This window comes from Streptomyces ficellus (genome assembly GCF_009739905.1).
GTDB lineage: Bacteria > Actinomycetota > Actinomycetes > Streptomycetales > Streptomycetaceae > Streptomyces > Streptomyces ficellus_A.
This window is the reverse complement of sequence record NZ_CP034279.1, coordinates 4143865-4259207: the sequence shown is the minus strand read 5'-3', so window position 1 is coordinate 4259207 and position 115343 is coordinate 4143865. Positions and strand designations below refer to the sequence as shown.

Here is a 115343-nt window from a genome sequence, read left to right as displayed (position 1 = left end):
CAGGGACTGGCCGCGCAGCCACAGCTCGCCCACCTCGCCGTCGGGCAGGGGCCGGCCGTCCGGGGCGGCGATCCGCACCTCGGTGACCGGGGTGGGCCGCCCCACGCTGCCGGGGAAGCTCCGGTAGGACGCTCCGAAGTTGGCCAGGACGCCGCCGCTGGTCTCGGTGAGCCCGTAGCCGTTGCGGGGCTCGACGCCCTCGGGGCAGCGGGCGACCAGGCCGGGCGGTGCGGCGGCGCCTCCGGTGTTGAGGCTGGTCAGCGTCCCGAGGCCGGAGTCGCCGGCCAGGTCCAGGAGGTGGAGCGCGGTGGTGGGCACGCCCGCGTAGTGCGTGACGCCGTGCTCGTGGATGAGCTCCAGGGCCCGCGCGGCGTCCCACTTGCGCATCAGCACCAGCGTGCCGCCCGCCGCCATCACGGAGTAGAACGACGTGAACGCGGCGACGTGGAAGAACGGGAACGTGGTCAGCGACACGGGCGCCGGGCCCGTCCCGGGGATCTCCCCGCGTTCCAGCGCGGCGACGGCCGCGTGGTAGCGCGGGTTCATCGCCGCGCCCGCCTGGGCGAGGTGCGTGGCGACCGCACCCTTGGGCCGCCCGGTCGTGCCGGACGTGTAGATGATGGTGGCGTCGTCGCCGGGCCGGACCTCCACGTCCGGCGGGCCGAGCGCGGGGTCGGCGGGGGGCAGGTCCTCGTACCGCTCGAACCCCTCCTCCGCGTCGCCGTGGAAGACCAGCCCCGGCACCCGCCGGAGGCGCGCCCAGTCCCGTACGCGCTCGACGCGCTCACCGTCGACGAGCAGCACGCGCGGCCGGCAGTCGTCGAGGGCGTGGCGGAACTCGTCCTCGGTCCACCAGGCGTTGAGGGGCACGGCGACGAGTCCGGCCAACTGAACGGCCCAGAAGGCGATCTGCCACTCGGGGTGGTTGCGCATCGCGACGACGGCCCGGTCGCCGGGGCGCAGCCCGTACACGTCGGTGAAGCGCCGGGCGAGCGCGCAGGCGGCGGCGAAGAACTCCCCGTAGGTGTACGTCCGCCGGTCGGCGACGAGGAACGGCCGCTCGCCGTACGCCCAGGTGGCCTCCACGAACTCCCGCAGGGTGCGCGGCCCTTCGGCGTAGACGGGCCGTCCGTCGTCGTCCGGCACGACGGCGAAGGGCGCTCCGGGCGCGGTGAGCACCGCGGCGGAACGCGCGGCGGGGGCCGCCGGGTGGGGCGTGGACGGATCGGGGTGCGGCACGATCGCCTCTTCCTAAGCGCTTGCTCAGTCCTCCGGGTGACGCTATGCGTCCCGGCCGCGCCCCGTCAAGGTCCGTGTATCGGCCACTTATCCCGGCCGGGCGCCGGTGCGCCGGGTCCAGCCAGGATCGCACCGCGTCCAGCCCGGGTCCGCGCCGGCCGCGACCGGGCCGAGCCGCGTCCAGCCCGGATCCACCCGCGTCCGCCCCCGGCTCGTGCGTGACACGGCGTCCGTGCCCGGCCGGCGGCTCATGCCGCGGTCGCCAGGACGGGCCGCACGACGCTCCACATGCGGGCCAGCCACTCCTGCGCCGTCTCGCGCGGTGCGGCGAGCCCCTCACCGAAGGCCATGTCGGCGCGCGTGCGCGCCATCGTCTCCGCGCCCACGATCACCGACATGACGAGCGCGGCGGCGGAGCGGGCGTCGGCCCCGGGGAGCGCCGTCCCGTCGGCCTCCGCCCGGCGCAGGGCGTGGAAGAGACTGCCGAGCCAGTTGACGTGGCAGTGGAGGGCCGGGTCCTCGGGGGTCTCCAGCTCGCGCGCGAGGCGCACCCCGGCCCGGGTGACGACGTCGCTCTCCAGCAGCCCGACGAGGGTGTACGTCATGTCGACCACCGACTGGAAGGCCGGCCCGGGGCGCTCGGCGCAGACCCGCAGGGCCGCGCCGGACGTGGCGCACGCCTCGACCTGCACGGCGCGGGCCAGTTCGGACTTGGCGGCGAAGTGGAACGACAGCGCGCCCTTGGTGACCTGGGCGTGATCGCTGATCACCGCGAGGGTGGCGCGCTCGTACCCGACCTGGTCGAACACCGCGGCGGCTGAGCGAATCAGATTCGCCCTGGTCCGCTCGGCCCTCTCCTGCTTCGCCACAGCCCCACCCCTCTCGCCGCAACGACAGTAGAAACCAACCTCTTGGTTTGTCAACGGGGCGCAAAAGCACCGGCGATTCGGCTTGATCCCCGCCCGATAGGCCAGTTTGCCACCACGAGGCCGAGTCAAACAAACCACCTACGCGGTTCTCTTACTGCCAGATGGCTCACACATGACGGATCGCCACCCGGCGGCCGGGGAGACCGAGTTGGCAAAGTGGCGCCCGCGGGAGTCGCGGGGCGCAGAAAAATACAGAACGCTCCCTATTGTTTTCGGTGTCATACGTACCGCCGGAGGTAGGGACCGCCCATGCCAGATCACCGTCCATCCCCTCTCGACCAGCGCATGGACCAGCTCTTCACCGAACAGGCCGAACGGACCCCGGACGCACCCGCCCTGGTGCACGGCGAGCAGCGGCTGACGTACGGCGAACTCCTGGACCGGGCCCGGGGCGTGGCCGGGCGGCTCCGGTCCCTCGGGGTGGAGGACGAGACGCTCGTCGCGCTGGCCTTCCCCCGCTCCGTGGACGCGGTCGTCGCGATGCTCGGCGTCGTCCTCGCCCGGGGCGCCTACCTCCCCGTCAACCCGGCCTTCCCCGCCGAGCGGATCGCCCGCCTCCTCGACGACGCCCGCCCGCCCCTGGTGCTCTGCGGGCCCGGCACGCCCGGCGATCTCGCGGGCGCCGTCCCCGACGGGACCCGGCTGCTCGAACTCGGGGAGCTGGAGGCCCTGACGGCGGCCGCGCCGCCCGACGCCCCCGGAGAGCCCGGGGACGGCTCGCCCCTCGCGTACGTGATGTACACCTCCGGCTCCACCGGCCGCCCCAAGGGCGTCATGGTCGAGCACGCCGGGGTCGTACGGCTCGTCCGCGACGCCGACTGGTTCGACTTCTCGGACCGCCACCGCTTCCTGCTCACCGGCGCCCTGGAGTTCGACGCCGCCACCTTCGAGATCTGGGGCGCGCTCCTCAACGGCGCCGTCCTGCACCTCGTCGACCAGGACGTCCTGCTCACCCCCGCCCGGCTCAAGGCGGCCCTGCGCGAGGCGGGGACGACCGTCCTGTGGCTCACCGCGCCCCTGTTCAACCAGCTCGTCGACGAGGACCCCACGCTCTTCGCCGGGCTGGAGACCCTCCTGGTCGGCGGCGACGTGCTCTCCTGCCGCCACATCGCGCTGCTCCGCGCCGCCTGCCCGCGGCTGCGCGTCCTCAACGGCTACGGGCCCACCGAGAACACCACGTTCACGACCGTGTTCCCCGTCGAACGCGACTACCGCACCGCCATCCCCATCGGCCGTCCCGTCAGCGGCACCACCGTCCAGGTCCTCGACGCGGAGGGCCGCCCGGTGGCGCCCGGCCAGGTCGGCGAGCTGTACACCGCCGGCCGCGGCCTCGCCCGCGGCTACCTGGGGCGGCCCGACCTCACCGCCGAACGGTTCGTCACCATCGGCGGCACCCTTCACTACCGCACCGGCGACCTGGTCAGCGCCGGCACCGACGGCGTGCTGTCCTTCCACGGCCGCACCGACGACCAGGTCAAGATCCGCGGCCACCGGGTCGAGGTCAAGGAGGTCACCACCGCCCTGCTGGAGACGGACGGCGTCCGCGACGCGCACACGGTCGTCACCGGAGACGGCACGGGCGCCGGAGACGGCACGGGCCGCCGGCTGGTGGCGTACGCCGTGCTCGACGGGCCCGCCGACGAGGACTCCGTACGCGCCGCCCTGCGCCGCGCGCTGCCCGGCTACCTGGTCCCCGACCGGGTCGTCGCCGTCCCCGCCCTCCCGCTGAACGCCAACGGCAAGGTCGACACCGCCCGGCTGCCGCGGCCCACCGCCCGCGAGGACCACCGCGAACCGCCCGTGCGCACCGCCCTGGAGGACCGCGTCGCCGGGCTGTGGGCCGACGTACTGCACCTGGACGCGGGCACGATCCACCCCGACGACGACTTCTTCGACCTCGGCGGCACGTCCATCACCGCCGGCGCGCTCGCCGGCCGCATCCACCGGGCGACCGGGGTGGCGCTCCCGCTCGCCCGGCTGTTCGCCGCCCGCACTCTGGCCGCCGTCGCACGGGAGGTGGCCGCGACCGAACCCACCGAACTCGCCCCCCTCCCCCACGACCCCGGGCGCCGCACCTCCGCCCTCCACCCCCAGCAGCGCGCCCTGTACGCCCTGTGGCGGACCGACCCGTCGTCGACCGCGTACAACATCCCCTTCCGGCTCGACGTCGCGCCCGGCCTGGACGCCGGGAGGCTGGCGGCGGCGCTCGGCGAACTCGTCGCCCGCCACGACGCGCTGCGCACCGGGTTCCGGCTGGACGCGGACGAGGTCCGCCAGGTCCACGCGCCCACCGCGGACGTCACGGTCGCCACCGCCGGCGCGGACGAGGTGCCCACCGACGCGGAGGCCCTGGAGCGGCTGGTGCGCCCCTTCGACCTGGAGCGGCCACCGCTGCTGCGCGCCCTGCTGGTGCCGGGCACCGACGGCGACCGGCTCTACCTGGACGCGCACCACATCGTCTTCGACGGGATGTCCCTCGCGGTCCTGGTCGAGGACCTCCTCGACCTGTACGCCGGGACCGCACCGCCGCCCCTGCCCACCGGGTACGGCGACGCGTCGCAGTGGTTCGCCGACCGCCTCGGCTCCGGGGCGCTCGACCCCGCCGAGCGGTACTGGCTCGACGTGTTCGCCGAACCCCCCGCCCCCCTCGGCGTCCGCCCCGACCGGCCGCGCCCGCCGGTGCGCCCGACGCGCGGCGGCGTGGTGCGCCGGCCGCTGGGCGCCGCCCGCGGCGACGCCGTCCGTGACAGCGCCTCGCGGCACGGCGTGACCGCGTTCGGCGTGCTCCTCACCGCGTACGCCGCCGCGCTCGGCCGGATCACCGGGCAGCGGGACCTGGTCGTCGGCTGCCCCATGAGCGGCCGCGCCCACCCCGACCTCGACCGGCTGGTCGGCATGTTCGTGAACACCGTGCCCCTGCGGCTGCGGCTGACGGACGAGGACCGGTTCGCCGACGTCCTGCGCCGCGCCGCCGGCCGGCACCAGGAGGCGCTGTGCCACCAGGACTACCCCTTCGAGCGGCTGGTCCGGCAGGTCGTCACGGAGCGGGACCCCTCGCGCAACCCGCTCTTCGACGCCTTCTTCGCCCTCCAGAACATCGGCTTCCACCGCTTCCGCGCGCACGGCCGGCGCGTCGAGGTCTCCCTGCTCCACCAGGGCACCTGCCGCTTCGACCTGAACCTCCAGGCGTACGAGCGGCCGGACGGCACGGTCCTCGAACTCGAGTACGCGACCGACCTGTTCGACCCGTCGTCGGCCGAGTTCCTGCTCGACCGGGTGGTCGCCGCGCTGGACGAACTCCTCCACCACCCGGACCGGCCGGTGTTCCCGCCCGCCGCCCCGCCCGCGCCGGCGGCGCCCGCCGCGACCGCCGCCACCTTCGCCTTCTGAACCGCTGAACCGCTGAACCGCTGAACCCGCCAGCCCAAGGACGGACCATGAGCAACGCCCTCGCACTCCAGTCGGCCCTCAACGCCCACCCCCACCAGCTGCGGTTCTGGCAGGAGCACCCCGCCGTGCTCGCCGAGCCGACCGTGCTCGTGCGCGACCACGCCCGCAGGCACACCGGCGCCCGCCCCGTCGTCACCCTGCCGCTGCCCGGCCGCGCCACCACCGCCGCCCGCGCCCTGACCGGCGGCGACCCGGCGCTGCTGCGGGTCCTCGGCGGCGCGGCCCTCGCCGTGCTCGCCGCCCGCGCCACCGACCGCGCCGACGTCACCGTCCTGCTGCCCGCCCCCGCGCGGGGCGTCGCCCTGCCGGTCGCCGCCGAGGTCCGCCCCGGCACCACCGGCCGGGACCTGCTCGGCGCGGTCCGCACCGCCTACCTGGAGGGCCTCGCGCACCTGGACATCCCGCTCGGCGCGTGGCTGGACGCCGAGGAGATACGGCCCGGCGACCTGATGCTGGCGCTCGATGGCGACCTCACCGGGCAGGACGCCGAAGAGCGCGGCTGCCCGCTCCTGTTCGCCCTGCGCACGACCGCGGAGGGCGGCCCGGACGAACTGGCGGTGTCCTACGACGCCCGGCTGTTCTCCGCCGCCACCGCCGAGCGGCTGGCCGCCGGCTTCGTCCGCGTCCTGGACGCGCTGCTCGCCGACCCGGCCCTGCCGGTGGGCCCGCTGCTCGCCCCGACCGACGCCGAACTCGACGCCGTCGCCACCCGGTTCAACGCGACCGACGCCCCGTTCCCGGCCGACCGCACCCTGCACGGCTTCCTGGAGGAGCGCGCCGCCGCCACCCCCGACGCCGTCGCCGTGGCCGACGGGCCGCTCACGTACGCCCAGCTGAACACGGCCGCCAACCGGCTGGCGCGCGTCCTGCGGGCCCGCGGGGTCGGCGCGGACGACGTCGTCGGCGTCTGCCTGCCCCGCTCGCCGGAGATGCTCGTGGCGGTGTACGCGGTGCTCAAGGCGGGCGGCGCCTACCTGCCGCTCGACCCGACCCTGCCGGCCAACCGGATCGCGTACATCCTCGAACACAGCGGCACCGGGCTGGTCCTGGCCGACGGTGGGACGGCGCCGGTCGTCCCGGCCGCCCCCGGGCGGGAGACGCTCCGTGTGGACGACCCGGCGATCGCCGCCCAGGACGGCACCGACCTGCCGGCCGTGAGCGGCCCCGGCCACCTCGCGTACGTCATCTACACCTCCGGCTCCACCGGCCGCCCCAAGGGCGTCATGGTCGAGCACCGGGCCATCGTCAACCGGCTGTGGTGGATGCAGCGCGCCCACCCGCTGGGCCCCGGTGACACGATCCTCCACAAGACGCCGTTCACCTTCGACGTCTCCGTGTGGGAGATCTTCTGGTGGTCGTTCGCGGGCGCGTCCGTGGTGACGCTGCCGAGCGGCGACGAGAGGAACCCGGAGCTGATCGCCCGGCGGATCGCCGAACACGGCGTCACCACCCTGCACTTCGTCCCCTCGATGCTGCACGCCTTCCTCCAGTACACCGCCGCCACCGGCGACGCACCGGAACTCACCTCGCTGCGCCGGGTGTTCGCCAGCGGTGAGGCGCTCGCCGTCACCCACGTCCAGGCCTTCACCCGGCACCTGGGCGCGCACGCCGACCTGGTCAACCTCTACGGGCCGACGGAGGCGGCCGTCGACGTCACCAGCCAGCCCTGCGCCGACATCGACACCACCCGTACCGTCCCCATCGGCCGCCCCATCGACAACATCCGCCTCTACGTCCGCACCAGGGACGGTGGCCAGGCCCCGGTCGGCACGCCCGGCGAGCTGTGCATCGCGGGCACCGGACTCGCCCGCGGCTACCTCAACGCCCCCGAGCTGACCGCGGAACGGTTCCTGCCGAACCCCTTCGAGCCCACCGGGCGCCTCTACCGCACCGGCGACCTGGCCCGCCGGCTCGACGACGGGACCATCGAGTACCTCGGCCGCATCGACACCCAGGTGAAGATCCGCGGCTACCGCATCGAGCTCGGCGAGATCGAGCACGTCGCCGCCGCCGCCCCGGGCGTCACCGACTGCGCCGTCACCACCCTGGAGGACGCGGCGGGCGACCGCTCCCTCGTCGCGTACGTCGTGCCCGGCGACGGCTACCGGGAGGACGCGCTGCGCGCCGCGCTCGCCGCGGAACTTCCCTCGTACATGGTCCCGCGGGCCCTCGTCGAGGTGCCCGCCATCCCGGTCAACCACAACGGCAAGCGGGACCTGAAGAGCCTGCCGCGGCCGGCCGCGGCCGGGTCCGCCGCCGGGCACGTCGCGCCCCGCACCCCGGTCGAGGAGACCCTCGCCGCGATCTGGGCGGACGTCCTGGGCACCGCGCGGATCGGCGTCCACGACAGCTTCTTCGCCCTGGGCGGCGACTCGATCAAGTTCATCGCGGTCCTCGCCCGGGCTCGCGCCGCCGGGCTCCACTTCACCTTCCAGGACCTGTTCGCCCACCCCACGGTCGCCGAGCTGGCCGCGCTGGCCGCCTCGGGCGGCGCCTCCGGCGGGCACGCCCCCGGCGAGGACCCCGACGGGCCGGACCGGGAGCCGTTCTCGCTCCTGACGGCCGCCGACCGGGACCTCCTGCCGGACGGGCTGGACGACGCCTACCCGATGTCACGGCTCCAGATGGGGCTCATCTACGAGGCGACCCGCAGCGACAGCGTCGGCATGTACCACGACATCCTCAGCTACCGGATCGACGACCGCGTCGACGTCGACACCTTCACCCGCGCGGTCACCGACGTCACCGCCCGGCACCCGGTGTTCCGCACCAGCTTCCACCTCGCCGGTTTCCACGAGCCGGTCCAGCTCGTGCACAGCCGGGTCCCCGCCCCGCTGACCGTGCACGACCTGCGCGGGCTCGCACCGCACGAGCAGGCCGACGCCCTCGACGCCTTCGCCGGCCGGGAACTGGCCGACGGCTTCGCGTACGGCACCCCTGACCTCGTACGCGTCCACCTGCACCTGCTCGCCGACGACGCCTACCAGTACTCGCTGAGCTACCACGACGCCGCCCTCGACGGGTGGAGCGTCAACACCATCCACCGCGACATCTTCACCACCTACTTCGCCCTCCTGGACGGCCGGGCGGCGGCCCCGACGGCGCCCCCGGCGCCCGGATCCGGGCCGTCCTACCGGGACTTCGTGGCGCTGGAGCGCGACGCCGTCGCCTCCGGCGAGCAGGCGCGGTTCTGGCAGCGGCTCCTCGACGGCGCGGAGAAGACGGCACTGCCCCGCCTGCCCGGCGCCGACACCGACGGGCCCGGCGTCCGCATCCACGACGTCACCCTGCCGCCCGGGCTGTCGGCGGCGGTCATCGCCACCGCCGGCCGGCTGCGCGTCCCGGTCAAGTCGCTGCTGCTCGCCGTGCACACCGCCGTCCTCGGGTTCGTCGCCGGCACGGACGACGTCCTCACCGGCTACGAGCACTCCGGCCGCCCCGAGGCGGAGGGCGGCGAGAGGCTCGCCGGGCTGTTCCTCAACACGGTGCCCTTCCGCGTCGGCCTCGCCGAGTCGCCCACCTGGGCCGGACTCGTACGGGCCGTCTACCGCGCCGAGACGGGCATGCTGCCGCACCGCCGCTACCCGATGGCCGAGATCAAGAAGGCGGCGGGCACCCAGGAGACCCTGTTCGAGACGGTCTTCAACTTCACCCACTTCCACGTCCTCAAGGACCTGTCCGAGCGGGACGGGTTCGGGCTGGTGCGGTCCGTCGTCAACGCCCAGACCGAGTTCCCCTTCCGCGCCGAGTTCTCCCAGGACGCGGTCACCGACGAGGTCCAGCTCAGCCTGCACTTCCACAGCGACGCGCACACCGCGGAGCACATCGCCCGCGTCGGCGGCTACTACCGGCGCGCCCTGGAGCAGCTCACCGCCGGCCCGGACGCCCCGCGCGACACCGCCGCCCTGCTCGGCGCCGACGAGCGGGCCCTGCTGCACGGCTTCGCCGGGCCCGTCCACGAGCTGCCCGAGGGCACGTTCGTCGACGCGTTCACCGACCAGGCCGCCCGCCACCCGGACCGCACCGCCCTGGTGCACGGCGCCCGGCGGCTCACCTACGCCGAGCTCGACGCCCGGTCGGAGCACCTCGCCGCCTGGTTCCGGGACCGGGGTGTCCGGCCCGGCGACGTCGTCACCACCGTCCTGCCGCGCGGTGTCACCTGGGCGGTCACCGTGCTGGCCCTGCTGAAGCTCGGCGCCGTGTACCTGCCGCAGGAGGCCGACCACCCGGTGGACCGGGTGGCGAAGGTGCTGCGCCGCGCCGACTGCCGGTACGTCGTCGCCGACGCCGCCACCGCGCCCCGCCACCGGGCCGCCCTGGCCGGGGCGGGCCTGACCGTGCGGGTACTCGTCCCCGACGAGGCAGGGGACTCCGACCCGGCCGGCACCCCCGGTGAGGCGGCCGTGCCGCGGCCCGGGCCCGCCGACCCCGCGTACCTGATCTTCACCTCGGGGTCCACCGGCGAACCGAAGGGCGCCCTGATCCGCCACTCCGGCATGCTCAACCACCTCCTGGCCAAGGTCGTCGACCTGGACCTCCGGCCCGGCGACCGGGTCGCCCAGATCGCCACCCAGTGCTTCGACATCTCCGTGTGGCAGCTCCTGGTCGCCTGGACGCGCGGCGCGTCCACCGTGATCTACACCCAGAACACCGTCGTCGACGTGCCCGGCTTCCTCCGCGCCGTCGCCGACGACCGGATCACCGTCCTCGAAGTGGTGCCGTCCTACCTGGACGCGCTGCTCACCGAGACGTCCCTGCGCCCCCGGCCCCTGCCCGACCTGCGGGTCAATCTGGTCACCGGCGAACCGCTGCCCCCGGCGCTCACCCACCGCTGGTTCGCCCAGTACCCGGACGTCCCGCTCGTCAACGCCTACGGGCCCACCGAGGCGTCCGACGACGTCACCCACCACCGTGTCGAGGCGCCCGTCGACGCCGTACGCGTCCCCGTCGGCCGGGCCGTCCTCAACACCGGCATCCACGTCGTGGGCCCCGACGACACCCTCCGGCCGCTCGGCAGCTACGGCGAGATCGTGGTGACCGGCGCGGGCGTCGGCCTCGGCTACGTCAACGACCCCGACCGCACCGCCGCCGCCTTCCGCCCCAACACCCTCGACGACCGCTCCGCGACCCTCTACCGCACCGGCGACATCGGCCGCTGGCTGCCCGGCGGGGTCCTGGACTGCGCGGGGCGCACCGACGACCAGGTGAAGGTGCGCGGCTACCGCATCGAGCTGTCCGAGATCGACAGCGCCGTCCAGCGGCTCGACGGCGTCACCGGAGCGGTCACCCTCGTCCGCACGGTGTCCGGCCAGAAGCGTCTCGTCACCTACTACACCGGGACCGCCGAGCCGGACCCGGCCGCCTTCCGGCACGGCCTGTCCGGGCTGCTGCCCGCCTACATGCACCCCGAGGCGCTGGTCCGGCTGGCCGAGTTCCCCCTCACCGCCAACGGCAAGACCGACCGCAAGGCCCTGGAACGCACCCAAGTCAGCGTGGACGAGCGGCCCTTCGAGGCACCGGCCACCGACGCGGAACGCGAGGTCGCCGCCCTGTTCGCCCGCGCCCTCGACACCGACCCGGCGACCGTGTCCGCGACCGGCAACTTCTTCGAGTCCGGCGGCCACTCCATCGCCGCCATGAAGGTCGCCGCGCTCTCCGACGGCCGGATCGCGCTGCGCGACCTGCTCGCCCACCCCACGCCCCGGCACCTGGCCCGCCTCCTCGCCGGGCCGGCCGGCGGCGACCGGCCGCTGCTGGTCGACCTGACCCGGGCGGCCGGCCTGGAGGTCGCCGACCCGGTGGCCACCGTCGTGTGCGTGCCGTTCGCGGGCGGCAGCGCCGTCAGCTACGTACCGCTCGCGCGGGAACTGGCGGCGGGCCGGGTCCGCGTCCTCGGCGCCGAACTGCCGGGGCGCACCCTGGCCGACGCCCGGCCGCGCGTCCCGGTCGAGCGGCTCGCCGCCGACCTGGCCGACGAGATCGCCGCGGACACCGGGACCGACGTGCCGGTCACGGTGCTGGGCCACTGCGCCGGCTCGGCCACCGGACTGCTCCTCGTGCCGGAACTGCGCCGCCGGGGCGTGGACGTCCGGGACCTGATGGTCGTCTCGAAGATCCTCAAGTCGACGGACTCGGCCGACCACACCTCCAACGAGGTCACCGGCATGACGGACGCGGCCGTGCTCGACTGGCTCGCCGACAACACCGGCCTCGACGACGTCCGGACCCTGTCCGCCCGCGAACGCGCCGACCTCGCCTCGTCGTTCCGGTACGACACGGTCGAGGCGACCCGCGGCTTCCGCCGGGCCCTGAAGGACCTCGCCAACCACCCGCTCGACCTGCCCGTCACGGTCGTCGTCGCCACCGACGACCCGCTGACCGGCGGACGCGCCGACGCCGCCGACACCTGGCGGGAGCTCGGACCGCGGGTCCGCACGGTCGTCACCGGACACGGCGGCCACTACCTCAACGTCACCCGGCCCGACCTGCTCGCCGGGCTGCTGCTCACCGACCGTCCCTGACCCCCGCCCCACCGGTGGCCGCGGCGCGACCCGCCGCGGCCACCTCCCCGTCCCCCCTCCTCCTGCCCCTCCCCGAGAGGACCCCATGACCATCGTGACCATCGCGCTGATGGGGGCGGTGACCTTCGCCGTCCGCGTCGCGTTCTTCGGCCCCCTCGAACCGTCGTCCATCTCCCCCCGGATCGAGCGGGCCCTGCCGTACGTGATGCCCGCCGTCCTCATGGCGATCATCGTGCCGTCGGTGCTGCTGGCGCCGAAGACCGGCGGCGGCCCGTCCTGGCTGACGCCCTACCTGGTGGGCGCCCTCGTCGGGTTCGCGGTGGGCGCGGTCCGGCGCGACAGCTTCTTCCTCGTCTTCGCCTGTTCCGTCGCCGCGTTCGCCCTGACGGGACTGGCCCTGTGACCGCACTCCGACGAAAGACCGGCCCCGCCATGACCACCGCCGCCTCCACCCCCACCGTGAACCCCCGCCCCTCCCGGGCACGGGAGATGCGCCGGGGCGCGGTGTCGTCCGTCGGCGTCGTCGTGGGCGCCATCCCCTTCGCGTTGCTCACCGGCGCGGTGTCCCAGCAGTCCGGCCTGAGCCTGCTGGAGACGATGCTGCTCAGCGCCCTGGTCAACGCCGGATCGGCGCAGATGGTCGGCATCGGCATGCTCGCGGCCGGGGCCGCCTGGCCGCTGGTCGTCCTCACCACCCTGGTCATCAACGCCCGGCACGTCTTCTACTCCGCGTCCCTCTCCCCGTACGTCAAGCACCTGTCCCCCGCCTGGCGTGCGGCCATCGCCCACGGCATGACGGACGCGGTGTACGCGCTCGCCGCCAAGCGGTACCGGGAGGACCCCGACCCGCGCGGCTTCCAGCACTGGAACGTGATGGCCGCCTCGCTCGCCGTCTACGCCGCCTGGCTGTCGGCCACGATGGCCGGCTGGATCTACGGCAAGGACCTGAGCGGCATCGACGGCCTGGGCCTGGACTTCGCCATCTACGCCACGTACATCGGGCTCGTGGTGTCGTGCTTCACCAGCGTGCGGGCGGTCGCGATCGGCCTGCTCGCCGGGGCACTGTCACTGGCCCTCCACCAACTGCCGTACCAGAGCGGCCTGTTCTGCTCGACGATGGCCGCCGCGGTCGTCGCCGGCTGGTGGGAGGGCAAGGTCCGCGGCCGCGACCTGGACGTCTCCGGCTGAACGGCGGCGCGACACGGGCCCCGGCCCCGGCGGACATCTCGTCCACCGGGGCCGGGGCCTCCGTCTCCTCCGAGACCCGTCAGGAGCCCGTGCCGGTCAGGAGCCGGTCCGCGCGAGGGCGAGGGCGGGCGCCGGCGGCAGGTAGCCGGCCCGGACGAAGAACCCGATGTACGTCTCGAAGAGATCGCGGGTCATCTTCGGGATCTCGATCCCGGTGCCCTCCAGCGCCGCCTCCGTCTCGCTCATGTCGATCGGCGGATAGGCGCCCTCACCGTTGGCGGCGATCGCCCGGAACATGTCCAGCAGTGGCGTCAGCGCGTTGTCGCCGCCGCCCTGGACCCGCTCCAGCCACTCCGACCACTCCACCTCCTCGATCTCGTACCCGAAGGCCCGCAGGTGCTCCAGGATGGTGCGGTACCGGACGTCCTCGGGGTTGGAGAGGTGGAACGTGCGGCTCGCGCAGTCCGCCTTCTTCGACAGGGCCACGATCGCCGCGCTGACGTAGTCCACCGGCACCAGGTGGAACAGGATGTCGGTGCCCCGCGGAACCGCACGCGCCTGGATGAGGCCCTTCAGGCTGAGCCACACGAAGTCCCGGGTCTGGCAGGCGCCGGACTCCTGGTCGCCGGAGACCACGTCACCCCGGTACACCGACACCGGCAGGCCCCGCTCCCTGGCCAGGCCGATGATGTGCTCCACGACCCACTTGGTGTGACGGTAGCCGTTCATCACCTCCGTGGGCCCCAGCGGATCGGTCACCTTCAACGGGACCCCCTCCCGGACCGGCTTGTCGAACACACCGGTCGAGGACACGAAGTGCACCGGGACCGTACGGTGCCGGGCCGCCATCCGCAGCACCTCCTCGGTGCCGCCCACGTTCGCCGCCTTCAGCGCCGTGTACGGGTACAGCCAGTTGACCAGCGCGCCCCCGTGGAACACCACGTCGACCTCGCGGGCCAGGTCGTCGAACACGTCCTCGGCCAGCCCGAGCCGCGGCTCGCCCAGGTCACCGGGCACCGCCACGACCCGGTGCGCCTGCGTCTCGTCCCACGCGTCGTACCAGCGGGCGTTGTCCCGCAGCCGCTCCAGCCCCTCCGCCGCGTCGGCGGCCCGCACCAGGCAGTGCACCCGCGCCGACGTCGTCCGCAGCAGCTCCCGCAGCATGAACGCGCCCAGGAACCCGGTCGCCCCGGTCAGGAACACCTCCTTCGGGTCCTCCGCCACCGTGACCACCTCGGCGGCGGGCACGATGTCGTCGGCGAGCCGGATCTCGGCCTCGAAGTCCACCGCCCGCGACACGTCCGGCGCGGTGCCCACCAGCTCCGCCAGCAGGTGCGCGGCCAGCGCCCCGGGGGTCGGGTGGTCGTAGACGAGGCTCGCGGCGAGCCGGACCCCGGTGGCCGCGTTGAGCCGGTTGCGCAGATCGACCGCGGTCAGCGAGTCGAAGCCCAGCTCCAGGAAGCCGCGCTCCGGGTCGATGCCCGCCGCGTCCGCGTGGCCGAGGACCGCGGCCACCTCGGCGCGCAGCAGGTCCCGCAGCAGCGGCAGCCGCTCGGCGTCGGGAAGCTCACGCACCCGGTCGGCCACGCCCACCGCCGCGCCACCCGGACCGTTCACGGCCGGCCGGGACGTGGTGCGGGCCAGCGTCCGCAGCAGCGGCGTGACCGGGCCGGGCAGCGCGCGGACGGCCGCCAGGTCGAGCGGGGTGGCGACCGGCGCGGCCAGCCCGAGCGCCATGGCCGTGTCGAGCATGGCCGGCCCCTGCGCCATGGTGACGGGACGGTAGCCGTCCCGGGCGATCCGGGCCAGGTCCGTCGCGTCCAGGTGGCCCGCGATCCCGCCCTCCTCCTGCTGCCACAGGCCCCAGGCCACGGAGGTGGCGGGCAGGCCCTGCGCGTGCCGGTACTGGGCGAGCGCGTCCAGGAACGTGTTCGCGGCCGCGTAGTTGCCCTGGCCCGCACTGCCGAACGTCGCCGCGATGGACGAGAACAGCACGAAGTGCCTCAGGCCGGGAAGGTCACGGGTCAGCCGGTGCAAGTTCCACGCCGCGTCCACCTTGGGCCGCAACACCGCGTCCACCCGCTCCGGGGTCAGCGCCGTGACCAGGCCGTCGTCCAGGACCCCCGCCGTATGGACGACCCCCGTCAGCGGCCGGTCCACCGGAACGCCCGCCAGGAGACGCCCCAGCTCGTCCACGTCGGTCACATCACACGCCACCACCGCGACCCGCGCACCAAACCGCTCCAGCTCCGCCCGCAGCTCCCCCGCCCCCGGAGCGTCCGCACCACGCCGGCTGACCAGCAGCAACGACCGCACACCGTGCTCGACCACCAGATGCCGCGCGAAATGCGCACCCAGACTGCCCGTACCACCGGTGATCAGCACCGTACCGCCGGATTCCCACGCGGGTGTGGCCGTCCACCCCGGATCGACGGCGGCCCGCGCGAGCCGGGGCACCAGCGCGCCCCCGGCCCGGAGCGCGACCTGCGGCTCCCCGCCCGCCACGACCGCCGACAGCAGCTCCGGCGACCCCGAACCGTCCGTGTCGAGGAGAGTGATCCTGCCCGGGTTCTCCGCCTGCGCCGAGCGCAGCAGCCCCCACACCGCCGCCGTCGCCAGGTCCGGCGCCTCGCCCCGCCCTGTCGCCACGGCCCCACGGGTGAGCACCACCAGCCGCACATCCGTCAGCCGCTCGTCGGCCAGCCACTCCCGCACCAGCGCCAGCACACCGTGCACCTGCGCGTACGCCGCACCCAGCACGTCGCCGTCCCCGGGGAGCGTTGGCGCTGTCGCGCACGACACCAGCACCGCGTCCAGCGCGACCGACGCCACCGCCTCGCCCACCTCGGCGACACCGGCGAAACGGTGGGCGTCCGGCAGGAGCGCCTCGGCGACACCGACCTGGCCCAGCGTGCCCCAGCGGTACGCCGCCGTCGGCAGCGCCGGCCGGATCGGGTCCCAGCCGACGGTGAACAGCGCGTCGAGCGCCGCCTCACGGGCCGCCCCGACCCCCGGGTCGTCGGCGGCGGTGAGCGTCAGCGCGTCCACCGTCGCCACCGGCTGACCGGAGCCGTCCGCCAGCTCGAGACCGTACTCGTCGTCGCCGGTACGCCGGACCCGCACCCGCAACTCCCGGGCACCCTCGGCGAACACGCGCACCCCCGACCAGGACCGCACCGCGCGCGGTGCCCCGCCCGCCAGGCCACCCGCGTACAGCGCCACCCGCACCGCCGACTCCAGCAGCAGCGGGTGCAGCACGAACCCGGCCGGGTCGAACTCGTCACCCGGCGGCGCCAGTTCGGCGAACACCTCGTCACCGTCCCGCCACACGGCGGAGACCACCGGGAACGCCTGCCCGTGACCGTAACCCTGCCCGGCGAGCCGCTTGTACAGCTCGGCCGTGTCCACCTCCGTCCCGCGCGGCGGCCACTGCGCCACCGGCCCGGAGGACCGCACGGGAAGGGCGTGTACGCCGCTCAGCGAGACGTGGCCGCTCGCGCGGCAGGTCCAGGCCCCGTCGTCGCCGTCGGGGCGCGTGTGGACGGTGACCGGCCGCCGCCCCAGCCCGTCGGGCGCCCCGACCGAGACCTGCACCTGGACCGCCTGCCGGCCCCGCAGCACCAGCGGGGCGTGGACGGTCAGCTCGTCCAGCGCGTCGCACGCGAACCGGTCGGCCACGTGCAGGGCCAGCTCGGCGTACACGGAGGCGGGCACGGTGACGTCGCCGTCCAGGACGTGCTCGGCGAGCCACGGGTGGGTACGGGTGGAGATCCGGCCGGTGAACACGGCCCCTTCCCCGCCCGCGAGGTCCACCGACGCACCCAGCAGCGGGTGCCCCGGCCCGTCCAGACCCAGCCGCCCGGTGTCGGTGCCCGCCCCGGTCGCCGCGCTGTACCAGTAGGTGCGGCGCTGGAAGGCGTAGGTGGGCAGAGGCACGTCACGGGCGCCGGTGCCGTCGTGGAAACGGCGCCAGTCGACGGCCACGCCCCGGTTGTGGAGCCCGGCAAGGGCGGTGACGACGTCGGCGGCCTCGGGACGGTCACGTCGGAGGCTCGGTACGCAGCGGACGTCGGCGACGTCGGTGACCTCGGTGTCTTCCAGGGTCTGCCGCGCCATGGCGGTCAGGACGGCGTCCGGGCCCACCTCCACGAACGTGGTCACGCCCTGCCCGTGCAGCGCACGCACGGCGTCGGCGAACCGGACGGCTTCGCGGACGTGCCGCACCCAGTAGGCGGGGTCGGTGATCTCGTCCGTGACCGGCGTGCCGGTGAGGGTCGACACGAACGGGATGCGCGGAAGGTTGAAGGTGAGCTGGGTGACGGTTCGGGTGAACTCGTCGAGCATCGGTTCCATGAGCGGTGAGTGGAACGCGTGCGACACCTTCAGACGCGTCGCCTTACGCCCCTGAGCCTCGAAGTGCGCTTTGACGGCCAGCACTTCGTCCTCGGCGCCGGAGACGACGACCGACTGCGGTCCGTTCACGGCGGCGATGCCCACGCGGTCGGTCAGGTGCGGCAGCACCTCGTCCTCAGCGGCCTGGACGGCCACCATGGCCCCGTCAGCCGACAGGGCCTGCATCAGCCGGCCGCGCACCGACACCAGCTTCGCCGCATCGGCCAGGGACAGGACCCCGGCTACGTGCGCGGCGGCGATCTCACCGATCGAATGCCCGGCGACCACGTCGGGGCGTACGCCCCAGGACTCCCAGAGCCGGTAGAGCGCCACCTCGATGGCGAAGAGGGCGGGCTGGGTGGTCTCGGTGCGGTTCAGCGCCTCCGCGTCGCCGCCCCAGACGATGTCCCGCAGCCCGGGGGCCAGCTCGGCGGTGACCGCGTCGAAGGCCTCCGCGAAGGCGGGGAACGTGTCGTACAGCTCACGCCCCATCTCCAGCCGCTGCGATCCCTGGCCCGTGAACAGGAACGCCGACTTGCCGCCCGACGCGTTGACCGTGTCCGAGGTGACGGCTCCCGAGGGGGTGCCCGCAGCGAGGGCACGCAGTGCGGCGACCAGCTCGTCGCGGTCGGCGCCGACGACGGCCGCCCGATGCTCCAGGGCCGCCCGCCCGGTCGCCAGGGAGTACGCGACGTCACGCACGTCGGCTCCGGATTCCTCCGCGTACGCGGCCAGCCGTCCGGCCTGTGCCGCGAGGGCCTCCGGGCTCCGGGCGGACACCAGCCACGGCACGGTCCCGATCGGAGCGGGTTCCCGAACGGCCGGCTCCTCGCGCGGCGCCTCCTCCACGATCACGTGCGCGTTCGTACCGCTCACACCGAACGACGAGACGCCCGCGCGGCGGATCCGGTCCGCGTCCGCCGGCCAGGGGTGGGCCTCGGTCAGCAACTCGACCGCGCCACCGTCCCAGTCCACGAACGGGGTGGGGTCCTCGGCGTGCAGGGTCTTCGGCAGCCTCTCGTTCCGCAGCGCCATCACCATCTTGATGACCCCGCCGACCCCGGCGGCCGCCTGCGCGTGCCCGATGTTCGACTTCAACGACCCCAGGAACAACGGCCGGTCCGGCGACCGTCCCTGCCCATAGGTGGCCAGCAGCGCCTGCGCCTCGATCGGGTCACCCAGCCGCGTCCCCGTCCCGTGCGCCTCCACCGCATCGACATCTGCAGCCCCCAGTCCCGCACTCGCCAGCGCCTGCCGGATCACCCGCTGCTGAGCCGGGCCGTTGGGCGCCGTCAGTCCGTTCGACGCACCGTCCTGGTTCACCGCCGAACCCCGCACCACCGCCAGCACCCGGTGACCGTTGCGCCGCGCATCGGACAGACGCTCCAGCACCAGCAGACCCGCACCCTCGGCCCAGCCCGTACCGTCCGCACCCGCACCGAACGCCCGGCACCGACCGTCCTCCGACAGGCCCCGCTGCTGCGCGAACTCCACGAAGCTGCCCGGCGTCGCCGCGACCGTCGCACCGCCGACGAGGGCCAGCTCCGACTCACCCTGCCGCAGCGACTGCACCGCCTGGTGCAGGGCGACGAGCGACGAGGAGCACGCCGTGTCGACCGTCACCGACGGCCCCTCCAGCCCCAGCACGTACGAGATCCGGCCGGACATGATGCTGGAGAGGCTGCCGGTCATCAGGTAGCCGCCCAGCTCCTCCGGGCCGCTGAACAGGCCGATGTAACTCTGGCCCGAGAAGCCGGTGAAGACGCCGGTCGGGCTGCCCTTCAGCGACAGCGGGTCGATCCCGCCGTACTCCAGCGCCTCCCACGCCGCCTCCAGCAGCAGCCGGTGCTGCGGGTCCATGGCGGTGGCCTCGCGCGGCGATATGCCGAAGAAGTCGGCGTCGAAGTCGCCCACGTCGTGCAGGAACCCGCCCCGCCGGGTGTAACTGCGCCCCGGCTTGCCCGGTTCGGGGTCGTACAGGGACTCGATGTCCCAGCCACGGTTCTCGGGGAAGTCGCTGATCGCGTCGACCTCGCCCTCGACCAGCCGCCACAGGTCCTCCGGCGACGACACACCGCCGGGATAGCGGCAGGCCATCCCCACGATCGCGATCGGCTCGGTCCTGCTCGACTCCAGTTCGGCGACGCGGCGCCGGGACTTCTGCAGATCGACCGTGACCCGCTTCAGGTAGTCGGCCAGCTTCTGTTCGTTCTCGTTGGGCATGGCGAAAGCTCTCCTCGGCTGCTGCTGAGTGGTGCGATGCGCTGCGGCGCGGTGCGGTGTGTCGCGGTGCGGTGTGTCGCGGTGCGGTGTGTCGCGTCGTCGTCAGTGGGTCACGGACTCGCCGATCTCGGAGTCGATGAAGCTGAAGATCTCGTCGAGGTCGGGGCCGGGGCCGTCCGACACCATGTCGTCGTCCGCACCAGTGCTCCACCGCGCCAGCAGCCCCTGGAGCCGGGCGGAGACCTCAGAACGGACCTCGTCGTCCTCGGACACGGTGGCCAGGGCCGCCTCGAGACGCTCCAGCTCGGTCAGTACGGAACGGGTGGCCGTGCCCACCTCGGCGTGCAGGTGCGCGACGAGGGCGGCCGGGGTGGGGTGGTCGTAGGCCAGCGTCGCCGGCAGCCGGACCCCGGTGGACGCCAGGAGCCGGTCACGCAGCTCCACGGCCGACAGGGAGGTGAACCCCAGCTGCTGGAACGTACGGTCGGGGCCGACCGCGCCCGGCTCCGCGAAGCCCAGGACGGCCGCGACCTCGCCGCGCACCAGCTCGGACACCGCTTCCCGCTGCTCCGCCGCCGTCAGCCCGAGCAGCCGCTCGGCCAGCGGAACGACGGCCCGGTGGGCGCTCGCCGGGGCGTCGGCAGGGGCGTCGGCAGGGGCGTCGGCACCCTCGGGCGCGTGCGGTTCGACGTTCGCCTCCGGCGCGGCGATCCAGTAGGTGCGGCGCTGGAACGCGTAGGTGGGCAGAGGCACGGCACGGGCGCCGGTGCCGTCGTGGAAACGGCGCCAGTCGACGGCCACGCCCCGGTTGTGGAGCCCGGCAAGGGCGGTGACGACGTCGGCGGCCTCGGGACGGTCACGCCGGAGGCTCGGTACGCAACGGATTCCGGGCGCGTCGAGGGTCTGCCGCGCCATGGCGGTCAGGACGGCGTCCGGGCCCACCTCCACGAACGTGGTCACGCCCTGCCCGTGCAGCGCACGCACGGCGTCGGCGAACCGGACGGCTTCGCGGACGTGCCGCACCCAGTAGGCGGGGTCGGTGATCTCGTCCGTGACCGGCGTGCCGGTGAGGGTCGACACGAACGGGATGCGCGGAAGGTTGAAGGTGAGCTGGGTGACGGTTCGGCTGAACTCGTCGAGCATCGGCTCCATGAGCGGTGAGTGGAAAGCGTGCGACACCTTCAGACGCGTCGCCTTACGCCCCTGAGCCTCGAAGTGCGCTTTGACGGCCAGCACTTCGTCCTCGGCGCCGGAGACGACGACCGACTGCGGTCCGTTCACGGCGGCGATGCCCACGCGGTCGGTCAGGTGCGGCAGCACCTCGTCCTCAGCGGCCTGGACGGCCACCATGGCCCCGTCGGCCGGCAGGGCCTGCATCAGGTGGCCACGTGCCGACACCAGCTTCGCCGCATCGGCCAGGGACAGCACCCCGGCCACATGCGCGGCGGCGATCTCACCGATCGAATGCCCGGCCACCACGTCCGGGCGTACGCCCCAGGACTCCCACAGCCGGAACAGCGCCACCTCGACGGCGAACAACGCCGGCTGCGTCACCTCGGTACGGTTCAGCGCCTCCGCGTCCTCGCCCCAGACGGTGTCCCGCAGGCCGGGCGCCAGTTCGGCGGTGACCGCGTCGAACGCCTCCGCGAAGGCGGGGAACGTGTCGTACAGCTCACGCCCCATGCCGAGCCGCTGCGATCCCTGGCCCGTGAACAGGAACGCGGTCCGGTCACTGGAGGCGCCCACCTCGTCGGAGGTGACGGCTCCGGACGGGGTGCCCGAGGCGAGGGCGCGGAGTGCCGCGACCAGCTCGTCGCGGTCGGCGCCGACGACGGCCGCCCGGTGCTCCAGGGCCGCCCGCCCGGTCGCCAGCGAGTACGCGACGTCACGCACGTCGGCTCCGGACTCCTCCGCGTACGCGGCCAGCCGTCCGGCCTGCGCCGCGAGGGCCTCCGGGCTCCGGGCGGACACCAGCCACGGCACGACCCGACCTGGGACGGTGTCGGAGACGATCACCTCCTCGCGCGGCGCCTCCTCCACGATCACATGCGCGTTCGTACCGCTCACGCCGAACGACGAGACACCCGCGCGGCGGATCCGGTCCGCGTCCGCCGGCCAGGGGTGGGCCTCGGTCAGCAACTCGACCGCGCCACCGTCCCAGTCCACGAACGGGGTGGGGTCCTCGGCGTGCAGGGTCTTCGGCAGCCTCTCGTTCCGCAGCGCCATCACCATCTTGATGACCCCGCCGACCCCGGCGGCCGCCTGCGCGTGCCCGATGTTCGACTTCAACGAGCCGAGCAGGAGCGGCCGTCCGTCCGGCCGTTCCTGGCCGTACGTCGCCAGCAGCGCCTGCGCCTCGATCGGGTCGCCGAGCCGCGTTCCCGTGCCGTGCGCCTCCACCGCGTCCACGTCGGCGGGGGTGAGCCGGGCCCCGGCCAGCGCCTGGCGGATCACCCGCTGCTGGGCGGGCCCGTTGGGCGCCGTCAGTCCGTTCGACGCACCGTCCTGGTTCACCGCCGAACCCCGCACCACCGCGAGGATCCGGTGACCGTTGCGCCGGGCGTCCGACAGCCGCTCCAGCACCAGCAGGCCGGCACCTTCCGCCCAGCCCGTACCGTCCGCGCCGGCGCCGAACGCCCGGCACCGACCGTCCTCCGACAGGCCCCGCTGCTGCGCGAACTCGACGAACGTCCCTGCCGTGGGCATCACCATCGCGCCGCCCGCCAGGGCCATCGACGACTCCCCGAGCCGCAGCGACTGCACGGCCTGGTGCACCGCCACCAGCGACGACGAGCACGCCGTGTCGACCGTCACCGACGGCCCCTCCAGCCCCAGCACGTACGAGATCCGGCCCGAGATCACACTGGCCAGGCGGCCGGTGAGCAGGTGTCCGTCGAGTCCCTGGGCGGGGCGGTGGAATGGCGGCCCGTAGTCCTGCGTGGCGGCTCCGGCGAACACACCGGTCGCGGTGCCCTTGAGCGACAGCGGGTCGATCCCGCCGTACTCCAGCGCCTCCCACGCCGTCTCCAGCAGCAGCCGCTGCTGTGGATCCATCGCCAGCGCCTCGCGCGGCGAGATCCCGAAGAAGTCGGCGTCAAAGTCGCCGGCCTCGTACAGGAAGCCGCCCTTGCGCGTGTACGTACGGCCCGAGGTGCCGGGCTCGGGGTCGTAGAGGGTCTCGACGTCCCAGCCACGGTTGTCCGGGAAGTCACCGACGGCGTCGGCCTCGGTCTCGACGAGCCGCCACAGGTCCTCCGGCGACGACACACCGCCCGGGTACCGGCACGCCATGCCCACGATCGCGATCGGCTCGACGGCCGCGTCCTGGACCTCCTGGAGCCGCTGCTGGGCCTCGCGCGTGTCGGCGATGGCCCGCTTGAGGTAGTCGCGGAGCTTTGCCTCGTTCGACATGTGGTGTTCAGTCCTTTCGGTTGGCGTCGACGAGTTGGAAGAGGTCGTCGTCCGTCGCGGAGTCGAGGTCGAATGCGTCGGTCTCGGGTTCGGGGGCGGGGAGCTCCGGTGTCCCGGCCCCGCCCCAGCGGGTGAGCAGGTCGTGGAGGTGGGAAGCGGCGATCGCCTTCTCGCCGTCGCCCGTCACCGCTCCGGTGAGGAACTCCTCGATGCGAGCGACCTCGCTCAGGAGCGCGCTCTCCGAGAACGTCGGTGCGGGTACCAGTTCGGCCAGCAGGTGTGCCGTGAGGGCGGCCGGGGTCGGGTGGTCGTACACGAGCGTCGCCGGCAGCCGGACCCCGGTCTCGGCCGTCATGCGGTTGCGCAGCTCGACGGCGGTGAGCGAGTCGAAGCCCAGCTCCTGGAAGGTGCGTTCGGCTCCGACGGCCTGGGCGTCCGTGTGGTTGAGGACCGCCGCCACCACCGTGCGGACGAGCTCCGCGAGCGTGCGCTGCCGTTCGGCCGGTGCCAGCCCGGCGAGCCGCTGCTCGAGGGTCTGCTCGGCCGTGTCCGCGAGCCCGGCCGCCGCGAGTCCGGTCGCCGCGCGGCGGCGCTGGGCGGGCGTCCGGACGAGGGCGCGGAAGAGGGGTGGTACGGCGCCCGTGCCGCGGATCGCCGCCAGGTCGAGCGGGGTGGCGACCGGGACGGTCAGCCCGAGCGCGACGGCCGTGTCGAGCAGGGCCGGGCCCTGCGCCATGGTGACGGGCAGGTAGCCGTTCTTCGCCCACCTGGCCCGGCTGGTCCCGTCGAGCCGGGTGGCCATGCCGCCGTGGTCCCCGTCCTGCTGCCACAGGCCCCAGGCCACGGAGGTGGCGGGCAGGCCCTGCGCGTGCCGGTACTGGGCGAGCGCGTCCAGGAACGTGTTCGCGGCCGCGTAGTTGGCCTGCCCCGCACTGCCGAGGGTGCCGGTCACGGAGGAGAACAGCACGAAGTGCTTCAGGCTGGGCAGGTCACGGGTCAGGCGGTGCAGGTTCCACGCCGCGTCCACCTTGGGCCGCAACACCGCGTCCACCCGCTCCGGGGTCAGCGCCGTGACCAGGCCGTCGTCCAGGACGCCCGCCGTGTGCACCACACCGGACAAAGGCCGGTCCGCCGGAACGCCCGCCAGGAGACGGCCCAGCTCGTCCACGTCGGTCACATCGCACGCCGCCACCGACACACGGGCACCGAACCGCTCCAGCTCCGCCCGCAGCTCCCCCGCCCCCGGAGCGTCCGCACCACGCCGGCTCACCAGCAGCAACGACCGCACACCGTGCTCGACCACCAGATGCCGCGCGAAATGCGCACCCAGACTGCCCGTACCACCGGTGATCAGCACCGTACCGCCGGAGTGCCACGCCGGTTCGGCCCGCTCGCGTCGCTCCTTCACCAGACGCGGTACGAGGATGCCGGCGGCGCGCAGCGCCGCCTGCGGCTCGTCCGACCGGACGACCCGGCTGAGGGCCCGCCCGTCGGGGTCGTCGCCGCTCTCGGCGTCGACCAGCGTGATCCGGCCCGGGTTCTCGGCCTGTGCCGACCGCAGGAGGCCCCACACCGGAGTCGCCGCCAGATCGGGTTCCTCACCGTCCCGGGTCGCCACCGCGCCGCGCGTCAGGACGACAAGCCGGACATCCGTCAGTCGCTCGTCGGCCAGCCACTCCCGCACCAGCGCCAGCACACCGTGCACCTGCGCGTACGCCGCACCCAGCACGTCGCCGTCCCCGGAAGGTGCCGGCGTCACGCACGACACCAGCACCGCGTGGGGCGCGTCCACCGCGCCCGACGCCACCGCCTCGCCCACCTCGGTGACGCCGCCGAAGCGGGGGGCGTCGGGCAGGAGCGCCCCAGTGACACCGACCGGGTCCAGCGTGCCCCAGCGGACGGGGCTCGCCGGTTCCGCCAGGTCGGCCGGCACCCAGTCGACCCGGAACAGCGCGTCCGCCTCCCGCGTCCGCAACCGGTCGGCCGGGAACTCGCCGAGCGTCACGGAGTCGACGGACGCCACGAGCCGGCCCGCCGGGTCGGTCAGTTGCAGCCCCAGCTCGGCCTCGCCCGTACGCCGGACCCGCACGCGCAGGTCCTGTGCGCGCTCCGCGTACACCCGCACTCCCGACCAGGCCAGAGCGCCGGCGCTCCCGGCAGCCCGGACCGCCGAGTCCAGCAGCAGCGGATGCAGGACGAACCCGTCCGTCTCGTACGCCTCGTCCAACGCCACGAGGTCCGTCAGTTCCTTGGCGTCCGGCCACGACTCGACGCCGTCGTCCTCGCCACTGTCCTCGCCGGTCCGGAGGTACGCGTCGGCGTACAGCGTCCAGGGCAGGTCACGCCCTTCGGGCCGGGCGTGCACGGACACCGCGTACCGGCCGTCCTCGTCCGGGGCGCCGGACGCGACGATCTGGAGCTGTACGGCCGTGCCGTCGGCGTCCCCGTCCAGCACGAGGGGCGCCCGCACGGTCAGGGACTCCACGACGCCACAGCCGAGCGCGTCACCGGCGTGCATCGCCAGCTCGACGAACACGGAACTCGGTACGCAGGCCCCGTCGGCGAGCCAAGGGTGGTCAGCGGCCGACAGGCGGCCGGTGAAGATCCGCCCCTCGGCACCCGCGAGGTCCACGGCGGCCCCGAGCAGGGCGTGCGCCGGTGTGTCCAGCCCCAGGTGGGCGGCCTCCACGGACGCCGTCGGTTTCGGCGGGTTCAGCCAGAAACGCTGATGCCGGAAGGCGTACGTGGGCAGGGGTACGGTTCGCGCGCCGGTGCCCTCGAAGAACCGGTCCCAGCGCACGGTGCCGCCCGACGCGTGGAAGTGGGCCAGGGCGGTGACGACCGCCTCCTCCTCGCCACGGTTGCGCCGCAGCGAGGCCACCGTCTCCGCGCCCGCCCCTTCCAGGGCTCCCTGCGCCATCGCGGTGAGCACCGCGTCGGGGCCCAGTTCGACGAACCGGGTGACCCCGTCCGCCTCCAGGGCCCGCACCGCGTCGGCGAACCGGACGGCTTCGCGGACGTGCCGCACCCAGTAGGCGGGGTCGGTGATCTCGTCCGCGACCGGCGTGCCGGTGAGCGTCGACACGAACGGGATGCGCGGAAGGTTGAAGGTGAGCTGGGTGACGGTTCGGGTGAACTCGTCGAGCATCGGCTCCATGAGCGGCGAGTGGAAAGCGTGCGACACCTTCAGTCGCGTCGCCTTACGCCCCTTGGCCTCGAAGTGCGCCTTGACGGCCAGCACTTCGTCCTCGGCGCCGGAGACGACGACCGACTGCGGGCCGTTCACGGCGGCGATGCCCACGCGGTCGGTCAGGTGCGGCAGCACCTCGTCCTCAGCGGCCTGGACGGCGACCATGGCCCCGTCGGCCGGCAGGGCCTGCATCAGGTGGCCGCGCGCCGACACCAGCTTCGCCGCGTCCGGCAGGGACAGGACCCCGGCCACATGCGCGGCGGCGATCTCACCGATGGAATGCCCGGCGACCACGTCCGGGCGTACGCCCCAGGACTCCCACAGCCGGAACAGCGCCACCTCGACGGCGAAGAGGGCGGGCTGCGTCACCTCGGTACGGTTCAGCGCCTCCGCGTCGCCGCCCCAGACGATGTCCCGCAGCCCGGGGGCCAGCTCGGCGGTGACCGCGTCGAACGCCTTGGCGAAGGCGGGGAACGCGTCATACAGCTCACGCCCCATCCCCAGCCGCTGCGAACCCTGACCCGTGAACAGGAACGCCGACTTACCGCCCACGGCCCGCACTGCCCGCGCCGAAGCCAGTCCCGCCATCAGCTGCTCCCGACCTGCACCGACCACCACGGCCCGCTGCTCCAGCGCCGCCCTGCCCGTCGCCAGCGAGAAGGCCACGTCCCGCACGTCGACACCGGACTCCTCCACATACGCGGCCAACCGCTCCGCCTGCGCCGCGAGGGCCTCCGGGCTCCGGGCCGACACCAGCCACGGCACGACCCGACCCACGACGGTGTCGGAGACGAGAACCTCCTCGCGCGGCGCCTCCTCCACGATCACGTGCGCGTTCGTACCGCTCACACCCAACGACGAGACGCCCGCGCGGCGGATCCGGTCCGCGTCCGCCGGCCAGGGGTGGGCCTCGGTCAGCAACTCGACCGCGCCACCGTCCCAGTCCACGAACGGGGTGGGGTCCTCGGCGTGCAGGGTCTTCGGCAGCCTCTCGTTCCGCAGCGCCATCACCATCTTGATGACCCCGCCGACCCCGGCGGCCGCCTGCGCGTGCCCGATGTTCGACTTCAACGACCCCAGGAACAACGGCCGGTCCGGCGACCGTCCCTGCCCATACGTCGCCAGCAGCGCCTGCGCCTCGATCGGGTCACCCAACCGCGTCCCCGTCCCGTGCGCCTCCACCGCATCGACATCCGCCGCCCCCAGTCCCGCACTCGCCAGCGCCTGCCGGATCACCCGCTGCTGAGCCGGACCGTTGGGCGCCGTCAAGCCGTTCGACGCACCGTCCTGGTTCACCGCCGAACCCCGCACCACCGCCAGCACCCGGTGACCGTTGCGCCGCGCGTCCGACAGACGCTCCAGCACCAACAGACCCGCACCTTCCGCCCAGCCCGTACCGTCGGCGCCCGCACCGAACGCCCGGCACCGACCGTCCTCGGAGAGACCGTTCTGGCGGGAGAACTCGACGAACATGCCCGGTGTCGCCATGACCATCGCGCCGCCCGCCAGGGCCATCGACGACTCCCCGAGCCGCAGCGACTGCACGGCCTGGTGCACCGCCACCAGCGACGACGAGCACGCCGTGTCGACCGTCACCGACGGCCCCTCCAGCCCCAGCACGTACGAGATCCGGCCCGAGATCACGCTCGCGAGGGTGCCGGTCAGGAGGTGTCCGTCCACGCCGTCGGCCGGCTCGTGCAGCCGGGGCCCGTAGTCCTGGGGCGCACCTCCGGCGAAGACACCGGTGGGGGTGCCCTTCAGCGACAGCGGGTCGATCCCGCCGTACTCCAGCGCCTCCCACGCCGCCTCCAGCAGCAACCGCTGCTGCGGGTCCATCGCCAGCGCCTCACGCGGCGAGATCCCGAAGAACGCCGCGTCGAAGTCCCCGGCCTCGTACAGGAAGCCGCCCTTGCGCGTGTACGTACGGCCCGACGTGCCTCGCTCCGGGTCGTACAGCGCGTCGACGTCCCAGCCACGGTCGCGTGGGAAGTCACCGATCGCGTCGACCTCGCCCTCGACCAGCCGCCACAGGTCCTCCGGCGACGACACACCGCCGGGGAACCGGCAGGCCATGCCGACGATGGCGATCGGCTCGTCGGCCGAGGGGGCGGCGCCCGTGCTCTCCGGCCCGGGGTTCGCCGCCGCGTCTCCGCCGATCAGTCGCTCGTACAGGAACGCGGCCACGGCGGCCGGGGTCGGGTGGTCGAACACGACCGACTCCGGGATGCGCAGCCCGGTCGCGGCCGACAGCCGGTCCCGGAGCTCGACGCCTCCCAGCGAGTCGAGTCCCATGCTGCGGAACGCCCGGTCCGGTTCGATCGAGGCGGGTCGTGCATGACCGAGCACGGTCGCGGTGTCGGCACGAACCAGGTCCAGCAGTGTGCGCCGCTGCTCCTCCTCCGAAAGCTCGCCGAGCCGGTCCCGCAAGGGGTGGTGCGGCGCGGCTTCCGTGCGAGGAGCAGTCGCACTCGGACCGGCAGCCACGGCGGTGTGGGTGGTGGGGGCGGTGGCGTCGAGCCAGTAGTAGTCGCGCTGGAAAGCGTACGTGGGCAGGGGTACGGTTCGCGCGCCGGTGCCCTCGAAGAACCGGTCCCAGCGCACGGTGCCGCCCGCCGCGTGGAGGTGGGCCAGGGCGGTGACGACCGCCTCCTCCTCGCCACGGTTGCGCCGCAGCGAGGGCACCGTCTCCGCGCCCGCCCCCTCCAGCGCGCCCCGTGCCATCGCCGCGAGCACCGCGTCGGGGCCCAGTTCGACGAACCGGGTGACCCCGTCCGCCTCCAGGGCCCGGACGGCGTCGGCGAACCGGACGGCTTCACGGACGTGCCGCACCCAGTAGGCGGGGTCGGTGATCTCGTCCGTCACCGGCGTGCCGGTGAGCGTCGACACGAACGGGATGCGCGGCGCGTGGAGGGCCAGCCCGGACACGACCTGCCCGAACTCCGCGAGCATCGGTTCCATCAGCGGCGAGTGGAACGCGTGCGACACCTTCAGGCGGGTCGTCTTACGCCCCTCCGCCTCGAACCGCTCGCGCACCTCCTGTACGTCGCGTTCCGCGCCGGAGATCACGACGGCTCGCGGTCCGTTGACGGCGGCGATGCCCACGCGGTCGGTGAGGTGCGGCAGCACCTCGTCCTCGCCCGCCTGTAGCGCCGCCATCGCGCCACCGGGCGGCAGGGCCTGCATCAGGCGGCCGCGCGCCGACACCAGCTTCGCCGCATCGGCCAGGGACAGCACCCCGGCCACATGCGCGGCGGCGATCTCACCGATCGAATGCCCGGCGACCACGTCGGGGCGTACACCCCAGGACTCCCACAGCCGGAACAGCGCCACCTCGATGGCGAACAACGCCGGCTGCGTCACCTCCGTCCGGTTCAGCGCCTCCGCGTCCTCGCCCCACATCACCTCCCGCAGCCCCGGCTCCAGCTCCGCCAGCACCGCGTCCAGCGCCTCCGCGAACACCGGGAACGCGTCATACAGCTCACGCCCCATCCCCAGCCGCTGCGAACCCTGACCCGTGAACAGGAACGCCGACTTACCGCCCACGGCCCGCACTGCCCGCGCCGAAGCCAGTCCCGCCATCAGCTCGTCCCGATCGGCACCGACCACCACGGCCCGCTGCTCCAGCGCCGCCCTGCCCGTCGCCAGCGAGAAGGCCACATCCCGCACGTCGACACCGGACTCCCCCACATACGCGGCCAACCGCTCCGCCTGCGCGGCCAGAGCCTCCGGGCTCCGGGCCGACACCAGCCACGGCACGACCCGACCCACGACGGTGTCGGAGACGAGAACCTCCTCGCGCGGCGCCTCCTCCACGATCACGTGCACGTTCGTACCGCCCATGCCCCAGGACGAGACGCCCGCGAGGAGACGGTCGTCCGCCCAGGGTTCGAGTTCCCGCTGGACCCGCAGCTTCAGCTCGTCGAGCGGGATGCGCGGGTTGGGGCGCTGGTGGTTGAGGCTCGGGGGGAGCTGCCGGTGGTTGAGGGCCATGACCGCCTTGAGCAGGCCGACGATGCCGGCGGCGCCCTCCAGGTGGCCGACGTTGGTCTTGGCGGAGCCCACGCGCAGCGGCCGGGCGGCGGGCCGGTCCTGTCCGTAGACCGCGCCGAGGGCGGCCGCCTCGATGGGGTCGCCGACCTTGGTGCCGGTGCCGTGCAGTTCGACGTAGCCGACCTGCGCCGGGTCCACGCCGGCTCGGCGGCAGGCGGCCGAGATCACGGCTTCCTGGGCGTTGCGGTCGGGGGTCGTGAGGGTTTTGGCGGCGCCGGAGTTGTTGACGGCGCTGCCCCGGATGACGGCGAGGACGGTGTCGCCGTCGGCGAGGGCGGCGGACAGCGGCTTGAGGACGACGAGGCCGCCTCCCTCGCCGCGTACGTAGCCGTTGGCGCGCTCGTCGAAGGTGTAGCAGCGGCCGTCCGGGGACATGGCGCCGAACTTGCTGGTGCCGATGGTCGCCTCGGGAGCCAGGTTGAGGTTGACGCCGCCGGCGAGGGCGATCCGGGACTCGCCGCTGCGGAGGCTCTCGCAGGCGAGGTGGACGCCGACCAGGGAGGAGGACTGGCCCGAGTCGACGGTCAGGCTGGGGCCGCGCAGGCCGAAGGTGTACGAGAGGCGGTTGGCGAGCATGCCGCGTTGCGTGCCGGTGAGGGAGTGGCGTCCGATGGCGTCGCGGCCGGAGCGGTGGAGCAGCAGCTCGTAGTCGCCGTTGACGGCGCCGACGAAGACGCCGGTGGGCGTGGACCGGAGGGTGTCGGGGACGAGGCCGGCGTTCTCCAGTGCTTCCCAGGCGAGTTCGAGGAGGAGCCGCTGCTGCGGGTCCATCGACGCGGCCTCTCTGGGGGAGATGCCGAAGAACTCGGGGTCGAAGTGGCCTACGCCGTCGATGAAGCCGCCCCAGCGGGTGTTCATGCGGCCGGGCGCGTTGGGGTCGGGGTCGTAGAGCGTGTCGACGTCCCAACGTCCCTCGGGGGCTTCGGACACGGCGCTGGTCCCGTCGCGCAGCAGGCGCCAGAAGCTGTCCGGGTCCGGTGCTCCGGGAAGGCGGCAGGACAGGCCGATCACGGCGATCGGGTCGGATTCCATCATTTCCGGGCTCCACTCGTACCACTCGCACAACGGGTTTCAGAAAAGGTGCGGTCACGCTAACCGGGTCGTTTCAACGGCCCGCACATTCGCCGGTAATCGCTCGTCCCCGGCTTCCGCGACCGGGCCCGATTACCGGCTGGTTGACGTCCGGTTCCCGGAGTTCTCCCCTCCGCCCCTACCGTTTGCGGCAACCAGGCTCCCCGTCCCCAGCCCGTTTTCCTTTTCGGTTTCCGCCTCGACTCCCGTGGCGGATTCCGTATGCGCATCCGTATCCGTATCCGAATGGAGCTCCACGACATGACCGTCATGCAGGAACGCCCCGAATTCACCTCGGAGATGCAGGCCCTCTACGAGCAGGCACGGCACGGCCCCAGTGGTGCGGCGACCGAGGCGCAGCACGCGAAGGGGAAGCTCACCGTCCGGGAGCGCCTCGACCTGCTCTTCGACGAGGGCACGTTCCAGGAGGTCGAGACCCTGCGGCGGCACCGGGCGAGCGGGTTCGGGCTGGAGAACAAGCGGCCGTACACGGACGGTGTCGTCATCGGCTGGGGCAAGGTGCACGGCCGGACGGTCTTCGCGTACGCGCACGACTTCCGGATCTTCGGCGGCGCCCTGGGCGAGGCGCACGCCCAGAAGATCCACAAGCTGATGGACCTGGCGGAGGCCGCGGGCGCCCCGGTGGTGGGCCTGTGCGACGGGGCGGGGGCGCGGATCCAGGAGGGTGTGACGGCGCTCGCCGGCTATGGCGGGATCTTCCAGCGCAACGTCCGCAATTCCGGGGTGATTCCGCAGATCAGCGTGATGCTCGGCCCGTGCGCGGGCGGTGCGGCCTACTCGCCGGCGCTGACGGACTTCGTCTTCATGGTGCGGGGCATCGCGCAGATGTTCATCACCGGGCCGGACGTGGTGCAGGCGGTCACCGGTGAGGAGATCAGCCAGGAGGGCCTGGGCGGCGCCGACACGCACACCTCCATCTCGGGTGTCGCCGGGTTCGCGTACGACGACGAGGCGAGCTGCCTGGAGGACGTGCGCCATCTGCTGTCGATGCTCCCGCAGAACAACCGCGAGCTGCCGCCGTCCGAGGAGTGCGACGACCTGGCGGACCGGCGCAACGACGTGCTGGGCGAGCTGGTGCCGCCCGACGCGAACCGTTCGTACGACATGCGCAAGGTGATCGAGGAGATCGTCGACCACGGCGAGTTCTTCGAGGTGCACGAGAACTGGGCGACCAACGTGGTGTGCGCCCTGACGCGGCTGGACGGGCACGTGGTCGGCGTCGTCGCGAACCAGCCCGCTGCTCTGGCCGGGGTGCTGGACATCCCGGCGAGCGAGAAGGCGGCACGGTTCGTGCAGCTCTGCGACTCGTTCAACATCCCGCTGGTGACGCTGGTGGACGTGCCGGGTTTCCTGCCGGGCGTCGACCAGGAGCACGGCGGGATCATCCGGCACGGCGCGAAGCTGCTGTACGCGTACTGCAACGCCACCGTGCCGCGCATCAGCCTCATCCTGCGCAAGGCGTACGGCGGCGCGTACATCGTCATGGACTCGCAGTCCATCGGCGCGGACCTCACCTACGCCTGGCCGACGAACGAGATCGCGGTGATGGGCGCCGAGGGCGCGGCCAACGTCATCTTCCGGCGGGAGATCGCCGCGTCCGACGATCCCGAGGCGACGCGGGCGGCGCGGATCAAGGAGTACCGCAGCCAGTTGATGCATCCGTACTACGCGGCCGAGCGGGGTCTGGTGGACGACGTCATCGATCCGGCGGAGACCCGGATGCGGCTGATCGAGGCGCTGGACATGCTGCGGGCGAAGAGCGCGCCGCTGCCGTCGCGCAAGCACGGGAACCAGCCGCAGTGAGCGCCGGCGGAGCGGACTCCGTGACCGGAGCGTCCGGTATCCGGGTCGTCAGGGGACGGCCGGACGCCGATGAACTGGCGGCCGTGGTCGCCCTGTTGTGCGCGCGGGGCGCCGCCCTGGCGGCCGCCGCCCGGGAGGGGTCGGGCCGGCCGCCGTCCGGGCCGCCCGCGGCGCACTGGCCCCGCCGGTCCGCCGGGGCCCTGCCCGCGCCCGTGGGGTGGTCGCACCGCCCGGGTGCGGCCTGGCGGCCCCATCCATGACCGCGAGGAGGGACAACCCACCCATGAACACCCGCGACAACACCACCATCGACACGAGCGCGACGGGCGACTTCGACTACGTGGTCGTCGGCGCCGGTTCGGCGGGCTGCGTGCTGGCCGCCCGGCTCTCCGAGGACCCGTCCGTCCGTGTCGCCCTCGTCGAGGCGGGCGGCCGTGACACCGACCACCCGGACATCAGGGTCCCGTACTCCTTCTTCACCCTCATGCACACCGACGCGGACTGGGCCTTCCGTACCGGTCCGCAGCCCGGCATGGGCGACCGCGAGATGTTCTGGCCGCGCGGCCGCACCCTCGGCGGCTCGTCGTCGATCAACGCGCAGATGTGGATACCCGGCCACAGCGAGGACTACGAGCCGTGGGCCCGGTCCGTGGGCGACCTGTGGTCGTGGGAGGCCGTCGAGCCGTACTTCCGCCGCGCGGAGCGGTGGGCCGGCGCTCCGGAGCACGGCGGTACGTACGGTACGGACGGCCCGCTGTGGATCTCCCCGCCGCGTGACCCCGATCCGACGACCGCCCGGTTCCTGGAGGCGTGCGCCGAGGTGGGCCTGCCGGAACTGACCCAGGGCCTGGGCGGGCCCGACCACACCGGCTGTGCGGTCACCCCGCTCAACCAGTTGCGGGGCGCCCGCTGGAGCGCGGCGGACGGATACCTGCGGCCCGCCCTGGAGCGCGCCAACCTCACGGTGTTCACCGGCACCCAGGTGCGGCGGGTGGTGGTGGAGGACGGGCGGGCCACCGGCGTGGAGTCGGACCGGGGCGTCCTCACCGCCCGGCGGGAGGTGATCCTCAGCGCGGGCGCGATCGGCTCGCCGCACCTGCTGATGCTGTCCGGTATCGGTGACGCGGACGAGCTGCGCGCGGCGGGGATCAGCCCGACGGTCCAGCTGCCCGGCGTGGGGCGGAACCTCCAGGACCACCTCACGCTCAACCTCCTCATGGAGGCGACGGTTCCGGTGCCGCTGGCCGACGCCGACACGCCCGCGAACCGGGCTCGCTTCGAGACCGAGCGGCTCGGCCCGCTGACCTCCAACATCGCCGAGGCGGTGGCCTTCTTCCGCGGCGACGGCGGCCCGGGCGCGCCGGACCTCGAACTGATCTGGGCGCCCATCCCGTTCACCGACCACGGCACGGCGGCGAAACCGGGGGTCACCCTGGGCGTCATCCTGCTCCAGCCGGAGAGCCGGGGCCGCATCACCCTGTCGGCGGCGGACCCGGCCGGCCCGCCGCGCATCGACCCGGGCTACTTCTCCGCCGAGGAGGACCTGCGGGTGTTCCTGTCGGGGCTGCGGTTCGCCGAGCGGCTCTTCGAGACGGAGGCGCTGCGCCCGCTGGTCGGCGGGCCGATGGCGCCCTGGCCGGGCCGGGTCGGTGACGCCGAACTCATCCGGACGGTGCGGGAGCACGGCGACACGCTGTACCACCCGGTGGGCACCTGCCGGATGGGCCCGGACGGTGACGCCGGGGCCGTGGTGGACGAGCGTCTGTGGGTGCGGGGCGTGGCGGGTCTGCGCGTCGCGGACGCCTCGGTCATGCCGACGATCACCCGGGGCCACACCCACGCCCCGGCGGTCATGATCGGCGAGCGGGCGTCCGACCTGATCCGGGAACGCACCGTCCCCGCCCAGGCCCCGGCCGGGGAGCGCATCCCCGCCACGGCCCGGGAGGCGGTGTGACGGCCGCCTGGTTCCGCGAGCTGCCCGGGCCCGGCCCCGACCGGGGCTCCCCGGCCCCGCCGGGCGCGGCAGCCGGTCGGGCCCGGGGCGGCGCGGACCCTCACGCCGGGCTGCGGCTGTACTGCTTCCCGCACGCGGGCGGCCCGGCGGGGGCGTTCGCCCCGCTCGCCGGGGCGCTCGCGGCGGGCGGGCCCACCGGGGCCCGGGTGTCGGTGGCCGTGGCGGCGGCGCAGTACCCGGGGCGGCAGGACCGGTACCGGGAGCGGCCGTGGGAGGACATCGGCGCCATCGCCGACGTACTCGCGGCGGAGATCCGCACCCGGGACGAGCAGCCCTACGCGCTGTTCGGCCACAGCATGGGCGCCGTCGTCGCGTACGAAACGGCTCGCCGCCTTCGGCGGACGGCGGGCCCGGCGCCGGTGCGGCTGTTCGTCTCCGGCCGTGACGCCCCGTCGGCCGGGCCGGTCGCCACCGACGACGTGCGGGACGACGAGGCGCTGCTCGCCCACATCCGCCGGCTCGGCGGTACGGGCAGCCGCGTCCTGGAGGAGCCCGAGCTGGTCGCCATGGCTCTGCCCGCCCTGCGCGCCGACTACCGGGCGCTGCGCTCCTACGTGTGGTCGCCCGGCGAACCGCTGGACTGCCCGCTCACCGTGCTGGTGGGCGACGCCGACCCGCTGGTGACCGGCGCGGGGGCGGCCGCCTGGCGGGACCTCTCCACCGCGGCGACCTCCGTCCGGCTGCTGCCGGGCGGCCATTTCTCCCTCGACGACTGCGCCCCGCGGGTGGCGTCACTCATCAGGGAAGCACTGCCCCTACCGGTGTGAAGCCCGTACCGGTGTGAAACCGGAAGCAAGCCGCCCCGACGGACGGCCCCGGGAAATCCGGGGCCGTTCGGGGCCGTTCCGGGTCGCCCGGGTGCGTCACACGCACACCCCCATTCGTGTATCACCCAACCAACCCGCACCGTACGGTAATTGCGCGTCCTTTCCGCAGGTGAGCACGATTGCCCGGGATCTCGGCAGCCCGTAGCGTAACGCCCATGAAATCGGAAAGGAATTCACCGGAGATTGTGACTTCCCCACTGGATCTCACACCCGACGACATATTCATCGACCTCACACCTCCTTTTCGCAGACCCTTCTTCCTCAAGTGCGAGGGATTCAATTTCGCCGGTTCCGTCAAGGCCAAGGCGGCCCTGAGCATGATCTGCGCGGCGGAGGAGGAGGGACGGCTGCGTCCCGGGTCCACCGTCGTCGAGTCGTCCTCGGGCAGCCTCGGCGTCGCACTGGCCGCCATCGCCGCCGACCGCGGCTACACGTTCGTCTGCGTGACCGACACCCGTTGCACCGAACGCCATCTGCGGATGATGCGCGCCTACGGTGCCGAGGTCGTCGTCATCTCCGAACCCGACCCCGTCGAAGGGCTGCTCGGCGCCCGGATCCGCCATGTCCGCGAGCTGTGCCGCCGGACGCCCGGAGCCCTCTGGCTCAACCAGTACGCCAACGACAACAACTGGCGCGCCCACTACCGGGCCACGGGCCCCGCCATCGTCCGCGCCTTCCCGGACCTCGACTACCTGTTCATCGGCGCCGGCACCACCGGCACGCTCACCGGCTGCGCCCGCTACCTCAAGCACATCGGCCACCCCGCACGGGTCGTCGCCGTCGACAGCGTCGGCTCGGTCACCTTCGGCGGCCCGTCCGGCACCCGGCACATCCCCGGTCTCGGCACCGGGCGCCGCCCGGAGATCGCCGACGAGAGCGTCGTCGACGAGATCCTGATGGTCCCGGAGCAGGAGGCGGTACGCATGTGCCGCGCCATGGCGCGCCGCGGCTACCTGCTCGGTGGCTCCACCGGGACCGTCCTGGCGGGCGCCTTGCAGCGCCTGGGCGACGCCGACCCGACGGCGCTGGCCGTCGGGATCTCCCCGGACCTCGGCGAGCGGTACCTCGACTCCGTCTACGACGACGTGTGGGTCCGGGCGCGGTTCGGCGACATCACGGACGACGATCCGCTCTCGCGCGCGGCGACCGGCACGCTCGTCGGCAGCTGACCCGGCGGACCCCGCCCACAGCCCCCCTTCCCACCTTCCCAGGAGCACACCCATGTCCGCGCCCACCGCGACCACCACACCGACCGCCCCCGCCGTCCCCGAGTTCTCGGTCATCGGCGGCAAGGCCGTCCACGACGTCCTGGCCGGCCACGAGCCGAGCATCCTCGATGTCGTGCGCGACGCCTACCTCGCCCACGGAGAGGGCCAGAGCGTCAACCCGCCCAGCTACTTCCTCCGCTTCCCCGACCGCCCCGACTCGCGCATCATCGCGCTCCCGGCCTCGCTCGGCGGTGAGCGCCCCGTCGACGGCATCAAGTGGATCTCCAGCTTCCCCCGCAACATCACCAGCGGCCTGCCGCGCGCCTCCGCCGTCCTGGTCCTCAACGACCACGACACGGGCTACCCGTTCGCGTGTTTGGAGAGCTCCATCATCAGCGCCACCCGCACCGCGTCCTCGGCCGCGCTCGCCGCGCGTGAGCTGCACCGGGACCGTGAGCGGCCGCGTACCGTCACCTTCTTCGGCACCGGGCTGATCGCCCGCTACCTCTTCACCCACCTCCAGGGCACCGGGTGGGAGTTCGACGAGATCAGCATCCACGACGCCAGCCGGGAGTACGCGGACAGCTTCGCCCGGCACCTCGCCGACCGCACCCCCGCCAAGATCGTCGTCCGGGAGTCGGCCGAGGAGGCTCTGCGCGCCTCGGGCCTGGTCGTCTTCGCCACCACGGCGGCCACCCCGCACATCCACGACCCCGCCTGGTTCGCGCACAACCCGACCGTGCTGCACATCTCGCTGCGCGACCTGGACCCGGAGATCCTGCGCGGCTCCTTCAACGTGCTGGACGACATCGAGCACTGCCTGAAGGCCGACACCTCCCCACACCTGCTCGAACAGGCCACGGGCAACCGCGACTTCGTCGACGGGACGCTGTACGACGTGCTGCGCTCCACGGTGACTGTGCCCCAGGACCGTCCCGTGATCTTCTCCCCGTTCGGACTCGGCATCCTCGACCTCGCCGTCGGCGCGCACGTCTACCGGGAGGCCACCGCACGCGGCCTGGCCCAGCCCGCGCCGGGCTTCTTCCACGACCTGAGCCGCTACGCGTAAGCGCCACCCCGCGCCGGCGCACCGCTCCGGTCGCCCGCCCCGTACCCGACCCGTGAAGGGGAACCACGCCATGACCACGACCATGACGGCGTCCACGACCACGCCCCGGCCCGTGCTGCTGATCTCGGACCCGCTGCCGGCCCGCCTGACCGCCGAGCTGCACGGCGACTTCGACGTACGCCAGTGCCGGGGCGCCGACCGCGCCGCCCTGCTGGACGCGGTCCGGGACGCCGAGGCGCTCGTCATCCGCAGCGCCACGAAAGTCGACCAGGAGGTGCTCGACCGCGCCCCGCGGCTGCGGATCGTCGCCCGTGCGGGTGTCGGCCTGGACAACGTCGACGTCGAAGCGGCCACCCGCGCCGGGGTGATGGTGGTCAACGCACCCGTCTCCAACATCACCAGCGTCGCCGAGCTGACCGTCGGGCTGATCCTGTCGATGTTCCGCAACCTCCCGGCCGCCGCCGCGTCCGTGCGCGCCGGGGAGTGGCGCCGGGCCGACTTCCAGGGCTCCGAGCTGAGCGGCAAGAGCGTCGGCATCGTCGGCTTCGGCCGGATCGGGCAGCTGGTGGCGGAACGGCTCGCCCCCTTCGAGGTGGAGCTGCTCACCCACGACCCGTTCGTCACACCCGAGTTCGCGTACGCGCACGGCGTCGCCTGGCTGCCGCTGGACGAGCTGGTCGCCACCGCCGACGTCCTGACGATCCACGTGCCCCGCACGCCCGCCACCACCGGCCTCATCGGTGAACGGGAACTCGCCCTGGCCAAACCAACCATGCGCCTGGTGAACACCGCGCGCGGCGGCATCGTCGACGAGGCGGCGCTCGCCCGCGCGCTGGCCGAGGACCGGATCGCGGGCGCCGCACTCGACGTCTTCGCGACCGAACCGCCCGTCCACTCGCCCCTCCCCCACCTGGACTCGGTGGTGTGCACCCCGCACATCGGCGCCGGTACGGCCGAGGCGCAGGACCGGGCGGCGAGCACGGTGCTGGACGCGGTGCGCGGCGCGTTCCTCGGGCGGCCGGTGCACGGCCTGGCCAACCCGGCGGTCCTCACCGGGAACGCGCCGAAGGAGGCGGTCGCCGTATGAGCGCCACGATCAGCCCCGCCCGGGGCACGACGCACACCGGGCTGGCCCTCGCCGTCGCGTCGGCCTTCGCGTTCGGTGGTTCCGGAGTGGCCGCCAAACCCCTCATCGAGGCGGGCATCGACCCGCTGCACGTGGTGTGGCTGCGGGTCGCGGGCGCGGCGCTGGTGATGCTGCCGCTCGCGGTCCACCACAGGTCGGCGCTGCGGCTGCGCCCCGGGCTGCTGCTCGGCTTCGGGTTGCTGGCCGTGGCCGGCGTGCAGGCCTTCTACTTCGCTTCGCTGTCCTACATCCCGGTCGGCGTGGCCCTGCTGGTGGAGTACCTGGCTCCCGCGCTGGTGCTGCTGTGGGTACGTTTCGTGCAGCGCAGGCCCGTGACCCGGGCCGCCGCCCTGGGCGTCGTGCTGGCCGTGGGCGGACTGGCCTGTGTGGTGCAGGTGTGGTCGGGGCTCGCCTTCGACCCCGTGGGGCTGCTGCTCGCGCTCGGCGCCGCGGGCTGCCAGGTCGGGTACTTCCTGCTGTCCGACCGGGGTCACGCCGGTGACGGCAGGGCGGCGGTGTCGCCGGTCGCCGTCATCGCGTACGGCCTGCTCGTCGGCGCGGCCGTGCTGACCGTGGTGGCGCGGCCGTGGCAGCTGGACTGGTCGGTCCTCGGCGGCGGCGCGCAGCTCGGCGGCGTGGAGGCGCCCCGGATCGCGCTGATCGGCTGGATCGTGCTGGTCTCGACGGTCGCCGCGTTCCTCACCGGGGTGCTGGCGGTACGCCGGCTGTCCCCGCAGGTGGCGGGTGTGGTGGCCTGCCTGGAGGCGGTCATCGCGACCGTCCTGGCCTGGGCGCTGCTCGACGAGCGGCTGGCGGGCGCGCAGCTGGCGGGCGGGCTGATGGTGCTGGTCGGCGCGCTGATCGCGCAGCGGGCGACACCGTCCGCCACCGAACCGGAGGCCGAACCGGCCGACCCCGTACGGCAGAAGCAGGCACAGGAGCGGCCGGAACAGGAGCAGCAGGGGCGGGAGCAACAGCCGGACCGGGCTCTCCAGGCCGTCCGCTGAAGAAGGGTCGTACGACACGCGCGGTCCCGGCCGACGTCCTGCCGTCGGCCGGGACCATGCGGGTCAGCGCAGCCCGCCCGCGACCTTCGTCGGAGTGACCCGCACGACGACGAGCTGGTCGGCGGTCGGGACGTTGCCGGGGCTGAACTCGGCGTACACCTTGCCGGTGTACTTCACCGACAGCTCGTCGAGGAGCGCCACGGCGTCCTCGTCGGTGAACCGGGCGGTGCCGCTGATCGAGGCGAAGCTGTACGGCGCCTGGGGCGGGTGGACCATAACGCCGGTGCGCGGGTCCCGCCGCAGGTTCTTCTCCTTGCGCGTCCCGTAGGACGTGACGAACAGGACGTCGTCGCCGTCGGCCGTCGCCCACACGACGCTCATCTGGGGGCTGCCGTCGGGCTGGACGGTCGCCACGGTCACGAAGAGCGGTGAGTCCAGGAGCTTCTTCACCGGCTCGGGGAGTACTGCGGACATGGGCTTCTCCTCAACGAGTCGTTCGGGGGCCGCGCAGCAGCAGCGCGGAGGTGAGGACACCGGCCACCAGGAACACGGCGACGGCGGCGATGCCCAGGTGGACGCCGGAGACGGTGGCCTCCTTCACGCCCACCGACGTGGCCTCCAGCGCGGCGATCCGGCCGGTGGCGATGGCCCCGACGACCGGCGTACCGATGGTGAGGCCGACGAGCTGGGCGGTGGTGGCGAGGCCGCTCGCCGCGCCCTGGAGGGCGTTGGACAGTCCGCTGGTGGCGGCGATCGTGTAGGAGACGACGGCCATCATGTGCCCCCAGCCGGCGACGCCGGTGCCGACGAGCAGCAGCGCCAGTCCGCCCTCGGTGCCGAGCAGGAGCAGCAGCAGGGTGCCGGCCGTCTGCACCAGGAGCCCCGCCGCCAGGGTGCCGCCAGGGCCCCACGTCCGGACGAGCCGGGGCACCAGTGGCCCGGCCACGATCATCGCGCCGCCGAGCGCGGCGAAGCACAGCCCGATCTGGAGCGGGTTGTACGCCATGACCTGGTGCATGTACATGGTCATCAGGAAGACCACCGACGTGATCATCGAGAAGGTGACGAGGCCGGCGAAGTTGCCCCAGCCGACCGTGCGGCGCGTGAGGACGCGCAGAGGGACGAGCGGCGAGGCGCTGCGCGACTCGACCCGTACGAAGACCGCGAGGAGCGCCGCACCGGCGGCGAGGGACCCCAGGACGACCGGGTCGGCCCAGCCGCTGCGGTCGGCGGTGGTCACGCCGTGGATGACGGCGAGCAGTCCGCCGGAGACGGTGACGGCGCCGGGGACGTCGAGGGTGCCCTTCTCGGCGTTGCGCGACTCGGCGACCAGCAGCAGGGTGACGATCACGGCGACGATGCCGAACGGGACGTTGATGAACATGGTCCAGCGCCAGTTCAGCGACTCGGTGATGACGCCGCCGAGGATGACCCCGGCGGTGAAACCGAGCGACAGCAGCGCGCCGTTGATGCCCAGCGCCTTGTTGCGCAGCGGGCCCTCCGGGAAGGAGGTGGTGATCAGCGCCATGCCGGTGGGGACGATCATCGCGGTCGCGAGCCCCTGCCCGACGCGCGCCGCGAGCAGCGGCAACGGATCCTGGGCGAGCCCCCCGGCGAGCGAGGTGACGGTGAACAGGGCCAGCCCGATCAGGAACCACGTGCGCCGGCCGTACAGGTCGCCCGCCCGCGAGAACAGCAGCAGGAACCCGCCCGACGGCAGCGCGAACGCGGTGATGACCCACTGGAGGTGGGAGAGCTGGAAGCCCAGGTCGTCGCCGATGGTCGGCAGGGCGACGCTGACGATGGAGAAGTCGAGCGCGGCCATGAACTGCGCCGCGCACAGCACCGCGAGGATGCACCAGCGCCGGGTTCCCATGCGTTCCGGCGGCGGTTCGTGCGGGGCGGGGACGCTCGCCGCGGGGACGGGTGCTCCGGCGGGCGCCGGCCCGTCGGTCCGCACGGTGTCCGGGGAGAGAGACATGCGTGAGCTCCTAGGGGAGGGGATGGGGTGTCCGGCGGCGGAGGTCCGGGGCGTTGGGGACACCGGACCTCCGCCGCCGGGGCTTCAGGCGACGCTGCGGCCGAGCAGCGCGAACTCCGTGCGCGTGCTGGGCAGGCTCAGCACCGGGTCCTGGTTGAGGATGGCCATCTCCAGCCGGCGCAGTTCGTGGCCCGGCTCCAGCCCGTACCGGTCGCGCAGCGCCGTCCGCGTCCTGCGGTAGACGGCGAGCGCGTCGGCCTGCCGGCCGCACCGGTAGAGGGCGAGCATCAGCTGGCCGCAGAGCCGTTCGCGGTGGATGTGGGAGCCGGCCGTCGTCTCCAGCTCGCCGAGCACCGCGAGGTGACGGCCACAGGCGAGCTGCGCCTCGAAGTAGTCCTCCAGGGCGGCGAGTTCGCAGTTCTGCACGGCGGTCAGCTCGGCCGTGTCGAGCCCGGACTCGACGAGGTCGGCGAGTACGGGCCCCTGCCACAGGTCCAGGGCGGTACGGAGCAGCCGGGTCGCCTGCTCCGGGTCACCGCCCGACAGCGCGGTCCGGCCCTGCTCCACGAGCCGCTGGAAGCGGTGCATGTCCACCCGGTCGGTGTCGAGGCACAGCATGTAGCCGGGCGGCTTGGTCAGCAGCCGCACCCGCGGCTCCCCGGGCCGGCCCGGGGAGCCTTCGGCGGCCTGGCACCCGTCGGACAGCCGGCCGCTTTCGACGATGAGGCGGCGCAGCGCCCAGATGGAGTTCTGTACGACCTTGCGGGCGGACGGCGGCGGCACGTCGGGCCACATCGCCGACACGAGCCGGCTCGTCGGCATGACCCGGTTGGGCTGGAGCAGCAGGAGGCCGAGTACGGAACGCTGCCGGATGCCGCCCGGGGTCACGGGGCGGCCACCCGCGATGACCTCAAGCGGGCCGAGTATGCGGAAGTGCATGTTCCCTCGCTTCGTGGTGCGGGACGCTTCTTTCGTGGTGCGGGGCGGTGCGGGTGGGGGGACACGAGTGGGGCGTACGGGCGGGGCGTACGGGTGGGCTCACGCCGTGGCCGGTCCGGCGGCGGGGCGCGGGCGGCCCGGCCCGCGGTGGCCGGCCGACAGGACGTCCACCGGCAGCAGCCGGGTGGAGGTGGGGGCGTGGACGTCTCCCCGTACGGCGACGGCGGCGTCGTGCCGGGTTCCGCACTCGACGTCCAGCACGGACCAGCCGTGCGGCCGGCGGGCGGGCTCCGCGTCGCCGAGGTAGTCGGCCGCCGGGTCCCGGACGAGACCGGTGCCGAGACCCTTGAGATAGGCCTCCTTGCGGGCCCAGATCCGGCCGAAGACGCGGCACCGTCCGGACGCGCCGGCCCGGCGCACCTCGGCGCGTTCCGCCGGGTGGATCGACACCGTGCAGACGTCCACCGTCTCGTGCCCCGGCCGGAGCTGGACGTCCGCCCCCACCCGCTCCGACGCCACGGCGACCATCACGACGCCCGGGGTGTGCGACAGGGAGAAGTGGAGGGGCGCGTCCCCGGGCGTGCGGGCCCCCGCCAGGACGGGCCGCCCGTGCGGGCCGCCGCAGCCGTGGCACGGCTCGCGGACGAAGGCGATCTCGCCGGGCGGGCAGCGGGTGTACGCGGCGAGCACCCGGCGCAGCGTGATGTGCGCGGCCTGGTGGAGCAGCCGGTCCACCGGGTCGAGGAACGCGTCCGCCCTGGCCCGCTCCTCCCGGTCCAGCAGGACGTCGGCGACGGGGTCGAGCGCGGGGCCCGGCGCGTCCCAGGACGGCTGGTCCCAGGGCGGCAGGTGCAGCATCCACAGGTCGAGGAACCCGCGTGCCGCTCCGGCGTCCGTCCGTTGCGGAGGCACGGCCGTACCGCCGCCCATCAGTCCACGATCCGGCAGATGACGGTGCCCGCGGAGAGCGGGGCGCCGGCCTCGGCGGTCAGGTCCTCGACGGTGCCGGCGCGGTGGGCGTTGAGGGGCTGCTCCATCTTCATCGCCTCCAGGACGACGACGAGGTCGCCCTCCTCGACCCGTTGCCCGTTGTCGACGGCGACCTTGACGACGGTGCCCTGCATGGGCGACGCGAGGTCGTCGCCGGAGACCTGACCTCCGGTCTTCTTGGCGGCGCGGCGTTTGGGTTTGGCGCCGGCGGCGAGTCCGGTGCGGGCCAGGCTCATGCCGAGCGAGGACGGGAGGGAGACTTCGAGGCGCTTGCCGCCGACCTCGACGACGACGGTCTCCCGGCCGGGCTCCTCGTCGGTGTCGGTGTCGGCGGGGGCGGTGAAGGGCGTGATGGTGTTGACGAACTCGGTCTCGATCCACCGGGTGTGGACGCGGAAGGGGTCGGCGGTGAAGGCGGGGTCGGCGACGACCGCGCGGTGGAAGGGGATGGCGGTGGCCATGCCCTCGACCTGGAACTCCGCCAGCGCCCGGGCCGCGCGCTGGAGGGCCTGCTCGCGGGTGGCGCCGGTGACGATCAGCTTGGCGAGCAGGGAGTCCCAGGCGGGGCCGATGACGCTGCCGGACTCCACACCCGCGTCCAGCCGCACGCCCGGGCCCGACGGCGGGGCGAAGGCGGTGACGGTGCCGGGTGCTGGCAGGAAGTTGCGGCCCGGGTCCTCACCGTTGATACGGAACTCGAAGGAGTGACCGCGCACCGGCGGGTCGTCGTAGCCGAGTTCCTCACCGTCGGCGATACGGAACATCTCCCGCACCAGGTCGATACCGGTGACCTCTTCGGTGACCGGGTGCTCGACCTGCAGACGGGTGTTGACCTCCAGGAAGGAGATGGTGCCGTCGGTGCCGACGAGGAACTCCACCGTCCCGGCGCCCTCGTAGCCGGCCTCCTTCAGGATGGCCTTGGACGCGGCGTACAGCTCGGCGTTCTGCCCGGGGGTGAGGAACGGCGCGGGGGCCTCCTCGACGAGCTTTTGGTGGCGGCGCTGAAGCGAGCAGTCACGGGTGGAGACGACCACCACGTTGCCGTGCTTGTCCGCCAGGCACTGGGTCTCCACGTGGCGGGGCTTGTCGAGGTAGCGCTCGACGAAGCACTCACCGCGCCCGAACGCGGCGACGGCCTCGCGGACGGCGGAGTCGTACAGCTCGGGCACTTCCTCCAGGGTGCGGGCGACCTTCAGGCCACGCCCACCGCCACCGAAAGCGGCCTTGATCGCGATGGGCAGACCGTGCTGCTCCGCGAACGCCACGACCTCTTCCGCGCCCGAGACGGGGTCGGGGGTGCCGGCCACCAGGGGCGCGCCGGCGCGCTGGGCGATGTGCCGGGCGGCGACCTTGTCCCCGAGGTCACGGATGGCGTGCGGGGGCGGACCGATCCAGGTCAGGCCCGCGTCCAGGACGGCCTGGGCGAACTCGGCGTTCTCCGACAGGAACCCGTAACCGGGATGGACGGCGTCCGCGCCCGAGTCGGCGGCCGCCTGGAGCACCTTGGCCATGTCCAGATAGCTGTCCGCCGGAGTGTCACCGCCCAGGGCGAACGCCTCGTCGGCCACACGGACATGCAGGGCATCCCGGTCCGGATCGGCGTAGACCGCCACACTCCCGATCCCGGCGTCCCGGCAAGCACGGGCGACACGGACAGCGATTTCCCCGCGGTTGGCGATGAGCACCTTACGCATGACAACTCCGCTTCTCAGCAAGCTGGTGGATGGTTCTCTGCACCGGCCGGTAGCGCGGCAGGTGGATGTCGACGCGGGTCCCGCCGCCCGCCGCGCTGCGGATGGCGAGCCGGCCGCCGACCGACTCCATGCGCTCGGACATCGCCCGCAGCCCGTGGGCCGGCCGGGAACCGAGGGTGTGGGCCACGTCGAAGCCCGTACCGTCGTCCTGTATGTGGGTGTGCGCCCACCGGCGGGTGATCCGGGTCGTCACGACGACCCGGTTCGCCGACGCGTGGGCGACGGCGTTGAGCAGCGCTTCCCTGACGACGAGGGCCAGTTCGCGGCGGAACAGCTCCGGCAGGCCCGCCTCGTCGCCGGTCAGCGACCACTCGACGGACAGCCCGCGCGCCTCGGCCAGCGCCCGCACGTCGTCCAGGGCCCCGCGCAGGCCGGGCACGGGGGTACGGCGGTGGAGCCCGGCGACGATGTCCCGGGCTCCGTCGGCGGCCTGCGTCAGGACGCCGCGCAGGGCGTCGGCGGCGGGCCGGCCGCCACCGTCCAGCCCGCGCAGCGCGGCGGTCAGCGGGCCGCTCACCCGGTCGTGGACCTCCCGCGCGAGGGCGCGCCGCTCCTGCCAGAGGTCCCGGGTGCCGGAGGCCTCGCGCACGGCGGCCGAGAAGACGTCCCGGACGGCGGGCAGGACGTCCTCGGCGGCGCCGCCGCATCGTACGGCGCACTCGGCGAGCAGCAGGGACGCGGTGAGCAGCCGTTCGGGCGCGAGGTGCGGGGCCGGTGGTTGCGGCGCGGGTCCGGTCGGGGTGTCCGGGTCGCCGGCGAGTCGTCGTACGACGCGGTGCGCGAGCCCGAGGAGGGCGTCCCGTTCCGCGGCGGAACCGGTGGCGGCACCGGCGGGCGGGGCGTCCGGGTGTTCCTCCAGGCGGGCGCGGAACCGGCGCAGCGTCTCCTCGGCCTGGTACCGGCCGCGCACCGGTCCGGTGCGCGGCGCCGGTGCGGACCGTCCGGGTCGCGGTGCGCCGCGTACGGCGCGAGCGGTCACGGCGGCCCGGCTGAGCCCCTCCGTGAGGGCGGCGGCGAAGCGGTCGAAGTGGTCGGGGTTCCCCGGCCGCCCGCCACGGTCAGCCGCCCGCGGTGCCTCCGGTGTCGCGGGTGTGGCAGGTGCCTCCCGTGTCACAGGCGCCGGCCGCTCCGCGCGTAAGCGGCGTTCCGCGCGTTCGACCAGCGTCGCCGTGATCAGCGTCCCGCTCATGCGGCCCGCGCCCCTGCCCGCGCCCCTGCCAGGGCGCCCGCGCGGCCGAGGGTCCCGGGACCGGCGGAGCTAAGGACCCGGTGGGCGTACGCGGCCGACACCAACGTCATGTGGCGGTTCCAGCCGGGGTAGGAGCGCCCCTCGAAGTCCCGCAGCCCGCAGTCGTCGAGGCCACCCATACCCGTGTCCGCATCCGCGCCCGGGTCGGCGAACCGGTGACGGAAGAGGTCGGCCGCCTCGGTGAGGCGTTCCCCGTGGAGCGTGGTGAGCCAGATCCGTTCGGGCGCGCGTGCGCCCGGCGCCCAGGCGGCGACCAGTCGCAAGGGGCGGGTCGCGCCGGGGGTGTGCACGCGGGCGGGCAGGACGCGGGGTGCGTCCGGCTCACCGGTGCCGAACGCCCGCGCGGAGGCGCGCAGTTGCCGCGCCAGCGCGCCGGCGGTCGGCGCGGTGCCGCCGGGGTGCCCGGGGCGGTGGACGGCGGCCGTCAGACCGGCGGAGACCGGGGTCGCGGCGGGCACGGAGACGGCCCAGTCGACACCGGACGCGCCGGACGCCCCGGGGGAGCCGAGTGCGCTGAGCCCCTGGATCAGTTCGGCGGCCTCGGCGACGGTCTCGGCGTCGGCGAGGACGGGGACGCCGGAACCGCCCGCGCTCACGGCCAGGTCGGCCATCAGGCGGCCGGGCGAGCCGGCCCGTACCGCCTCGGGGATCCGGGCGCGGCGGCGCAGCGACGCGTCGTCGAGCCACTCGTCGGGCAGGTAGAGCCGCCAGTCCACGGGCACGGCGGCCCCGTGCCCGGTGATCAGGAAGAGCCCGAGGCCGAGCTGGCCGTTGAGGGTGCGCCCGGCGGCGGTGTCGAAGCGGCGGTGCACCCCGGCGGAGTAGCGGCCGCGCTTGGGCAGGGTCACACGGCCCAGCGCCCAGCCGCGGGTCTCGGTGCGTTCACGGCACCAGGCGGTCAGCTCCGCGCGGACGTCGGTCCACGACCAGGTGCTCTCGTTGACCGCCTGGTGCAGGGACTGCGAGGCAGTGTACGACGCGCACACCGCCCATCCCATGTTCCGTACGGACTTCTTGCCCGGCGTGGTCAGCAGTCCGGTCAGGTAGGCACCGGCCCACCGGCGCTGGTCGGCCCGTGGCAGCCCGTGGAAGAGGCGTCGGGTCAGGTCCTGGGCCGCCCCGTGCGCCATGGGCTCCCGCACGGCTGCGTCCCGTCGGTCGGTCATGTCAGCTCCCCTCGTCGGCAGGCCGTTTCGGCGACTTCCGAAAGAATAACGAACTCTCTCTATGTTTTTGAACCGCGCATGGTCCCCTGGGTACGACTTCGCCATCTCGCCACCCGGGAGGGCGCCCGGGGGCCGTCCGGGAGGGCACCTCGGGCGCGGACTTGCCAAGGACGTCCCGGAAGGGGTGTAGGGCCAACTCCCGTGCGACAGAAGCCCAGTAGCGTGCGAAGAGGCGTAGAAGTACCAAAAAACCAGAGACGAAGAGAAGGTGACGTCGTGGTCAAGCAGGAGCGGGCCCTGCTGACCCGTGAACGGCTGGTGAGGGCAGCGGCTGACGCGTTCGCCCGGACCGGCTACACGGGCACCTCACTGCAGGACATCTGCCGGATCGCCCAGATCTCCATGGGCGCGCTCACCTTCCACTTCGCCAGGAAGAACGACCTGGCGGCGGCGGTGAAGGAGGCGGGCATCACGGTCACCCGCCACGAGGTGGACGTGCTCCGCCGCGGCGCACCGGACCCGCTGGCCGCCGTCGTCACGGTGACCTGCGGGCTCGTCGACCTCCTCTCCCGCGACGCCCGGGTGCGGGCCGCCCAGTCGCTGACGCACACCGCGCCCATGTGGGACGAGGCGTGGGTGCCCCAGGTGCGGCTCCTGCTGCACGACGCGGACCGGCGGGGTCTGCTGGCTCCGACCGCCGACCCCGAGACGCTGGTGCGCCTGGCGGTCCACCTGGTCCACGGCGCGGCCGCCACGCTGCACGCCCGCCCCCGTCCGCGTACCGATCCGGCGACCGAACTCGCCCAGCTGTGGGCGGTGGTGCGGGACGGCGTCACCACGAGGAGCCCGAGCCACTCGGCCCACTGACGGCTCCGGCCGACGCCGCGGACCGGAACCCGTGCCGCGTGACGCCGCGTCACCGATCTATCGTGTGGCGCGGGGCACCCCCACCTGTCACCATCTGCGGATGCTCACCTTCGCCGATGATCTCGGCCATCTCTCCTACGTCGTCGCCGGCGACGGGCCGCCCGTCGTCCTCGTCCATGCCGGGGTCGCCGACCACCGCATGTGGGACGCCATCGTTCCGGGCCTTGCGCAGCGGCACACCGTCGTCCGGTACGACCTGCGCGGCTTCGGCGAATCCGCGCCTCCGGCCGGTCCGTTCAGCGAGACGGACGACCTGCGCCGCCTGCTGGACCACCTCGGCCTCGAACGGGTCGGGCTGGTCGGCGCGTCCTGGGGCGGCCGGGTGGCCGTGGACTTCACCCTGGCCCACCCGGAGCGGGTGGACCGCCTCGCGGTCTTCAACCCGCCGTGGCCCGGGTACGACTGGTCGGCGGAGATGATCGCGTACGACGAGGCGGAGACGGAGGCCCTTGCCGCGGGCGACCTGGACGCCGCCGTCCGGATCAACCTGGACATGTGGCTGCGCGGCCCGGCCCGCACCTGGGAGGACGTCGCCCCCGGGCTGGCCGGACGGGTCCGCGGCCCGATGCGCACGTCGCTGGCGAACCAGGGCGCCGTCGAGGAGCACTCCCGGGGCGCCGCGCGGGGCGACGTCTCCGCCATCGCTGTGCCCACCCTGGTCGGGATCGGCGCGCTGGACGTCCCCGACTTCCAGGACATCGGCCGGCGGTACGCCGCCGCGATCCCCGGCGCGACGCTGGTCGAGTTCCCCACCGCCGCGCACCTCGTCGCGCTGGACGCCCCGGCCGAACTGACGGCGGCGCTGGCCGCGTTCCTCGCCGAGGGGGACGCGCCGCGGGACCCGCGGTAGGACACGCCGCAGGGCCCGCGGTAGGACACACGGCGGCGCGCGGCCGTCAGATCGCGCTCCAGCCGCCGTCCACGGGCATCGAGGCGCCGGTGAGGAAGGACGAGCGGTCGCTGCACAGCCAGGCGGCGGCCTGCGCCACTTCGCGCGGGTGGGCCATCCGCTTCTGGATGGCGCGGGCGGTGAAGCTGGCCTCCAGTTCGGGTACGTCCTGGAGGAGTTCGTCCATCAGCTCCGTGCGCGTACTGCCGACCACGAGGGCGTTGACCCGGATGCCGGACTCGCCGTACTCCATCGCGGCGGCCTTGGTGAGGCCCAGGACGGCGTGCTTGGCCGCGACGTAGGGCGCCACCGCGCCGGTGGCGACGATCCCGGCGGTGCTGGAGGTGTTGACGATGGCGCCACCGGTCCCGGCCTTCAGCATCGCGGGGATCTGGTGGCGCAGGCAGTTCCAGACGCCGCGCACGTTGAGGTCCATGACCCGGTCGTAGACGCCCTCGTCCAGTTCGTGCAGCACCGTCCCGCCGGTCCCCCACCCGGCGTTGTTGAACGCGGCGTCCAGCGAGCCGAAGGTGTCGACCGCCAGGGCGACCGCGCGCTCCACGTCCGCCGGCCGGGTCACGTCGCCGGGAGCGACGGCCACCCGGGCGCCCGCCTCGACGAGCGGCGCGGCGACCTCCGCGAGGGCGTCCGCCCGCCGGGCCATCAGGACGACGGCGGCGCCCTCCTCGGCGAACAGCCGCGCGGCGGCGGCCCCTATTCCGCTGGAGGCCCCGGTTATCAGAACCGTACGGCCGTTCAGCATCCCCCGTTTATTGATCATGAAGGGAATTCAACTCCACCGATCCCCCGGCGAAAACATGATCCGCGTCACTGTCCGAGGAGTGAGACGTCACGCCGCGTCACCGTCGGCCGGTGCCCCCCGGGTCCGCGCCGAAGGCCTCCGCGTGGTCCCGCGCCCAGTCGGCGAAGGCGCGCGGGGCGTGCCCGGTCGCCTCCCGTACGCCGTCGGCGACCGCCGCCTTCGCCCCGGCCTCCTGGCGGCGGGCGCTCTCCAGGAGGGCCTGGGCGAGCGGTTCGGGCCAGCGGGCGCGCCACCGCTCCAGCGCCTGTTCCTCCGTCAGCTCGCGGAAGCGCAGCGGGCGTCGCAGGATCTGCGCGAGGACGTCCGTCTGCTCGCGGGCGGAGAGCGGTTCGGGTCCGGTGAGGGCGTAGGCGTCGCCGGCGCGCTCCGGGTCGAGGAGGGCGCGTACGGCCGCGTCGGCGACGTCCCGGGGGTCGACGCAGGCGTTGCGCCCGGAGCCGCCCAGGGCGTGGACGGTGCCGTCGGCGCGTACGGAGGCGGCCCAGCCGAGGGTGTTGGTCATGAACGCGCGGGGTCGCAGCAGCGTCCACTCCAGCCCGGAGGCGCGCAGCCGTTCCTCGTTGTCGCGCTGCCAGCGGGTGAGGGCGTCCTGGGCGCCGGGGTCGAGCACGGCGAGCGCCGAGAGCTTGACCGCGCGGCGCACTCCGGCGGCGCGGGCGGCGGCGAGGACGTTCTCGTCGTGGTCGGGCCGCAGGGGGTCGCCGGTCACGACGAGGACGGCGTCCGCGCCCTCCAACGCCGCGCGCAGTCCGCCTCGTTCGCCGAAGTCCGCGGCGACGGCCCGCCCGGGCAGCCCCTGACGCGCGGCCCTGGCCGGGTCGCGCGTCAGGAGCCGTACGTCCGCGGCGCCGTCGGCGGCGAGCCCGTGCGCGACGAGCCGCCCGACGGTCCCGGTGGCACCGGTGACGGCCACGACCGGCGGCCGGGGGCGGCGTTGAAGTGTCACGCCGCCACCTGGCCCCGGGCGAGCCGCTCGCCGCGGGCGACGCCGGCGTCGTACTCGTGGGCGGTGCCGGGGGCCGCGATGCCGGGGAGCAGGCAGTCCCACATCTCCTCCACGCGCCGCGGCAGGCTCTGGCGCCCGTCCACCTGGCGCGCGTAGAGCTGTACGCCGGTGCAGGCGCCGACCACGAACCGGGCGGCGGCCTCGGGGTCCACGCCTTCGCGCAGCTGCCCCAGCTCGTGCGCCTCGCGCAGGTACACGGCCATGAGTTCGCGCCAGCTCTCGAAGGGGGTGCCGTCCGCGAACGCCTCGTGGCCGAGGGACAGTTCGACGCCCGCCCGCAGCAGCGGGTCGGCCGGCAGGCGATGGGACCACACCAGGGTGATGTCCACCAGGCGCTGGAGCCCCTGAGACTCCAGCAGCGGCTCGATGGCGTCCTGCTGGGCGTTCATGATGGCCTCGGCGAGCCCCTCCTTCGAGCCGAAGTGGAAGTAGAGGGCTCCCGCGGTCAGCCCCGCGCGCTTCAGGATCTTGTTGATGCCGGCGCCGGCGTAACCGTGTTCGTCGAAGACCTCGGCGGCCGCTCGCATCAGCGCCAAACGGGTCTGAACTGCCCGTTCCTGCTTGGGCTGCCCCATGCCGTCATCCTCACTTGCTCGACATAAAAAAGAACGCCCTCTATATTACTAGCTGTCGACCGGCGCGCCAGCCCTATGCAGGACACCGTTGTTGCCATGCGCATCCCAGGGGGGAATTCGCGATGTCCATGACCACCAGCCACCAGCAACCTCTGACCCAGGTTCTGACCCAGGTTCCCCAGGAACTGGTACACAAGGACGACCCCGGCCAGGTCCTCCTCTGCCGCTACGAACAGACGGCGGACGACACCTTCCACATCACGGCCGACTGGTCCAACGCCCATGCGCTGTTCCCGGTCCGCGACGGACACGACGATCCCATGCTGATCGTGGAGACCGTGCGCCAGACCTTCCCGCTGCTGTGCCACGAAGCCTTCGGCGTACCGCTCGGCCACCACCTGCTGTGGGAGCACTTCAGCTACAGCACCCGCACGCCCGCCCTCCGCGCGGACCCCGGCCACCCCTCGGCGGTCGACCTCAAGGTCATCCGCAAGGACGTCGTACGCCGCGGGAAGAGAGCGGCCGCCCTCGAACTGATCATCCTGGTGCGCCGCGCCGGCATCCACCTCGGCACCGCCCACACCCGCTTCACCATCCAGGACCCCGCCGTCTACCAACGTCTGCGCCTGGGCCGTGGCGACGCCCACGCGATGATGGCCGAAACCGTCCCGCTCGCCCCGCCGGCCTCCCCGCAGGAGGTGGGCGTCACCGCCTTCCACGACGTCACCCTCTCCCCCACCCACATACCCCGCCGCTGGCAACTGCGCGTGGACGTCCACCACCCGCTCTTCTTCGACCACGCGGTCGACCACGCCCCGGGCATGCTCCTCATGGAAGCCGCCCGCCAGGCCGCCCAGTCGGTCGCCCAACCCCGCCCCACCGTCCCGGCGGCCATGGAAGTCGTCTTCCACCGCTACGTCGAACTCGACACCCCCTGCCTCGTCGAAGCCCACGCGGTCCCCCACGACCGCCACGGCCGCGCCCGCGTCCTGGTCGTCATGCGCCAGGACGACGACGAGCGCTTCAGGGCCCTGGTCACCCTCGACCAGGCGGACTGACCCCGGGGGAGCCACCGCCGACCTGCCTCCCCCACCCCCGGCACCCCCCACCCGCTACACTGACGCCGGTGCCCGCCACGGCACCGCACGCCTCCGTAGCTCAGGGGATAGAGCACCGCTCTCCTAAAGCGGGTGTCGCAGGTTCGAATCCTGCCGGGGGCACACCCTGCACAGCAGGTGAGAGCGTTATCGGCCCCCCGCTCCGTTCGAGCGGGGGGCCTCTTTCATGATCGACTGCCACTTAGATGCCACATCCCCACCGATCATGGTCGGGATGCCCCCCGTCCGGGGGGTGGACTATCTGCACGGGACACGCAGAGTGCTGCTCACGAGAGGGCAGGCCGTCTCCCCACGCGCGCCTAAGACGTGCCTCTCGTAGTCCTGTGGTCGTCCAGCAGGGAGGCTGGCGCCACGGGCGGAAGTGCCCCACCGCTGCTGCCGGTGGGTCAACCTCACACAGGAAGCGGTCGCGAAGACGCGCCAGATGGAGCGACCCAACTATGTCCGCATCGAGCAGGGCCAGTCGTCCGCCACACTCGACACCCTCATCCTGATCGCCGACGCGATCGGGCGTTCCCTCGCCCAACTTGTACGGCGAGCCCCTGCCCTCCGCGACGCTCCCAAGGGAGACGGCTGGCCCGCCCGGTCGGCGGTGCGCCGGGCGCTTCCTGGGCCACGGGCAGGGCAGGGGCCACGTGCCCCGGCTGGCCGCAACGGGGGCGGCGTCGGCCAGCCGGGGCGATCTGCCCGCCTGCTGCTGCGGTCCGCCATCGGCTCGCAGCAGCAGGCGGAGTTCACTGGCTGTACGGCGAGCGGCGGACGTACGGAGCCTGAGCGGGGCCGCACTCGGGATGCCGCCAGCCATCTGGCCGGGCGCCGCTGTCGCCGGCTGGCGCCTCCACCCGCTCGGGTACGCCGCCGATCGGCTCGTCGCAGTGCATGCAGAACCGCGTACCGGACATGGCGGTCATGAGCGGCCCCCGCGGTGGCAGGTGCACACGCAGGTCACCGTGAATACCGGTCGGAGCGCCGGGCCGCCGAGCGGCCAGACGTCGACCCGCGGGCCCGAGCAGTGCCCGTGCTCGTCGATGCGGCATTCCGGGGACAGGTCCGTACACTGCGCGCGGGCCGGCGCCGGGCCGGTCACTGCGCCGGCTCCGGAGCGGGCAGCACCTCGTACAGGACCGGTACGCCCCGAGCCTCGGCGCACGCGCGGTGCGCGAGCTCGGGCCGGTCCGGGCCGGAACTGGTGGCCACGGACCGGACGCACACGTCAGCGCCCGGTTCGGGGCAGTAGATGCACGACTTCATCGAGGCATCCCGTCAGTCAGTGAGCTGTGTCACAACCGACGGTATGGGTGCCCTGAAACGGCAGAGGGCAGGAATCCATACCCCTCGCTACGCGGCCAGCATGCCCACCTTCACCGCCAGGTCCGACGCCCGCTGGCGCCGCGCCGCCACCCGCGACTCGCTCTCCTCCAGGATGATCGACCGGGCATAGCCGTTGTAGCGGATCGTTTCCGGCGCCGCCTCGTGCGCCTGCGCCAGCGTCGCCAGCGCCACGTCCGGCTGCCCGTCGAGCTGGAACCCCCGCGCCTCCTCGATCCGGTGCCGGGCCCGGCGCGGCCGCGACGGGATCGTCGCCGCATCCGCGCGCGCCGCCTGCCGCACCGACTCCCCGCCTTGGTGCAGCTCCACCGCCACCGTCACCGCATGCGCGCCCATGATGGCCCGGGAGAACGACGTCACCGGGTGGAAGTACGCCTCGGGCAGGCGGTCGGCCATCTCCCGCGCGACGTCCCAGTGACGCCACGCCGCACCGGTCTCCCCGCGGCGGGCCGCCGTGTACCCGGCCTCGAACTCAAGCGCCCCAGCGATGGCGAGCACGTCGTCCCTGGCGTCCGGCAGGAGCGGCGTCAGGTAGGCGAGCGCCTCGCGGGTGACGGCGTCGGCAGGGTCGTAGTGCGCCGGCCCGGAGTCGCGGTGCGCCTGGGCGAGGAGCCAGGCGGCGATGCCGACGGTGTGCGGGTCGTCGGCTTGCTGCGCGGCGACCATGCTCCGTTCGGCGACCCGCCACAACAGCGCGGCGTCCGGCTGGTAGGCGACGAAGAACTGGGCCAGCGAGTACACCTCGGACAGCGCGGCCTGAGCGGCGCGCCAGTCCGCCGGCTGCTCCGCCTGCCGGACGGCGAGCTGTGCGTCCCGGATCAGGTCCGGCAGCAGGGAGCCCACCACCTCGCGGTGGTGCGGCGAGGAGTGCCGGGCCGACCACGCCCGAGCGAGCCGGGCCCGCAGATGCTCAACGGGCGGCGCCTGCCGGTCAGTCGTCAGCGGCAGCGCGTCCACGGCAGCGCGCACCGCAGTGAGCCGCGGGTGCCCCGGCCCGGCGAACAGATCGACGTGCACGGGCAATCCCGTGAGGTCGGAGAGTGCACGCACACGCAGCGCCTGGGCGATACGGAGGACGGTGTCGACGCCGGGCGCCTGGATCTGGCCCTTCTCCACCTGTTTCACCCATGCCGGGGACCTGCCCAGCAAACCGGCCAGGACGACGCGGCTCATGCCGCGGCGCTCGCGGAGGATCTGCATTCTCTGGCCGAAGACCAGCGGGTCGGCGTATGGGTCCGGGGTAGCAACAGACGGCATGGCCTTGCCTCTCTCTGTGCAGCTCGACACCGTCAGGGTATGGGGCAAGGCCCTTCTCGTGTGAGCCCAGGCATGGCGAAAGCGCCCCCTGCCAGGCCCGAAGGCCGGACAGGGTGGCGCCCACACTCCAGTTCGGTTGTACTCCTCCACCCGGTCAGGAGGTGCCGGGGGCTTGATCCCCTGCTGGCGCATCTGCGTCGTCAGCGCCGACACGTACCCGGCGAACGCCCGCACCAGCGATCGCAGTTCCCTTTTTCGTCTCCGCGAGGTCCCGCTCACGCTGCTCGCGTATCTCCTTGAAGATCTGCAAGTCGGCCTTCCGCTGGTTCGGTTCCGAATGGATCGCCGCCGCTGTGCGCGTCGCGCTGGTGTTCCGCTGCAAGCCCTCCGGGGGCACCGAACGCACGTCGGCAGAGTCGCTGGCAGTCGACTGGCTCACGCCCGAAGAGATCACCGAGCGGATGTCCGAGGTCTACACAGTCCGGCTGCTGGACGCCCTGGACGGGTATGGCCCACACGTCCGGAGCCACGACGGACGCCACCTGCTCTCAGCGCGGTAGAACTTTCCTTACTTCATCAAGGCACCCGCCGCGCACAGCGCGGCGCGCGCGGCCCGTCGCCCGGGCCGACGCTCCTGTCTACGCCCCGCTCCGGCCCGGCCGCCGGCCGCACGCCTAGCAGCTCGGGTTGATGGTGGGAGAAACCCGCTGTGGCTGGGGCGGTCGGCTCCGCGGCTTTAGCCACCTCCCCGGTCCGGGTCCCGCGCCCCGCTCCACCGACCTTGGTTACGCGTCGCTGGATACATCACGACGTCATTGAGCCCGTGTTCTGCCTCGCACCAAGGAAAAATCACCTTGTGCCCAACGTAGAAAGAAATCGAAATGCTCAGGCCTTACGAGATCAGCATACTTGTGGAGAACCTCAACTGGGCTGGCTCCGAAACGAACTCGAGTAAGGTCTTTAAGAAAGGGTGGCAGATCGCCATCGGCAAGCGATGCATGTTCACCTTCCACACCGTAAATCCAAAATAGGACCCTACATGCTGTCACATTCTTACCGTTGGACAGGTGAGCCGGAAACAACAGGGCACCATGACGGCCATCCGTCCAAGGAGTCGGACGCGAGAGCAAGAAGTCGATAACTTCACCGGCAATTTCCTCCACCTCCGCCTCGAGCCAGCGATCTCGCACATACGCGACTTCGAAGATCAAGTTTCTATGCATGCGCGTCCAATTTACGTTGTAATCAGGCGAGAAGAAGAGGGCGGTACCATGCCACGTCACAGCCTCCCGGATGGGAACAAATCTGAGTAGCACACAAACAACGGCCGCCCGAATATCCTCTGGCGCCATACGTCGCAAGGAATCTTGCAGCGTGACTGCATTCATCCTATCCTGGCGTGCCCAGAAATCTCGCACATCATGAACCGCATACCGTGGCAACCATTCGCGCATCGAAATTGCCCACTTGATCTCGTCAAAGCTAGCCAGATCCCCACTGCACCGGAGTAGCTCATCCGAAACAACATGCCTAGTTTCGGTGGCGCACATACCGAGTCCGGCCCAGGCAGCCACGACCATGTCGATATTTGCTCCCTGACTTAGATCCAGCGAGCGGAGCTGGCGAACAATTTCTCGAACCACCGCAGGCTTAAGCGCAATGAACTCGAGAATACGCGCACAAAACGTGACCAGGGCATTTCGGTGCCCCTCTTCCCTGACCGTTCTTGCCTCAGCTAGCGCCATGGCTACAAAGTCATTTGCGGCATTTCCCAGCCTTTCATCCAAGAACTGAATAGCCAACTGGGCGGTTACGTCCCACGTCTCGTTTTTTAGGCACTCGCGCAATTCGCGATATAGGCCTGGCGCGTCACCGTTATCTCGAACCAACTGCCTGGCGGAGAAATACTCGAGAAATGTGCGGTGAGTAAACGAGTAAATTCGCTCACCTTCTGGATTGGTTCCTACGTCCGTAAGCACCCAGGCGCGACCTCGGCAGTACTCTACAAAGGCACGCGCCGCTGCATCTGCGCTGTCCCGATCCTCGTATCGCTCCTCAAGCAAGAAGTCTGATGTGAAACGGACCAGTTCGCATTCCGTCATCCCTGAGGAATCATCAGAAGTTCGCAGCATCGTCAGAGCCAAACTGAACATGGCGAACTGGATGCCGCGCTCAAACGGCTTTACGACTGAGATACCCCGCGATGCATCCCACCTTTCAAACAGGAACTCTGAACACCTTCGGTAGAGATCCGGCCGGTTTCGCGGAATGTACCCTTCTCCCCTGTATAGAGCGCACATCAATCCCAACATCAGGGGGTTTGAGATCAGATCGGAGGCGTGCTGCGCCTCGACCATAAACCGGCGTGCCAAGTCGGCTCCGGATTCATGGGAGTCCCCTCGCATGCGGCCAAACCACTTATTCACGTATGACCGTTGCTGTTGGGTGTCGAACGGCGATAGGAAGTAGGTGAGGAAAAGGTGGTCGTCAAGAGGCGCCATCTCATATCCGACACGGCGTGAGGTCACAAGAATTGGAGTAGTGGGATAAGCGTGCGCAAATGCCTCTACTGCATCGACAATCTGGGTGCGGAGGCTCGTGTCGGTCAACTCGTCAAGGCCATCGAAAATTACTACAGCTCGACCGTTGAGAAGGAGATACTCAATGCATCCGGTCGGCGCCTTGGTGGAGTACAAGGCAGCGCACTGCTTCTCCAGAAATTGTACAATCGATTCCTTTGCGTCACGAAAACGGTTCGCGTAATCGTGAAGAACCACGCGCAAGGGGGTTTGCGGAGCTGAAACCGTACCCCTGCCACTAGCAACGTCTAGCGTCAGCTTCAAAGCAAGCGTCGTTTTCCCGCCTCCTGGATCCCCCAGAATTACTACTCGATGAGCCTGAGTTACAGCGTCGCGAACTGCTAGTCCGCCCGACCGCAGGGGCTCTCGATCGAGTCCGCGCAGCAGACTAGGCTCGACGAATAGATCCTCGAACGGGACGCGAGCGCCTGACTCTGTCTGTGCAGGTCGAATTCGACCATGAACCAGCGCGCATTGACGAGAAAGCTGACGACTGAACTCGTCGATGTTCCTCATGTCGAGTAGCTGTGTGTGCAAGTCAGCATTCCTTGCTGCTGCTGCAACATACGAGGCGATAATTTCAGGCGTGTATGCTCGCTTCTTTACGCCGCCTTCCTTTTGATGCCGCGTCACCTCCCTCCATGCAATAGCCCGGATTTCATGGAAGAGGGCGTCAGTAACTGTTTCGAGGTCGGTATCCGGCACCCCGGCATACCGGCGCATCTGCAAGCGAAGAGTGTCCCGCAGCTTGGACAAATGGGGGCTAGGGTCTGTCGAGACACACGCTGCGATTGCCACCTGGTAGCAGATATTCTCGAATTCCGCAGTAGTTGTGAACTCGAGCATTCGGTCTCTGTCGTAGGCGGAGAGATTTCGCAGCGCTTGATCTACATTTGCGGCGCCGTCGAAGGTCACGGTTTCGGCGCGCTTCGCAATAGCGCGTCGTTCACGCATGCCCCTGACCCCTCCTGCCAACAGGGGCGCCACTGCCCGACCGGCAGCGGATCCCACGGCACTGACGACACCTGCAGAGAGCGGATCCGGCATTGTTCCCCCTTGAACGTGCGCCTGATTGGAGGTCAGGCTACGCCCACGTACGTGGCGGCACTGGGGTTTCTGGCCAGTTCGAACGAACCGAACGCCCGCAGTACGCGTTCAAAGTCGACTACCGAGACAGAGACCGGAGATAGCTCCTACCGGGCAGACGAGGGCCAGCGGCCTTCCACTCTCCAGTCGGGAAGATGGTGGCGCGAGGACCTGTCGCCGACTGTGGCACTGTCCCCGGTCGGCCCGTCTAGACGAAGAGGAGGGACGGCTCATAGGACCCGCCGCTGTAACTCTGTCCGCCTCTCAGCTCTTGCGGTCCTGACATCGACGGCTGACATCAACGAGGGCGCACAGCCGCATCCGCGAGCGACCCAACACGGCGGTTGGACGTCCTGGTGTGCGTATGGCGCGGCACCCTTGATCGAACTCCTGAAGCGGGTGTCGCAGGTTCGAATCCTGCCGAGGGCACCAGCGACAAGACCCCGGACCGACCACGGTCCGGGGTCTTTGACATCCACGGAAGGGGGCGCTCCCCCGCGGAGGGTGAGGCGGACGGCGCCGCGTTCGGGTCCTATGGGGGGAACGTACCCCGGAACGTGTGACGGGAGCGGCGCGGTGCGGGGCCTTCGCGGCCGCGGCGTCGGTGCCCCGGCGTACCGGCCGACCTGGCGAGGAGTGACGACGTGAAGCGCTGGCGGGCGTTGGGAGTCCTCGGTGCGGCCCAGTTCCTGATGGTTCTGGACACCTCCGTCATGAACGTGTCGATCAGCCAGTTGGTCGAGGACTTCGACACGGAGGTCACCGCCATCCAGGCCGTCATCACCTTGTACGCCCTGGTCATGGCCGCCTTCATGCTCATCGGCGGCAGGCTGGGCGACATCCTGGGGCGGCGGCGCATGTTCCTCACAGGACTGGCCGTCTACGGTGTCGGGTCGGCGCTGACCGCGGTGGCGCCCACGCTGTGGGTGCTCACGCTGGGCTGGTCCGTCATCGAGGGGCTGGGGGCGGCCATGGTGCTGCCGGCCATGGCCGCCCTGGTCGCCGAGTCGTACCGCGGACGCGACCGCGCCGTCGCCTACGCGGTCATCGGCGGCCTCGCCGGAGCGGGCATCGCGGTCGGTCCGCTGCTCGGCGGCTGGATGACCACGTACCTCACCTGGCGGCTGGTCTTCGCGGGCGAGGTCCTGGTCGTGGTGGTCGTGTTGCTGTGCCGGCGGGTGATCGCGACGCCCGCCCCGGCCGGACCCCGGCCCCGGATGGACGGAGTGGGCGCGGTGCTCTCCGCCGCCGGGCTGGGGCTCGGAGTGCTCGGAGTGCTGCAGAGCAGCACCTGGGGCTGGGTGGAGCCCCGCAACCCGCCCTTCACCGTCCTCGGCTTCTCTCCCACCCTGTTCGTCGTGGGCGCCGGGCTGGCCGTGCTGGCCGTCTTCCGGTTCTGGGAACGGCGGCGGGAGGGGCGGGGCGCGGCCCCGCTCGTACACCTGGCTCTCCTGAGCAGGCCCGTGCTGCGGGCCGGTCTGACCACGCTCCTGAGCCAGAACCTCATCCTGCTGGGCCTGTTCTTCGCCATCCCGTTGTATCTCCAGGTGGTCCAGGGCTTCGACGCCTTCCAGACCGGGCTGCGCCTGCTGCCCGTGTCCGTCACCATGCTGGTCACCTCGCTGTGCGGGTCCGCGCTGGGGCGGAAGGTGGGGCCGCGCCGGGTGGTGCGGTGCGCCCTGGTGATCCTCGCGGGCTCCGTCGTGTGGCTGCTCGCCACCATCGACCCGGTCATCGACGACGCGCAGTTCGCCGGGGCGATGGCCGTGCTGGGCGTGGGCGTGGGCCTCCTCGCCTCGCAGCTCGGCAACATCGTCCAGTCCGGCGTCGGCGAGGACGAGCGCAGCGAGGCCGGCGGGCTCCAGTTCACGTCGCAGAACCTGGGCTCGGCTCTGGGCACCGCCCTCATCGGGTCGATCCTGATCGGCTCCCTGGCCCATGCGTTCACCACCCAGGTCGCGGACGACCCGCGGCTGTCCCCGGCGGCCCGTGAGCAGGTCGGGGTCCGTCTGGAGGCGGGCATCACGTTCGTCTCCACCGATCAGGTGCGTTCCGCGGCCGAACGGGCCGGACTGCCACCGTCCGAGGTCGACGCCGTCACCGACTCCTACGCGTCCGCCCAGCTGGACGGGCTGAAGGCGGCGATCCTCGCCACGGGAGGCGTGGCGCTCGCCAGCTTCCTGGTCACCACACATCTTCCGACCGCCCGGCAGGGCCGCCCGCCCGCACCCGGCGCACCCGGCTCCGGCCCGGGCCCGGCGGGGACGGCCGGACCGACCGGACCGACCGGACCGACCGGGTCGGCGGGCTGAGCGGGGAAGGAGGCCCCGGTGGCCGGAGACACGAGCGGGGCCGGGCAGGCCACGGACCGGCGTGCGCGCCGGGCCGAACACCGGGCGCACGCGGACTACACCGGCGGCGTCTACGGCTCCATGCTCGCCGCCTCCGTGATCATCGGCGCCGGCTCCCTGGGGGCCTTCCCCCGTGCCGAACTGATCCTGCTGCTGTTGCTGACGAGCCTGGTGTTCTGGGTCGCCCACGTGCACGCCGAGTTGTTCGGCGCACGCCTGGCCCGGCGCCCCCCGGACCGGCGGGTGATCCTGCGCGTGTGCCGTGACGAGTGGCCGATCGTCAAGGCCGCCGTACCGCCGGCCGTGGCCATCGCCGTCAGTCCCGTGCTGGGGCTGGACGTCCCGGGCTCCCTGTGGCTGGCGCTGTCCGTCGCCGTCGCGGGACAGGTGGGCTGGTCCGTCGCCGCGGCGCATCGCGCGGGCGCCTCACGACGGCTGATGGTCACCACCGCGTCGGTGAACGTGCTGCTCGGCCTGGTGATCGTCCTCGTCAAGATCGCACTCACGCACTGACGCACTGACGCACCTGCCCGGTCAGCGTTGCGGTCGGAGTCACCTGTACCGGGTGAGGCCGCCGCAGGGCGGCGAGCGAGACACTCGGAGCAGAGACAGCACCGCCCGCGCCCGTGTCCCGGACGGTGCACCGAGCCTGTCCGGCGTGGTGGAAGGACCGCTCGTGCGCTACGAGATCAGAGTCGAGGGACACCTGTCGGAGACCCTGGCCAACGCGTTCCCGGAGCTGGAACACGTGGCCATGTCCGGCCAGACCGTCCTGTTCGGCACAGTGATCGACGAAGCTCACTTGTACGGGCTGCTCACCCGCTGCCAGTCGCTGGGGCTGCGCGTCATGGAGATGCGGCAGGTTCCGGAGTGACGCCAGTGACGCCAGTGACGCCAGTGACGCCAGTGACGTCAGCCGGTGACATCGGCCGCGTGACATCGGCCGCGTGACACCGGCCGACGGGGTGGCGGCCGACGGGGTGGCGGCCGACGGGGTGGCGGCCGACGGGGTCACGGGCCGCGCCGCCCCACCGCCCCGCGGGCGCGGCGATATCACCCGCGACGGGTGACCCCGGCCGCCGGTGCGGGCCCCGACGCTGGAACGGACACGTACATGTACTCCCCGTGCATGTACTCCCCGTGCCGTCCCGGCAGGACGGCCCGGCGGCGACCGGCCGATCCCAGGGAGGCGCCATGACCGTGCCGCGTGATCCGGCACCCGCCGGCCAAGGAGACCCGTCCGGCAGGGCGGCCCCCGCCGCGGTGGGCGACCCCGCGTACACGCTCGCCAGACTCGGACGTTCCTGGACCTGGCTCCTGGGATCGGCCGTCACCACGCTGGTGCCCGGCGTCCTGGTCCTGGTCTGGCCGGAGGCGACGCTGCACGTCCTGGCCGTCCTCGTCGGCCTGTACCTGCTGCTGACCGGCGTGTTCCGGTTCGTGGCCGTCTTCGCCCGCGAGGGACACGAACGGCTGCCCGGACTGCTGCTGGCCGTGCTGTGCGTGCTGGCGGGAGTCCTGTGCCTGCGCAACCCGCTGCAGACGATCGCCGCGCTGTCGCTGATCGTCGGCCTGGTCTGGCTGGCGTCCGGCATCCTCACCCTCTTCACGGCCCTCATCACCGAGAACCTGCCCCACCGCGGCCTCGTCATGGGCATGGCTGTGCTCGCCGTCATCGCGGGGATCGTGGTCCTCGCGCTGCCCACCGAATCGGCCCGCGCCCTGACCCGGCTGCTCGGCCTCTGGCTCATCCTGCTCGGCCTGGCCGAGGCCGTGGTCGCCCTGGGCTGGCGGTCCGCACTCCGCGAGGCCCGCCCCCGGAACCCGGGCTCACCCACGGCCGGGCCCTGAACGCCATCCACCCAGAACCCGGGCTCACCCACGGCCGGGCCCTGAACCCCCCCGACCCGGGCCCTGAACGCGACCGGCCCGGGCCTGAACGCGACCGCGACCGGCCCGGCGCCCCGGTCACCCGTGCCGGGTGATGTCACACGGCCGGTCGCGTGACCACTCTGAAGCGGTACGGAACGACGCCGGGCCACGCCCGGAACGGAGGACGGACATGAGCGCGCAGACCTATCTCGCGTACGACTTCCCGCTCTTGGGGGCCTTCTGGACCATGCTGATGGTCTTCCTCTGGATCATGTGGTTCGTCCTGCTCTTCCGGATCGTCTCCGACATCTTCAGGGACGACGAACTGAGCGGCTGGGCGAAGACCGGCTGGCTGGTGTTCTGCATCCTCCTGCCCTTCCTGGGCGTCTTCGTCTACGTGATCGCCCGCGGCAAGAACATGGGCCGCCGGGAGATCGCGCAGGCCCGTGCGCAGCAGGAGGAGTTCAACGCCTACATCCGGAAGACCGCGGGCGGCGACGGGTCCAGCAGCGTCGACGAGCTGGCGCGGCTCTCGGAGATCCGGGACCGGGGCGCCATCACGGACGAGGAGTTCCGCAAGGCGAAGGAACTGGTCCTGGCCGGCCACGGTGCGGCGGAACACGGGGGCACGCACGGCAGCGGTACCTCCGCCCGCTGAAACGACGGCAGACACAGGGGTCGACAGGTGGGGTCACGACACCGCAGGCCGAACGGAGCACCGGAGGCGGGTGTCCGGGGCGACCGCGGTGCCGCGTACGCCCGCGTCGCCGTGCTGCTCCTGCTGGGCGGCGTCCTGGCGCCGCTCATCGCCGCCGGTCTGCGCAGCGTGCTGTGGGTGCTGGTCGGCGTCGCGGGGCTGGCGGTCGCGGCCGTCGGCGTGTGGTGGGCCCTGGCGCACACCGGTCCCGTCCGCATCGCCGGCACGGTTCTCGCGGTGGCCGCACCGCTCACCGTCCTCGCGCTGTACGCCACGGCCGACCTGCTGGGCCCCGCCCTGCTGTCGCTGGGCCTCCTCGTCCTGGCCGTCATCACGGCACGCTCGGCCCTGGCCCCTGCTCCCACCACCTCCGGGCAGGCCGCCGCGGCGCCCCGCCGGCCCTGGGTGCTCATGAACCGCAGGTCCGGCGGCGGCAAGGTGGACCGGTTCCACCTGGTGGAAAAGGCACGGGCCGCGGGGTGCCGTGTGCACGTGCTCGAACCCGGCCAGGACGTCACCGCCCTGGCCCGGCGGGCCGTCTCCGACGGAGCCGACCTGCTCGCGGTCGCGGGCGGCGACGGCACCCAGGCCCTGGTCGCCGATGTAGCCGCACAGCACGACGTGCCGTTCGCGGTGATCCCGGCCGGCACCCGCAACCACTTCGCCCTCGACCTCGGGCTCGACCGGGAGGATCCGGTGGCGGCGCTGGAAGCCCTGACCGGGGGCGTGGAGATCCGCGTCGACCTCGGCTACGCCGCGGACCGCGTCTTCGTCAACAACGCCTCGTTCGGCACGTACGCGTCCGTCGTCGACGACCCCGCCTACCGGGACGCGAAAGCCCGTACGGTCTGGCAGACCCTCCCCGGGCTGCTCACCGGCGAGAACGCACCCGCGTTGCGGATGACGGCCGACGGGCGGCGACTCGACGGTCTCCAGGCGCTGCTCGTCAGCAACAACCCCTACGGAAGAGTCGTCGACGTGTCGCACCCGGGACGCAGGGAGCGCCTGGACACCGGCCTCCTGGGAGTGGCGTGCGTCCGGGTCGGCAGCACCGCCGAGGCGGCGCGCCTGGCGAGCCGGCCGCGCTCCGGGGGCCTCGTCCGGCTCAGCGCCGACGAGGTCGCCGTCGAGACCGACACCACCACCATGCCGGTCGGCATCGACGGCGAGCACGTCGTCCTGCCCTGCCCCGTCGTATGCCGCATCGCGCCCGGAGCCCTCCGGGTCCGCGTGCCGCGCCACCGCCCCGGTGCGTCGAGGTCCCGCGGGGCGGCGGCCGACTGGCCGCGTGTGGCCCGGCTGGCGTTCGGCCGTCCGTCTCCCCGCCGGGAGGAGCCCGGTCCGGCCGGGGGCGGCGAGGCAGGTGAGCCGCCCGGCGGGCCGGGTCCGTTCAGTGGCGCGACCCGTGCGCCGAGGGAACGCTGGACGTGGGGGCCGATTGGATGGAGGGACACCTCATGACTCGGACAAGCACAGACAAGGCGCACAAGTCGTCGTTCTTCTCCCGCCCCGCTGTCCGCCGGCTCCTACCGTTCGTCCTGATCACCGCGATCGCCCTGGTCTTCATCTTCGAGAACCGTGCGAGTGTCGAGATCCGCCTTCTCGTTCCCATGGTGACCATGCCGTTGTGGGGCGCTCTCCTGATCGCCTGGGCCCTGGGCATGCTCGCCTGCCTCTTCACCGTGCGACGACGGTCGAACCGGCATTGACGACCGTGCGAACGTCGCCGCGCCGGGGGCCCGCGCGGAACGCCGCCCTGGGGCCCGCCCCTGGGGCCGGGGGCCCGTGCCGTCACTCCTTGCACGTCAGCCGCAGTTGGGCCGCCGCGTGGTGGGCGCCGGTGAGGGAGCCGGCGCCCCAGTCGCGGCCGCGGTCGGTGAGGTGGACCGTGAAGACGGGGGACTTGACCGCGTAGCTGCCGACCTGGACCAGGGTGCCGCGGTGCACGGGCTGGCGGACGCCGAAGACGGCGTACGTGGACTTCGGGTCGGCCGCGTCGGCGAGTACCCGGTAGATGGTCGGGTTGCCCGCGACATCGATGTCGCGCGGGCCCTTCGGGACGTACACCGCGAGCGCGCACTTCGTGTAGTCCCGGCCGACCGGCCAGGTCCAGGTGGCGGTGCCCGTACCGTCCCGGTCGGGGCTGCCGGACATGGGCAGGGCGGTGAACCTGCCGTCGCAGCCCTCACCGCGGAAACCGCCCGACGCCACCGTGTACCAGGCAGCGTCGCCGTTCTCGAAACGGCCGCCCTCCCGGTAGGTCGTGCGGGTCGCGCACCCCGGGCCCGCCCAGGCCGTGTAGACGGGCGGGCGCGACGGGGCCAGGCGGGAGGGCAGGCTTCCCGCGGGCAGCCGGTCGCCGTCCGGGTCGGTGCCCGGGCGGGCCTCACCGCCCAGCAGGGCCACCGTCGCGATCAGGCAGCCCGCGGCCACGACGACTCCGACTCCCAGCACAGTTCGCACTCTCGCCATGCGCGACCACTATGCAGCGCGACTCGCGGTAACCGTGAGGGCCGGCACGAGGTCAGCGCAGTTCCTCCGGGCAGGGCGTACCGCGCGGGAAGATCTTGTACGGGGCGGCCAGCCGGTACACCCCCGGCTTCGGCGCGAGCAGCTCCGTCCACTCGTCGCCCTCCCCGTCCTCCTCCGCCTTCAGCAGGCAACCGTGCGCGTTGAGGAAGACCTTGGGGTCCGCCTCGCGCTCCTGGGAGGCCTTCGTCTCCTGCGGCGGCTCCACCTTCTTGCCCTCCTCGTCGAGCAGGGCCAGCCACGGCGAGTACGGCACGCGGATCAGCACCCGGCCCGCCGTCCGCACCCGGATCGTCACCTCGCCGGCGCCCGCCCGGTCCACCGTCGCCGGCGGATCGGCCAGCGGGGTCGGGTCCTCGACCGCGAACAGCCGCCAGTTGGCGTCCGACCACACCGGCCGCAGGTACGGCTGGCCGTCCTTGACCAGCTCCGCCTCCTGCTCGGCGCCGGTGTCCGGATCGCCCTTGGGCAGCACCACGTAGTGGACGGCCCAGCGGTGCAGCCAGTCGCGGTAGGTGGCGGAGTTGAGCGTGTCGTCGTAGAAGACGGGGTTGCGCTCCATGTCCGCCTGACGGTTCCAGCCGCGGGCCAGGTTGATGTACGGGGCCAGCGCCGACGCCTCCCGGTGGCTGCGCGCCGGGACCACCTCGACGCGCGCCTTCTCGGCGCCGAGCTGCTGCAACTGGTTGATCAGCGGCGCGGCCTCCCGCGCCCACGACGCGTCGGGCGCGGTGCGGACGATGTCGTCGACGCTCTTGAAGCCGATCCACACGTTCAGGACGGTGAAGGCGAGGACAAGCGCGTACCACCTGCGGGTGCGGCGGGCCGTGTACGGCAGCGCGGCCAGCAGCACGACCCCGGCGAACAGCATCGGCAGCCGCGAGACGTTCGACCCGATCTGCGAGTCGATCAGCCAGGTGAGGAGCGTGCCCAGCGCGTAGACGGCCGCGCCGGTACGGACCGTCCGCCAGTCCTCCGGCACGAGGACGAGGACGAGGACCCCGAACGCGAACGGCAGCATCGTCGAACCGAACGACATCGGCTGCGTACCGGAGAAGGGGAACAGCCACGACGACAGCGCCACGACGGCGACCGGCGCGAGGCCGAGCGCGTACGCGCCGGGGCGACGCTTGTTGAGGAACAGCGCCGCCGCCGCGACCCCGAGGAAGAGCCCCGCGACCGGGCTCGCGGCGGTCGCCAGCCCGGCGAGCGGCGCCGCGACGGCGGCCTTCGCCCACCGCTTCGTCCGCCACCGGTACGGCCAGCAGAACACCGCCGCGACCGCGCCCAGCGCGAACGTCATGCCGAGGCCGAAGGTGACGCGGCCGGACAGCGCGTTGCACAGGAACGCGAACACCCCGGCCAGTGAGCACGCCAGCGGATTGCGCACGGCCCGCACCCGCACCAGGATCAGCGCGGTCAGCGCCGCCGACGCCGTACCGGCGATCATCATCGTCGTACGCACGCCGAGCAGCGACATCAGGTACGGCGACACGACGCTGTACGACACCGGGTGCATCCCGCCGTACCAGGCGAGGTTGTACGCGGAGTCGGGGTGCCGTCCCACGAACTCGGCCCACGCGTCCTGCGCGGCGAGGTCACCGCCACTGTTCGCGAAGGCGAAGAACCACACGATGTGGGTCAGCGCGGCGAGCCCCGTCGCCAGCGTGACCGGGTGCCGGAGGAACCCCCCGCGGGATGCCGTGCGGGGCGCTGGGCGGGGTGCCTCGCGGGGCGCTTCGGAGTCGCCGGGGGTGGCCGGGTCACCCGGGGACGCGGGCACCACGGGCGCGCTCGGGCTCCCGTGCGTCCCGGACGCCTGGGGTGCATCGAGTCCCGCGGACGCCTCGGGCGCCGCTGCCGGTGGCCTTATTCGCGCCCGGGAAGTCGGGGCGCGTTCCTCCCGGGTCGGCTCAGCGCTGGTCGGCTCAGTGGTGGTCACTGCGGCTCTCTGTCCTCTGCGTCGTCCCCCACGCCCTGCCACGTGCTGTCTGCGAAGACGCCGTCCCGGCGCCATCCGTTGCCTGAACGTGTCCGGACGCTAACACGGGGGCGCCCCGGAAATCCGGGGCGCCCAGAGGGGTTTCAGCCGATACGTGCGAGCTTGTCACCGAGGCCGGGTTCGGCCAGGGCGCTCTGCAGGGCCACCGGCACCCGGACCTGGCTGGCGCCCTCGCCCACGGTCAGGAAGCCGACCCGCGTGCCGGCGGGCGCCGAGTGCGGCAGCGCGCGGCCACCGTTGCCCAGCTCCAGCTTGACCGTCAGGCCCGACCAGCCCACGACCTGCACGTCCTTGGTCGCGACCACCGGGGTCGTACCGCCGAGGCCGTCGTCGACATGGCCGACGACATCGCCCTTCTTGACGACCGTCTGGCTCTCCAGCAGCTCCTGCGTGGCGATCATCGCCTCCTTGCTGGCGGCGATCGCGCTGCCCAGGATGGGCGTCTTGTACTGGGCCAGGACGGCGCCGACGATCAGCTGGTCGGTGTCCCCGACCTTCTTGTGCGCGGCGAAGAGCAGGTTGCCGCCCGCCTTGGTGGTGCTGCCGGTCTTGATGCCCAGCGCGCCGTCGTACGGGACGAGGTCGTTGTAGTTGCGCCACTTCTTGCCCGACGGGTCGGTCCACCAGGGCATCGCGGTGATCTCCACCAGCGCGGGGATCTCCACCAGCTTCTCGCCCAGCTTCACCTGGTCCTCGGCCGAGCTGACCGTGGTGTGGTTGAGGCCCGAGGGGTCGGTGTAGGTGGTGTTCTTCATGCCGAGTTCCTTGGCGGTGGCGTTCATCTTCTCGACGAACGCCTTCTCAGAACCGGCGTCCCAGCGCGCGAGCAGCCGGGCGATGTTGTTGGCGGAGGGGATCATGATGGCGGCGAGCGCGTCGTACTCCGAGATCTTGTCGCCGGCCTTGACGGTGTTCAGCGTCGACTCGTTCTGCGCGTCGTAGCCGCCCTCCTTCTCGGCCAGCGCGTCGATCTCGATCATCGGACCCTTGGTCCCCTTCTTCAGGGGGTGCTCCTTGAGGATCACGTACGCCGTCATCGCCTTGGCGACGGATCCGATGGGCACGGCCTTCTGCTCGCCGAACGAGTCGACGTGACCGAGACCGGTCGCCGACATGTAGCCCTGTCCCTCGCCCGGCCACGGCAGGGACGGCTTGCCGCCCTTGAACGTGTAGGACGGGGTCGCCGTCATCGTGAGGGAGGGCGCGGGCAGCGGTCGTACGAACTGCACGATCGCAAAGATGATCACCAGGAGAAGGGCGAGCGGGGTCCAGATCTTGATGCGCCGGACGACCGTCCGCACCGGGGTCTCCGGCGGGGGCGGCGTGTTCGTCAGCTCGGCGAGCATGTCGAGCGGCGGCCGGGGCGGCAGGGGCTGCTGCTTGGTCCGCTCGGGCTCGGTGAGGGAGGCGGGCGTCTCCGGCGCGGCCTTCGGTGTCGTCTTCGGTGCCGCCTTCGGTGCCGTCCCAGGACGGGCCGCGGACTCGGCGGCCTGCTGCGCGGCGGCGGACTCGGGGCGCGGCGGCGGCTTGGGCCCGGCCTGCTTCCCGCCGGGGCGCACGTCATCCGCGCGCAGCGGTACGAACTTGCTCGTCCGCTCGGCGGGCGACTCCTCCTCGGCGGCGGCACCGGCGGCGCTTCCCGCCGCGGGCGTGACCGCCTTCAGCATGGCCGTCGGCTGGTCGACGGGCTTGCGCTGGACGGCCTTGAACACGGCGGTCGGCTGGTCGACGGGCGGCTGCCGCTCCTCGTCGGCCGCGCTCTCGGACTCGCTCTCGGGCGCGCTCTCGCTCTCGGGCTCGCCCTTGTCGCCGGAGTCGCTGGGCTCGGCGTCGGCGTCGGCGTCGGCGTCGGGCGTCGACTCGGCGGCGGAGGACTCGGCCGCCTCGGCGGGCTCCTCGGCGGGCTTTTCAGCGGGCTCCTCGTCCGCCTCCGCGTCCGTACCGGAGGCAGCAGGGTCGTTTCCGCCCGGGGCCTCGGCCTTCGTCACCCACGCCGCCACGGCGTCCCGCAGCCGGGCGTCACCGTCACGGTCGGCGCCGCCGCCCGCCGGAACCGCTTCCCCGGAGCCGGCGTCCTTCAGGTCACCGTCGTCCGGATCACCGTCCTCCGAGGAGGCACCCTCCGCGGAGGCCTCCTCCGACGCGGCACCGTCCGAGGAGGCACCCTTCCGGTCACCGTCCTCCGGGCCGTCCGCGGCGCTCGGAACCGCCTTGAACACCGCCGTCGGCTGGTCGACCAAGCGCTCTGCGTCCCCGTCCGGCGACACCTTGTCACCGCGCACGGCCAGCCTGGGATCGCGTTCGTCCGAAGCCGTCTCCCCCGGCGACTTCTGCTGCTCCGACTTCTCGGGGGACTCGCCCGCCACCGTGCCTCCTGCAATCAACGCGTTGCCCGAACCGTGTACCAGTGTCCTGTGTGAGCGCTTGGCTCCCGTGCTAGACGAGAACGACATACCTGCCGGTTCCCATACGAAGCACCCAGGCGCTCTCGACAGACCAATGTGAGAGGGGTCACCCTGTCATTCATCCACGCGGGGAGGCATGGATGGGCAGGAGCCGCAGAACACTTCCGGAGGAGCTTCTGCTGCTCGCTCTGGACCCGGCCACGGGTACCACAGCGCAGCCGCAGTCGCTCGACCTCGGCCTGGCCGGAGCACAGCTAGTGGAGCTGGCTCTGGCAGGACGGATAGCCCCTGACGGGGATCGTATCGCCGTGGTGATGCCACGGCCGACCGGAGATCCGACACTGGACTCCGCTCTCGAGCTGTTGCGCAGGCGCGGCAGCCCGGTGCGGGCCGTCCACTGGATCGGCGGGCCCCGGCTGGGGCTGCGCCAGACGTATCTCTCGCATCTGGAACGGTGCGGCATGGTGCATGCCGTCGAGGGCCAGATGTGCGGGGTGCTGCCGACGACGCGCTACCAGGCGACGGAGACGGCGATCAGCCGGGAGATCAGAGCCCGGCTGGACAGTGCGATCCGCACCGGTGTACCGCCGGACCCGCGGACCGCGGCGCTCGCCGCGCTGGCCCACGCGGTCGGTCTCGGCAAGCACCTCTACCCCGGCAACGAGGGGCGTTCCTCGCGCTCCCGGCTCCGGGACCTGATCAGGCACGACCCGATGGGCGGTCTCGTGGCGCACGCCGTGATGGACGTCCAGAACGGCGTGGGCGCACAGCCACGCCGCGGCTCGGGCGCCGGAGGCGGTGGTCGCACGGCCATGCCGATGCAGCCGCAGTCACGGAGCGGATCGATGGCCCGCGTCGTGGCGCACTGAGCAGCACCACGGACACGAGCGACACCGGGACGGGCGACACCGCACCACCGGCAAGGCGGGAACGAGCACCAGGCGCACACCCCACGAGCGCGCGGGGCGGTCACGACAGCCGCCCCGCGCGCTCGCGCGTGCCCGCGCACGTGTCCGCACGTGCGTACGCAGAGGGGCGCGTGTGGCCATTTTCCAGCGCGCAAAGCCCATTGGTGGCAGTCTGCTGAGCAGTAGATACGCAGAGCTACGCCAGCTACCGCAGCCAAACAGCCGGAGGTGCAGTTTCCCGTGCCGTCCAACGTCAACCCCACCGTCAGGCGACGCAGATTGGGCCAGGAGCTGCGCCGGCTGCGTGAGCTCAAGGGCATGACGGCGGAGGAGGTGGCGGAGCGACTGCTCGTCTCGCAGTCGAAGATCAGCCGCCTCGAGAACGGCCGCCGCTCCATCAGCCAGCGTGACGTACGCGACTTGTGCGGGGTGTACGAGGTCGAGGACCACCGTATCGTCGATTCGCTGATGCAGATGGCCAAGGACTCGCGCCAGCAGGGCTGGTGGCACGCGTTCGGCGACATCCCGTACAGCGTCTACATCGGCCTGGAGACGGACGCGGCCTCGCTGCGGGTGTACGAGCCGCAGGTGGTGCCCGGGTTGCTGCAGACCCGGCAGTACGCCGAGGCGCTGATCACCGGCGCCCTGCCGGAGTCGACGCCGGCCGACATCGACAAGCGGGTCAACGTCCGGGCGCGCCGCCAGGAACGCATCAGGGACGCGGAAACGCCACTGCGCCTGTGGGCGGTGATCGACGAGTCGGCGCTGCGCCGGGAGGTCGGCGACCGGCAGTTGATGATCGAGCAGCTGGAGCACCTGGTCGAGCAGTCCCACCTGCCGCACGTCACCGTGCAGGTCCTGCCGTTCAGCATGGGCGCGCACCCGGGCATCAGCGGCCACTACGCGATCCTGGAGTTCCCGGACGCGTCCGACTCGTCGGTCGTCTACATCGAGGGTGTCACCAGCGACCTGTACCTGGAGAAGGCGAACGACGTGCAGCGGTACAGCGTGATGTACGAGCACCTGCGCGCCCAGGCGTTGAACGTGGAGCAGACGCGGCAGTTCATCGGCGGGGTGATCAAGAGCTATACGGACGCGACTGCGTGAGGCCACGGGTGCCGTGAGGCCACGATTGTCGTGGGGCTCCTGACGCCGCGAAGGCGGCTTTATGGGGATGCTTGCTCATCCGTCGATCTCCGCCCGGTTCGAGGGGATTGACCCAGCCCGCCGGGGAAGAAGCCGGTACGGTACACCCCGACCGGCTTCCAGCGGAAGACCCGCATGGAATATGCCATCCGGTCGAGTGAACGCCCGTCCCGCGCGCAGATCCGGACCAGTAGCGTCGATCACGCCAGCCTGCAGGTCAGGCCGGTGTGAGTCACTGCTGTCACAGTCGAGAACCGGAGCGGAAAAGATGGCAATCATTCAGGGCGCCACGGAGAACTGGACCAAGTCCTCGTACTCCGGCGGGAACGGCGCGTGCGTCGAAGTGAAGTCCCCCGTCGTCGCGTCGATCGCGGTCCGGGACTCGAAGGCCCCCGCCGGTCCGTCGATCACCTTCGTCCCCGAGTCGTGGAACGCGTTCGTGCGCGAAGTGAGCTCGGGAACTCTTTGAGCCTGTCCCTCCCCGCGTCACCGATGAGCCCTCTCGACTGGTCCGCCGTCCCGGCCGAGGGGGCTCGGTCGTGCGCTAACGCAACTCGTCCACGTACCGGTCCGTGCCCGGGACCGTGGGGATGAAGGGGGCGACCAACTCCGTGCGGCCCCAGGTGCCCGCTTGCGGGGCGCCCAGGGTGGTGAAGTGGTCGTGCCAGCAGGCGCGGGGGTCCTGGTCGAGGAACCAGAGGAGGGTGAGGCGCGAGTCGACGCCCTCGACCTGCTTGACGTAGGTCATCCGGTCGCCCGGGAGGGGCGTGGGGCGGAAGACGGCGACCATCGCGGCCGGGGAGCCGGCGAGGCGCCGGGGCAGGTGGTCGGTGCGGAGCCAGTGCAGCAGTTCGGCGCGTGGGGCGGGGCCGTCGGTGTCGATGACCTGGAGGACGAGGCCGGCGTAGGGGTGGTCGAGCGCGTGGTGGTCGCGGGGGCCGGTGGCGCCGTCGCGGTAGACGGTGGCCGCGTGGTCCTGGAACGCGGTGAAGACGTGGGTACGGGCCTGGTGGACGCGCCCGTCGCGGTTGAGGCGCTTGTTGATGGCGACGGTCCACCTCATGTGGTCGTCGTAGCGGCCCTCGGTGATCCAGTACGTGGAGAGGTAGCAGCCCGCGGTCACCGGCACCGCGACGGCGGACTTCTCGGGGGTGCGCAGGAGTTGCAGCTCGCGGGTGGCGACCCAGCGGCGTCCCGCGTAGATCCACGGCATGGCCATGGCGCCCGCGTAGAAGTGGTCGTCCTCGTACCAGCGGTTGTAGGCGTGTTCGTGGCCGGGGTGCGGCTCGACCATGGTGATCAGGGCGTGGCCGGGGCGCACCCCGTAGGGGCCCACGGCGGCCAGCCGCGCGTAGTCCTCGCCGGTGTCGTCGCCGTTGTCGTCGTCGCTCATGCGCCCTACTCTGACGGTTCGTCAGATGAGCCACCAGAGCCGGGGAGGCACCGGATGACGCTGCGCGACAGGACCGTGATCGTGTCCGGTGTCGGCCCGGGCCTGGGCCACCAGGTCGCCGCGGCCGTCCTGCGGGACGGGGGCAACGTGGTGCTGGGCGCCCGCACCGAGGCGAACCTGGCCGCGTGCGCCGGCCGGATCGACCCCGAGGGGCGGCGCAGCGCGCACCTCGCCACCGACATCACCGACGAGGGGCGGTGCGAGGCGCTGGCCGCGCTCGCCGTCGCCAGGTTCGGCGGGATCGACGCGGTCGTGCACGTGGCGGCGTACGACAGCCACTTCGGCGGGCTGGAGGACGCCGACTTCGGCGCCTGGCGGGACGTGCTGGACGTCAACCTGCTGGGCACCCTGCGGATGACGCGCGCCTGCCTGCCGGCGCTGAAGAAGCGCGGCGGTTCCGTGGTCCTCATCGGTACGCAGTCGGCGGTGGCCGCGCCCTCCGAGGTCCGGCAGGCGGCCTACGCGGCGTCCAAGGGCGCGCTGACGTCCGCGATGTACTCGCTGGCCCGCGAACTCGGGCCGTACCGGATCCGCGTCAACACCGTGGTCCCGGGCTGGATGTGGGGTCCGCCGGTCCAGGGGTACGTGCGGTACACGGCCGAGACCGAGGGCACACCGGAGAGTGAGGTGCTGGGCCGGCTGACCGGGCGGATGGCACTGCCCGAGCTCGCCACGGACGCGGACGTGGCCGACGCGGCGGTCTTCCTCGCCTCCGACCACGCCCGCGCGATCACGGGCCAGTCGCTCCTGGTGAACGCGGGCGAACTCATGCGGTAGGCCCACCCCGCCAGGAGCCCGGCTCCAGGGGCCCGGCGCCAGGGGCCCGGCTCCAGGGGCCCGCCCCGCCGAGGGCCCGCCCCACCGGTGCGGGCCCGCCCCGTACCGTCCCCGTTCAGCCCCTCGGGTAGCGGGCCAGCCAGCCGGGGGCTGAGGTGGCGGGGCCGTGGAGGGCGGGGCCCTGGGTCATTTCCATGGCGAAGTCGTCCGCCAGCTCGAGGATGGTCGGCCGGCCCTCCAGTTCCGCCAGCCAGGCCGGCGGCAGGGCCGTCTCGCCGTGCAGGGCGCCGAGCAGCGCGCCGGTGAGGGCGCCGGTGGCCTCGGACGGGCCGTCGTGGTTGACGGCGAGGCGCAGCCCGTGCCGGACGTCCTCGCCGACGAGCGCGCAGTAGACCGCGATCGCCAGGGCGTCCTCCGCGTGCTCGCCGTCGGTGTCGCCGAGCGACGCGATCCTCGCCGGGCTGGGGATGCCCTGGCGCACGGCGCCCAGCGCGTGCTTCAGCGCCTCGCTGACCGGTTCGTGGCCGGGGCGGGTGGCCAGTTGGGCGAGCGCCCGCTGGACCGAGCCGTCGACGGACTCGCCGCGCGCCAGCCCGTGGACGACGACCGCGAAGGCGCCCGCCGACAGGTAGGCGGTGGGGTGGCCGTGCGTCTGGACGGCGCACTCCACGGCGAGCTGGCACACCAGCTGCGGCTCCCAGCCGACGAGCAGCCCGAACGGCGCGGACCGCACCAGGGCGCCGGCGTCGCGGGCGGTGGGGTTCTTGGGCTTGTCCAGCGTGCCGAGGATCTCGTCGCCGAGCCCGAGGAGGGTGGCGTGGGCGGGGTCGCGGCGGACGTACAGCCACTCCTCGCAGGCCAGCCAGCCGTTGTCCTTGCGGCGCTCGTCCGGACCCCAGTCGCGCTGGGTGGCGGCCCACCGCAGGTGGGCGCGGTGGACGTCGGTGGGCGGGTGCCAGGCGCCGGTGTCGCGGCGCACCTGGGCGCGTATCAGCCCGTCCACGGTGAACAGGGTCAGCTGGGTGGCGGAGGTGACGGCGCCGCGCCGCCCGTACGCGGGGGCGAGGTCGGCGAGCCCGTCGGGTCCGTGCGCCGCCCGGATCGCCTCGACGGACAGCGTGGACACGCCCGCCCCGAGGGCGTCGCCGATGCCCGCGCCGAGGAGGCACCCCCGCACCCGGGCGCGGAAGTCCTGCTGCTCGGCCCGGCCCCAGACCGCCCCGGCTGCGCCCACCTCGCACCTCTTCCGTCGCCCGTCGTGCCGACACTCCGGCGCGCAGCACTGTAATCGAAGGTGGCGGGGCGCTCAGGGCCCGGAGTGTTATGGGAGCGGACGCCCAAGAGGTACGGATCTGGGCGTCCACCACGCGTTCGTGGCTCATGTCCCCCGCACTGCCGAACGACGTGCGCCCGCCATCGCCGACCCGGGGTCAGTCGGTCAGGACCGGCAGCAGCTCCGGCAGGTGCCCGTCCGAGGCGGCCGCCGCCCGCAGGCGCTCCTCGGGGACCTGGCCGTACAGCGTGGTCCGGGCGCGGGCCGGGCGGCCGGCCGCCTCCGCGACGGCGACGAGGTCCCGTACGGACTTGTACGAGCCGTACGAGGAGCCCGCCATGCGGCTGATCGTCTCCTCCATGAGCGTGCCGCCGAGGTCGTTGGCGCCCGAGCGGAGCATCTCGGCGGCGCCGTCCGCGCCGAGTTTCACCCAGCTCGTCTGGATGTTACGGATGTGCGGGTGGAGGAGGACGCGGGCCATGGCGGTGACGGCCCGGTTGTCGCGGGTGGTGGGTCCGGGGCGGGCGATACCGGCGAGGTAGACGGGTGCGTTGGTGTGGATGAAGGGGAGGGTGACGAACTCGGTGAAGCCGCCGGTCTCCTGCTGGATGCGGGCCAGTGTCCGGAAGTGGCCGAGCCAGTGGCGGGGCTGGTCGACGTGCCCGTACATCATGGTGGAGGAGGACCGGATGCCCAGTTCGTGGGCGGTGGTCACGACCTCGATCCAGGTCGCGGCGGGCAGCTTGCCCTTGGTGAGGACCCAGCGGACCTCGTCGTCGAGGATCTCGGCGGCGGTGCCGGGGATGGAGTCGAGCCCGGCCTCCTTGGCGGCCGTCAGCCACTCGCGGATCGACAGGCCGGTGCGGGTGGCGCCGTTGACGACCTCCATCGGCGAGAAGGCGTGGACGTGCATGCCGGGGACGCGGGCCTTCACGGCGCGGGCGATGTCGAAGTAGGCCGTGCCGGGCAGGTCCGGGTGGATGCCGCCCTGCATGCACACCTCGACCGCGCCGACGTCCCACGCCTGCTGGGCGCGGTCGGCGACCTGGTCCAGGGAGAGGGTGTAGGCGTCGGCGTCGGTGCGCCGCTGGGCGAAGGCGCAGAAACGGCAGCCGGTGTAGCAGACGTTGGTGAAGTTGATGTTGCGGGTGACGATGTACGTGACGTCGTCGCCGACCGTGTCGCGGCGGATGTCGTCGGCGGTGCGGCACAGCGCGTCCAGGGCCGGGCCGTCCGCGTGGAGCAGGGCGAGGGCCTGGTCGTCGGTGAGCCGCGTGGGGTCGTCGGCGGCGACCGCGAGGGCCTCGCGCACGTCGGTGTCGATGCGCTGCGGGACCATGCCGGGCGCGGCGGCCTCCCGCAGCGCGCCCCAGTCGCCGTACACCTCGTCGAAGTCGTCGCGCCGGTCGGAGGTGCGGCCGGTGGTGTCGATGGTGTGGTGCAGGTCGGTGCGGCCGGAGGCGGTGAAGCCCTCGTCGGGCTCCTGCCACGGCAGGCCGCGCACCTCCGCGTCCGGGTTCGCGAGCCCGGTGGCGGGGTCGGCGAGGGCGCGGACGTGCGGCAGCAGGCGCGGGTCGAGCCAGGGTTCGCCGCGGGTGACGAACTCGGGGTAGACGCACAGCCGTTCCCGCAGCTCGAACCCGGCGGCGGCGGACCGTTCGGCCAGCGCCTCGATCGCCGGCCAGGGGCGCTCGGGGTTGACGTAATCGATGGTGACGGGCGACACCCCGCCCCAGTCGTCGATGCCGGCGCCGATGAGCCGCGCGTATGCGCCGTCGACCAGGTTGGGCGGGGCCTGGAGGCAGGCGGAGGGACCCATGATGTGCCGGGCGACGGCGACGGTGGCGACCAGTTCGTCCAGTTCGGCGTCCGGCATGCCGCGCATCGCGGTGTCCGGCTTGGCGCGGAAGTTCTGGATGATCAGTTCCTGGATGCCGTGGTACGCCCGTGCCACCCGGCGCAGCGCGAACAGCGACTCGGCCCGCTCCTCGTACGTCTCGCCGATCCCGATGAGCAGGCCGCTGGTGAACGGCACCGACGAGCGGCCCGCGTCCTCCAGCACCCGCAGCCGCACGGCGGGTTCCTTGTCGGGCGAGCCGTAGTGGGGGCCGCCGGGCTCGGACCACAGCCGGGTCGCGGTGGTCTCCAGCATCATGCCCATGGAGGGGGCGACGGGCTTGAGCCGCTGGAAGTCCGTCCACGACATGACGCCGGGGTTGAGGTGCGGCAGCAGCCCGGTCTCCTCCAGGATGCGGATCGCCATGGCCCGTACGTAGGCGATGGTGTCGTCGTAGCCGTGCGCGTCGAGCCACTCGCGTGCCTCGGGCCAGCGGTCCTCGGGCTTGTCGCCCAGGGTGATCAGCGCTTCCTTGCAGCCGAGTTCGGCGCCCCGCCGTGCGACGTCCAGGACCTCGTCCGGCGACATGTACATCCCGTGCCCGGCGCGCCGCAGCTTGCCGGGCACGGTCACGAAGGTGCAGTAGTGGCACGTGTCGCGGCAGAGCCGGGTGAGGGGTACGAACACGCTCTTCGAGTACGTGATGATCCCGGCCCGGCCGGCCGCCGCCAGGCCCGCGTCCCGCACGCGCGCCGCCGACGCGGCCAGGTCGTCCAGGTCCGCGCCCCGCGCCCGGAGCAGGACGGCGGCCTCGGTGACGTCCAGCGCGACCCCGTCTCTGGCCCGCTTCAGGGCGCGTCGCATGGCGTTGGGGGTGGGGCGTCCGGCCAGGTCGTCGGTCATGGCCCCGAGCATACGAGTGCGGGTCGCCTACACATACGGGGCGTACTCGTCCAGCGTCCGGAGCACCTCCGCCTCCCCGGCCGGGGGCAACTGGACGACGGTTTCGGTGACGCCGAGGTCGGCGAGGTGCGCGAGCTTGCCCGGCGAGGGGTGCACGGCGTACGGGACGACGTGCAGGTCCGCCGGGTCACGGCCGGCCTTCTCCCACGTCTCGCGCAGCACGGGCAGCGCCTCGGTGAGGCCCCGGCCGCCGATGGGCAGCCAGCCGTCCGCGTACTCGGCGATGTGGGCGAAGCGGGTCGGGCCGGCCGCGCCGCCGACCAGGACGCGCGGGGCGCCGCCGGCGGGCTTGGGGAAGGCGAAGGAGGCGCGCACGGAGGCGGTCGCGCCCTCGTACGCGGTGGGTTCGGCGGCCCACAGGGCGCGCATCAGCGCCATGCGGTCACGGACGCGCTCCCGGCGGGTGCTCCAGGTGACGCCGTGGTCGGCGGCCTCCTCGCGGTTCCAGCCGTAGCCGACGCCGAGGGTGAAGCGGCCGCCGGAGAGGTGGTCGAGTGTGGCGACCTGCTTGGCCAGGTCGATCGGGTCGTGCTGGGCGACGAGCGTGATGCCGGTGCCCAGCCCGAGCCGTTCGGTGACGGCGGCGGCCTGGCCGAGCGCGACGAACGGGTCGAGGGTGCGGCCGTACTCGGGCGGCAGGTCGCCGCCCGCCGGGTAGGGGCTGGTGCGTTCGACGGGGATGTGGGTGTGCTCCGGCAGGTACAGGCCGGCGAAGCCGCGCTGCTCCAGCTCGCGTGCGAGCCGTACGGGGGTGATGGTCCGGTCGGTGAGGAAAATCGTCGTCGCGATCCGCATGACGGCCCAACGTATGGCCTTCGGCGGTGAATTCCGAGACCGTCACTCCGGATTGACGGGATGTTCACCGGCCGCGAGGAGGGTGGCACGCATGCTGGCCAGACGTGGATTCGTGACGGGCGCGGCGGGGGCACTGGTGGCGGCCGGGGGTGTGGCCTTCGCCGCCGGGGAGACGGAGCGGGTGGTGCGCGGCACGCTGCCGCCGGGTTCGCCGGACTACGTGTACCTGCCGGTCGAAGTGCCTCCCGGCGTGCGGGAGTTGCGGGTGTCGTACGCCTACGAGCGGCCCGCCGTGCCGCCGGGGACGCAGGGCAACGCGCTGGACATCGGCGTCTTCGACGAGCGGGGCACCGAGCCGGGCGGGCGCGGCTTCCGGGGCTGGTCGGGCGGCGCCCGCAGCGAGTTCTTCCTCCGTGCCGACGACGCCACCCCCGGGTACGTCCCCGGGCCGGTCCGGGCGGGCACCTGGCACATCGTGCTCGGCCCGTACACCGTGGCGCCCGAGGGCCTGGCCTACACGGTGACGGTCCGCCTGGCGTACGGCCCGCCGGGGCGGGCCCGGCGCCCGGTGTACCCGCCGGAGCGGGCGCGGGGGCGGGGCAGGGCCTGGTACCGGGGCGACTGCCACCTGCACTCGGTGTACTCCGACGGCAGGCGCACCCCCGCGGAGGTCGCGGCCGCCGCGCGCGCCGCCGGGCTGGACTTCATCAACACCTCCGAGCACAACACGCACGCCGCGCACCGGGCGTGGGAGGGCCTGTGGGGCGACGACCTGCTGATCCTGACCGGCGAGGAGGTCACCACGCGCAACGGTCACCTCGTCGCCGTCGGCACCGACCCCGGTACGTTCGTCGACTGGCGCTACCGGGCCCGCGACAACCGCTTCGGGCACTGCGCCCGCGAGATCCGGCGGGCCGGCGGGCTGGTCGTCCCGGCCCACCCGCACGCCACGTGCGTCGGCTGCGCCTGGAAGTACGGCTTCGCGGAGGCGGACGCGGTCGAGGTGTGGAACGGCCCGTACACGCTGGACGACGAGGTCACCCTCGCCGACTGGGACGGCACGCTGGCCCTCGGCCGCTGGGCCCCGGCGATGGGCGGCAGCGACGCGCACCGCGAGCCGCAGAAGGTGGGCGAGCCGCAGACGGTCGTCCTCGCCGACGACCTGACCCGCCGGGCGATTCTCGCCGGGCTGCGCGCGGGCCGCAGTTACGTCGCCGAGTCGGCCGCCGTGTCGCTGGCTTTCTCGGCGACCGGCGGCCGTGGCGCCCGCGCGGACATCGGCGAGCGGCTCCCCGTCCCACCCGGCGCCCCGGTCACGGTGCGCCTGGACGTGACGGGCGCCCCCGGCTGCACCGCCCACTTCGTCACCGACCAGGGCACCCTGCACACGGCACCCCTGCCGGCACCGGGCACGGGCACGGTCACCTGGACGACGACACCCGCGTACGCCACCTACGTCCGCGCCGAGGTCCGCCACCCCCCGGCCTCCCCCGGCCTCCCGGGCGCCCTGGCGGCGTTCACGAACCCGGTGTTCCTGGGCACCTCGTAGGCTCGTCCCCATGAGCAGCGCGTCCCTTGGCCCCCAGGCCCCCGGCCCCCAGACCCCCGGTCCGCAGTCCGTCGACCGGGCGTTGGAGATCCTCGACGCCGTCGCCGAGGCGGGCGGGCCGGTGGGGGCGAAGGTGCTGGCGCGACGGCTGGGGTGTTCGTTGTCGACGGTGTACCACCTGCTGGGGCCGCTGACGGCGCGCGGGTATCTGGTGCGGGCCGAGGGTGGCGGGTACGCGCCGGGGCCGGGGGTGGCGGTGCTGCACCGGGCGTTCCGGCGGCGTGTGGGGGCCGGGCCGGGGGTGGGCGGGGTGCTGGCGCGGCTGCGGCGGGAGAGCGGGGCGGAGGCGTACTTCTCGGCGTACCGGGACGGGCGGATCACCGTCGTGGACAGTACGGCGCCGGTCACGGACACGGCACACCCCTTCGTGCCCGGGCCGGAGGTGCGGGCGCACGCCACCGCGCACGGCAAGGTGCTGCTGGCGGGGCTGTCGAGGGGCGGGCGGCGGCGGTTCCTGGCGGAGCACGGGATGGCCCGGTTCACCGACCGGACGATCACCGGCGCGGAGCCGCTGGAGGCGGAGCTGGCGCGGGTGCGGGGGCGGGGGTTCGCGGTGTCGGTGGGGGAGGCGGACCCGGCGTACACCTGTGTGGCGATGGCCGTGCCCGGGGGTGACGGGGAGGCGCGGCACGCGCTGTCGGTGTCGTTGCCGACCGCGGAGTTCCGTCACCGGTACGGGAGGGTGCGGGCGGCGGTGGCAGGTGCGGTGGCCGCGTTTCACGACGGTGCCGGAATCCCGGGCGCGTGAGCTGGACGGGGGGCCGGGCGGGGAGCACCGTAGCGGCATGATCTTCATCGCCGTCAGGTTCACCGTCCGCCCCGAGTACCGCGACCAGTGGCTCACGCTGGTCGACGGCTTCACGCGCGCCACGCGCGCCGAGCCGGGCAACCTCTTCTTCGACTGGTCGCGCGACGTCGAGGACCCGGACCGGTTCGTCCTGCTGGAGGCCTTCGCGGACGCGGAGGCGGGCGCCGCGCACGTGGGGTCCGACCACTTCGCGGCCGGTCTGGAGGCGATGGCCGGCGCGATCGCGGCGACGCCCGAGATCATCAACGCGGAGCTGCCGGGCCGCGACGGCTGGGACGCCATGGCGGAGCTGACCCCCCGCGCCTGAGCCCCGCGCCGGACGCCCGGAGTCAGTCGTTGACGGCGGTGAGCAGGACGGCCGCGTCGGTCACCGCCGTCACGCCGTGCCGCTCGGGCGGCAGCAGGTACAGCGCGCCCATGGTCAGCTCCACGTCGCCGGACTGGGCCGTCACCCTCACCGCGCCCCGCAGCACCTGGAGGGAGGCGGCGGGCGGGGTGTTGTGCTCGTCGAGCGAGGTGCCGGCGGTGAGGGCGATGACGCTCTGCCGCAGGGGCGGGTCCCGGAGGATCAGGTTCGCGCTGCGGCCGTGCTCGTCGGCGTGGGCGGCGACGAGGTGTTCCTCTGCGATGGCGTTGAGGTCATACATACCGTCCACCTTGCCCCGCGCCCGGATCCTACGCATACGGAGTGGGCGCGGGCGTGCGGAGAGGGCGGGTCCCGTGCCGTCCCACGGGGCCCGCCCTCCCGGCTCAGGTGCCGGCCGGTCCGCTCAGTCCGCGACGACCAGCGACGGCGTCTCCTTCTTCAGCACCTCGCCCCGGAAGAAGGCGGGGCTGCGGCGCTGCATGACCAGCATGATCACGACGCCGAGGAGCAGCAGGCCGACGCCGATCACGAACACCGACCCCATGCCGAGGACGGAGGAGCCGGAGCCGTAGGCCGGGTCCCACATGTCGTAGAGGGTCTTGCCGAAGACGGCGGTGAGCATCAGGCCGCCGAGGGCCGGCAGGACGCCCTTGAAGAGCGCGTCCTTCACCGAGTTCGTAAGCTCGGCGCGGAAGAACCACACGCAGGCGAAGGCGGTCAGCGCGTAGTAGAAGCAGATCATCAGGCCGAGCGCGTAGATGGTGTCGACGAGGACGTTCTCGCTGGCCAGGGTCATCACCGTGTAGAAGACGCCGGTGGCGACGCCCGCGACGACCGTGGCGAGGCCCGGGGTCCGGAACCGGGGGTGGACCTTGGTGAAGGAGTGCGGCAGGGCCTCGTACGTCGACATGGCGAGGACCGTGCGCGCCACCGGGATGAAGGTGGTCTGGAGGCTGGCGGTCGCGGAGGCGAGGACGGCGACGAAGAGCGTCACGCCGAGGACGCCGCCCATGACCGGCCCGGCGAGGGCGGCGAAGACGTTGTCGGAGGTGTCGGGGTTGGCGAGGCCGAGGCCCTTGTCGCCGGAGCCGACGACCATCTGGGCGGCGATGCCGGTGGCCAGGTACGAGCCGATGAGCACGACCATGGTGATGAGCGCGGCGCGGCCGGGCGTCCTGGCGCTGCCGGTGGTCTCCTCGTTGGTCGCCATGCAGGCGTCCCAGCCCCAGTAGATGAAGATCGCGAGGGAGAGTCCGGCGGTGAAGGCCGAGAAGGACTCGACGGCGAAGGGGTTGAGCCAGGACCAGGAGAAGTCGGCGCCGGTGGGGAAGTCGGCGCTGCCGACCTTGGAGAAGGCCATGGCCACGAAGACGGCCAGGACGACGAGCTGGAGGCCGACGAGGGCGTACTGGACGCTCTTGGTGGCCGTCATGCCCCGGTAGCTGATGGCGGTGGCGACGGCGATCAGGGTGAGGCAGGTGAGGATGTGGACGGCCTTGTTGTCGTCCAGGGCCGCGATGTCCGGGTTGCCGCTGATCTCGCCGGCCAGGAGCCAGAAGTAGCTGGTCGCGACGCCCGCGAGGTTCGACAGGACGATGATCGTCGCGATGACGAGGCCCCAGCCGCACATCCAGCCGATCCGGGGGCCGAAGGCCTTGACGGTCCAGGTGAAGGAGGTGCCGCAGTCGGGCATGACCCGGTTAAGCTCGCGGTAGGCGAAGGCCACCAGGAGCATGGGCAGGAAGCCGGCCAGGAAGACGGCGGGCATCTGGAGCCCGACCTCGCCGGCCGTGGAGCCGAGTGTGGAGGTCAGGCAGTAGACGGGGGCGACGGTCGAGAGGCCGATGACGGCGCTGCCGACCAGCCCGACCGAGTTCCCGCCGAGGCCCTTGCTCCGTACGTCACCGGTGCCACCCGACGGGGTGACGCCCCTTACCGTGTCTCCGGCCTGGGGCCGTGCTTCCACCTGAGTCATGGAAAGGACGTTAGGTGCTGCGGTTTCCACATCCGGAAGAAGGAACTCCGCGATCTACGCCTTTCATTGCACGGTGCAATGCACTTCTCGGCAACGATTGAAAGAGAGCCACGGACTCGCACCGACCGATTGGTAGGTGAAATCGACACCGTCCGATATGCGGGAACCGCACCCGTGTCCGATATGCCGGTTTCCAAAATTTCCCGTGCCGTTTTCAGCCCGGCCAGACGACCGCCTGGAGCTCGCTGTACGCGTGCAGCGCGTACGACCCCACGTCCCGGCCGACACCGCTCTTCTTGAACCCGCCGAACGGCGCCTCCATGTTCCGTCCGACCGTGTTCACGCCCACCCCGCCCGCCCGCAGCAGGCCCGCCACCCGGAACGCGCGGGCCACGTCGCCGGACCACACGTAGTCGATCAGCCCGTAGTCGCTGTCGTTGGCCAGCGCGACGCCCTCCTCCTCGCCGTCGAACGGCACGACCACCACCACCGGCCCGAAGATCTCCTCCCGCACCACCCGCATCCCGTTCCCGCAGCCGGTGAGGAGCGCCGGAGCGACGTAGAACCCCTTGCCGTCCACCCCGGAGGACCCGTGCCGGATGACGCGGGCCCCCTCCGCCCGCCCCAGCTCGACGTACGCCTCCACCCGGTCCCGGTGCGCGGCGGAGATCACCGGCCCGACCACCGTCCCGGGCGCCGACGGATCGCCGACCGTCATCCGGCGCAGGTGGGCGGTGAGCTTCTCGACCAGCCGGTCGTGCACCCCCCGCTGCACCAGCACCCGCGTCGGAGCCGTACAGATCTGGCCGCTGTAGAAGGAGAACGTCGTGCCGATGCCCCGGACGGCCGCGTCCAGGTCGGCGTCGTCGAACACCAGCGCCGCGCCCTTGCCGCCCAGCTCCAGCAGCTGCCGCTTCACCTCCCGCCCGCACACCTCGCCGATGCGCCGGCCCACCGCCGTCGACCCCGTGAAGCTGACCATGTCGACGTGCCGAGACCCGACCGCCGCCTCCCCCACGTCCGCCCCCGAACCGGTCACCACGTTGACCACGCCCGCCGGCACCCCGGCCTCCCGGAGCGCCCGCGCCATCGCGTACACCGACAGCGGGTCCTGCGGCGCGGGCTTGACCACCACGGTGTTGCCCATCGCCAGCGCCGGGGCGATCTTCCCGGCCGGATTGGCCCACGGGTTGTTGTACGAGGTGACACAGGTGACCACACCGACCGGGCGCCGCACCGCGACCGCCCCGAGCACCGACGCCGGCCCCATCGGCCCCGCCCCGGCCACCTGCGGCGGCAGCGGCTCCTCCACCGGCTCCAGGGCGCCCCGCGCGTACCGGCGGAACCGTGCGACCGCCACCCCCACCTGCATGGCCCGCGCCGTGCCCGTCGTGGCGCCGCTCTCGGCGCGGGCCAGCCGGGTGTGCGCCTCGGCGTCACGGGCGATCAGGTCGGCGGCCCGGTCCAGCACCGCGGCCCGCTCCTCCGGACGGGTCGCCGACCAGGCGCCCAGCGCCTCCCGCGCCGCCGAGGCCGCCTCCTCCACCTGGCGCGGGCTCGCCTCGGGGGCCAGACCGACGACCTCCTCCGTGGCGGGGTCGACCACCTCGTAGTGCCCGCGCTCGGGCTCCACCCACTCACCCCCGACGAACAGCCGCTCCCTCACCGGACCGGCACCGTCCTCGTGTCCCGCCCCGAGCGCAGCACCCGCCCGGGAACCGCTCCCGTGACCTCGTCGTCCCGTACCGTCTCCACCCCGTTGACCCGCACCGACACGACGCCCACCGCCCGCGAGTCCAGCCGCGGGCTGTCCCCCGGCAGGTCGTGCACCAGCGTCGCGGGCCCGGCGTCGATCCGCTCCGGGTCGAACAGCACCAGGTCCGCGTGGGCGCCCACCGCGACCCGGCCCCTGTCCCGCAGCCCGAACAGCCGCGCCGGATCGTCGGTCAGCATCCGCACCGCCCGCTCCAGCCCCACCAGCCTCCGCCCCCGCAGGCAGTCCCCCAGGAACCGCGTCGTGTACGGCGCGCCGCACATCCGGTCCAGGTGCGCCCCCGCGTCGGAACCCCCGAGCAGGACGTCCTCGTGCTCCCACGTGTCGCGGCGCAGCGCCCACGAGGCCGGGTCGTTGTCGGGCGGCATGGGCCACAGCACCGTGCGCAGCCCGTCCCGCGCGCAGATCTCCACCAGGCACGCGAACGGGTCGAGCCCCCGCTCCCGCGCCACGTCGCCCACCACCCGCCCGGTCAGCCCCGCGTTCTCCGGGCTGTACGTGTCGCCGACGACGTACCTCCGGAAGTCCGCGAGCCGCCGGAAGACGCCGGCCTCCGGGGAGTCGGCGCGCCGCAGCATCTCCGCCCGCACCTCCGGGTCCCGCAGCCGCGCGATCCGCTCGCCCACCGGCAGCGCCAGCACCTCGCCCCACCCGGGGATCAGGTTGAGCGCGCAGAAGGTGCCCAGCGACATGTTCATCGGCGTGAGGATGGGCATCGTCAGCGCGACGATCCGCCCGCCCGCCTTCCGCGCCCGCTCACTGGCGAGCAGCTGCCGGGGCACCCGGTCGGGCACGGCGGCGTCGATGGTCAGCACGTTCCAGTTGAGCGGCCGGCCGGCGGCGGCGCTCATCTCCACCAGGAGGTCGATCTCGTCGTCCGCGAAGCGGTCCAGGCAGCCCGCGACGATGGCCTCGATCTGGGTGCCCTCGTGCTCGCCCACCGCCGCGCACAGCGCCAGCACCTCGTCCGGCTCCGCGTGCCGTGACGCCACCGGCGCGCCGTCCCCGTCCGTGTGTGTCGACGACCGCGTGGTGGACAGCCCCCAGGCGCCCGCGTCCATCGCCTCGCGCAACAGCCGCACCATCTCGCGCAGTTGCCCGGCCGTCGGGCGCCCCCCGACGGCGTCGGCCCCCATCACGTACCGCCGCAGGGCGCAGTGCCCCACCATGAACCCGGCGTTCACCGCGATACGCCCCTCCAGGGCGTCCAGGTACTCGCCGAACCCGTGCCAGCTCCAGTCGACGCCCTCCTCCAGCGCCTTGAGGGCCATCCCCTCGACCTTGGACATCATCCGCCGTGTGTAGTCGGCGTCCTCCGCGCGCAGCGGGGCCAGCGTGAACCCGCAGTTGCCGCCCACGACCGTGGTGACGCCGTGGCTCATGGACGGTGTGGCGTACGGGTCCCAGAACAGCTGGGCGTCGTAGTGGGTGTGCGGGTCGACGAACCCGGGCGCGAGGACCAGCCCGGTGGCGTCCTCGGTGGCGCGCGCGGGCTCCGTGACGGTCCCCGCGGCGGCGACGACCGCGACGCGCCCGTCCCTCAGGCCCACGTCGGCCCTGCGTGCCGGGGCGCCGGTGCCGTCGACGAGGTCGGCGCCCTTGATCAGGTGGTCCAGCATGACGTCCCCTTCTCCACTGGTACGTGCGCCCCGGGCCGGGTCGCCGTGACCGGCCGCGGCCACGGTGCCCCGCCCGGGGCGGTGCGGGACGGCCGGCCCGGGATGCCGCCGCCCGCGTCTGTCGGGGCCTCGCCCCCGGCGTACGGCCGGAGGGGCCGTGCAGGGTCGCCCCCGCAGAGGCCGGCGGCGGTGCAGGGGTTCCTGTACGAGGAACCCGAGGCCGCCGGCCTCGAGGAGGTGAGCCCGGAGGGGCCCCGCCCCACCCACCGGGAGTTGCCGCCCCCACCCACCGGCGGTGGCCGCACGGCGCCGGGAGCCGGTCCGGGCCCGTGCGGTCACCGCCGGTGGGTGGGGGCGTGGCCCCTCCGGGCTCGACTCCTCGGGGTCGGCGGGGAGCCCACCCGCTCCCGGCGCCGTATCTCGCCGCCGATCCCCTGCGGGGACGACCCTGCGCGGCCCCGCCCGGTCGTCCGCCGGCCGCGGGCCGTCGGGTGTCCCCGGTGGTCAGACCGTCCCGCGGAAGCGGCTGGTGCGGTGGACCGGGTCCGTGTCGATCCGCGGGATGACGTGCTCGCCGATCAGCCGGATCGTGGTCATCGTGTCCTCGTACGAGACGCCGATCGGCAGCCCGAAGGACAGCTGGTCGGCGCCCGCCCGCTCCCAGCGGCGGCACTGGCGCAGCACCTCGTCCGGGTCGCCGCAGATCATCAGCTCCTCGGCGATGAGCAGTTCGATGACCTCCTCGGTGTACTCCGGCAGCAGTTCGGGCCACTCGGGGATGCCCTCCGGCCGGGGGAACGTGTCGTGGTACCGGAACAGCAGGGACTGGAGGTAGTTCAGCCCGCCGCCCACCGCGACCTCGACCGCTTTGGCGTGGGTCTCCGCGCAGATCGCCGTGGAGGTGACCATGACGTTGTCGTTGACGAACGCCCCGACCGGTTCGGCGTCCTTGACGGCCGTCTTGTACGACTCGACGACCCACTCCATGTCGGCGACCTTCTGCACGCTGAAGCCGAGGACGCCCAGCCCCTTCTTCCCCGCCATGGCGTATGAGGACGGCGACCCGGCGGCGTACCACATGGCCGGGTGCCCGGCGCCGTACGGCTTGGGGAGGATCTTGCGGGGCGGCAGGGACCAGTGCTTGCCCTGGAAGCCGGGGTACTCGTCCTGGAGCCACATCCGGGGGAACTCGGCGATGGTCTCCTCCCAGATCTCCTTGGTGTGGTTCATGTCGGTGATGCCGGGCATGAAGCCGAGGATCTCGTGGGAGCCGGCTCCCCGCCCGGACCCGAACTCGAAGCGCCCGCCGGACAGGTGGTCGAGCATGGCGACCTTCTCGGCGACCTTGACCGGGTGGTTGACGGGGGCGAGCGGGTTGAAGATGCCGGAGCCCAGGTGGATGCGGTCCGTGGCGTGGGCGAGGTAGCCGAGGAAGACGTCGTTGGCGGACAGGTGCGAGTACTCCTCCAGGAAGTGGTGCTCGGAGGCCCAGGCGTACTTGAACCCGGACCGGTCCGCCTGGATGACGTACTCCGTCTCCTCCATCAGCGCCTTGTGTTCCGCCGCCGGGTCGTTCCGGGCCCGTTCGGCCGGCACGTATCCCTGTACGAAGAGACCGAATTCCACGGGGTCACCGTCCCTCTATCTGACGCATCGTCAGTTCGTGACTGTTCCACCGACCGGCCGCACCGTCAATACCTGACGGAGCGTCAGGGAGATGCTCAGAAGACGTTGACGCCCGCCAGCCACCCGCCGTCGACGACGAACGGCTGCCCGGTGATGTACGCGGAGTCGGCGCAGCTCAGGAACAGGGCGAGCGCCGCCACCTCCTCCGGCCGGCCGACCCGCCCCAGCGGGACGAGCCTGCGGTACAGCTCGTCGAGCGTGGCGGGGTCGGCGCCCTCGGGGTTGGACATGGGCGTGTCGACGGCGCCCGGGCACACGGCGTTGACGCGGATGCCCTTGCCGCCCAGCTCCACCGCCGCGACCCGGGTGAGCCCCAGCACGGCGTGCTTGGTGGCGGCGTAGGCGCCGACGTACGCCATGCCCGTCAGGGCGGTGTACGAGGCGGTGTTGACGATCGTGCCGCCCCCGGCGGCCTCGATCTCGGGCGCCACCGCGCGGATGCCGAGGAAGCAGCCGACCTGGTTGACCCGGACGACGCCCATGAACTCCTCCAGCGGCGTGGAGACCAGTTCGTTGAAGCGCAGCACGCCCGCGTTGTTGACCAGGCCGTCGATCCGGCCGAACGCGTCCTTCGCCGCCGTGACGGCACGCGCCCAGTCGTCCTCCTCCCCCACGTCCAGGTGGACGTAGCGCGCCCGGGACGCCCCGAGTTCCGCGGCCAGCGCGCCGCCCTCCTCGTCCAGCACGTCGCAGAGCACGACCCTGGCGCCCTCCTCGGCGAAGAGCCGGGCCTCCTGCTCCCCCTGCCCGCGCGCCGCGCCGGTGATCAGCACGACCCGTCCGTCCAGCTTGCCCATACCGGCCTCCCGCCGCCTCAGCCCAGCAGGGGGGCGACGCCGTCCGCGAAGGCCCCCATCTGGTCGGTCAGCTCCGCGCGGCTCCGGGACCGGAACCGCACCTGTATCTGGTCCACGCCCATCGCCCCGTACGCACGCAAGCACTCGGCGAGCGCGTCCGGCTTGCCGCCGAGGGTGCGCCGCCCGACGTCCCACCGGGCGTCCCCGACGTACAGCGGCTCGGTGATCGCGCCGACGACGAGCGGTTCCTCGACGCCCGCCTCGGCGCGCAGCCGCCGCAGGGTGCCGATCTGCGCGGGCAGCCGGTCGCGGGGGTCGCCCTGCGGCAGCCAGCCGTCGCCCTTGAGCGCGGCGCGGCGCACGGCGGCGGGCGACGAGCCGCCGACCCAGAGGGGCACCCGCTCCTGGGCCGGCCGCGGCCGCTGCCCGAGGCCCTCGAAGGCGAACCGCTCGCCGTGGAACTCGGGGTACTCGTCGGGGCCCAGCGCCGCCCTCAGCGCGTCGATCGTCTCGTCCAGCAGGGCGCCGCGCCGCTCGAAGCCGGCGCCCAGCGCCTCGAACTCCTCGCGCACGTGTCCGGCGCCGACCCCGAGGACCAGGCGCCCGCCGCTGAGGTGGTCGAGGGTGGCGTACTGCTTGGCGGTGACCAGCGGGTGGCGCAGCCCGACGACCGCGACATGGCTCAGCAGCCGTACGCGCCGGGTGGCGGCCGCGAGGTGGGCGAGGGTGGCGACGGGGTCGTACCAGACGGTGCTCATCGCCCCGGCGAGCCGCCGGGGTATCGCCACGTGGTCGCAGACCGCGACGTAGGCGAAGCCGTGGCGGTCGGCGGCCCGGGCGACCTCGACCAGGTCCTCCGGGCCGGCGCCCGCCTCCCAGGGTTCGGCGAAGAGGGTGCTCTGCGACTGGACCGGCAGCTGCATCCCGTACGCGACCATGCGGGCCCACCCCATATCTGACGTGTCGTCAGTTGCTTATGGCGGGCTCATGGTCCCGCCCGGCGGGGCAACGGGCAAGGGGCGCGGCCCACGCCGGGGGAGCCGCCGCGCTCAGCCGAGGAGCGCGTACACCGTGGAGGCCCGGGCGGCGGGCTCCGTCCCGCCCTCGGCGGTCATCGTGATCTCGGCGAACGCCATCCGCTTGCCGAGCTTGGTGATTCGCGCGTCCACCAGCACGTCCGCGCCGGTCACCGCGCGCATGAAGCTGGTGGACTGCTGCACGGTGGTCATGGGCACGAACGCCCCGCGCGCCGAGGAGACCGCGATCACCGTGGCCGTGTCGGCGGCCGCCATCAGCGCCTGCCCGGACAGTCCGCCCCCTTCCCGGGCCAGCCGCCCGTCCCACGGCAGCCGCAGCACGGCGTGCGCCTCGCCCGCCTCCTCGACGGACAGGCCGAGCTCCAGCACCCAGGGGGCGAAGTTGTCGGCGAGGATCTTGTCGGCTTCGGCGAGCGTCAGAGTCATGCCGGGATGCTGCCGCCCCGGCCCGGCCCCGAAACCCGGCGGCCCGGACCGCCTGCCCGCGGCCTCACCCCACCTGGTACCCCAGGGCCGTCGCGATGACCGCCGCCTGTTCGAGGTCGATCCTGGCGCCCGCCGCCTCCACCGTCCGCGGGTCCAGCGACGACAGGTCGCTGCCCCGCAGGTCGGCGCCCTTCAGCCGGGCGCCGTGGAGCGCCGCGCCGGACAGGTCGCACCCCACGAGGCGGGCGCCCTCCAGGCGGGCGCCGGTCAGGTCGGCCTCCCGGAGGCGGACCCCGTCGAAGGCGGCCTTGCGCAGGTCGGCGCCCCGGAAGCCGGTGAACGACCAGTCGCCGCCGGTCACCTCCAGGAGCCCGGTCGTCGACCGCTCGAAGCGGCTGCCGACGAGCTTGCACCGCTCGAAGCGGGTGTCGAAGAAGACGCAGCCGCGGAAGACGCAGTTGGTGAATGCCGCGTCCGTGTGACGGGAGGCGTTGAAGCGGACGCCCGAGAAGGTGCACGCGTCGAAGACGGCGCCCTCGTCGACGACCTCGGTCCAGTCCGTGTCGTAGAAGGTGTACCCGGTGAAGGCCGTCCCGGGGCCCAGCTCCCGGGCGTACCAGTCCTCGTCACGGATGACGGGACCCTGTTCGTTCGCCATGGGTCCCATTCAACCGGCCACCACTGACACCGCCGCCTCAGGAGGCGAGGAACTCCCCCACGCCCGTGCGGACGTCGTCGGCGTTCATCACGGGCAGCATCGTGATGTCGGCGCCCAGCTCCATGAAGAGGGGTTCGCAGATGACCGGGATGCGGGAGGGCTCGTCCAGGTCGAAGACGACGAAGGCGGTGCGCCTGCCGTCGATCGACCCGAAGTAGGCGGCCTCGGGCCGTACCCGGTCCATGAAGGACCCCATGATCGAGTCCAGCCTGCCGGACCGGATCGCCTCGTTGGCCTTCTCGGTGTCCATCTGGCACATCAGCATCGTGCGCATGAGCCGCCTCTTCCGGGTCTCGGCGTACACCCCCTCGGCCAGTGTTCGCCGGTGGCCCGTGCCGGCGCACCCGGGCGGACCCGTCCGGGTGGCGGGCTCAGCCTCCCGCCCCGCGCCACAGGCCGTCGTCCGTCAGGTCCAGCAGCTCGATCGCGTTGCCCCGCACGATGCGCTCGACCACGTCCGGGGCGAGGTGGCCCATCTGGGCCTCGCCGACCTCGCGGGACTTCGGCCAGGTCGAGTCGGAGTGCGGGTAGTCCGTCTCGTACAGGACGTTCCCGACGCCGATGGCGTCCAGGTTCCGCAGGCCGAAGGCGTCGTCGAAGAAGCAGCCGTACACGTGCTCGGCGAACAGCTCGGAGGGCGGCCGGTGGACCTTGTCGGCGACGCCGCCCCAGCCGCGGTTCTCCTCCCACACCACGTCGGCGCGCTCCAGGATGTAGGGGATCCAGCCGATCTGGCCCTCGGCGTACATGATCCGCAGTCCGGGGAAGCGCTCGAACTTCCCGCTCATCAGCCAGTCGGTCATGGAGAAGCAGCAGTTGGCGAAGGTGATGGTGGAGCCGACGGCGGGCGGGGCGTCCGCGGACGTCGACGGCATCCGCGAAGACGAGCCGATGTGCATGGCGATGACCGTGCCGGTCTCGTCGCAGGCGGCGAGGAACGGGTCCCAGGCGTCGGTGTGGATGGACGGCAGGCCCAGGTGCGGGGGGATCTCCGAGAAGGCGACGGCCCGCACGCCCCGGGCGGCGTTGCGGCGCACCTCGGCGGCGGCCAGCTCCGCGTCCCACAGCGGGATCAGTGTCAGGGGGACGAGCCGGCCGCGGGCGTCGGGCCCGCACCACTCCTCGACCATCCAGTCGTTGTACGCGCGGACGCCGAGCAGGCCCAGCTCCCGGTCGGCGGCCTCGGTGAAGGTCTGGCCGCAGAAGCGCGGGAAGGTCGGGAAGCACAGGGCGGACTGGACGTGGTTGAGATCCATGTCGGCGAGGCGGTCGGGGACGCTGTACGAGCCGGGGCGCATCTGCTCGTACGTGATCACTTCGAGCCGTATCTCGTCGCGGTCGTAGCCGACGGCGGTGTCGAGGCGGGTGAGGGGGCGGTGGAGGTCCTCGTACACCCACCAGTCCCCGACGGGCCCGTCGTCGCCCTTCTCGCCCATGACCGGGGCGAACTTCCCGCCGAGGAAGGTCATCTCCTTCAGGGGTGCCCGGACGACGCGGGGGCCGGTGTCGCGGTACTTCGACGGGAGCCGGTCCCGCCAGACGTGCGGGGGCTCCACCGTGTGGTCGTCCACCGAGATGATGTGCGGAAAGGTCGCCGGGGTCGCCGAGGTCTCCATGCACAGCACGGTAGCGCTGAACTGACGGCCCGTCAGCTATTCGCGGGTCGCTCCGTGCGTGGAGCTTGTGCAGAGAGTCACCCACTGCTGACGCGTACGCCGTCGACAAGGCAGACTGTCGGGGGCGAAACCAGCGGCAGGGCAGGGGGAGCTATGGACCGTGAAGACGGGCCGCGCGTGCCGGAGCAGCGCGCTCCGCGGCGGGGTCCCGCCGTCGACGGCGGCGACCTGCGCTTCGGCGTGCTCGGCCCGGTGCGCGCGTGGCGTGGCGGCGACGCCCTGCCGTCCGGCTCACCGCAGCAACGGGCCCTGCTCGCCGCGCTCCTGCTGCGCGACGGGCGCACGGCGACGGCCGCCGAACTGATCGACGCGATCTGGGGCGACGAACCGCCCTCGCAGGCCCTCGCGGCGGTGCGCACCTACGCCTCCCGGCTGCGCAAGGTCCTCCCGGCGGACGTCCTGGTCAGCGAGTCGGGCGGGTACGCGATCCGGGCCGGCGCCGACGCCCTCGACCTGAACGTGGCGCAGGAGCTGGCCGCCACGGCCGAGAAGGCGCGCGCGGGCGGTGACCGCACCCGGGCCCGGGCACTGTTCGACGAGTCGCTGGCCCTGTGGGACGGCGAGCCCCTGGCGTCCGTGCCGGGGCCGTACGCCGAGACGCAGCGCGCCCGCCTGGAGGAGTGGCGGCTCACCCTGCTGGAGACCCGGCTGGACCTGGACCTGGAGTGCGGCCACCACGCGGAGGCGGTGTCCGAGCTGACGGCGCTGACCGCCGCGCACCCGCTGCGGGAGCGGCTGCGGGAGCTGCTGATGCTGGCGCTGTACCGCAGCGGGCGGCAGGCGGAGGCGCTCGCGGTGTACGCGGACACGCGCCGGCTCCTCGCCGACGAGCTGGGCGTGGACCCGCGCCCGGAGCTGGCGCGGCTCCAGCAGCGCATCCTGCGGGCCGACGCGGAGCTGGCCCGCCCGGCGGAGGACCCGTCGCCCGCGCCCGCCGTGTCACGTCCGGCGCAACTCCCGGCGACGGTGCCGGACTTCACCGGCCGGGGCTCGTTCGTGCGGGAGCTGGGCGACCGGCTGGCGACGGCGGAGGGCTCGGTGATGGCGGTGTCGGCGCTCGCGGGCATCGGCGGCGTCGGCAAGACCACGCTCGCGGTGCACGTGGCGCACGCGGCCCGGCCCCGCTTCCCGGACGGGCAGCTGTACGTGGACCTCCAGGGCGCCGGGGCGCGCTCGGTGGAGCCGGAGACGGTGCTGGGCGCCTTCCTGCGGGCGCTGGGCACCCAGGACTCGGCGGTCCCCGACACGCTCGACGAGCGCGCGGCGCTCTACCGCTCGACGCTCGCCGGGCGGCGGGTCCTGGTGCTGCTGGACAACGCCCGCGACGCCGCCCAGGTGCGGCCGCTGCTGCCCGGTACGGAAGGGTGCGCGGCCCTGGTCACCAGCCGGGTGCGGATGGTGGACCTGGCGGGCGCGCACCTGGTGGACCTGGACGTGATGTCGCCGGACGAGGCGCTCCAGCTCTTCACGAAGATCGTGGGCGCCGAGCGGGTGCGGGCGGAGCGGGAGGCGGCGCTGGACGTGGTCGCCGCGTGCGGGTTCCTGCCGCTGGCGATCCGGATCGCCGCCTCGCGGCTGGCGGCGCGCCGCACCTGGACGGTGTCGGTGCTGGCGGCCAAGCTCGCCGACGAGCGCCGTCGGCTGGACGAGCTCCAGGCGGGCGACCTGGCGGTGAAGGCCACCTTCGAGCTGGGGTACGGGCAGCTGGAACCGGCGCAGGCCCGGGCGTTCCGGCTGCTGGGCCTCGCCGACGGCCCGGACATCTCCCTGGCGGCCGCGGCGGCGGTCCTGGACCTCCCGGCGCACGACGCGGAGGACCTCCTGGAGTCCCTGGTCGACACCTCGCTGCTGGAGTCGGCCGCCCCGGGCCGCTACCGCTACCACGACCTGGTCCGCCTCTACGCGCGTGCGTGCGCCGACCGCGACGAACAGCCCCCCTCGGAGCGGGAGGCGGCGCTGTCGCGGCTGCTGGACTTCTACCTGGCGACGGCGGCGCGGGTGTTCGCGATGGAGCGCCCGGGCGACCGCACGGTGGGGCACTTCGCCCCGACGCGGTACGCGGGCCTGGAGTTCGCCTCGCGCCACGAGGGGCTGGACTGGCTGTACGCGGAGGGGACCTGCCTGCTGGCCTGCGCCCGGCAGGGCACCCGTGACGGGCGGCTGGGGCGGGCGGTGGACCTGTTGTGGGCCGCCAAGGACCTGGCCGAGTCGGGCGCCAACTCCAAGCTGTACGAGGCTGCCGCCCTGACCGCGCGGGACGCGGCGAGGGCCTCCGGTGACGCCCGCGCCGAGGGCCGGGCGCGGACCACGCTGACCAATGTGCACCTGGTGGCGGGGCGGTACAGCGAGGCGGACGAGGAGGCGCGGGGCGCCCGTGAGCTGGCGCTCGGTGCGGGTGATGTGGCGCCCGTGTACTGGGCGGACAACGACCGGGGGATCATCGCGCTCAACCAGGGCCGCAACGACGACGCCGAGCTGCACCTCCAGGCGGCCATGCGGGGCTCTCGCCTAGACGGCAACGCGCCGGGCGAGGCGAGCGCGCTGTGCAACCTGGCGCGGCTGCACCTGCTGAAGGGGCGGACGTCCAGCGCCATCGACCTCGCGAGCAAGGGCATCGCGATCTACCGGCGCATCGGCAGCACCCTGCGCCTCGCGAACGGGCACTACGCGCTGGGGGTCGCCCTGACGCACGCCGGGCGGCCCTCGGAGGCCCTGGAGCAGTTCGCGGCGGCCCTCGACATCTTCGGCAAGAACCGCCAGCGGCTGTGGGAGGGCACGACGCACTTCCGGGCGGCCGAGGCCCACCTGTCCGCCCGGCGCCCGGCGCGGGCCGCGCAGCACGCCGAGCAGGCCCTGGCGAACGGCTGCATCGGGGGCGACCGGATGCGGGGGAACGTCCTGACGCTGCTGGGCCGGGCGCTCGACAGTCTGGCGCAGGCGGACCGGGCGCGTGCCTGCTGGCGCGAGGCCCTGTCGATCTACGAGCAGTTGTGCGCGCCGGAGGCGGTCGACGTACGGGCCCTGCTGTCGCCCCGGGCCGCGGCCTGACGGGCGCGTTCAGCGTTCGTTTATGTCCGCACGGCACTCTCTTACTCGACGGTCCGTCGCGTCGGGGGGCAGGCGGACTGTCAGTGCTCATCGCTAAGGTGAGCGGTCCCGCAACGCCCGTTCGGCGACAACGGGGGAGTCGCCGAACGGGCGTTCCTGACACCAATACGCCATGGGGGAGCAGAACGATGAGCAACGTGCAGAAGAACGACGACATCGTCGCGATGAGCGACAACCACACGCCGGCCCCGCCGCGGAACGGCGCCATCCTCGCGATGAGCGACAACCACACGCCCGCACCGCCGAAGGACGGCGCCGGTGCGCCGGTCACGCCGCTGAGCGACAACCACACGCCCGCGCCGCCGAAGGACGGTGGAGCGCTCACCACCCTGAGCGACAACCACACGCCGGCGCCGCCCAAGTAGGAACCACGACTCACCTGTCGACGGGGTGGGGCCGCGGCGGCACGGAGGGGGAGCCGCCGCGGCCACGACGTCGGAACGGCCGTCCGCACCACGGGCGCGCGGCCGGGGGGAGCCGGAGAAACGGAGAGACCGCATGCCCCGCACCAAGGACCTGCTGGCGGCGCTGTTCGTCGCCGGTGCCGTCGCCACGGGGGCGGCCGCGCCGGCCGCCGCGAGCGACAACCACATGCCGAGCGCACCGCGCGGCGCCCAGAGCCAGGGCGCCGGTTTCACGGTGCTGAGCGACAACCACATGCCGGGCGCACCGCGCGACTAGGGCGTGTTTCGGAAGCAGCGTCGTCCGCCGGTGCCCGGCCGGGCTGTCATGGGGGTGACGGCTTGTGGCTGCGGGGGCCGGCGGGCGCGGGCTGTTCGGGGTCGCCGGGGGGCGTGAAGGCGTCCGCGTAGAGGCCGCCCAGGCGCTGCCGGGCCGCGATCCGCTGGGAGAGGTTGCTCTGCAGGACGCGGATCAGGAGCTGGCGGCGGTACAGTTCCCGCGCGTCGAGCCTGGACATCCCGGTCCGCGTGGACGAGGCGAACAGTGATGTCACCGAACAGGCCGAAGCACATACCAGGATCAGCCAGGTGATGCCGTTCATGGGTGGGCCCTTCCAGTCTGCGAGGGGATGACGCGGCACGGCGGGGCCGCGTCAGGGGGAGAGTCGGCTCGGCGACCGCGCGAGGTTGCGGTGGCGGGGGTTGGCCTTGCGGGGTGGCCGGGTGAGCGTGATGAAGCGGACCAGCTGGTGGAAGCAGGCCAGTGAGGCCACGGTGGGCAGTGCGGCCGCCGCCATGCCGGTGTGGTTCCTGGGGGCCTCCGCCACGCACAGCAGCATGCACATGAGGGAGAAGAGCAGGACGACCGACCAGGAGTGCGCGGCGCGGCGCTGGTGCAGCGCGGCCCGCAGGACGGACAGGGACGCCACCGCCCACGGCCCGTAGACGAGCAGGGGCCACCAGTTGACCGTGCCGGCGGGCGAGTGGGTCTCGGCGATGTGCCGCAGCGGGTCGTAGGCGATGATGCCGCTGAACACGCTGACCATGGTCACGAGGGTGACCGAGAGCACGGTCAGCAGGAAGCTGCCGACGCCCGCCCAGGTGACCGTCGGCGCTTTCGCCCTGCGGCGCCCGTGGCCGGGTGGGTTCACCGGCGGCAGGCCTGCCGACATGGTCGCGAGGTTCGTCATGCCTTCGCGTTCGAGCGGCCAGTCCGAGCTGTCCGGCGGGGGCCGGCCGGTGGTGGTGTCCCGGTCCGTATCGATGGCTTCCTGGAGGAGGAAGGCGAGTTCTTCGGCGGGGTCCCACTCCGGGTGCGGCCCGTCCGTCGACGGGTCCGGTCCGAGCGGAACGTCGGGGAGGGTCGGATACGGGGAGCTCGTCGCCCATGGCTGGTCGTCGAGGCCGGGGGCGGGCAGGTGGGGGACGAGGATGTCCTCGACGCGGTACGACATGTCTTCGGTGCGGTACGGCATGTCCTCGACCCGGTACGGCATGCCTTCGGTGCGGTACGGCATGTCCTCGACGCGGTGCTCACGCATGTTCGTGGAACCCCGCTCGCCCTTTTCCCGCACCGGTGGGCAGTCCGGCCCTTCGCCAGGCCTCCGCGAATGCCCTTTCGAGTTCGTCCACCGCCGCTGCGAGTTCCTGCAACGCCCCGGCCGACCAGGTGAGGGCAATGGCAGCACCGCCTCCTCGCAGCGTTCCATTGATGCCTGCGACGGGGGACGAAGCCGGAATGAACAGAAAGTCGCCCATGGCAACAGAACTGTTGGCCCAAGAGGGGATTTTGTTTTCTCCGGACGGGTAACCATCGGTGAGTGCCGCTGTCATAACCCAGCTAACGCGCGGGCGTGTCGCTGCGGGTCTGAGCCGTTCGGGTGGCCATGGAGCTCCCGCGGGGCGTCTTCTCGCCATTTATCGGTTCTGCATGCGCACTCGGAGCGAATAAAAAGATCAACCCGGGGACAACCCCCGGCAAATCACCCACGCAAGCGGCTGAACCGATTTTCAGCACCGTCGCGCAATTGCACGCCATGATTCCCCTCGCCCGATTGACCGGAGGGAAAGCGATCACGGAAAGCGCGGGCTCTCAGTGCCGGGCCCGCAACTCGCCCTTCACCACCTTGCCGCTCGCGTTCCGCGGCAGCTCGGCCACGAACGCGACCTGCCGCGGCACCTTGTAGTTGGCCATCTCGCGGCGGGCCCAGGCGATCAGGTCGTCGGCCGTGAGCGGGGAGCCGGGGCGGCGGACCGCGTAGGCCTTGGCGACCTCGCCGAGGCGGGGGTCCGGGACGCCGACGACCGCGACGTCCACGAGGTCGGGGTGGGTGGCGAGGAGCTGTTCTATCTCGGCGGGATAGGCGTTGAAGCCGCCCACGACGAACATGTCCTTGATCCGGTCGGTGATGCGGAGGTTGCCGGCCCCGTCCAGGACGCCCACGTCGCCGGTGCGGAGCCAGCCGTCGGGGTCGACGGCCGCCGCCGTGCCGTCGGGGTCCTCGAAGTAGCCGGTCATCACGTGGTGGCCGCGCACCAGGACCTCGCCCGTGCCGTCGACGCGCACCTCGGTGCCGGGGATGGGGCGGCCCGAGGTGGTGGCGACGACCTCCAGCGGGTCGCCGCGGCGGCACATCGTGACGATGCCGCTCGCCTCGGAGAGGCCGTACGCGGTGAGGACGGTGCCGACGCCCAGTTCGGTGCGGAGCCGGGTGACCAGTGACAGGGGGACGACGGCCGCGCCGGTGACCACCAGCCGCAGGGTCGACAGGTCGTAGGACGACCGGGCCGGGTGGTCCAGGAGGGACTGGAGGAGCGTGGGCGGGCCGGGGAGGACGGTGATGCGCTCGGCGACGATGTTCGCCAGCACCGTGTCGGTCCCGGAGACGGGCTGCGGCACCATCACCGCCCCTCGGGTCAGGCAGGCGATGATCCCGGCCTTGTAGCCGAAGGTGTGGAAGAAGGGGTTCACGATCAGGTAGCGGTCGCCCTCCGCCAGCCCCGCCAGGTCCGCCCACGTCTCGTAGCAGCGCAGCGTCTGGGCGTGGGTGATCACCGCACCCTTGGGGCGGCCCGTCGTCCCGGAGGTGAAGACGATGTCCGAGGGGGCGGTCGCCTCCACCGCGTCCGCCCGGGCCCGCACGGCGGCCCGCGGGACGCCGTCGCCGCCCGCCAGGAAGTCCTTCCAGGTGCGGAAGTCCTCGGGCGCGCCGTCCGCGAGGACCACGACCTGTTCCAGGTGCGGCAGGACGATCCCGGTCCGCCGCAGGGACGCCACGTACGACGTGCCGAGGAACGTGCCGGTGATGAACAGGAGCTTCGCGCGGCTCTTGTCCAGGACGTACGCCGCCTCCGCGCCCTTGAAGCGGGTGTTCAGCGGCACCAGGACGGCGCCGGCGGTCACCGCGCCGAGGGCGGAGACGATCCAGTCGAGGGTGTTGGGCGCCCACACCGCGACCCGGTCGCCCGGCTCCACGCCCGCCGCCATGCACGCGGCGGCCGCGCGCTCCACGCGCTCCCCCAGCTCGGCGTACGTGACACGGGTGCGGCCCTCCACGACCGCCTCGCGGGGCCCGTACCGCTCCGCCGCGTACCGCACCAGCCCCGGGACCGTGCCCCGTTCCAGGTCTTCGCGCATCTCCCGCCTCCCTGTAGCTGACTGTCCGTCAGATTAGCGCTACGGTGGCGGCCATGACAGGTGCGCTCAAGGACGCGACGGCCATCGTCGGGATCGGGGAAACGCGCTTCGCCAGACAACTCGCCGAGCCGGAGAAGACGTTGGCCTGCCGGGCGGTCCTGGCCGCCCTCGACGACGCCGGGATCTCCCCCGCCGAGGTCGACGCCTTCGCCTCGTACACCATGGAGGAGACCGACGAGGTCGAGGTCGCCAAGGCCATCGGCGCGGGCGACGTCACCTTCTTCTCCAAGGTGGGGTACGGGGGCGGCGGCTCGTGCGCCACCGTCGCCCACCTCGCTGCCGCCGTCGCCACCGGCCAGGCGACCGTCGGCGTCGCCTGGCGGTCGCGCAAACGCGGCTCCGGGCCCCGGCCCTGGACGAACACGGCCGTCCAGCTGCCCACGCCCGCCCAGTGGACCCGCCCCCACGGGCTGCTGCGCCCCGCCGACGAGATCGGCATGCTCGCCCGCCGCTACATGCACGAGTACGGCGCCACCCGCGACCACCTGTTCAACGTCGCCCTGGCCTGCCGCAACCGCGCCAACCAGAACCCCGCCGCGATCATGTACGAGCGGCCCCTGACCCGCGAGATGTACATGACGTCCCGGTGGATCAGCGAGCCGCTCTGCCTCTTCGACAACTGCCTGGAGACCGACGGGGCGCTGGCCTGCGTGGTGGTGGGCGCCGAGCGCGCCCGCGACTGCCGCCGCCCGCCCGTCTACGTCCACTCCGCCGCCCAGGGCCTGCCGGCCCAGCACCACGGGATGGTCAACTACTGGAACGACGACCCGCTCACCGGCCCCGCCTGGACCGCCGCCCGCCACCTGTGGAAACGGGCCGACTTCGGCCCGGACGACGTCGACGTGGCGCAGATCTACGACGCGTTCACCGCGCTCGTGCCGCTCTCCCTGGAGGGCTACGGGTTCTGCGGACGCGGCGAGGGGGCCGCCTTCACCGAGGGCGGCGCCCTGGAGATTGGCGGGCGGCTGCCCCTCAACACCGGTGGCGGCGGGCTCAGCGAGGCGTACGTCCACGGCTTCAACCTCATCACCGAGGGCGTCAAGCAACTGCGCGGCACCAGCACCGCGCAGGTGCCCGGCGCCGCGACCTGCCTGGTCACGGCGGGTGAAGGGGTTCCCACGTCCGCGCTGCTGCTGAGGAGCTGAGACCGTGCTCGAACCCGTCACCGACGAGGACGGCGCCCCCTTCTGGGCGTACGCCGCCCGGGGCGAACTGCGCGTCCAGGGCTGTGCCCGCTGCGGCGAACTGCGCTTCCCACCCCGCCCCTGCTGCCCGCACTGCCAGTCGTTCGACGACGAGTGGCGCCTGATGAGCGGACGCGGCCGCGTCTGGTCGTACGTCGTCCCCCACCCGCCCCTCCTGCCCGCCTACGCCGCCCTCGCCCCGCGCTACAACGTCGCCGTCGTCGAACTGGCCGACGCCCCGCGCATCCGGCTCGTCGGCAACGTCGTCGCCGCGCCCGGCGCGCCCATCGACTCGGTCGACCCGGCGCGGCTGCGCATCGGCGCGCCCGTGCGGGTGTCCTTCGACGGGGCGCTGCCCCGCTGGGTGCCAGAGCGGTCATGACGGTCCGCGTCACGGCGGAGGACGGCGTCGCGGTCGTCACGCTCGACCGGCCGGACCGGCACAACGCCATCGACCTGGACACGGCGGACCGGCTCGCCGCCGTGTGGCGGGAGCTGCGGTACGACGACGCCGTCCGGGCCGTCGTCCTCACCGGGGCGGGCGGACGTGCCTTCAGCACCGGCATCGACCGCGCGGCGCGCGTCCCCCAGCCGCCGTCCCCGTACAGCGTGGACGATCCGCTGCTCACCATCGGCCCCAAGGCCAACGACCTGTGGAAACCGGTGGTCGCCGCCGTGGAGGGGATGGCCTGCGGCGGGGCGTTCTACCTGCTCGGCGAGTGCGAGTTCGTCGTCGCCTCGCGCGGGGCGACCTTCTTCGACCCGCACACGACGTACGGCATGGTCAGCGCCTACGAGGCGGTCCTCATGGCGCAGCGCATGCCGTACGGGGAGGTCGCCCGGATGTCCCTGATGGGTACGGCCGAACGGGTGTCGGCGCGGCGGGCGTACGAGACGGGCCTGGTGTCGGAGCTGACGGAGCCGGGCGGCGCGGTGGCCGCGGCGTGCCGGGCGGCCGCCGTCGTCGCGGCGTACCCGACCGGGGCGGTGCAGGGCACCGTGCGGGCGGTGTGGGCGGCCCGGGAGGCGGCCAGGGACCGGGCGCTCGCCCTCGCCCCGCACCTGATCGCGCTCGGGAACCTGCCGGCGGAGCGGCAGGCCGCGCTGTTCGAGGGGCGGGGCGGGGGCGGGTACCGCCTGCGCTGAGGCGGGCCGGGTACGTCAGAGGGCGTTCTTCGTCGCGCTGTCGACGACGCACTCCTTGTACTCGCTGCCGTCGCCGGTGCCGGTGTACGTGGTGGTGGCCTCGGCCTGCCGGGAGGCGCCGGCCGTGACGGTCAGCCCGGTGACATTGGCGCGTGCCGTGGTGGCGCTGGAGGTGGCGTCGCCGCGGAACTTCATCGTGATGTTGTACGTGTAGTCCAGCGAGCCGCTGTTGGTGACGGTGAGCCGGGCGACGAGGTTCTTGCCGGCGTCGTCCAGCTTGCACTCGTCGATCTTGATGTCGCGGGCTGCCTTGTTGCTGCTCCCGGAGCCACCGGGGACGGAGACGCCGCCCGAGCTGCTGCTGGAGCTGTCGCCGGAGGTGCCACTGCCGCTGTCGCCGGTGGTGCTGCCACCGGTGGTGCTGCTGCCGGAGTCGGAGCTGCTGTGGCTGCTGCCGCCGCCGCTGCAGCCGCCTCCGGAGCCACGGGCTCCGGTGAGTGCGACGATGGCGACGCCGAAGACGGCGATGGCGCGGACATGGCGGAGCTTCACGTTCAACCCCCGTTGAAGGTGTGTGTGCGGAGAGAGCGCCCGATCTTGACGGGCACACGTCACCCTAACAGCGTCCTGTGGCACTCCCCGCCAGGTCGGCGTAGCGTCGTGATCGAGAGCCGGACCAGGGCACGCCCCACAGGAGGCCGACGATGATCCGTAACGTCATCGGCTCGATCCTCGCTCTCGTCGGAGCGACGGCCGCCGTATGGAGCCCCTTCCGTGCCTGGTACGACGGCCGTCACGGACGCGACTACCGCATCGCCGACCTGTTCGGCGGCATCACGCAGACCCGGGCGGACCTCGCGACCTCCATCCTCCTGCCGTTCGCGTTCGCGGCCCTGGTGACCCTGGTGGGCCTGCTGCTGCGCTCCCGCGTGCTGGTCGCCGTCGCCGGACTGGTCGTCCTGGGCTTCACCATTCTGTGGATGGTCCGCCAGGGGCAGGTCTCGGACGGCCTGAGCGTCGAGTCGGACGGCTCGGGCCTCGGCCAGGGCGTCGCCATGGCGGCGGGCGGCGGGCTCCTCCTGCTGCTGGCCGCCGTCGTGATGAGCGGGCGCAGACGCGTCGAGCGCGTCCCGCACGACGGCCACCGGCACCGGCGGCACGGCCGCGGCGGGCCCGAACCGCACGAGGAGCCGTACGCCGAGCCGTACGCCGAGCCGTACGCCGACCCCAGCGCCCAGCCGTACGGGCAGCGCCCCTACGCGGACGACCCGCCCACCGCCGAGTACCCGCCCTATGACCAGGGCTACGACCGGCCACCCGGCCAGGGCTACGACCGGCCACCCGGCCAGGGCTACGACCGGCCGCCCGGCCAGGACCCGAACGACAGGCCCTAGCTAGCGCCCGCCGCCGCCGTTGCCGCTACCGCTCCCCCGGCCGGTCGCCGTGCCCTTCACCGCGTCGAGCGCGTACACGCACCGGTCCTTGCTGCACGCGTAGACGACGCCCGACCGCGCGACCAGCGAGCCGGTGATCTCGCCGCCCGTGGTGAGCTTCCAGCGCAGCTGGCCGCCGCTCGCGTCCAGCGTGTAGAGCACGTGGTCGGCCGAGCCGAAGTGGAGGCGGCCGTCCGCGACGACCGGGGCGCCGATGACCGGGCCGCCGGCCGGGAAGCGCCACTTCGGCGTGCCGGTCACCGCGTCCAGGGTGTAGACGGCGCTGCCGCTGCCGACGTGGACGTTGCCGTCGGCGACCAGGACCGGCTCGCTGGACTGGCGGGACTCGGTGGCGATGCGCCAGCGGTCCTTGCCGGTGGCGGCGTCGATCGCGTACACCGTGCCGAGGTAGTCCGCGAGGTACACCCCGCCGCCCGTGACGGCCGGGCCGGGGGCGAAGGCGGGCGGCGAGAGGAAGACCGCGGGCGCCTCGAAGTGCCAGCGCACGTGGCCCGACCTGATGTCGACGGACAGCACCCGGGTGCCGGCCGCCACGTACACGTACCCGTCCTCGGCGGGCGTGACCCGGACGGGCACGCCACCGCAGGAGGCGGCGTCGCCGATGGGGTACGACCAGCGTTCGGTGCCCGTGCGGGCGTCGAGGGCGCGCAGGCGGGCGTCCTGCCACACGTAGACGGTGTCGTCGATGAGGGCGGGCCCGGCGTCGGGGGTCTCGAAGTCGGTCTGGGCCCCGGTGATCTCCCACAGCTTCTCGCCGTTCGAGGCCTCCCAGCCCTGGACGCCGCCGCCCCGGGTGCCGGTGACGACGGTGCCGCGGTCGACCTTGACGGAGTACGCCCAGGCGTCGGTCCGCACCCGCCACCGCTCGCCGCCGTCGAGGGCGTCCAGCGCGTACAGGTGCGGGCCGTCGGAGGCGTGGATGCGGCCGCCCGCGACGGCCATCGTCCAGGCCACGTCCCGCGTCTTGAACTGGCGCCGGCCGGTGCCGACGTCGAGCGCGTGGACCTCGAAGGAGGTGACGTACAGCAGGTCGCCCGCGACGACCGGGGTGCCCCACACGTCGTTGGACATCCGGAACCGCCACGGCCGCCAGTGTCCGGGGCCCGCGGGCTCCTGGGTGGCGGGCGCGGGGACGGGCGGGCCGGTGGGCGGGGCGGGGTGCGCCGGGCCGGACGCGGGGGCGGATCCGGCCGGGTCGGCGCCGTTGGGGCCGGCGGCGGGGCGGCGGATCCACCCGGTGGCGGTGCCGGCGTCCACGGCGAAGGCGGCGCGCGTGTCGGCGACGCGGGGGCCGGGGCCGATCGGCACGGGGGCGCCATGCAGCCGGACCGGGGCGGCGGGTGCGGCCTGCCCGGTGCGCGGGTCGCGGGCGCCGTCCCGGCCGTGGTCCCGGGCGGGCGGGGGGCCGGACGGCGGCGCGGGGGGCGGGGCGGCCGGTGGCGCGGGCGGGGGCGGCGGGGTGCTGGGCCGGCCGCCGCGGCGGGTCTCGATCATGGCCGTCGCCCGGCCGGGCAGCCAGGCCGACGCCGTACCGCTGTCGTCGCTCCCGGAGAACAGGTGCGGTGCCAGCTGTGCCTGGAGGTCCGCGGGCGTGGGCCGCAGCGCCGCCTCGGTCTGCATGCAGGAATCGATCAGGGGCCGCAGCTCGTCCGGCAGGCCTTCCAGGTCGGGGCCCTCGCGCAGCAGCATGAAGACGGTCTCCACCGGGTTGGCCCCGTGGTAGGGCGCGTGCCCGGTCGCGGCGAACACCAGGGTGGAGCCGAGCGAGAACACGTCGCTCGCGCCGGTGACGCTGCGCGAGTCCTTCGCCTGCTCGGGTGACATGTAGGCGGGCGTGCCCACGGCGACGTTGGTCATCGTCAGCCGGGTGTTGGAGACGCCGGACGCGATGCCGAAGTCGATGACGCGCGGCCCGTCCTCCACGACGAGCACGTTCGACGGCTTGAGGTCGCGGTGGACCAGGCCGGCGCCGTGGATGGACTGGAGGGCCTCGGCGATGCCCGCGGCCAGCCAGCGCACGGCCTGGGCGGGCAGCGGCCCGCACTCATTCACTATTTCCTCGAGCGAGGGCGCCGGGACGTACGCGGTCGCCAGCCACGGCACCGCCGCCCGTGGATCGGCGTCCACGACGGCCGCCGTGTAGAAGCCGGACACCGCCCGTGCGGCCTCCACCTCGCGCGTGAAGCGGACGCGGAACAGCTGGTCCTCGGCGAGCTCGGTCCGTACGGTCTTGATCGCCACGCGCCGTCCGGACGCCGAGCGCGCGAGATAGACCAGGCCCATGCCCCCGGCACCGAGCCGGCCGAGCACCTCGAACGGGCCGATCCGCCTCGGGTCGTGCTGCGTCAGCTGCTCCACTTGCCTGCCACCTCCCCGTCAGGGCCATGAGATTACGGCCCCGTGCCCCCTGATTCTTCCTGTCCGGGGCGGTGGTTGCGAACCCGGGGGCGGATCGGGGTGTCTCACCCCGATCCGGACACCCTCCGGGTGGTTCTCACGCGGCCTTCGGCTCCGCCAGCACGGCGAAGACGGCGCCCTGGTTGTCGGCGATCAGGGCGATCCTGCCGTACGGGGTGTCGAAGGGTTCCTCGGTGACGCGGCCGCCGAGGCCGGTGGCGAGGGCGGCGGTGTCGTCGCAGTCCTCGACGGCGAAGTAGGTGAGGAAGTGCGCGGGCATCTCGGCGGGGAACGCGTCGGTGATGACGCTGCGGCCGCCGACGGCCGTCTCGTCGCTGGCCTGCGTGCCGGCGGGCGACCAGACCCGGAAGTCGATCGAGGCGTCGTCGAGGTCGCGCACCTGGAAGCCGAAGACCGTCTCGTAGAAGGCGTCGACGGAGTCCTTGGCCCGGGTGTAGACCTCGGTCCAGCAGAAGGAGCCCGGCTCGCCCTGTTTCTCGAAGCCGGTGTGCTCGCCGCCCTCCCAGAGGCCGAAGACGGCGCCTCCCGGGTCGACGGCCTGGGCCATGGTGCCGAAGGAGCCGATCGGTGTGGGGTCCATCACCATCTGGCCGCCCGCCTCCCGGATCCTGCGGGTGGTGGCGACGGCGTCGGGGGTGGCGAAGTAGACGCCCCAGACGGTGGGCATGCGGCCGTCCCGCTTGGGCGCGAGGCCGGCGACGCGCTTCCCGTCGCTGAAGGCGTTGGTGTAGTGGCCGTACGCCTCGCCGCCCTGGTCGAACGTCCAGCCGAAGAGCTCCCCGTAGAAACGCTTGCCGGCCTCGAGGTCGGGGAGCATCGCATCCGCCCAGCACGGCGTGCCCTCTGTGAATGCGGCCATGGCCCTGAACCCTTTCCGTGTACGGCGGGACGTGTGGTGCCCGTCACGGTCACGCTAAGCGCGCCGGGCGCACCACGCAGGGAAAGAAATCGAACGTATGCCCGCATATCGCCCCGGCGGGGCGGCCGGGGCCCGCAACCCCATGGGTTGTCCACCGAAGTTTTCCACAGGCTGTTAATAAGCCTATCGGGGTGGTACGGGCGGGACGAGGAGCCGGACGGTGCTCCGAAATGGCCGAAAAGGGGTGGTCGCGGGAGGGCGGGGCCGGGCCGTCACCCCATTTGCAGTCGGCCGAATCGCGCGCCGATCACCCCTCGGTAAGCTGACGGCATGACAGGACAAGTACGCACCGTCGACGGCCGCGTGGCCGGTCGGCGCGGACAGGCGACGCGGCAGAAGCTGCTCGACTGCCTCAGCGAGATGCTCAGCTCCTCGCCGTACCGGGACGTCAAAGTCATCGACGTGGCCCGGAAGGCGGGCACTTCCCCGGCGACGTTCTACCAGTACTTCCCGGACGTCGAGGGCGCGGTCCTCGAAATCGCGGAGGAAATGGCCAAGGAGGGCGCCGGACTGACCGAACTCGTCTCCGGCCGCGCCTGGGTCGGCAAGGCCGCCTGGCAGGCCTCCGAGGAACTGGTCGAGGGCTTCCTCGACTTCTGGCGCAAGAACGACGCCATCCTCCGCGTGGTGGACCTGGGCGCCGCCGAGGGGGACAAGCGGTTCTACAAGATCCGCATGAAGATCCTGAACTCCGTCACCAACTCCCTTACGGACGCGGTCAAGGAGCTCCAGTCCAAGAACAAGGTCGACAAGGACGTGAACCCCGCGGCGATGGCGGGCTCCCTGGTCGCGATGCTGGCGGCCGTCGCCTCGCACCAGAAGGGCTTCCAGACCTGGGGCGTCAAACAGGGCGAACTCCGCCCGAACCTGGCGCTGTTGGTCCACCTGGGCATCACGGGCAAGAAGCCGACGAAGTAGTCCCCCTCCTTCCCACGTCACGTCCTGTCGCGCCGGCGGCGGTCACCCGACCGCCGCCGGCGTTCCGTTTGCCGTCAGTCCCGGCGGGTGAGGCGGAAGAGGCGGATCTCGCGGTCGATCCTCGCCTGGTACGCCGCGTACGGCGGCCAGAGGCGCAGCGCCGCCGCCCACGCCACCTCGCGGTCCTCGCCCCTGAGCAGCCGCGCGTGCACGGGGATCGTCCGCCCCCGCCAGTGGACCTCCCCGTCGGGGTGGGCCAGGAGGTTCGCCGTCCAGGCGGGGTGCGCGGGGCGGCCGAAGTTGGAGCCGACCAGGACCCAGGTCGTCGCCCCCGGGTCCTCCGGCACGCACGCCAGGGGCGTACGGCGCTCCAGCCCGGTGCGGGCGCCGCGCGAGACGAGGACGAGGCCCGGCAGCATCCGGGCGCTGGGCAGCACCTTCCCCCGGGTCAGCCGGTGGACGGCGCGGTCGAGCGCGGGCACGACGTGCGGGGCGATCCTCGCGAACGCCGCGGTGGAGGAGACCCGCTGGACCAGCCGCCGTGCGGGCGCCGCCGTCACGCGAACACCCCCGCCATGTCGGCGGCGTGGCCGCGCAGCCGGTGGACGGGCCCGAGGAGCAGCTCTGCGGCGGTCGCCCGCTTGAAGTACAGGTGCGCCTCGTGCTCCCAGGTGATGCCGAGGCCGCCGTGCAGCTGGATGCCCTCGGCGGCGGCGGCGCCCAGCGTCTCCAGGCCCTGGGCGAGCGCCAGCCCTCCGGCGGCCGGGTCCCAGGTGGCGTAGTACGCCGCCGAGCGCGCCGCCCGCACCCGTACGCACAGGTCGGCGAGCCGGTGCCGGACCGCCTGGAACGAGCCGATGGGCCGCCCGAACTGCTCGCGCGTGCGCACGTACGCGACGGTCCGCGCGAGCACGCCGTCCGCCGCGCCGACCGCCTCGGCGGCGAGCACGGCGGCCGCCCCGGCCCCGGTCGCGGCGAGCGCGTGCGGCACGTCCGCCCCGTCCTCGTCCGCGCCCAGCAACTGCGCGGTCACGTCGCGCAGTTCCACGCGCGCGAGGGGCCGGGTCTCGTCCAGCGCCGTCAGCCGTACGCGCGCCAGCCCGGGGGCGTCCGGCCGGACGAGGAAGAGCAGGGTCCGCGCGCGGGGGTGGCCGCCGGTGTGCGCGGCGACCAGCAGCAGGTCCGCGCCGTGGCCGTCCAGGACCTGGGCGACCTCCCCGTAGAGCCGCCAGCCGTGTCCGTCCCGCCGGGCCTGCACTCCCCCGGCGCGCCCGCCCCCGGCCCACTCGCCGGTCCGGTTGTCGCCGGTCAGGGCCAGGGCGGTGGGCAGGGGCGCGGCGGCGAGTGTGGCGGTGAGGGAGCCGTCCGCGAGGTGCGGCAGCAGCGCCGCGCGCTGAGCCCCGGTGCCGAGGCGGGTGATCAGCGGGGCGGCGAGCACGGCGGTGGCGATGAGCGGTGAGGGGGCGAGGACGCGGCCGGTCTCCTCGGCGGCGAGGGCCAGTTCGGTGGCGCCGCAGCCGACGCCTCCGTACGTCTCGGGGAGTGCGAGCCCCGGCAGGCCGAGCCGCTGGGACAGCAGGGCCCACAGGGCGGGGTCGTACCCGGTGGCGGTGCCGGTGGCGGCCCTGACGTCGTCGGGCCCGCAGTGCTTGGCCAGCAGTTCGCGCAGGGTGCGGCGGATCTCGTCCTGTTCGGTGGTGAAGGCGGTGTCCATGGGCGCGGCCCCTTTCTGACGGTGCGTCATGCTAGGGCGCGGGAGCGGCGAAGCCCATAGCCCGGCCCGCGCATCTGATGTACCGTCAGATTTATGCGCCGTTCCGTCGCCATCGTGGGCGTGTCCCTCTCGGACTGCGGGCGCGTCGACACGGCCACCCCGTACGCCCTGCACGCCCAGGCCGCCCGGCGGGCGCTCGCCGACGCGGGGCTGGACCGGTCCGTCGTCGACGGGCTCGCCTCCGCCGGGCTCGGCACGCTCGCCCCGATCGAGGTCGCCGAATACCTGGGGCTGCGGCCCCGGTGGGTGGACTCCACCTCCGTGGGCGGCGCCACCTGGGAGGTGATGGCCGCGCACGCGGTGGACGCGATCGCCGCGGGCCGCGCCAACGCCGTGCTCCTCGTCTACGGCTCGACCGCCCGCGCCGATATCAGGGCCGGGCGCCGCACCTCGAACCTGTCGTTCGGCTCCCGCGGCCCGCTCCAGTTCGAGGTCCCCTACGGCCACACGCTCGTCGCCAAGTACGCCATGGCCGCGCGCCGCCACATGCACACGTACGGCACCACCCTGGAACAGCTCGCGACGGTGGCGGTACGGGCCCGGGCCCACGCGGCCCGCAACCCGGACGCGATGTTCCGCACCCCGCTCACCGTGGACGAGGTGCTCGCCGGCCCGATGATCGCGGACCCCTTCACCAAGCTGCACTGCTGCATCCGCAGCGACGGCGGCTGCGCGGTGCTGCTCGCCGCGGCGGAGTACGTACCCGACACGGCGAAGGCCCCGGTGTGGGTCCTCGGCGCCGGCGAGCACGTCTCGCACACCACCATGTCGGAGTGGGCCGACTTCACCGTCTCCCCGGCGGCGGTGAGCGGCCGCCTCGCCTTCCAGCGGGCGGGCCTGACACCGGCCGACATGGACTTCGCGCAGGTCTACGACGCCTTCACCTACATGACCCTGGTGACCCTGGAGGACCTCGGCTTCTGCGCCAAGGGCGAGGGCGGCCCCTTCGTGGAGGCGGGCACCCTGCCCGTCAACACCGACGGCGGCGGCCTGTCCGCCTGCCACCCCGGCATGCGGGGCCTGTTCCTCCTGGTGGAGGCGGCCCGCCAGCTGCGCGGCGAGGCCACGGGCCGCCAGGTCCAAGGCGCCCGCCTGGGCGTCGTGTCGGGGACGGGCGGCTGGTTCTGCTCGTCGGCGACGATGGTGCTGGGCCGCGACGCCTGACGCGCGGCACCCCGGCACTCCGGCACCGGTGGCGCTACGCGATACGGCGCACGGGCTGCCCGGTGATCTGGGCGATGGTCTCGAAGTCGGTGTCCTGGTGGAGCACGGTGAGCTTGTGGTGCGCCGCCGTGACGGACACGAGCAGGTCGACGGGGCTGGCGCACTGGTGCCAACCCCGGGCTGCGAGTTGGTACTGCACCTCGGCGGCGTCCTCCCAGGCCGCTTCCCGTATCGGGTAGTAGGGGAAGGTCTCACGCAGCAGCCGGTCCATGTCGTGGGCGCACCGGCTCGCAGGCCGACGAGCCCCGCGTTGACGACCGCGTCCAAGGTTCGCGCCGGCCTGGCCGCGAGAGAAACGGATCAGAGCGCTGGTGTCGGCCAGGTAGAGCTCGCTCATGTCCCCCGCTGGTCACCGGCGCCGGCCTCGGGCCGCACGTCCTTCTCGATGACCGAGAAGTCGATCTCGCCGTCCGCGACCATCTGCCGCATGCGTGCGAGGGCCTCGGCCCGCTTCTGCCGGTCGATGACCTCCCGCAGCGCGGCGTTGACCGTGTCCTTCTTCGTCTTGGTGCCGAGGAACCGAGCCGCTTCCTCCAGCGCCTCGTCATCCAGGTCGATGACGGTCCGAGCCATGGTGACCCCCTCCTGTATTTCCGACTCCCGTTCAAGGGAGCACCGCCCCTGTCGCCCTTCCACCGGATCGGCGATCTGCCACCCGAACGTGTCGTCCCGCCCCAACGCACCGGATCATGGGCCCCATGACCGACTTCGACGAGACCCTGCGCTCCCTGCGCGTCTGGGACACCGACCTGCCCGGCTTCGACCCGGACACCGCGCCCGCCGAGCCCCTGCCGCTGTTCCGCGCGTGGCTCGTGGCGGCCGCCCGCGCCGGGCAGGTGGAGCCGCACACCATGGCGCTGGCCACCGTGGACGCGGAGGGGCGGCCGGACGTGCGGACGGTGATGCTGCACGGGGCCGACGAGCGGGGCTGGCACTTCGCGTCCCACGCCACCAGCGCCAAGGGCCGCCAGCTCGCCGCCGACCCGCACGCGGCGCTCCACTTCTACTGGCCCGCCCAGGGGCGGCAGGTGCGGCTGCGGGGCCGGGTGGCGTCCGGGACGCCCGAGGAGGCGTACGCCGACCTGCACGCCCGCTCGACGGGGGCGCTGGCCGCCGCGCTGGTGGGGCGGCAGAGCGAGGTCCTCGGCTCGGTGGCCGAGCTGGCGACGGCGAGCGAGGCGGCGTGGGAGCGG

The 115343-nt window shown here is 73.0% G+C and carries 85 protein-coding genes, 1 tRNA gene and 3 pseudogenes (2 of these 89 only partly in view); 42 read left to right on the top strand and 47 right to left on the bottom strand.

Going from position 1 to position 115343, the window contains the following annotated elements:
* Together EIZ62_RS19095 and EIZ62_RS19090 are read right to left on the bottom strand one after the other, a co-directional pair.
* Positions 1-1239, bottom strand: the 5' portion of a protein-coding gene (locus EIZ62_RS19095) for a class I adenylate-forming enzyme family protein (RefSeq protein ID WP_244375802.1). Its footprint begins 450 nt before the window's first position; 1239 of the gene's 1689 nt are visible here — the first part of the coding sequence; the start codon lies at positions 1237-1239; its stop codon lies off the left edge, out of view.
* Positions 1240-1487: 248 nt separating this feature from the next.
* Positions 1488-2108: a ScbR family autoregulator-binding transcription factor gene (locus EIZ62_RS19090; protein WP_167536395.1), complete on the bottom strand. Its 621-nt coding sequence runs from the start codon at positions 2106-2108 to the stop codon at positions 1488-1490.
* Positions 2109-2417: 309 nt separating this feature from the next.
* On the opposite strand from EIZ62_RS19090, the gene EIZ62_RS19085 reads away from it, so the two are divergent.
* From EIZ62_RS19085 to EIZ62_RS19070, 4 genes are all read left to right on the top strand, one after another.
* Positions 2418-5558, top strand: a complete 3141-nt coding sequence (locus tag EIZ62_RS19085) for a non-ribosomal peptide synthetase (protein WP_156693865.1) — start codon at positions 2418-2420, stop codon at positions 5556-5558.
* Between the two features lie 47 nt (positions 5559-5605).
* Positions 5606-12139, top strand: a complete 6534-nt coding sequence (locus tag EIZ62_RS19080) for a non-ribosomal peptide synthetase (protein ID WP_156693864.1) — start codon at positions 5606-5608, stop codon at positions 12137-12139.
* Between the two features lie 85 nt (positions 12140-12224).
* Positions 12225-12542 (top strand): AzlD domain-containing protein, encoded by a 318-nt coding sequence (locus EIZ62_RS19075; protein ID WP_156693863.1) that lies wholly within the window; start codon positions 12225-12227, stop codon positions 12540-12542.
* A gap of 29 nt (positions 12543-12571) precedes the next feature.
* Entirely contained in the window at positions 12572-13327 is a 756-nt protein-coding gene (locus EIZ62_RS19070; RefSeq protein WP_156693862.1) for an AzlC family ABC transporter permease, read from the top strand.
* Between the two features lie 96 nt (positions 13328-13423).
* On the opposite strand, the pseudogene EIZ62_RS19065 reads toward EIZ62_RS19070, so the two are convergent.
* The 3 genes and pseudogenes from EIZ62_RS19065 to EIZ62_RS19055 form a co-directional block, all read right to left on the bottom strand.
* Positions 13424-19930 (bottom strand): annotated as a pseudogene (locus EIZ62_RS19065) (thioester reductase domain-containing protein); the annotation flags it as partial.
* A 114-nt stretch (positions 19931-20044) separates the two neighbouring features.
* Positions 20045-23311 carry a type I polyketide synthase gene (locus EIZ62_RS19060; RefSeq protein WP_425281881.1) on the bottom strand — a complete coding sequence of 1089 codons (3267 nt, stop codon included), beginning with the start codon at positions 23309-23311 and terminating at the stop codon, positions 20045-20047.
* A gap of 49 nt (positions 23312-23360) precedes the next feature.
* Positions 23361-31628, bottom strand: coding sequence for a type I polyketide synthase (locus EIZ62_RS19055; RefSeq protein WP_156693859.1), 8268 nt, complete (start codon positions 31626-31628; stop codon positions 23361-23363).
* A gap of 297 nt (positions 31629-31925) precedes the next feature.
* On the opposite strand from EIZ62_RS19055, the gene EIZ62_RS19050 reads away from it, so the two are divergent.
* From EIZ62_RS19050 to EIZ62_RS19015, 8 genes are all read left to right on the top strand, one after another.
* Positions 31926-33488, top strand: a complete 1563-nt coding sequence (locus EIZ62_RS19050; RefSeq protein ID WP_208827982.1) for an acyl-CoA carboxylase subunit beta — start codon at positions 31926-31928, stop codon at positions 33486-33488.
* 20 nt (positions 33489-33508) lie between these two features.
* Positions 33509-33748 carry an acyl-CoA carboxylase epsilon subunit gene (locus tag EIZ62_RS19045; protein WP_167536394.1) on the top strand — a complete coding sequence of 80 codons (240 nt, stop codon included), beginning with the start codon at positions 33509-33511 and terminating at the stop codon, positions 33746-33748.
* Between the two features lie 23 nt (positions 33749-33771).
* Positions 33772-35442, top strand: coding sequence for a GMC family oxidoreductase (locus tag EIZ62_RS19040; RefSeq protein ID WP_156693856.1), 1671 nt, complete (start codon positions 33772-33774; stop codon positions 35440-35442).
* On the top strand, positions 35439-36269 hold the full coding sequence (locus EIZ62_RS19035; protein WP_208827981.1) for a thioesterase II family protein: 831 nt from the start codon (positions 35439-35441) through the stop codon (positions 36267-36269). The genes EIZ62_RS19040 and EIZ62_RS19035 overlap by 4 nt, the downstream gene beginning before the upstream one ends.
* Before the next feature lie 245 nt (positions 36270-36514).
* A complete protein-coding gene (gene sbnA, locus EIZ62_RS19030) occupies positions 36515-37498 on the top strand; it encodes a 2,3-diaminopropionate biosynthesis protein SbnA (RefSeq protein WP_244375800.1) in 984 nt (327 codons plus the stop codon).
* Between the two features lie 52 nt (positions 37499-37550).
* Complete coding sequence (sbnB, locus tag EIZ62_RS19025; RefSeq protein WP_156693854.1) at positions 37551-38606, top strand: 2,3-diaminopropionate biosynthesis protein SbnB; 1056 nt, start codon at positions 37551-37553, stop codon at positions 38604-38606.
* A gap of 70 nt (positions 38607-38676) precedes the next feature.
* Positions 38677-39693 carry a hydroxyacid dehydrogenase gene (locus EIZ62_RS19020; protein ID WP_156693853.1) on the top strand — a complete coding sequence of 339 codons (1017 nt, stop codon included), beginning with the start codon at positions 38677-38679 and terminating at the stop codon, positions 39691-39693.
* Positions 39690-40739, top strand: a complete 1050-nt coding sequence (locus EIZ62_RS19015) for an EamA family transporter (RefSeq protein WP_156693852.1) — start codon at positions 39690-39692, stop codon at positions 40737-40739. Before EIZ62_RS19020 ends, EIZ62_RS19015 begins: the two co-directional genes overlap by 4 nt.
* Positions 40740-40802: 63 nt before the next feature.
* Here the strand turns inward: EIZ62_RS19015 and EIZ62_RS19010 are convergent, their stop codons facing one another.
* The 7 genes from EIZ62_RS19010 to EIZ62_RS18980 form a co-directional block, all read right to left on the bottom strand.
* Complete coding sequence (locus tag EIZ62_RS19010) at positions 40803-41213, bottom strand: PPOX class F420-dependent oxidoreductase (RefSeq protein ID WP_156693851.1); 411 nt, start codon at positions 41211-41213, stop codon at positions 40803-40805.
* Positions 41214-41223: 10 nt separating this feature from the next.
* Positions 41224-42720 (bottom strand): MFS transporter, encoded by a 1497-nt coding sequence (locus EIZ62_RS19005; protein WP_156693850.1) that lies wholly within the window; start codon positions 42718-42720, stop codon positions 41224-41226.
* Positions 42721-42804: 84 nt separating this feature from the next.
* On the bottom strand, positions 42805-43659 hold the full coding sequence (locus EIZ62_RS19000) for an AfsR/SARP family transcriptional regulator (RefSeq protein WP_156693849.1): 855 nt from the start codon (positions 43657-43659) through the stop codon (positions 42805-42807).
* Between the two features lie 99 nt (positions 43660-43758).
* Positions 43759-44589, bottom strand: a complete 831-nt coding sequence (locus tag EIZ62_RS18995; protein ID WP_156693848.1) for a 4'-phosphopantetheinyl transferase family protein — start codon at positions 44587-44589, stop codon at positions 43759-43761.
* The gene (locus EIZ62_RS18990; protein WP_156693847.1) at positions 44589-46343 is read right to left on the bottom strand and encodes an acetyl/propionyl/methylcrotonyl-CoA carboxylase subunit alpha; all 1755 of its coding nucleotides are present in this window, start codon (positions 46341-46343) and stop codon (positions 44589-44591) included. The genes EIZ62_RS18995 and EIZ62_RS18990 overlap by 1 nt, the downstream gene beginning before the upstream one ends.
* The gene (locus EIZ62_RS18985) at positions 46336-47592 is read right to left on the bottom strand and encodes a sensor histidine kinase (RefSeq protein WP_156693846.1); all 1257 of its coding nucleotides are present in this window, start codon (positions 47590-47592) and stop codon (positions 46336-46338) included. Before EIZ62_RS18985 ends, EIZ62_RS18990 begins: the two co-directional genes overlap by 8 nt.
* Positions 47589-48818: an IS701 family transposase gene (locus EIZ62_RS18980; RefSeq protein WP_167536393.1), complete on the bottom strand. Its 1230-nt coding sequence runs from the start codon at positions 48816-48818 to the stop codon at positions 47589-47591. Before EIZ62_RS18980 ends, EIZ62_RS18985 begins: the two co-directional genes overlap by 4 nt.
* 276 nt (positions 48819-49094) lie before the next feature.
* Here EIZ62_RS18980 and EIZ62_RS18975 point away from each other — a divergent pair, with 276 nt between their 5' ends.
* Positions 49095-49685 (top strand): TetR/AcrR family transcriptional regulator, encoded by a 591-nt coding sequence (locus EIZ62_RS18975; protein ID WP_244375798.1) that lies wholly within the window; start codon positions 49095-49097, stop codon positions 49683-49685.
* Positions 49686-49785: 100 nt separating this feature from the next.
* A complete protein-coding gene (locus EIZ62_RS18970) occupies positions 49786-50595 on the top strand; it encodes an alpha/beta fold hydrolase (protein ID WP_156693844.1) in 810 nt (269 codons plus the stop codon).
* A gap of 46 nt (positions 50596-50641) precedes the next feature.
* On the opposite strand, the gene EIZ62_RS18965 is transcribed toward EIZ62_RS18970, so the two are convergent.
* From EIZ62_RS18965 to EIZ62_RS18955, 3 genes are all read right to left on the bottom strand, one after another.
* Positions 50642-51415 (bottom strand): SDR family NAD(P)-dependent oxidoreductase, encoded by a 774-nt coding sequence (locus tag EIZ62_RS18965; protein WP_244375796.1) that lies wholly within the window; start codon positions 51413-51415, stop codon positions 50642-50644.
* 79 nt (positions 51416-51494) lie between these two features.
* The gene (locus EIZ62_RS18960) at positions 51495-52403 is read right to left on the bottom strand and encodes an NAD(P)H-binding protein (RefSeq protein ID WP_156693843.1); all 909 of its coding nucleotides are present in this window, start codon (positions 52401-52403) and stop codon (positions 51495-51497) included.
* The gene (locus tag EIZ62_RS18955; RefSeq protein ID WP_156693842.1) at positions 52400-53038 is read right to left on the bottom strand and encodes a ScbR family autoregulator-binding transcription factor; all 639 of its coding nucleotides are present in this window, start codon (positions 53036-53038) and stop codon (positions 52400-52402) included. The genes EIZ62_RS18960 and EIZ62_RS18955 overlap by 4 nt, the downstream gene beginning before the upstream one ends.
* 122 nt (positions 53039-53160) lie before the next feature.
* On the opposite strand from EIZ62_RS18955, the gene EIZ62_RS18950 reads away from it, so the two are divergent.
* From EIZ62_RS18950 to EIZ62_RS32950, 3 genes and pseudogenes are all read left to right on the top strand, one after another.
* Positions 53161-54096 (top strand): ScbA/BarX family gamma-butyrolactone biosynthesis protein, encoded by a 936-nt coding sequence (locus EIZ62_RS18950; RefSeq protein WP_156693841.1) that lies wholly within the window; start codon positions 53161-53163, stop codon positions 54094-54096.
* An 89-nt stretch (positions 54097-54185) separates the two neighbouring features.
* Positions 54186-54258, top strand: a tRNA-Arg gene (locus EIZ62_RS18945).
* 259 nt (positions 54259-54517) lie between these two features.
* Positions 54518-54670: pseudogene (locus EIZ62_RS32950) on the top strand (helix-turn-helix domain-containing protein); the annotation flags it as partial.
* 220 nt (positions 54671-54890) lie between these two features.
* Here the strand turns inward: EIZ62_RS32950 and EIZ62_RS32495 are convergent.
* The 3 genes from EIZ62_RS32495 to EIZ62_RS18930 all read right to left on the bottom strand — a co-directional run bounded on the left by EIZ62_RS32495 (position 54891) and on the right by EIZ62_RS18930 (position 56742).
* Positions 54891-55067 (bottom strand): hypothetical protein, encoded by a 177-nt coding sequence (locus EIZ62_RS32495; protein ID WP_244375794.1) that lies wholly within the window; start codon positions 55065-55067, stop codon positions 54891-54893.
* Between the two features lie 172 nt (positions 55068-55239).
* Positions 55240-55407: a hypothetical protein gene (locus tag EIZ62_RS18935; RefSeq protein ID WP_156693839.1), complete on the bottom strand. Its 168-nt coding sequence runs from the start codon at positions 55405-55407 to the stop codon at positions 55240-55242.
* Positions 55408-55494: 87 nt separating this feature from the next.
* Positions 55495-56742, bottom strand: a complete 1248-nt coding sequence (locus EIZ62_RS18930) for a helix-turn-helix domain-containing protein (RefSeq protein ID WP_156693838.1) — start codon at positions 56740-56742, stop codon at positions 55495-55497.
* 359 nt (positions 56743-57101) lie between these two features.
* On the opposite strand from EIZ62_RS18930, the pseudogene EIZ62_RS18925 reads away from it, so the two are divergent.
* Positions 57102-57302 (top strand): annotated as a pseudogene (locus EIZ62_RS18925) (NUDIX hydrolase); the annotation flags it as partial.
* Between the two features lie 252 nt (positions 57303-57554).
* Here EIZ62_RS18925 and EIZ62_RS18920 read toward each other — a convergent pair.
* Positions 57555-60275, bottom strand: coding sequence for an NACHT domain-containing protein (locus tag EIZ62_RS18920; RefSeq protein ID WP_167536392.1), 2721 nt, complete (start codon positions 60273-60275; stop codon positions 57555-57557).
* Positions 60276-61051: 776 nt separating this feature from the next.
* Here EIZ62_RS18920 and EIZ62_RS18915 point away from each other — a divergent pair.
* From EIZ62_RS18915 to EIZ62_RS18885, 7 genes are all read left to right on the top strand, one after another.
* Positions 61052-62719 carry an MFS transporter gene (locus EIZ62_RS18915; RefSeq protein ID WP_156693836.1) on the top strand — a complete coding sequence of 556 codons (1668 nt, stop codon included), beginning with the start codon at positions 61052-61054 and terminating at the stop codon, positions 62717-62719.
* Between the two features lie 18 nt (positions 62720-62737).
* The gene (locus tag EIZ62_RS18910) at positions 62738-63271 is read left to right on the top strand and encodes a hypothetical protein (protein WP_156693835.1); all 534 of its coding nucleotides are present in this window, start codon (positions 62738-62740) and stop codon (positions 63269-63271) included.
* Between the two features lie 163 nt (positions 63272-63434).
* A complete protein-coding gene (locus tag EIZ62_RS18905) occupies positions 63435-63632 on the top strand; it encodes a hypothetical protein (RefSeq protein ID WP_156696479.1) in 198 nt (65 codons plus the stop codon).
* 320 nt (positions 63633-63952) lie between these two features.
* The gene (locus tag EIZ62_RS18900; RefSeq protein ID WP_156693834.1) at positions 63953-64609 is read left to right on the top strand and encodes an HdeD family acid-resistance protein; all 657 of its coding nucleotides are present in this window, start codon (positions 63953-63955) and stop codon (positions 64607-64609) included.
* A 211-nt stretch (positions 64610-64820) separates the two neighbouring features.
* Complete coding sequence (locus tag EIZ62_RS18895; RefSeq protein WP_156693833.1) at positions 64821-65288, top strand: SHOCT domain-containing protein; 468 nt, start codon at positions 64821-64823, stop codon at positions 65286-65288.
* Positions 65289-65315: 27 nt separating this feature from the next.
* Positions 65316-66788 (top strand): diacylglycerol/lipid kinase family protein, encoded by a 1473-nt coding sequence (locus tag EIZ62_RS18890; protein WP_156693832.1) that lies wholly within the window; start codon positions 65316-65318, stop codon positions 66786-66788.
* A complete protein-coding gene (locus EIZ62_RS18885) occupies positions 66785-67036 on the top strand; it encodes a LapA family protein (protein ID WP_156693831.1) in 252 nt (83 codons plus the stop codon). The genes EIZ62_RS18890 and EIZ62_RS18885 overlap by 4 nt, the downstream gene beginning before the upstream one ends.
* An 82-nt stretch (positions 67037-67118) precedes the next feature.
* Here EIZ62_RS18885 and EIZ62_RS18880 read toward each other — a convergent pair whose 3' ends face one another.
* The 3 genes from EIZ62_RS18880 to EIZ62_RS18870 all read right to left on the bottom strand — a co-directional run bounded on the left by EIZ62_RS18880 (position 67119) and on the right by EIZ62_RS18870 (position 72224).
* Positions 67119-67781, bottom strand: a complete 663-nt coding sequence (locus EIZ62_RS18880) for an adhesin (RefSeq protein ID WP_156693830.1) — start codon at positions 67779-67781, stop codon at positions 67119-67121.
* Positions 67782-67851: 70 nt separating this feature from the next.
* Positions 67852-69522, bottom strand: a complete 1671-nt coding sequence (locus tag EIZ62_RS18875) for an MFS transporter (protein WP_244376229.1) — start codon at positions 69520-69522, stop codon at positions 67852-67854.
* A 419-nt stretch (positions 69523-69941) separates the two neighbouring features.
* Positions 69942-72224 carry a D-alanyl-D-alanine carboxypeptidase family protein gene (locus tag EIZ62_RS18870; protein WP_244375791.1) on the bottom strand — a complete coding sequence of 761 codons (2283 nt, stop codon included), beginning with the start codon at positions 72222-72224 and terminating at the stop codon, positions 69942-69944.
* A gap of 179 nt (positions 72225-72403) precedes the next feature.
* Between EIZ62_RS18870 and EIZ62_RS18865 the strand changes: the two genes are divergently transcribed.
* The 3 genes from EIZ62_RS18865 to EIZ62_RS18855 all read left to right on the top strand — a co-directional run bounded on the left by EIZ62_RS18865 (position 72404) and on the right by EIZ62_RS18855 (position 74786).
* Positions 72404-73132, top strand: coding sequence for a GOLPH3/VPS74 family protein (locus tag EIZ62_RS18865; RefSeq protein ID WP_156693827.1), 729 nt, complete (start codon positions 72404-72406; stop codon positions 73130-73132).
* Between the two features lie 279 nt (positions 73133-73411).
* Complete coding sequence (locus tag EIZ62_RS18860) at positions 73412-74278, top strand: helix-turn-helix domain-containing protein (RefSeq protein ID WP_156693826.1); 867 nt, start codon at positions 73412-73414, stop codon at positions 74276-74278.
* A 307-nt stretch (positions 74279-74585) separates the two neighbouring features.
* Entirely contained in the window at positions 74586-74786 is a 201-nt protein-coding gene (locus tag EIZ62_RS18855; protein WP_156693825.1) for a DUF397 domain-containing protein, read from the top strand.
* A 75-nt stretch (positions 74787-74861) separates the two neighbouring features.
* Here the strand turns inward: EIZ62_RS18855 and EIZ62_RS18850 are convergent, their stop codons facing one another.
* Positions 74862-75710, bottom strand: coding sequence for a hypothetical protein (locus EIZ62_RS18850; RefSeq protein WP_156693824.1), 849 nt, complete (start codon positions 75708-75710; stop codon positions 74862-74864).
* A gap of 54 nt (positions 75711-75764) precedes the next feature.
* Here EIZ62_RS18850 and EIZ62_RS18845 point away from each other — a divergent pair, with 54 nt between their 5' ends.
* Positions 75765-76547: an SDR family oxidoreductase gene (locus EIZ62_RS18845; protein ID WP_156693823.1), complete on the top strand. Its 783-nt coding sequence runs from the start codon at positions 75765-75767 to the stop codon at positions 76545-76547.
* A gap of 115 nt (positions 76548-76662) precedes the next feature.
* On the opposite strand, the gene EIZ62_RS18840 is transcribed toward EIZ62_RS18845, so the two are convergent.
* The 3 genes from EIZ62_RS18840 to EIZ62_RS18830 all read right to left on the bottom strand — a co-directional run bounded on the left by EIZ62_RS18840 (position 76663) and on the right by EIZ62_RS18830 (position 81415).
* Positions 76663-77781 carry an ADP-ribosylglycohydrolase family protein gene (locus tag EIZ62_RS18840; protein WP_156693822.1) on the bottom strand — a complete coding sequence of 373 codons (1119 nt, stop codon included), beginning with the start codon at positions 77779-77781 and terminating at the stop codon, positions 76663-76665.
* A 196-nt stretch (positions 77782-77977) separates the two neighbouring features.
* Complete coding sequence (locus EIZ62_RS18835; RefSeq protein ID WP_208827978.1) at positions 77978-80560, bottom strand: bifunctional FO biosynthesis protein CofGH; 2583 nt, start codon at positions 80558-80560, stop codon at positions 77978-77980.
* 27 nt (positions 80561-80587) lie between these two features.
* Complete coding sequence (locus EIZ62_RS18830; protein ID WP_156693820.1) at positions 80588-81415, bottom strand: LLM class F420-dependent oxidoreductase; 828 nt, start codon at positions 81413-81415, stop codon at positions 80588-80590.
* Positions 81416-81506: 91 nt separating this feature from the next.
* Here EIZ62_RS18830 and EIZ62_RS18825 point away from each other — a divergent pair, with 91 nt between their 5' ends.
* From EIZ62_RS18825 to EIZ62_RS18815, 3 genes are read left to right on the top strand one after another with little or no spacing between them, the layout of a single operon-like run.
* On the top strand, positions 81507-82964 hold the full coding sequence (locus EIZ62_RS18825) for a CehA/McbA family metallohydrolase (RefSeq protein WP_156693819.1): 1458 nt from the start codon (positions 81507-81509) through the stop codon (positions 82962-82964).
* A 10-nt stretch (positions 82965-82974) separates the two neighbouring features.
* Positions 82975-83772 carry an IclR family transcriptional regulator gene (locus EIZ62_RS18820; RefSeq protein WP_156693818.1) on the top strand — a complete coding sequence of 266 codons (798 nt, stop codon included), beginning with the start codon at positions 82975-82977 and terminating at the stop codon, positions 83770-83772.
* Positions 83773-83809: 37 nt separating this feature from the next.
* A complete protein-coding gene (locus tag EIZ62_RS18815; RefSeq protein WP_156693817.1) occupies positions 83810-84139 on the top strand; it encodes a putative quinol monooxygenase in 330 nt (109 codons plus the stop codon).
* 22 nt (positions 84140-84161) lie between these two features.
* On the opposite strand, the gene EIZ62_RS18810 is transcribed toward EIZ62_RS18815, so the two are convergent.
* The 11 genes from EIZ62_RS18810 to EIZ62_RS18760 form a co-directional block, all read right to left on the bottom strand.
* Positions 84162-84479: a cupin domain-containing protein gene (locus tag EIZ62_RS18810; RefSeq protein ID WP_156693816.1), complete on the bottom strand. Its 318-nt coding sequence runs from the start codon at positions 84477-84479 to the stop codon at positions 84162-84164.
* A 123-nt stretch (positions 84480-84602) separates the two neighbouring features.
* Positions 84603-86174, bottom strand: coding sequence for an APC family permease (locus EIZ62_RS18805; protein ID WP_156693815.1), 1572 nt, complete (start codon positions 86172-86174; stop codon positions 84603-84605).
* A 214-nt stretch (positions 86175-86388) separates the two neighbouring features.
* Complete coding sequence (locus EIZ62_RS18800; protein WP_156693814.1) at positions 86389-87840, bottom strand: aldehyde dehydrogenase family protein; 1452 nt, start codon at positions 87838-87840, stop codon at positions 86389-86391.
* Positions 87837-89567, bottom strand: coding sequence for an N-acyl-D-amino-acid deacylase family protein (locus tag EIZ62_RS18795; protein WP_156693813.1), 1731 nt, complete (start codon positions 89565-89567; stop codon positions 87837-87839). The genes EIZ62_RS18800 and EIZ62_RS18795 overlap by 4 nt, the downstream gene beginning before the upstream one ends.
* A 504-nt stretch (positions 89568-90071) precedes the next feature.
* Positions 90072-91193, bottom strand: coding sequence for an LLM class flavin-dependent oxidoreductase (locus tag EIZ62_RS18790; protein WP_156693812.1), 1122 nt, complete (start codon positions 91191-91193; stop codon positions 90072-90074).
* 95 nt (positions 91194-91288) lie between these two features.
* On the bottom strand, positions 91289-92050 hold the full coding sequence (locus EIZ62_RS18785; RefSeq protein WP_156693811.1) for an SDR family NAD(P)-dependent oxidoreductase: 762 nt from the start codon (positions 92048-92050) through the stop codon (positions 91289-91291).
* 17 nt (positions 92051-92067) lie between these two features.
* A complete protein-coding gene (locus EIZ62_RS18780) occupies positions 92068-92988 on the bottom strand; it encodes a TIGR03619 family F420-dependent LLM class oxidoreductase (RefSeq protein ID WP_156693810.1) in 921 nt (306 codons plus the stop codon).
* Between the two features lie 111 nt (positions 92989-93099).
* Positions 93100-93513, bottom strand: coding sequence for a PaaI family thioesterase (locus EIZ62_RS18775; protein WP_156693809.1), 414 nt, complete (start codon positions 93511-93513; stop codon positions 93100-93102).
* A 64-nt stretch (positions 93514-93577) separates the two neighbouring features.
* Positions 93578-94171 carry a pentapeptide repeat-containing protein gene (locus EIZ62_RS18770; protein WP_244375789.1) on the bottom strand — a complete coding sequence of 198 codons (594 nt, stop codon included), beginning with the start codon at positions 94169-94171 and terminating at the stop codon, positions 93578-93580.
* Between the two features lie 37 nt (positions 94172-94208).
* Positions 94209-94505 (bottom strand): hypothetical protein, encoded by a 297-nt coding sequence (locus EIZ62_RS18765; protein WP_156693807.1) that lies wholly within the window; start codon positions 94503-94505, stop codon positions 94209-94211.
* Between the two features lie 97 nt (positions 94506-94602).
* Positions 94603-95847, bottom strand: coding sequence for an amidohydrolase family protein (locus EIZ62_RS18760; protein WP_156693806.1), 1245 nt, complete (start codon positions 95845-95847; stop codon positions 94603-94605).
* A 153-nt stretch (positions 95848-96000) separates the two neighbouring features.
* On the opposite strand from EIZ62_RS18760, the gene afsR reads away from it, so the two are divergent.
* From afsR to EIZ62_RS18745, 3 genes are all read left to right on the top strand, one after another.
* Positions 96001-98955, top strand: coding sequence for an SARP-family global regulator AfsR (afsR, locus tag EIZ62_RS18755; RefSeq protein WP_156693805.1), 2955 nt, complete (start codon positions 96001-96003; stop codon positions 98953-98955).
* Between the two features lie 188 nt (positions 98956-99143).
* Positions 99144-99380 (top strand): hypothetical protein, encoded by a 237-nt coding sequence (locus EIZ62_RS18750; RefSeq protein ID WP_156693804.1) that lies wholly within the window; start codon positions 99144-99146, stop codon positions 99378-99380.
* Positions 99381-99513: 133 nt separating this feature from the next.
* A complete protein-coding gene (locus EIZ62_RS18745; protein WP_156693803.1) occupies positions 99514-99696 on the top strand; it encodes a hypothetical protein in 183 nt (60 codons plus the stop codon).
* A gap of 46 nt (positions 99697-99742) precedes the next feature.
* Here the strand turns inward: EIZ62_RS18745 and EIZ62_RS18740 are convergent, their stop codons facing one another.
* The 3 genes from EIZ62_RS18740 to EIZ62_RS18730 form a co-directional block, all read right to left on the bottom strand.
* Positions 99743-100018 carry a hypothetical protein gene (locus tag EIZ62_RS18740; protein WP_156693802.1) on the bottom strand — a complete coding sequence of 92 codons (276 nt, stop codon included), beginning with the start codon at positions 100016-100018 and terminating at the stop codon, positions 99743-99745.
* Between the two features lie 51 nt (positions 100019-100069).
* Complete coding sequence (locus tag EIZ62_RS18735) at positions 100070-100957, bottom strand: DUF2637 domain-containing protein (protein WP_156693801.1); 888 nt, start codon at positions 100955-100957, stop codon at positions 100070-100072.
* Positions 100958-101508: 551 nt separating this feature from the next.
* A complete protein-coding gene (locus EIZ62_RS18730; protein WP_156693800.1) occupies positions 101509-103053 on the bottom strand; it encodes a FadD3 family acyl-CoA ligase in 1545 nt (514 codons plus the stop codon).
* A 53-nt stretch (positions 103054-103106) separates the two neighbouring features.
* Between EIZ62_RS18730 and EIZ62_RS18725 the strand changes: the two genes are divergently transcribed.
* The 3 genes from EIZ62_RS18725 to EIZ62_RS18715 are packed head-to-tail and all read left to right on the top strand — an operon-like array spanning position 103107 to position 105443.
* A complete protein-coding gene (locus EIZ62_RS18725; RefSeq protein WP_156693799.1) occupies positions 103107-104258 on the top strand; it encodes a lipid-transfer protein in 1152 nt (383 codons plus the stop codon).
* Between the two features lie 4 nt (positions 104259-104262).
* On the top strand, positions 104263-104679 hold the full coding sequence (locus tag EIZ62_RS18720) for a Zn-ribbon domain-containing OB-fold protein (RefSeq protein ID WP_156693798.1): 417 nt from the start codon (positions 104263-104265) through the stop codon (positions 104677-104679).
* On the top strand, positions 104676-105443 hold the full coding sequence (locus EIZ62_RS18715) for an enoyl-CoA hydratase/isomerase family protein (RefSeq protein WP_156693797.1): 768 nt from the start codon (positions 104676-104678) through the stop codon (positions 105441-105443). Before EIZ62_RS18720 ends, EIZ62_RS18715 begins: the two co-directional genes overlap by 4 nt.
* Positions 105444-105458: 15 nt before the next feature.
* On the opposite strand, the gene EIZ62_RS18710 is transcribed toward EIZ62_RS18715, so the two are convergent.
* The gene (locus EIZ62_RS18710; protein WP_156693796.1) at positions 105459-105995 is read right to left on the bottom strand and encodes a hypothetical protein; all 537 of its coding nucleotides are present in this window, start codon (positions 105993-105995) and stop codon (positions 105459-105461) included.
* 152 nt (positions 105996-106147) lie between these two features.
* On the opposite strand from EIZ62_RS18710, the gene EIZ62_RS18705 reads away from it, so the two are divergent.
* Entirely contained in the window at positions 106148-106837 is a 690-nt protein-coding gene (locus EIZ62_RS18705; RefSeq protein WP_156693795.1) for a hypothetical protein, read from the top strand.
* On the opposite strand, the gene afsK is transcribed toward EIZ62_RS18705, so the two are convergent.
* Both afsK and kbpA read right to left on the bottom strand, forming a co-directional pair.
* The gene (afsK, locus tag EIZ62_RS18700; RefSeq protein ID WP_156693794.1) at positions 106838-109255 is read right to left on the bottom strand and encodes a protein serine/threonine kinase AfsK; all 2418 of its coding nucleotides are present in this window, start codon (positions 109253-109255) and stop codon (positions 106838-106840) included. It abuts the gene before it with no gap.
* A gap of 136 nt (positions 109256-109391) precedes the next feature.
* Positions 109392-110174 carry an AfsK-binding protein KbpA gene (gene kbpA / locus EIZ62_RS18695; RefSeq protein ID WP_156693793.1) on the bottom strand — a complete coding sequence of 261 codons (783 nt, stop codon included), beginning with the start codon at positions 110172-110174 and terminating at the stop codon, positions 109392-109394.
* Positions 110175-110504: 330 nt separating this feature from the next.
* On the opposite strand from kbpA, the gene EIZ62_RS18690 reads away from it, so the two are divergent.
* Complete coding sequence (locus EIZ62_RS18690) at positions 110505-111152, top strand: TetR family transcriptional regulator (protein ID WP_156693792.1); 648 nt, start codon at positions 110505-110507, stop codon at positions 111150-111152.
* A gap of 74 nt (positions 111153-111226) precedes the next feature.
* Here EIZ62_RS18690 and EIZ62_RS18685 read toward each other — a convergent pair whose 3' ends face one another.
* Positions 111227-111712, bottom strand: coding sequence for a nitroreductase family deazaflavin-dependent oxidoreductase (locus EIZ62_RS18685; protein ID WP_156693791.1), 486 nt, complete (start codon positions 111710-111712; stop codon positions 111227-111229).
* Positions 111709-112866 carry an acyl-CoA dehydrogenase family protein gene (locus EIZ62_RS18680; RefSeq protein WP_156693790.1) on the bottom strand — a complete coding sequence of 386 codons (1158 nt, stop codon included), beginning with the start codon at positions 112864-112866 and terminating at the stop codon, positions 111709-111711. Before EIZ62_RS18680 ends, EIZ62_RS18685 begins: the two co-directional genes overlap by 4 nt.
* Before the next feature lie 93 nt (positions 112867-112959).
* On the opposite strand from EIZ62_RS18680, the gene EIZ62_RS18675 reads away from it, so the two are divergent.
* The gene (locus EIZ62_RS18675; protein WP_156693789.1) at positions 112960-114090 is read left to right on the top strand and encodes a thiolase C-terminal domain-containing protein; all 1131 of its coding nucleotides are present in this window, start codon (positions 112960-112962) and stop codon (positions 114088-114090) included.
* 34 nt (positions 114091-114124) lie between these two features.
* Here the strand turns inward: EIZ62_RS18675 and EIZ62_RS18670 are convergent, their stop codons facing one another.
* Together EIZ62_RS18670 and EIZ62_RS18665 are read right to left on the bottom strand one after the other, a co-directional pair.
* Entirely contained in the window at positions 114125-114361 is a 237-nt protein-coding gene (locus tag EIZ62_RS18670; protein WP_244375787.1) for a PIN domain-containing protein, read from the bottom strand.
* Between the two features lie 122 nt (positions 114362-114483).
* Positions 114484-114723, bottom strand: a complete 240-nt coding sequence (locus EIZ62_RS18665; protein WP_156693787.1) for a type II toxin-antitoxin system VapB family antitoxin — start codon at positions 114721-114723, stop codon at positions 114484-114486.
* Between the two features lie 125 nt (positions 114724-114848).
* Here EIZ62_RS18665 and EIZ62_RS18660 point away from each other — a divergent pair, with 125 nt between their 5' ends.
* A protein-coding gene (locus EIZ62_RS18660; RefSeq protein WP_156693786.1) for a pyridoxine/pyridoxamine 5'-phosphate oxidase crosses the window boundary here: on the top strand, positions 114849-115343 show its 5' portion. 162 nt of this gene lie beyond the right edge of the window; the window shows 495 of its 657 coding nt (coding positions 1-495); the start codon lies at positions 114849-114851; its stop codon lies off the right edge, out of view.

What these genes read in the sequence shown, in the direction of transcription:
- EIZ62_RS18895 (WP_156693833.1), top strand. Translation starts at nt 64,821, where the DNA reads ATGAGCGCGCAGACCTATCTCGCGTACGACTTCCCGCTCTTGGGGGCC.
- EIZ62_RS18670 (WP_244375787.1), bottom strand. Translation starts at nt 114,361, where the DNA reads ATGGACCGGCTGCTGCGTGAGACCTTCCCCTACTACCCGATACGGGAA.
- EIZ62_RS18775 (WP_156693809.1), bottom strand. Translation starts at nt 93,513, where the DNA reads ATGACTCTGACGCTCGCCGAAGCCGACAAGATCCTCGCCGACAACTTC.
- EIZ62_RS19015 (WP_156693852.1), top strand. Translation starts at nt 39,690, where the DNA reads ATGAGCGCCACGATCAGCCCCGCCCGGGGCACGACGCACACCGGGCTG.
- EIZ62_RS18930 (WP_156693838.1), bottom strand. Translation starts at nt 56,742, where the DNA reads ATGCCGTCTGTTGCTACCCCGGACCCATACGCCGACCCGCTGGTCTTC.
- EIZ62_RS19085 (WP_156693865.1), top strand. Translation starts at nt 2,418, where the DNA reads ATGCCAGATCACCGTCCATCCCCTCTCGACCAGCGCATGGACCAGCTC.
- EIZ62_RS18680 (WP_156693790.1), bottom strand. Translation starts at nt 112,866, where the DNA reads ATGGACACCGCCTTCACCACCGAACAGGACGAGATCCGCCGCACCCTG.
- sbnB (WP_156693854.1), top strand. Translation starts at nt 37,551, where the DNA reads ATGTCCGCGCCCACCGCGACCACCACACCGACCGCCCCCGCCGTCCCC.
- EIZ62_RS19010 (WP_156693851.1), bottom strand. Translation starts at nt 41,213, where the DNA reads ATGTCCGCAGTACTCCCCGAGCCGGTGAAGAAGCTCCTGGACTCACCG.
- EIZ62_RS18900 (WP_156693834.1), top strand. Translation starts at nt 63,953, where the DNA reads ATGACCGTGCCGCGTGATCCGGCACCCGCCGGCCAAGGAGACCCGTCC.
- EIZ62_RS18965 (WP_244375796.1), bottom strand. Translation starts at nt 51,415, where the DNA reads ATGATCAATAAACGGGGGATGCTGAACGGCCGTACGGTTCTGATAACC.
- EIZ62_RS19020 (WP_156693853.1), top strand. Translation starts at nt 38,677, where the DNA reads ATGACCACGACCATGACGGCGTCCACGACCACGCCCCGGCCCGTGCTG.
- EIZ62_RS18935 (WP_156693839.1), bottom strand. Translation starts at nt 55,407, where the DNA reads ATGAAGTCGTGCATCTACTGCCCCGAACCGGGCGCTGACGTGTGCGTC.
- EIZ62_RS18690 (WP_156693792.1), top strand. Translation starts at nt 110,505, where the DNA reads ATGACAGGACAAGTACGCACCGTCGACGGCCGCGTGGCCGGTCGGCGC.
- EIZ62_RS18765 (WP_156693807.1), bottom strand. Translation starts at nt 94,505, where the DNA reads ATGCGCACGATGCTGATGTGCCAGATGGACACCGAGAAGGCCAACGAG.
- EIZ62_RS18970 (WP_156693844.1), top strand. Translation starts at nt 49,786, where the DNA reads ATGCTCACCTTCGCCGATGATCTCGGCCATCTCTCCTACGTCGTCGCC.
- EIZ62_RS18865 (WP_156693827.1), top strand. Translation starts at nt 72,404, where the DNA reads ATGGGCAGGAGCCGCAGAACACTTCCGGAGGAGCTTCTGCTGCTCGCT.
- EIZ62_RS18735 (WP_156693801.1), bottom strand. Translation starts at nt 100,957, where the DNA reads ATGCGTGAGCACCGCGTCGAGGACATGCCGTACCGCACCGAAGGCATG.
- EIZ62_RS18750 (WP_156693804.1), top strand. Translation starts at nt 99,144, where the DNA reads ATGAGCAACGTGCAGAAGAACGACGACATCGTCGCGATGAGCGACAAC.
- EIZ62_RS18830 (WP_156693820.1), bottom strand. Translation starts at nt 81,415, where the DNA reads ATGCGGATCGCGACGACGATTTTCCTCACCGACCGGACCATCACCCCC.
- EIZ62_RS18725 (WP_156693799.1), top strand. Translation starts at nt 103,107, where the DNA reads ATGACAGGTGCGCTCAAGGACGCGACGGCCATCGTCGGGATCGGGGAA.
- EIZ62_RS18920 (WP_167536392.1), bottom strand. Translation starts at nt 60,275, where the DNA reads ATGCGTGAACGACGCGCTATTGCGAAGCGCGCCGAAACCGTGACCTTC.
- EIZ62_RS18810 (WP_156693816.1), bottom strand. Translation starts at nt 84,479, where the DNA reads ATGTATGACCTCAACGCCATCGCAGAGGAACACCTCGTCGCCGCCCAC.
- EIZ62_RS19050 (WP_208827982.1), top strand. Translation starts at nt 31,926, where the DNA reads ATGACCGTCATGCAGGAACGCCCCGAATTCACCTCGGAGATGCAGGCC.
- EIZ62_RS18835 (WP_208827978.1), bottom strand. Translation starts at nt 80,560, where the DNA reads ATGACCGACGACCTGGCCGGACGCCCCACCCCCAACGCCATGCGACGC.
- EIZ62_RS18745 (WP_156693803.1), top strand. Translation starts at nt 99,514, where the DNA reads ATGCCCCGCACCAAGGACCTGCTGGCGGCGCTGTTCGTCGCCGGTGCC.
- EIZ62_RS32495 (WP_244375794.1), bottom strand. Translation starts at nt 55,067, where the DNA reads ATGACCGCCATGTCCGGTACGCGGTTCTGCATGCACTGCGACGAGCCG.
- EIZ62_RS18815 (WP_156693817.1), top strand. Translation starts at nt 83,810, where the DNA reads ATGATCTTCATCGCCGTCAGGTTCACCGTCCGCCCCGAGTACCGCGAC.
- EIZ62_RS18855 (WP_156693825.1), top strand. Translation starts at nt 74,586, where the DNA reads ATGGCAATCATTCAGGGCGCCACGGAGAACTGGACCAAGTCCTCGTAC.
- EIZ62_RS18985 (WP_156693846.1), bottom strand. Translation starts at nt 47,592, where the DNA reads ATGAGCGGGACGCTGATCACGGCGACGCTGGTCGAACGCGCGGAACGC.
- EIZ62_RS18665 (WP_156693787.1), bottom strand. Translation starts at nt 114,723, where the DNA reads ATGGCTCGGACCGTCATCGACCTGGATGACGAGGCGCTGGAGGAAGCG.
- EIZ62_RS18980 (WP_167536393.1), bottom strand. Translation starts at nt 48,818, where the DNA reads ATGACCGACCGACGGGACGCAGCCGTGCGGGAGCCCATGGCGCACGGG.
- EIZ62_RS18730 (WP_156693800.1), bottom strand. Translation starts at nt 103,053, where the DNA reads ATGCGCGAAGACCTGGAACGGGGCACGGTCCCGGGGCTGGTGCGGTAC.
- EIZ62_RS18805 (WP_156693815.1), bottom strand. Translation starts at nt 86,174, where the DNA reads ATGACTCAGGTGGAAGCACGGCCCCAGGCCGGAGACACGGTAAGGGGC.
- EIZ62_RS19000 (WP_156693849.1), bottom strand. Translation starts at nt 43,659, where the DNA reads ATGCACTTCCGCATACTCGGCCCGCTTGAGGTCATCGCGGGTGGCCGC.
- EIZ62_RS18785 (WP_156693811.1), bottom strand. Translation starts at nt 92,050, where the DNA reads ATGGGCAAGCTGGACGGACGGGTCGTGCTGATCACCGGCGCGGCGCGC.
- afsR (WP_156693805.1), top strand. Translation starts at nt 96,001, where the DNA reads ATGGACCGTGAAGACGGGCCGCGCGTGCCGGAGCAGCGCGCTCCGCGG.
- EIZ62_RS19005 (WP_156693850.1), bottom strand. Translation starts at nt 42,720, where the DNA reads ATGTCTCTCTCCCCGGACACCGTGCGGACCGACGGGCCGGCGCCCGCC.
- EIZ62_RS18820 (WP_156693818.1), top strand. Translation starts at nt 82,975, where the DNA reads ATGAGCAGCGCGTCCCTTGGCCCCCAGGCCCCCGGCCCCCAGACCCCC.
- EIZ62_RS18950 (WP_156693841.1), top strand. Translation starts at nt 53,161, where the DNA reads ATGTCCATGACCACCAGCCACCAGCAACCTCTGACCCAGGTTCTGACC.
- EIZ62_RS18955 (WP_156693842.1), bottom strand. Translation starts at nt 53,038, where the DNA reads ATGGGGCAGCCCAAGCAGGAACGGGCAGTTCAGACCCGTTTGGCGCTG.
- EIZ62_RS19040 (WP_156693856.1), top strand. Translation starts at nt 33,772, where the DNA reads ATGAACACCCGCGACAACACCACCATCGACACGAGCGCGACGGGCGAC.
- EIZ62_RS18845 (WP_156693823.1), top strand. Translation starts at nt 75,765, where the DNA reads ATGACGCTGCGCGACAGGACCGTGATCGTGTCCGGTGTCGGCCCGGGC.
- EIZ62_RS18760 (WP_156693806.1), bottom strand. Translation starts at nt 95,847, where the DNA reads ATGGAGACCTCGGCGACCCCGGCGACCTTTCCGCACATCATCTCGGTG.
- EIZ62_RS18990 (WP_156693847.1), bottom strand. Translation starts at nt 46,343, where the DNA reads ATGCGTAAGGTGCTCATCGCCAACCGCGGGGAAATCGCTGTCCGTGTC.
- EIZ62_RS18780 (WP_156693810.1), bottom strand. Translation starts at nt 92,988, where the DNA reads ATGGTCGCGTACGGGATGCAGCTGCCGGTCCAGTCGCAGAGCACCCTC.
- EIZ62_RS19075 (WP_156693863.1), top strand. Translation starts at nt 12,225, where the DNA reads ATGACCATCGTGACCATCGCGCTGATGGGGGCGGTGACCTTCGCCGTC.
- EIZ62_RS18825 (WP_156693819.1), top strand. Translation starts at nt 81,507, where the DNA reads ATGCTGGCCAGACGTGGATTCGTGACGGGCGCGGCGGGGGCACTGGTG.
- EIZ62_RS19055 (WP_156693859.1), bottom strand. Translation starts at nt 31,628, where the DNA reads ATGATGGAATCCGACCCGATCGCCGTGATCGGCCTGTCCTGCCGCCTT.
- EIZ62_RS18850 (WP_156693824.1), bottom strand. Translation starts at nt 75,710, where the DNA reads ATGAGCGACGACGACAACGGCGACGACACCGGCGAGGACTACGCGCGG.
- EIZ62_RS18770 (WP_244375789.1), bottom strand. Translation starts at nt 94,171, where the DNA reads ATGGCGAACGAACAGGGTCCCGTCATCCGTGACGAGGACTGGTACGCC.
- EIZ62_RS18885 (WP_156693831.1), top strand. Translation starts at nt 66,785, where the DNA reads ATGACTCGGACAAGCACAGACAAGGCGCACAAGTCGTCGTTCTTCTCC.
- EIZ62_RS18995 (WP_156693848.1), bottom strand. Translation starts at nt 44,589, where the DNA reads ATGGGCGGCGGTACGGCCGTGCCTCCGCAACGGACGGACGCCGGAGCG.
- EIZ62_RS18675 (WP_156693789.1), top strand. Translation starts at nt 112,960, where the DNA reads ATGCGCCGTTCCGTCGCCATCGTGGGCGTGTCCCTCTCGGACTGCGGG.
- EIZ62_RS18740 (WP_156693802.1), bottom strand. Translation starts at nt 100,018, where the DNA reads ATGAACGGCATCACCTGGCTGATCCTGGTATGTGCTTCGGCCTGTTCG.
- EIZ62_RS19070 (WP_156693862.1), top strand. Translation starts at nt 12,572, where the DNA reads ATGACCACCGCCGCCTCCACCCCCACCGTGAACCCCCGCCCCTCCCGG.
- EIZ62_RS18795 (WP_156693813.1), bottom strand. Translation starts at nt 89,567, where the DNA reads ATGCTGGACCACCTGATCAAGGGCGCCGACCTCGTCGACGGCACCGGC.
- kbpA (WP_156693793.1), bottom strand. Translation starts at nt 110,174, where the DNA reads ATGGCCGCATTCACAGAGGGCACGCCGTGCTGGGCGGATGCGATGCTC.
- EIZ62_RS18715 (WP_156693797.1), top strand. Translation starts at nt 104,676, where the DNA reads ATGACGGTCCGCGTCACGGCGGAGGACGGCGTCGCGGTCGTCACGCTC.
- EIZ62_RS18705 (WP_156693795.1), top strand. Translation starts at nt 106,148, where the DNA reads ATGATCCGTAACGTCATCGGCTCGATCCTCGCTCTCGTCGGAGCGACG.
- EIZ62_RS19080 (WP_156693864.1), top strand. Translation starts at nt 5,606, where the DNA reads ATGAGCAACGCCCTCGCACTCCAGTCGGCCCTCAACGCCCACCCCCAC.